Source organism: Acidovorax sp. Root219, assembly GCF_001428665.1.
Lineage (GTDB): Bacteria > Pseudomonadota > Gammaproteobacteria > Burkholderiales > Burkholderiaceae_C > Acidovorax.
Genome location: NZ_LMIJ01000014.1, coordinates 1 through 90,093, shown reverse-complemented (window position 1 = coordinate 90,093; position 90,093 = coordinate 1). Strand labels below are relative to the sequence as shown.

76 protein-coding genes and 1 pseudogene are annotated in these 90,093 nt (G+C 64.1%); 37 read left to right on the top strand and 40 right to left on the bottom strand.

Annotated features, from left to right (window positions below):
• From ASE28_RS33100 to glgA, 10 genes and pseudogenes are all read left to right on the top strand, one after another.
• Positions 1 to 103: pseudogene (locus ASE28_RS33100) on the top strand (electron transfer flavoprotein subunit alpha/FixB family protein); the annotation flags it as partial.
• 41 nt (positions 104 to 144) lie between these two features.
• Positions 145 to 1,137 (top strand): tripartite tricarboxylate transporter substrate binding protein, encoded by a 993-nt coding sequence (locus tag ASE28_RS16330; protein ID WP_057267846.1) that lies wholly within the window; start codon positions 145 to 147, stop codon positions 1,135 to 1,137.
• 311 nt (positions 1,138 to 1,448) lie between these two features.
• On the top strand, positions 1,449 to 2,489 hold the full coding sequence (locus ASE28_RS16325; RefSeq protein WP_235516148.1) for an acyl-CoA dehydrogenase: 1,041 nt from the start codon (positions 1,449 to 1,451) through the stop codon (positions 2,487 to 2,489).
• Between the two features lie 272 nt (positions 2,490 to 2,761).
• Positions 2,762 to 2,998 carry a hypothetical protein gene (locus tag ASE28_RS16320; protein WP_235516147.1) on the top strand — a complete coding sequence of 79 codons (237 nt, stop codon included), beginning with the start codon at positions 2,762 to 2,764 and terminating at the stop codon, positions 2,996 to 2,998.
• 314 nt (positions 2,999 to 3,312) lie between these two features.
• Positions 3,313 to 5,217: a 1,4-alpha-glucan branching protein GlgB gene (glgB, locus tag ASE28_RS16315; RefSeq protein ID WP_082608100.1), complete on the top strand. Its 1,905-nt coding sequence runs from the start codon at positions 3,313 to 3,315 to the stop codon at positions 5,215 to 5,217.
• 21 nt (positions 5,218 to 5,238) lie between these two features.
• Positions 5,239 to 6,543, top strand: a complete 1,305-nt coding sequence (glgC, locus tag ASE28_RS16310; RefSeq protein ID WP_057267539.1) for a glucose-1-phosphate adenylyltransferase — start codon at positions 5,239 to 5,241, stop codon at positions 6,541 to 6,543.
• On the top strand, positions 6,540 to 8,732 hold the full coding sequence (gene glgX / locus ASE28_RS16305) for a glycogen debranching protein GlgX (RefSeq protein ID WP_057267538.1): 2,193 nt from the start codon (positions 6,540 to 6,542) through the stop codon (positions 8,730 to 8,732). Before glgC ends, glgX begins: the two co-directional genes overlap by 4 nt.
• A complete protein-coding gene (treZ, locus tag ASE28_RS16300) occupies positions 8,729 to 10,537 on the top strand; it encodes a malto-oligosyltrehalose trehalohydrolase (RefSeq protein ID WP_057267537.1) in 1,809 nt (602 codons plus the stop codon). The genes glgX and treZ overlap by 4 nt, the downstream gene beginning before the upstream one ends.
• Positions 10,534 to 15,513 (top strand): malto-oligosyltrehalose synthase, encoded by a 4,980-nt coding sequence (treY, locus tag ASE28_RS16295; RefSeq protein WP_057267844.1) that lies wholly within the window; start codon positions 10,534 to 10,536, stop codon positions 15,511 to 15,513. Before treZ ends, treY begins: the two co-directional genes overlap by 4 nt.
• Complete coding sequence (gene glgA / locus ASE28_RS16290) at positions 15,510 to 17,012, top strand: glycogen synthase GlgA (protein WP_057267536.1); 1,503 nt, start codon at positions 15,510 to 15,512, stop codon at positions 17,010 to 17,012. The genes treY and glgA overlap by 4 nt, the downstream gene beginning before the upstream one ends.
• 3 nt (positions 17,013 to 17,015) lie before the next feature.
• Here the strand turns inward: glgA and ASE28_RS16285 are convergent, their stop codons facing one another.
• A complete protein-coding gene (locus ASE28_RS16285; RefSeq protein ID WP_057267535.1) occupies positions 17,016 to 17,309 on the bottom strand; it encodes a DUF2917 domain-containing protein in 294 nt (97 codons plus the stop codon).
• 84 nt (positions 17,310 to 17,393) lie between these two features.
• Here ASE28_RS16285 and ASE28_RS16280 point away from each other — a divergent pair, with 84 nt between their 5' ends.
• The gene (locus tag ASE28_RS16280) at positions 17,394 to 18,356 is read left to right on the top strand and encodes a LysR substrate-binding domain-containing protein (protein WP_057267534.1); all 963 of its coding nucleotides are present in this window, start codon (positions 17,394 to 17,396) and stop codon (positions 18,354 to 18,356) included.
• A gap of 148 nt (positions 18,357 to 18,504) precedes the next feature.
• Positions 18,505 to 19,056: a hypothetical protein gene (locus ASE28_RS16275; protein WP_057267533.1), complete on the top strand. Its 552-nt coding sequence runs from the start codon at positions 18,505 to 18,507 to the stop codon at positions 19,054 to 19,056.
• 31 nt (positions 19,057 to 19,087) lie between these two features.
• Here ASE28_RS16275 and ASE28_RS16270 read toward each other — a convergent pair whose 3' ends face one another.
• From ASE28_RS16270 to ASE28_RS16245, 6 genes are all read right to left on the bottom strand, one after another.
• Positions 19,088 to 19,594: a hypothetical protein gene (locus ASE28_RS16270; RefSeq protein ID WP_057267532.1), complete on the bottom strand. Its 507-nt coding sequence runs from the start codon at positions 19,592 to 19,594 to the stop codon at positions 19,088 to 19,090.
• A 328-nt stretch (positions 19,595 to 19,922) separates the two neighbouring features.
• On the bottom strand, positions 19,923 to 20,708 hold the full coding sequence (locus tag ASE28_RS16265) for a S9 family peptidase (protein WP_057267531.1): 786 nt from the start codon (positions 20,706 to 20,708) through the stop codon (positions 19,923 to 19,925).
• Complete coding sequence (locus tag ASE28_RS16260) at positions 20,692 to 21,876, bottom strand: DUF3182 family protein (RefSeq protein WP_057267530.1); 1,185 nt, start codon at positions 21,874 to 21,876, stop codon at positions 20,692 to 20,694. Before ASE28_RS16260 ends, ASE28_RS16265 begins: the two co-directional genes overlap by 17 nt.
• A 186-nt stretch (positions 21,877 to 22,062) precedes the next feature.
• Positions 22,063 to 25,446 (bottom strand): EAL domain-containing protein, encoded by a 3,384-nt coding sequence (locus ASE28_RS16255; RefSeq protein ID WP_057267529.1) that lies wholly within the window; start codon positions 25,444 to 25,446, stop codon positions 22,063 to 22,065.
• A gap of 135 nt (positions 25,447 to 25,581) precedes the next feature.
• On the bottom strand, positions 25,582 to 27,105 hold the full coding sequence (locus ASE28_RS16250; RefSeq protein WP_057267528.1) for a HAMP domain-containing sensor histidine kinase: 1,524 nt from the start codon (positions 27,103 to 27,105) through the stop codon (positions 25,582 to 25,584).
• Complete coding sequence (locus ASE28_RS16245) at positions 27,102 to 27,827, bottom strand: response regulator transcription factor (protein ID WP_057267527.1); 726 nt, start codon at positions 27,825 to 27,827, stop codon at positions 27,102 to 27,104. Before ASE28_RS16245 ends, ASE28_RS16250 begins: the two co-directional genes overlap by 4 nt.
• Before the next feature lie 143 nt (positions 27,828 to 27,970).
• Here ASE28_RS16245 and msrB point away from each other — a divergent pair, with 143 nt between their 5' ends.
• The 4 genes from msrB to ASE28_RS16225 all read left to right on the top strand — a co-directional run bounded on the left by msrB (position 27,971) and on the right by ASE28_RS16225 (position 32,227).
• Positions 27,971 to 28,474: a peptide-methionine (R)-S-oxide reductase MsrB gene (gene msrB, locus ASE28_RS16240; protein WP_057204410.1), complete on the top strand. Its 504-nt coding sequence runs from the start codon at positions 27,971 to 27,973 to the stop codon at positions 28,472 to 28,474.
• Positions 28,475 to 28,485: 11 nt separating this feature from the next.
• On the top strand, positions 28,486 to 30,318 hold the full coding sequence (locus ASE28_RS16235; RefSeq protein ID WP_057267526.1) for a cytochrome c biogenesis protein DipZ: 1,833 nt from the start codon (positions 28,486 to 28,488) through the stop codon (positions 30,316 to 30,318).
• A 59-nt stretch (positions 30,319 to 30,377) separates the two neighbouring features.
• Positions 30,378 to 31,115: a peptide-methionine (S)-S-oxide reductase MsrA gene (msrA, locus tag ASE28_RS16230; protein ID WP_057267525.1), complete on the top strand. Its 738-nt coding sequence runs from the start codon at positions 30,378 to 30,380 to the stop codon at positions 31,113 to 31,115.
• A gap of 131 nt (positions 31,116 to 31,246) precedes the next feature.
• Positions 31,247 to 32,227 (top strand): tripartite tricarboxylate transporter substrate binding protein, encoded by a 981-nt coding sequence (locus tag ASE28_RS16225; RefSeq protein ID WP_235516145.1) that lies wholly within the window; start codon positions 31,247 to 31,249, stop codon positions 32,225 to 32,227.
• 8 nt (positions 32,228 to 32,235) lie between these two features.
• Here the strand turns inward: ASE28_RS16225 and ASE28_RS16220 are convergent, their stop codons facing one another.
• On the bottom strand, positions 32,236 to 33,267 hold the full coding sequence (locus ASE28_RS16220) for an SDR family oxidoreductase (RefSeq protein WP_057267523.1): 1,032 nt from the start codon (positions 33,265 to 33,267) through the stop codon (positions 32,236 to 32,238).
• 13 nt (positions 33,268 to 33,280) lie between these two features.
• The gene (locus ASE28_RS16215; RefSeq protein WP_057267522.1) at positions 33,281 to 33,496 is read right to left on the bottom strand and encodes a hypothetical protein; all 216 of its coding nucleotides are present in this window, start codon (positions 33,494 to 33,496) and stop codon (positions 33,281 to 33,283) included.
• A 311-nt stretch (positions 33,497 to 33,807) separates the two neighbouring features.
• Between ASE28_RS16215 and ASE28_RS16210 the strand changes: the two genes are divergently transcribed.
• On the top strand, positions 33,808 to 34,230 hold the full coding sequence (locus ASE28_RS16210) for a Fur family transcriptional regulator (protein WP_057267521.1): 423 nt from the start codon (positions 33,808 to 33,810) through the stop codon (positions 34,228 to 34,230).
• 6 nt (positions 34,231 to 34,236) lie between these two features.
• Here ASE28_RS16210 and ASE28_RS16205 read toward each other — a convergent pair whose 3' ends face one another.
• Genes ASE28_RS16205 through ASE28_RS16190 form a run of 4 tightly spaced genes read right to left on the bottom strand, consistent with a single transcriptional unit; the run spans position 34,237 to position 38,950 of the window.
• On the bottom strand, positions 34,237 to 35,427 hold the full coding sequence (locus ASE28_RS16205) for a lipid-transfer protein (RefSeq protein WP_057267520.1): 1,191 nt from the start codon (positions 35,425 to 35,427) through the stop codon (positions 34,237 to 34,239).
• A gap of 11 nt (positions 35,428 to 35,438) precedes the next feature.
• On the bottom strand, positions 35,439 to 36,971 hold the full coding sequence (locus tag ASE28_RS16200) for an AMP-binding protein (protein ID WP_057267519.1): 1,533 nt from the start codon (positions 36,969 to 36,971) through the stop codon (positions 35,439 to 35,441).
• 12 nt (positions 36,972 to 36,983) lie between these two features.
• Positions 36,984 to 38,120, bottom strand: coding sequence for a DUF5938 domain-containing protein (locus ASE28_RS16195; protein WP_057267518.1), 1,137 nt, complete (start codon positions 38,118 to 38,120; stop codon positions 36,984 to 36,986).
• A gap of 23 nt (positions 38,121 to 38,143) precedes the next feature.
• Positions 38,144 to 38,950: an SDR family NAD(P)-dependent oxidoreductase gene (locus ASE28_RS16190; protein WP_057204391.1), complete on the bottom strand. Its 807-nt coding sequence runs from the start codon at positions 38,948 to 38,950 to the stop codon at positions 38,144 to 38,146.
• Between the two features lie 195 nt (positions 38,951 to 39,145).
• Between ASE28_RS16190 and ASE28_RS16185 the strand changes: the two genes are divergently transcribed.
• On the top strand, positions 39,146 to 39,823 hold the full coding sequence (locus ASE28_RS16185) for a TetR/AcrR family transcriptional regulator (protein WP_200963955.1): 678 nt from the start codon (positions 39,146 to 39,148) through the stop codon (positions 39,821 to 39,823).
• A 23-nt stretch (positions 39,824 to 39,846) separates the two neighbouring features.
• Here the strand turns inward: ASE28_RS16185 and ASE28_RS16180 are convergent, their stop codons facing one another.
• The 5 genes from ASE28_RS16180 to ASE28_RS16165 form a co-directional block, all read right to left on the bottom strand.
• Complete coding sequence (locus tag ASE28_RS16180; protein ID WP_082608124.1) at positions 39,847 to 40,170, bottom strand: H-NS family nucleoid-associated regulatory protein; 324 nt, start codon at positions 40,168 to 40,170, stop codon at positions 39,847 to 39,849.
• Positions 40,171 to 40,449: 279 nt separating this feature from the next.
• The gene (locus tag ASE28_RS16175; protein WP_057267515.1) at positions 40,450 to 41,070 is read right to left on the bottom strand and encodes a class I SAM-dependent methyltransferase; all 621 of its coding nucleotides are present in this window, start codon (positions 41,068 to 41,070) and stop codon (positions 40,450 to 40,452) included.
• Positions 41,071 to 41,144: 74 nt separating this feature from the next.
• On the bottom strand, positions 41,145 to 42,203 hold the full coding sequence (locus ASE28_RS16170; protein WP_057267514.1) for a DMT family transporter: 1,059 nt from the start codon (positions 42,201 to 42,203) through the stop codon (positions 41,145 to 41,147).
• A 112-nt stretch (positions 42,204 to 42,315) separates the two neighbouring features.
• Positions 42,316 to 44,460 (bottom strand): S8 family serine peptidase, encoded by a 2,145-nt coding sequence (locus ASE28_RS31455; RefSeq protein WP_082608097.1) that lies wholly within the window; start codon positions 44,458 to 44,460, stop codon positions 42,316 to 42,318.
• Between the two features lie 220 nt (positions 44,461 to 44,680).
• A complete protein-coding gene (locus tag ASE28_RS16165) occupies positions 44,681 to 45,706 on the bottom strand; it encodes a DNA-binding protein (RefSeq protein WP_057267513.1) in 1,026 nt (341 codons plus the stop codon).
• Positions 45,707 to 46,151: 445 nt separating this feature from the next.
• Between ASE28_RS16165 and ASE28_RS16160 the strand changes: the two genes are divergently transcribed.
• The gene (locus ASE28_RS16160) at positions 46,152 to 46,679 is read left to right on the top strand and encodes a DUF4148 domain-containing protein (protein ID WP_057267512.1); all 528 of its coding nucleotides are present in this window, start codon (positions 46,152 to 46,154) and stop codon (positions 46,677 to 46,679) included.
• Positions 46,680 to 47,247: 568 nt separating this feature from the next.
• Here ASE28_RS16160 and ASE28_RS16155 read toward each other — a convergent pair.
• From ASE28_RS16155 to ASE28_RS16125, 7 genes are all read right to left on the bottom strand, one after another.
• Positions 47,248 to 48,180, bottom strand: coding sequence for a cation diffusion facilitator family transporter (locus ASE28_RS16155; RefSeq protein WP_057267511.1), 933 nt, complete (start codon positions 48,178 to 48,180; stop codon positions 47,248 to 47,250).
• Between the two features lie 460 nt (positions 48,181 to 48,640).
• Positions 48,641 to 49,021, bottom strand: coding sequence for a hypothetical protein (locus ASE28_RS16150; RefSeq protein ID WP_057267510.1), 381 nt, complete (start codon positions 49,019 to 49,021; stop codon positions 48,641 to 48,643).
• A gap of 60 nt (positions 49,022 to 49,081) precedes the next feature.
• Entirely contained in the window at positions 49,082 to 52,267 is a 3,186-nt protein-coding gene (locus tag ASE28_RS16145) for a CusA/CzcA family heavy metal efflux RND transporter (RefSeq protein ID WP_057267509.1), read from the bottom strand.
• A 15-nt stretch (positions 52,268 to 52,282) separates the two neighbouring features.
• The gene (locus ASE28_RS16140) at positions 52,283 to 53,893 is read right to left on the bottom strand and encodes an efflux RND transporter periplasmic adaptor subunit (protein ID WP_057267508.1); all 1,611 of its coding nucleotides are present in this window, start codon (positions 53,891 to 53,893) and stop codon (positions 52,283 to 52,285) included.
• 2 nt (positions 53,894 to 53,895) lie between these two features.
• Positions 53,896 to 55,248 (bottom strand): TolC family protein, encoded by a 1,353-nt coding sequence (locus tag ASE28_RS16135; RefSeq protein ID WP_057267507.1) that lies wholly within the window; start codon positions 55,246 to 55,248, stop codon positions 53,896 to 53,898.
• Between the two features lie 154 nt (positions 55,249 to 55,402).
• Positions 55,403 to 55,738: a hypothetical protein gene (locus tag ASE28_RS33605; protein WP_369818214.1), complete on the bottom strand. Its 336-nt coding sequence runs from the start codon at positions 55,736 to 55,738 to the stop codon at positions 55,403 to 55,405.
• A 100-nt stretch (positions 55,739 to 55,838) separates the two neighbouring features.
• Positions 55,839 to 56,177: a hypothetical protein gene (locus ASE28_RS16125; protein ID WP_057267505.1), complete on the bottom strand. Its 339-nt coding sequence runs from the start codon at positions 56,175 to 56,177 to the stop codon at positions 55,839 to 55,841.
• A 157-nt stretch (positions 56,178 to 56,334) separates the two neighbouring features.
• On the opposite strand from ASE28_RS16125, the gene ASE28_RS16120 reads away from it, so the two are divergent.
• A complete protein-coding gene (locus ASE28_RS16120; protein WP_057267504.1) occupies positions 56,335 to 57,021 on the top strand; it encodes a heavy metal response regulator transcription factor in 687 nt (228 codons plus the stop codon).
• Positions 57,018 to 58,355, top strand: a complete 1,338-nt coding sequence (locus ASE28_RS16115) for a heavy metal sensor histidine kinase (protein WP_082608094.1) — start codon at positions 57,018 to 57,020, stop codon at positions 58,353 to 58,355. Before ASE28_RS16120 ends, ASE28_RS16115 begins: the two co-directional genes overlap by 4 nt.
• A gap of 3 nt (positions 58,356 to 58,358) precedes the next feature.
• On the opposite strand, the gene cadR is transcribed toward ASE28_RS16115, so the two are convergent.
• Complete coding sequence (gene cadR, locus ASE28_RS16110) at positions 58,359 to 58,850, bottom strand: Cd(II)/Pb(II)-responsive transcriptional regulator (RefSeq protein ID WP_057267503.1); 492 nt, start codon at positions 58,848 to 58,850, stop codon at positions 58,359 to 58,361.
• 97 nt (positions 58,851 to 58,947) lie between these two features.
• Between cadR and ASE28_RS16105 the strand changes: the two genes are divergently transcribed.
• Entirely contained in the window at positions 58,948 to 61,473 is a 2,526-nt protein-coding gene (locus tag ASE28_RS16105; RefSeq protein ID WP_255361080.1) for a heavy metal translocating P-type ATPase, read from the top strand.
• Positions 61,474 to 61,537: 64 nt separating this feature from the next.
• Here ASE28_RS16105 and ASE28_RS16100 read toward each other — a convergent pair whose 3' ends face one another.
• Together ASE28_RS16100 and ASE28_RS16095 are read right to left on the bottom strand one after the other, a co-directional pair.
• Positions 61,538 to 62,194 carry a thioredoxin domain-containing protein gene (locus ASE28_RS16100; RefSeq protein WP_057267501.1) on the bottom strand — a complete coding sequence of 219 codons (657 nt, stop codon included), beginning with the start codon at positions 62,192 to 62,194 and terminating at the stop codon, positions 61,538 to 61,540.
• The gene (locus ASE28_RS16095) at positions 62,191 to 62,607 is read right to left on the bottom strand and encodes a disulfide bond formation protein B (RefSeq protein ID WP_057267842.1); all 417 of its coding nucleotides are present in this window, start codon (positions 62,605 to 62,607) and stop codon (positions 62,191 to 62,193) included. The genes ASE28_RS16100 and ASE28_RS16095 overlap by 4 nt, the downstream gene beginning before the upstream one ends.
• A gap of 787 nt (positions 62,608 to 63,394) precedes the next feature.
• On the opposite strand from ASE28_RS16095, the gene ASE28_RS16090 reads away from it, so the two are divergent.
• The 5 genes from ASE28_RS16090 to ASE28_RS16070 all read left to right on the top strand — a co-directional run bounded on the left by ASE28_RS16090 (position 63,395) and on the right by ASE28_RS16070 (position 70,409).
• On the top strand, positions 63,395 to 63,733 hold the full coding sequence (locus tag ASE28_RS16090) for a DUF4148 domain-containing protein (protein ID WP_057267500.1): 339 nt from the start codon (positions 63,395 to 63,397) through the stop codon (positions 63,731 to 63,733).
• A 114-nt stretch (positions 63,734 to 63,847) separates the two neighbouring features.
• Positions 63,848 to 64,249 carry a hypothetical protein gene (locus tag ASE28_RS16085; RefSeq protein ID WP_057267499.1) on the top strand — a complete coding sequence of 134 codons (402 nt, stop codon included), beginning with the start codon at positions 63,848 to 63,850 and terminating at the stop codon, positions 64,247 to 64,249.
• Positions 64,250 to 64,324: 75 nt separating this feature from the next.
• Positions 64,325 to 65,617 carry a TolC family protein gene (locus tag ASE28_RS16080; RefSeq protein ID WP_057267498.1) on the top strand — a complete coding sequence of 431 codons (1,293 nt, stop codon included), beginning with the start codon at positions 64,325 to 64,327 and terminating at the stop codon, positions 65,615 to 65,617.
• Positions 65,614 to 67,254 carry an efflux RND transporter periplasmic adaptor subunit gene (locus ASE28_RS16075; RefSeq protein WP_057267497.1) on the top strand — a complete coding sequence of 547 codons (1,641 nt, stop codon included), beginning with the start codon at positions 65,614 to 65,616 and terminating at the stop codon, positions 67,252 to 67,254. The genes ASE28_RS16080 and ASE28_RS16075 overlap by 4 nt, the downstream gene beginning before the upstream one ends.
• Complete coding sequence (locus ASE28_RS16070) at positions 67,251 to 70,409, top strand: efflux RND transporter permease subunit (RefSeq protein ID WP_057267496.1); 3,159 nt, start codon at positions 67,251 to 67,253, stop codon at positions 70,407 to 70,409. The genes ASE28_RS16075 and ASE28_RS16070 overlap by 4 nt, the downstream gene beginning before the upstream one ends.
• Before the next feature lie 83 nt (positions 70,410 to 70,492).
• Here the strand turns inward: ASE28_RS16070 and ASE28_RS16065 are convergent, their stop codons facing one another.
• The 3 genes from ASE28_RS16065 to ASE28_RS16055 form a co-directional block, all read right to left on the bottom strand.
• Positions 70,493 to 72,841 carry a heavy metal translocating P-type ATPase gene (locus ASE28_RS16065; RefSeq protein WP_200963954.1) on the bottom strand — a complete coding sequence of 783 codons (2,349 nt, stop codon included), beginning with the start codon at positions 72,839 to 72,841 and terminating at the stop codon, positions 70,493 to 70,495.
• 215 nt (positions 72,842 to 73,056) lie between these two features.
• Positions 73,057 to 73,470 carry a DUF305 domain-containing protein gene (locus ASE28_RS16060; protein ID WP_235516144.1) on the bottom strand — a complete coding sequence of 138 codons (414 nt, stop codon included), beginning with the start codon at positions 73,468 to 73,470 and terminating at the stop codon, positions 73,057 to 73,059.
• A gap of 32 nt (positions 73,471 to 73,502) precedes the next feature.
• Complete coding sequence (locus ASE28_RS16055; protein WP_057267493.1) at positions 73,503 to 73,844, bottom strand: four-helix bundle copper-binding protein; 342 nt, start codon at positions 73,842 to 73,844, stop codon at positions 73,503 to 73,505.
• 380 nt (positions 73,845 to 74,224) lie between these two features.
• On the opposite strand from ASE28_RS16055, the gene ASE28_RS16050 reads away from it, so the two are divergent.
• Both ASE28_RS16050 and ASE28_RS16045 read left to right on the top strand, forming a co-directional pair.
• Positions 74,225 to 74,596 (top strand): hypothetical protein, encoded by a 372-nt coding sequence (locus ASE28_RS16050; protein WP_057267492.1) that lies wholly within the window; start codon positions 74,225 to 74,227, stop codon positions 74,594 to 74,596.
• 92 nt (positions 74,597 to 74,688) lie between these two features.
• The gene (locus tag ASE28_RS16045; RefSeq protein WP_057267491.1) at positions 74,689 to 75,213 is read left to right on the top strand and encodes a DUF4148 domain-containing protein; all 525 of its coding nucleotides are present in this window, start codon (positions 74,689 to 74,691) and stop codon (positions 75,211 to 75,213) included.
• Between the two features lie 97 nt (positions 75,214 to 75,310).
• On the opposite strand, the gene ASE28_RS16040 is transcribed toward ASE28_RS16045, so the two are convergent.
• Together ASE28_RS16040 and ASE28_RS16035 are read right to left on the bottom strand one after the other, a co-directional pair.
• Positions 75,311 to 76,717 carry a heavy metal sensor histidine kinase gene (locus ASE28_RS16040; protein ID WP_057267490.1) on the bottom strand — a complete coding sequence of 469 codons (1,407 nt, stop codon included), beginning with the start codon at positions 76,715 to 76,717 and terminating at the stop codon, positions 75,311 to 75,313.
• Complete coding sequence (locus ASE28_RS16035; protein WP_057267489.1) at positions 76,714 to 77,400, bottom strand: heavy metal response regulator transcription factor; 687 nt, start codon at positions 77,398 to 77,400, stop codon at positions 76,714 to 76,716. Before ASE28_RS16035 ends, ASE28_RS16040 begins: the two co-directional genes overlap by 4 nt.
• 252 nt (positions 77,401 to 77,652) lie before the next feature.
• On the opposite strand from ASE28_RS16035, the gene ASE28_RS16030 reads away from it, so the two are divergent.
• From ASE28_RS16030 to ASE28_RS16010, 5 genes are read left to right on the top strand one after another with little or no spacing between them, the layout of a single operon-like run.
• A complete protein-coding gene (locus tag ASE28_RS16030) occupies positions 77,653 to 77,862 on the top strand; it encodes a hypothetical protein (protein ID WP_235516143.1) in 210 nt (69 codons plus the stop codon).
• Complete coding sequence (locus ASE28_RS16025) at positions 77,859 to 79,295, top strand: TolC family protein (RefSeq protein WP_057267487.1); 1,437 nt, start codon at positions 77,859 to 77,861, stop codon at positions 79,293 to 79,295. Before ASE28_RS16030 ends, ASE28_RS16025 begins: the two co-directional genes overlap by 4 nt.
• Before the next feature lie 18 nt (positions 79,296 to 79,313).
• Positions 79,314 to 80,726: a multicopper oxidase family protein gene (locus ASE28_RS16020; RefSeq protein WP_057267486.1), complete on the top strand. Its 1,413-nt coding sequence runs from the start codon at positions 79,314 to 79,316 to the stop codon at positions 80,724 to 80,726.
• A 35-nt stretch (positions 80,727 to 80,761) separates the two neighbouring features.
• Positions 80,762 to 81,247 (top strand): plastocyanin/azurin family copper-binding protein, encoded by a 486-nt coding sequence (locus ASE28_RS16015; RefSeq protein WP_057267485.1) that lies wholly within the window; start codon positions 80,762 to 80,764, stop codon positions 81,245 to 81,247.
• A 41-nt stretch (positions 81,248 to 81,288) separates the two neighbouring features.
• Positions 81,289 to 81,627 carry a copper-binding protein gene (locus tag ASE28_RS16010; RefSeq protein WP_057267484.1) on the top strand — a complete coding sequence of 113 codons (339 nt, stop codon included), beginning with the start codon at positions 81,289 to 81,291 and terminating at the stop codon, positions 81,625 to 81,627.
• 47 nt (positions 81,628 to 81,674) lie between these two features.
• Here ASE28_RS16010 and ASE28_RS16005 read toward each other — a convergent pair whose 3' ends face one another.
• Entirely contained in the window at positions 81,675 to 82,232 is a 558-nt protein-coding gene (locus ASE28_RS16005) for a MerR family transcriptional regulator (protein ID WP_322593439.1), read from the bottom strand.
• Positions 82,233 to 82,336: 104 nt separating this feature from the next.
• Complete coding sequence (locus ASE28_RS16000; RefSeq protein WP_057267483.1) at positions 82,337 to 82,528, bottom strand: heavy-metal-associated domain-containing protein; 192 nt, start codon at positions 82,526 to 82,528, stop codon at positions 82,337 to 82,339.
• 183 nt (positions 82,529 to 82,711) lie between these two features.
• Between ASE28_RS16000 and ASE28_RS15995 the strand changes: the two genes are divergently transcribed.
• Positions 82,712 to 85,120, top strand: coding sequence for a heavy metal translocating P-type ATPase (locus ASE28_RS15995; protein ID WP_057267482.1), 2,409 nt, complete (start codon positions 82,712 to 82,714; stop codon positions 85,118 to 85,120).
• A gap of 153 nt (positions 85,121 to 85,273) precedes the next feature.
• On the opposite strand, the gene ASE28_RS15990 is transcribed toward ASE28_RS15995, so the two are convergent.
• The 4 genes from ASE28_RS15990 to ASE28_RS32075 all read right to left on the bottom strand — a co-directional run bounded on the left by ASE28_RS15990 (position 85,274) and on the right by ASE28_RS32075 (position 88,183).
• A complete protein-coding gene (locus tag ASE28_RS15990; RefSeq protein WP_179684616.1) occupies positions 85,274 to 85,903 on the bottom strand; it encodes an HAD family hydrolase in 630 nt (209 codons plus the stop codon).
• A 106-nt stretch (positions 85,904 to 86,009) separates the two neighbouring features.
• Positions 86,010 to 86,810: a metallophosphoesterase gene (locus ASE28_RS15985; protein WP_162262257.1), complete on the bottom strand. Its 801-nt coding sequence runs from the start codon at positions 86,808 to 86,810 to the stop codon at positions 86,010 to 86,012.
• 310 nt (positions 86,811 to 87,120) lie between these two features.
• Positions 87,121 to 87,780, bottom strand: a complete 660-nt coding sequence (locus ASE28_RS15980) for a metallophosphoesterase (protein WP_057267480.1) — start codon at positions 87,778 to 87,780, stop codon at positions 87,121 to 87,123.
• Between the two features lie 22 nt (positions 87,781 to 87,802).
• Entirely contained in the window at positions 87,803 to 88,183 is a 381-nt protein-coding gene (locus ASE28_RS32075) for a hypothetical protein (RefSeq protein ID WP_057267479.1), read from the bottom strand.
• A 236-nt stretch (positions 88,184 to 88,419) separates the two neighbouring features.
• On the opposite strand from ASE28_RS32075, the gene ASE28_RS31440 reads away from it, so the two are divergent.
• A complete protein-coding gene (locus ASE28_RS31440; protein ID WP_082608092.1) occupies positions 88,420 to 88,731 on the top strand; it encodes a helix-turn-helix domain-containing protein in 312 nt (103 codons plus the stop codon).
• Here the strand turns inward: ASE28_RS31440 and ASE28_RS32070 are convergent.
• Positions 88,703 to 89,167, bottom strand: a complete 465-nt coding sequence (locus ASE28_RS32070; RefSeq protein ID WP_157422001.1) for a hypothetical protein — start codon at positions 89,165 to 89,167, stop codon at positions 88,703 to 88,705. The genes ASE28_RS31440 and ASE28_RS32070 overlap by 29 nt on opposite strands.
• A 209-nt stretch (positions 89,168 to 89,376) precedes the next feature.
• On the opposite strand from ASE28_RS32070, the gene ASE28_RS15960 reads away from it, so the two are divergent.
• The gene (locus tag ASE28_RS15960; protein ID WP_235516142.1) at positions 89,377 to 89,787 is read left to right on the top strand and encodes a helix-turn-helix domain-containing protein; all 411 of its coding nucleotides are present in this window, start codon (positions 89,377 to 89,379) and stop codon (positions 89,785 to 89,787) included.
• Positions 89,788 to 90,093: the final 306 nt, after the last annotated feature.

The window sequence follows — 90,093 nt, the reverse complement described above, 5'->3', positions numbered from 1 at the left end:
GGCGATCAACAAGGATGCGGAGGCGCCGATCTTCAGTGTGGCGGACTATGGGCTGGAGGCGGATCTGTTTACCGCTGTGCCGGAGCTGGCCCGGGCGCTGTGATCCGCCGGGGGCCTATGGCATTTCAAACAATGGAGACAAGCATGCACAACAACCAACCTCTCAATCGCCGCCGTCTGCTGGCAACCGCCACGGCGGGCATCGCCGCCGCCGCAGCACCCGCCTGGGCCAACCCATCGTGGCCCAGCAAGCCGATCCGCATCGTCGTGCCCTACACGGCGGGCGGCTTCACCGACCAGATGGCGCGCCTGCTGCAGGTCGGGCTGCAGCAGGCGCTGGGGCAACCAGTTGTGATCGACAACAAGCCGGGTGCCAACAGCATCATCGGCGTGGATGCGGTGGCCAAGGCTGCGCCCGACGGGCACACCTTCGCCGTGGTGATTGCGGCCTACGCGGCCAATACCACCCTGTACCCCAAGCTGCCCTACGACCCGAAGAAGGACCTGGTGGGCGTATCCCTCATGGGGATTTCGCCGCTGGTGGCCGCGGTCGCCACGAATGCTCCGTACAAGACCACGGCGGAGCTAGTGGCCTATGGTCGCGCCAACCCGGGCAAGCTGAGCTACGCGTCATCGGGCTCAGGGTCGGCCGCGCACCTGACCTCTGAACTCATGCGCCTGGTCACCAAGGTGGACATGGTGCATGTGCCCTACAAAGGAGCCTCCCCCGCCTTGGCCGACCTCATGGGCGGGCAGATCCCCTTGTTCCTGGACCCACCTCCCAACCTGATCCAGCCCGCCAAGGCCGGCAAGATCCGTCTGATCGGGGTGGCCAGCGACAAGCGCGTTCCGGCGCTGCCGGACGTACCCACCTTTGCCGAGCAAGGCTATCCCGGCATCGTCGGCAGCACCTGGGCCGCCATGCTGGCCCCGGCGGGTGTGCCGCGCGAGATCGTGCAGCGCATGTCTGCCGAGGTCGCGCGCATCATCCGCAGCGCGGAGGTGTCGCGCCGTCTGGAGCAGAGCATGGGCACGTTCGCCGAGGGCTCCACCCCGCAGGAGTGCGATGCCTTCATCGCCAGCGAAACAGCGAAATGGGCCAAGGTCATCCGCGATGCCGGCGTGGTGGTCGACTGAGAGGCTGAGAATCTTTCGCCCATGCCCGCCTTGCACGCCAAAACACCCCGGCTCGTCGTTACAAATGCTCGCCATAGCCCGAGCTATGGCTGTGCTTTGCGCCTAGATCCGAGGCGTTTTGACGCGCCCCTCGGTCACGGTCAAAAAATTCCCAGCCTCTGATTCAGCCACATAACGATTGCTCCCGGCACCTATGCGCCGCATCTGCATCCTCCTACAAGGCTGCAACCGGTCGATCCGTACGATCAGTCATCCCTGCCACTGCGCTTGCCCGCAGCCAGGCCCCCCTTTGGCCAAGAGGTGCCGCCATGATGACCGATTCGCAAAACCTTTTCAGCACAGCGCAGGCCTTGCCTGGTGCGCTGGCGTCGATGGGTTCTGCCCCGGTGATCCGGCAGCTGCGGCACTTGGTGGACAACGGATTGGCCGATCTGCCCCAGCCCGGCACTGGCCGCACGCTGGAGCGCTGGCAGGCGCTGAGCCTGGTGGCCGGCCACGACCTGTCGCTGGCCAGGCTGTACGAAAGCCATACCGATGCCCTGGCCATCCTGCGTGAACTGGGCGGTCAGCCACGATCGCGCGGCGAGGTGTGGGCCATGTGGGCGGCCGAGTCGCCAGGGCGGCGGCTCGAAGCCATCGACCGGGGCGCTGCGGGCATCGTGCTGTCGGGCTCCAAGGCCTCGTGTGCTGGCGCCCTGGGTGCCAGCCATGCGCTGCTTACGGCGTGGCTTCCCGGGCAGCAACCGCAACTCATGGCGGTGGAGCTCGATGATCCCAGCGTCACCATCCAGACCAATGACTGGCACGCCGTGGGCATGGCGGATACCGGCAGTGCGGATGTGACCTTCCACAACACACCCGCCATCATGCTCGGGTCCCCAGGCGATTTCATGCGGCGCTGCGGCTACTGGCAAGGCGGCGCAGGCATCGCGGCGTGCTGGCACGGTGGCATTCGTGCGGTGGCCCAGGTGCTGTATGCAGCGGTGCAGCAATGCCCTTCCACCCATCCCCTGCATGCCACGCGCGCTGCAGCATTGGGCCGGGTGGATGTGGTCGTCAACAGTACCGCAGCCGTGTTGCGCGACAGCGCCTCCTGGATCGACGCCCACCCTGGCGATGCGGCGATGACCCTGGCCCTGCGCACCCGGCAGGCGGTGGGGAATGGCGCCTTGCGGGTCTTGGAGGAAACGGGGCGGGCTCTGGAGGGCACGGCGTTCAGCCGGAACACGTTTTTTGCGCGTATGGCGGCAGCCCTGCCGGCTTTCATGCGCCAGAGCCAGGGTGATCGCGACGATACCGCCCTGGCCGCAGCGCTGCTCGCACAGGAAAAGCCACCAGCCTGGGCCCTGTGATCAGCGCAGGCCCTTTGCGGTGCCGTCCTACATCCAGAGGCCCTGCTCCCGCTTACCATTGGCTTGTCGATACCGCAGTCGACATCCCCCCACTTGCATCACTGCAAGCAGAAAGCCCGCTCAACGCGGGCTTTCCTTTTTTGTGCTGCGCTGCGTCGAAACCCCTCCCGTGCCAGGGCTGTTGCGAATGGTTGCCCGACTCCCGTTTACTGCGGTTCAGAATGCCCTGTCTCCAACCATGCGGGGGTTCTATGCCGATGGAGTACCTGAAAGTGATCGCTGTCGAGATGCTTCCGTTCGACGTGGACGATGAGGCAGGCGTGGACAAGCTGCGGGTGCTGGAAGCCGCCGGCATGGTGGAAGTGCAGTTCACGCAGGAGCGCGGCAGCCCCGCCCGCGTGGTCGCCATCACCGGCCTGGGCAGGGCCTCGCTGCTCGCCGAAGTCGCCAAACAGGTCATCCGACAGCGAAGCCCCGAGGTGTCGTCCGCCTGGGCGGCGTTGTCCTGAGGCGAATTTCCCGGGAAACCTAGGTACGGCTCCCATTCAGCTGCGACTTGGCTCGCAGTGAACTTCGTGTGTGCCGGTGCCATTGGCGCTTGTAGAGGCTTCTGTCCCCGACATCGGCTGCGTAGACGCATGAAGGTGAACGCTATGCCCCAAAAGACGGGCATCGCTACCTGAGCCACTTCCTTCCATGCGCACCTTTACGGCAAATCAGGGCTCTCGCCTTTTGCAACGCCTCTGCACGAACACCGTGTAGGTAAATACCTACCAGCGCATGCGCACCGGTCTTGCGGTCGCATATTGCAGTGCAGCAGAACATGGAGGTCAACAACCCCTCCATCATGAACGACGCAGCGCAATCGACTCCCTTCGCAGCCACTTCGGCTGCGGCGTCGTCCCACTTTCATCACTATGAAGTGCTGGGCGCCCATGTGGATTCCACAGCCACCACCTTCACGGTATGGGCGCCCAATGCCCGCCAGGTCGAAGTCATCGGTAGTTTCAGCAACTGGGCGCCCCTGGCCATGCAGCGCGCACAGGACGGCTCGGGCCGCTGGAGCACGCGCGTGGATGGCGCCGGCCATGGCGATCTGTACAAGTACCGCATCCAGGATTCGCATGGCCAGTGGGCAGAAAAGGCCGATCCCTATGCCACCCGGCAGGAGCACCCTCCCGGCACAGCCTCCCAGATCTGGAACCTCGACTACGAATGGAACGACCGCGCCTGGATGGCCGCACGCGGCGAGCGGCAGGCGCTGGGCGCGCCGATGTCCATCTACGAGGTGCACCTGGGCTCCTGGCAGCGCCAGGAAGACGGGCGTTTTCTGAACTACCGAGATATCGCGCAGCGCCTGGCAGCCCATTGCAACGCCCTGGGCTTCACGCACGTGGAGCTGATGCCCATTACAGAACATCCTTTCTATGGATCGTGGGGCTACCAGGCCACTGGCTACTTCGCACCCACGGCGCGCTATGGCGATCCGCAGGACCTGATGGTGCTGGTGGACACCCTGCACCAGCACGGCATCGGCGTGTTGCTGGACTGGGTGGTGTCGCACTTTCCATCGGATGCGCATGGCCTCGCCCGCTTCGACGGCACGGCGCTGTATGAGCATGAAGACCTGCGCAAGGGCTTTCACCCCGAGTGGAACAGCCTGATCTTCAACTACGGCCGCTATGAGGTGCGCGACTTCCTCATCAGCAACGCCTTGTTCTGGCTGGGCAAGTACCACTTCGATGGCATCCGCGTGGATGCGGTGTCATCCATGCTCTACCTGGATTTTTCGCGCAAGCCCGGCGAATGGGTGCCCAACGCCGATGGCGGGCACCAGAACTGGGAAGCCGTGCGCTTTCTGCAGGACCTGAACTGCGCCGTCTACGCCGAGTTCCCCGACGTGCACGTGATCGCCGAGGAGTCCACTGCCTGGGCCGGGGTGTCGCGCCCCGTCGATACCAACGGCCTGGGCTTCGGCATGAAGTGGAACATGGGCTGGATGAACGACACGCTTCGCTACATGCAGCGTGACCACGCGCACCGCCACTGGCACGAGGGCGATATCCGCTTCTCCATGGTCTATACCTTCGACGAGAACTTTGTGCTGGCGCTCTCCCACGATGAAGTGGTGTATGGCAAGCGCAGTCTGCTGTCTCGCCAGCCGGGCGACCAGTGGCAGCGCTTTGCCGGCCTGCGCACGCTCTACGGAATGATGTGGTCGCACCCGGGCAAGAAGCTGCTCTTCATGGGCGGTGAGTTCGGCCAGATCGACGAATGGCACCACGAGCGCACGCTGGACTGGCACCTGTGGGCCGAGGCCCGCCACAGCGGCATGGCGCGCTGGGTGGCCGACCTCAACCGCACCTACCGCGAGCGCCCTGCCCTGCACGCGCACGATTTCGATGCCGAAGGCTTTGCCTGGGCGCCCATGGCACCGCACCAGACCACCGTGCTGGCCTTCATCCGCCGCGCTGGCGACGACATCGTACTGGCCGTGCACAACCTGACGCCGCAGCCTGTCGCCGCACTGCGGGTTGGCGTGCCGGTGGCCGGGCACTGGCATGAGTTGCTCAACAGCGATGCCGAAGCGTACGGCGGCAGCGGCATGGGCAACTTTGGCGGAGTGGATGCAACGCCCACGCCGCTCGAAGGCCAACCGGCCCACGTGCACCTGACCGTGCCCCCTCTTTCGACCGTTCTTCTTTCCAACCGCCCCACAAGGGCTTGATTCTTCACTGGAGCTGATGCTATGTCGCGTACCCGAAATGTGTTGGCGATCGTGATGGCAGGGGGCGAAGGCTCCCGCCTGCACCCCCTGACGGACGAGCGCTGCAAACCTGCAGTGCCCTTCAATGGCAAGCACCGCATCGTGGACTTCGTGCTGTCCAATTTGGTCAACTCGGAGATCTATTCGATCTACCTGCTGGTGCAGTACAAGTCGCAGTCCCTGATCGAGCACATCCGCAGCTCTTGGACCATGACGCGCTTCATCCCCCAGCACTTCGTGACGGTGGTGCCGCCGCAGATGCGCAACGGCCCCGAGTGGTTCCAGGGCACGGCCGATTCGGTGTACCAGAACATCCACCTGATCGAATCCTTCCAACCCGACATCGTGGCGGTCTTTGGTGCTGACCACATCTACCGCATGGACGTGCGCCAGATGGTGGACTTCCACCGAGACAGCAAAGCCCATGTGAGCGTAGCAACACTGCCGGTGCCCCTGTCGCAATGCAACCAGTTCGGCATCGTGGAGATCGACGCCCACCATCGCATTGCCAACTTCGTGGAAAAGCCCAAGAACACTCGCCCCATGCCCGGCAGCAGCACGCATGCGCTGGCATCCATGGGCAACTATCTGTTCGATGCCGATGTTCTGCTCGACGCTCTGAAGAAGGCGCACGCCACAGGCCACAGCGACTTCGGCCGCGATATCCTGCCCACCATGCTGCAATCTCATCGGCTGATGGCCTATGACTTTACCGCCAATGAGATCCCCGGTACCGCGTCTTATGAAGAGCATGCGTATTGGCGCGACGTGGGCACCATCGATGCGTATTTCGATGCGCATTTCGATACTCTGGGCGCCACACCGCGCTTTCGCATGACCAACCGCGAGTGGCCAATCTACGCCAGCCCCGACCAGGCCGAGTCGGCCCAGATCGAGAACGGCGTGATACACCGCTCGGTGGTGGGTTCGGGCAGCATCGTCGATGGCGCAACGCTCAACCATGCCATGCTGCGCCGCTCGGTGCTGGTGGAACGCGATGCGACGCTGGAGCACTGCATCGTCATGGAACGCTCGCGTATCGGTCAAGGTGCCCACGTGCGCCGCGCCATCATCGACCAGGACAACGATATCCCCCCAGGCGAGCGGATCGGCTTCGACGAAGCGGAGGACCGCCGCCGGTTCCACGTCACGGAAAGCGGCATCGTGGTCGTGCCGCGGCAGTTCTTTCCAACGCGCACTGCGTTCGTGAGCAATACGCTCAAGGTGGACCGGGTGCGCCAACCCGTGCCAGCCGCCCTGGGCAACGACTTCAGAGCCGCTGCATGAAGCCCGAGGTACATGCCGCAGGCCCCCTTCCCACGAACCACTTCAAGCGGGTGCGCCCTGTGAGGCAAGTCGGCCCCGGCCGACCCTGGCCCCTGGGAGCGACCGTGGACCGGCTGGGCGTCAACTTCGCCGTCTATTCCTCTGTGGCGACCCGCGTGGAGATCTGCCTGTTTTCCGAAAACGACCGGGAGATGGAGCGCATCGCCCTGCCCTGCCTGACCGACGACGTGTGGCATGGCCATGTGGCGGGCGTCAAGGCAGGCCAGAAGTACGGCCTGCGCGTGCATGGCCCCTATGAACCCGAGGCCGGACAGCGCTGCAACAGCGCCAAGCTGCTGATGGACCCGTTCTCCAAGGCGCTGGACAGGCCCGTGCGTGGTGCCGCGGACCAGTTCGGCTACGAACTAGCGCAGCCCGATGAAGACCTGGTGCCCAGCACCCGGGACAATGGCCGCACGGCACCCAAAACCCGCGTCGTGCGCTCGCGCTTCGACTGGGGCGACGACCGGCCGCCCCGCGTGCCGGCGCGCGACACGGTGTTCTACGAGGTCCACGCCAAGGGTTTCACGCAGACCCACCCGGGCGTGCCGGAGAACCTGCGGGGAACCTACGCGGGCCTGGCATCGCCGGCTGCCATCGCATATTTCAAGCAGCTGGGCGTGACCAGCATCGAATTGCTGCCGGTGCAGGCCTTCATCGACGACCACCGGCTGGTGGAGATGCAACTGGCCAACTACTGGGGCTACAACACGGTGGCTTTCTTCGCACCCGAGCCGCGCTACGCGGCGCGCGCGGGCGCCGACGGCGGGGTCGATGAATTCAAGGCCATGGTCAAGGCACTGCACGCGGCAGGCCTGGAGGTGATCCTCGACGTGGTCTACAACCACACCGGCGAAGGCAACCACCTGGGGCCCACGCTCAGCCTCAAGGGCATAGACCACGCCGCCTATTACCGCCTGACCGAAGACCGGCGCATGTGCATGGACTACACCGGCACCGGCAACACGGTGGACACCAGCAGCCCGCCCGCCCTGCAATTGGTGATGGACAGCCTGCGCTACTGGGTGCAGGAGATGCATGTGGATGGCTTTCGCTTCGACCTGGCTTCGGCCTTGGGGCGCGATGCCGCAGGTGCCTACACCTTGCGCGCGCCGTTCTTCGCAGCGATGGCGCAGGACCCGGTGCTCTCGCGCACCAAGCTCATCGCCGAGCCCTGGGACCTGGGGCCCTATGGCTACCAGCTGGGCGGCTTTCCCGTTGGCTGGATGGAGTGGAACGGCCGCTACCGCGATGCCGTGCGCGATTACTGGATCAACGCGGACGGCAGCCTGCCGGCGTTTGCGGCCTGCCTGTGCGGCTCGGCCGACATGTACCAGCCCCGGCGGCGCCGGCCCACGGCCAGCGTGAACATGGTCACCGTGCACGACGGCTTCACCCTGGCCGACCTCGTGAGCTACAACGAAAAGCACAACGATGCCAACGGCGAAGGCGGCCAGGACGGAGAATCGCACAACCGCAGCTGGAACTGCGGGGCCGAAGGGGATACCGACGATGCCGACGTGCTCGCGCTGCGCGAGCGGCAGGTGCGCAACTTCCTGGCCACCCTGTTCATGTCGCACGGCACGCCGCTGCTGCTGGGTGGCGACGAGCTGGGGCGCACCCAGCAGGGCAACAACAATGGCTACTGTCAGGACAGTGCCCTGTCGTGGTACGACTGGGAACGCGCGGGCCGGCACGGCGAACTGCAGTCCTTCACCCAGGCGCTGGCGGCCTTGCGCCGGGCGCTGCCCGTGGTCCGGCCCCACACCTGGCCCGTGGACGAGGCGGGCCTGCCGCAGCTAGTCACCGTGAGGTGGCACAGCGTGTGGGGAATGGACATGACCGCGGAGGAATGGGATGACCCCGCAGTGCGCTGCGTGGGTGCGGTCATGGAAAGCGTGGCCGAGGAGGAGCTGTCGGTGATGCTGCTGTTCAACGCCAGCGATGCCGATGCCGTCTTCACCCTGCCCGCTGAGGGCTCCAGCCGCAGCTGGACGCTGCGCATGGACACCCGCGATGCCCGCGTGGTAGCCGTGGGCGAGGAAGCCGGCGCACCCACCGTGGCAGCCGGCGGGCAGCACACCCTGCTGGCACGTTCGATGGCGATACTGACGGCACCTTTCGCACCCAGCCCCCCTGCCACCGCATGAGGCGCACGCACACCATGCCCTTCGGCGCACGGCTGCTGGCCGGTGGCGGTGCCCGGTTCTCGCTCTGGGCGCCTGCGGCTCAGGAAGCAGCATTGTGGTACAGCCCGACGCCGAAGGCGGCGGCCCGAACCCTCCCCGCCACCCGGGCCGACGGTGGCTGGTGGCAGGCTAATGCCGCCGACGCCGGTGCGGGCACCCCGTACCGCTGGCTCATCGACGGCAAGCTCACCGTGCCCGACCCGGCCTCGCGCAGCAATCCCTGGGGGCCGCACGAGCCCAGTGTCGTCACCGATCCCGCCAGCCATGAATGGAAGACGGACTGGGCCGGCCGACCCTGGAACGAACTGGTCTTCTACGAGCTGCATGTGGGCAGCTTCAGCCCGCTGGGTACTTATGAAGGCGCCATCCGCAAGCTGCCGGAGCTGGCGGCCCTGGGTTTCACGGCGCTCGAACTGATGCCGCTGGCCGGCTTTGGCGGGCAATGGGGCTGGGGCTATGACGGCGTGCTGCCTTTCGCGCCGCATGCGGCCTATGGCAGCCCGCAAGACCTCAAGCGCCTGGTCGACGAGGCGCATGCGCTGGGAATATGCGTCTTCCTCGACGTGGTCTATAACCACTTCGGGCCTGACGGCAACTACCTGCATGCGTACGCGCCCCAGTTCTTTTCGAGCAGCCATGCCAGTCCCTGGGGTGCGGCCATCAATTTCGACCAGGAGGGCAGCGCCGTGGTGCGCGATTTCTTCGTGCACAACGCGCTGTACTGGATCGATGAGTTCGGCATGGACGGCCTGCGCCTGGACGCGGTGCACGCCATCGCCGACGACAGCCGTCCCGACATCCTGCAGGAGTTGAGCGCACGCGTGCGCGAGCTGGCCACGGCCAGCGGGCGCTTGGTGCACCTGGTGCTGGAAAACGAGAAAAACCAGCCCGCCCGGCTGTCCTCCTCGCCCGAGCCCGGCCTGTACGATGCCCAGTGGAACGACGATTTTCACCATGCAGTGCATGTGGCTCTAACGGAAGAATCCCAGGGCTACTATGCCAAGTTTGCGCGCCACCCGCTGGCCTTGCTGGCGCGGGTGTTGACCCATGGCTTCGCCTTTCCCGAGGCGGCCAACGTGGCCGGCGGCGATCCGGTGCCGCTGACGTGTATGGTCAACTTCGTCGGCAACCACGACCAGATCGGCAACCGCGCCTTCGGCGAGCGGTTGGGGCAACTGGCGCCTGCCGAGGGGGCAGAACTGGCGCTGCTGCTGGCCTTGCTCACCCCGGCCACACCCATGGTGTTCATGGGCGATGAATTTTCAGCGTCCACGCCGTTCCGGTACTTTGCCAACTGGGACGGTGGCCTGCGCGACGCGGTGCGCGAAGGGCGCGCGCGCGAGTTCGGCCACGCGTTGACCAGCGATGCCGTGCTGCCCGACCCTTGCGACGTGGCCACTCTTCAGGCCAGCCGACTGCAATGGGACGAATCGGACACGTCAATCGGGCAGACTCGCCGGGCCTTGGTGCAGCGATCATTGGAGGCGCGGCGCACCTGGTTGCAGCCCCGTGCGCAGCAACTGTGCGCAGGGGGCCACACGGCGGAGTTCGTGGGAGAGAGCGGCCTGCGCGTGGCCTGGCACTACCAGGACGGAGCAATACTGAGGATGGAAATGAACCTGGGACCAGACACGGTGGACGCCACACCGTCCGCAACTGCGGCGGACATCGCTGCCGTTGAGGTATTCAGCCACCACTGGACAGGTGACGAGGGGCTGTGGGCCCCATGGTCGGCCCGGTGGACCTGCACCGAAGGTTTGGCATGAGCCAGGAGCCAGCTGTTCATGATGCGCTCGGTTCAGACCTGCACCAGCGCGCCGAGCGCGCCGGCATCGCTACCGAATACGCAAGCTTCTGGGGCGAAACCCTGACCGTGAGCCCCGAAGTCCTGGCCAGGGCCCTGGCCGCCATGGGCGCGCATGCCGATGGCAATGCGCCGCAACCCATCGTGGTGGAACAGGGCCATGCCGCGCAGGTGCCGCTGGACGCGGATGGCCCATGGCAACTGCTAACCGAAGAACCCGGCGCGGCAGCACTGCTGGAGGGGACCGGCAGCGTCGCAGAACTGCCTGCTACGCTGGGCTCTGGGTACTACCTCCTGCACTCGCCCGGTGCCGAGAGGCTGCTCATCGTGGCGCCCCGGCGCTGCTGGCTCCCCGAGGGCCTGCAGTCTGGCGAGCGCTGGTGGGGCATCACCGCACAGATGTACGCGCTGCGTTCTGAGCGCAACTGGGGCATCGGCGACTTCACCGACCTGGCCACCCTGGTCCGGCTGGCGGCTTCGCGGGGTGCCGCGTTCGTCGGCGTGAGCCCGCTGCATGCCTTGCGCACGGAACACCCCGAGCAGGCCAGCCCCTACAGCCCCAGCAGCCGACTGGCGCTGAATGTGCTGCATATCGACGTGGCGGCTGTGCCCGAATTTGCCTGCAGCACCGAAGCCCAGGCCCTTTTAGCGGACAGCGGCTTTCAGCAGCGCTTGCGCGAGGTGCGTGCCAGCCCGACCGTGCGCTACGCCGAGGTGGCGGCGCTGAAGGAACCCGTTCTGGCCTTGCTGTGGCAGGAGTTTCGCTCCACCCACTGGGAGGCCGCCACAGCAAGAGGCCAGGAGTTTGATGCATTCATGGCGCAGCACCAGGCGACACTGGGCCTGCATGCGCGCTACGAGGCCATCCAGCTGAACCTGGGTGCGCGGGATCCGCAGGTCTGGGGCTGGCCCGCCTGGCCGCAGGATCTGCAAGACCCGCAAGGCGCTGCGGAACTGGTCTTCGCACGCGAACATGCCGATGCGGTGGCGTATAGGTACTGGCTGCAGTGGCTGGCCTACGTCCAGCTGGGCCAGGCGTTCGAGCAGGCGCGCGCGTGCATGCCGCTGGGCCTGTACTGCGACCTGGCCGTGGGCGCCAGTGACGGCGGCTCCGAAACCTGGATGTCCCCCGGCCTCTATGCCCGGGGCATGAACGTGGGCGCCCCGCCCGACCCCCTCAGCACTCAGGGCCAGGATTGGGGCCTGCCTCCCGTCAATCCCGTGGCACTCAGCGATGCGCGCTTCCTGCCGTTTCGGCAACTGCTGGCCAGCGTGATGCGCCACGCCTGCGCGCTGCGCATGGACCATGCCATGGCGCTCATGCGGCTGTACTGGAACAGCCCCGAGGGCGGCACCTATGTGCGCTACCCGCTGGAGGCGCTGGTTGCGGTGATGGCCATCGAGAGCCACCGCCACCAGTGCATGGTGATCGGGGAAGATCTAGGAAATGTGGCGCCGCGCATGCGCGAGGCCATGGCCGAGCATGCGCTGCTGTCGTATCGCCCGCTGATCTTCGAACGCCTGGAAGACGGCGCCTTTCGCCCGCCGGCCGACTGGCAGCCACAGGCGCTGGCCGTGGTCAGCACGCACGACCTGCCCACGCTCAAGGGCTTCTGGGGTGGGGACGACATCGCCATCCAGCACTCGCTGGGCTGGCTCGGGGACAGCGATGCCCAGGTGCGCGCCCAACTGGCGCGCGCGCAGGACCGCACCCACCTGCTGGCCGCCCTCGACGCCCAGCAACTGCTGCCACAGGGCACCACGCTCGACGCCCAATCCACCCCCGAGATGACACCCGCACTGGCCGCCGCCGTGCATGCCTTTCTGGCACGCACGCCATGCCAGCTGCTGGGCGTGCAGCTCGAGGACCTGACCGGCCAGCGCGAACAGCTCAACGTACCGGGCACCACCGAAGACCGGTACCCCAACTGGCGCCACCGCATGACGGTGCCGCTGGAGCAGTTGAGCGGCGATCCGTATTTCGAAGCCATCAGCCAGGCGGTGGGCAGTGCCCGCCGCGCTGCCCTGGTCGAACCTGCGGCCGAACTGCCCCCGCTGGCATCGGCCGATGTGCCGCAGTCCACCTACCGGATGCAGCTCAACCGCGGCTTCACCTTCGCGCAGGCCACGGCCATCGTGCCCTACCTGCACGCGCTGGGCGTGAGCCACCTGTACACCTCGCCCTACCTCAATGCCGCCGCGGGCAGCATGCATGGCTACGACGTGGTGGACCCGACGGTGCTCAACCCCGAGATCGGCACCGAGGCCGAGCACGCCGCACTGTGCCAGGCGCTGACCGAACGCGGCATGGGCCACGTGCTGGACATCGTGCCCAACCACATGGGCGTGGAGGACCCGGCCAACCGCTGGTGGCAGGACATGCTGGCGCATGGTGAAGCCTCGCCGCACGCGGCCACCTTCGACATCGAGTGGCAGCCGGCCAACCCCCAGACCGGCCGGCGCGTGCTGCTGCCGGTGCTGGGCGACCACTACGGCAAGCTGCTGGAGGCAGGCGAGCTGCAGCTGCGCTTCGATGCCGCTCAGGGCCGCTTGCAGGTGGGCTACTGGGACCATGCGTTTCCGCTCGATCCACGCAGCTACGCCCTCGTGCTGACGGCCGTGTCCATGCCGGCGGCCGCACCGGCTGGGGAACTGGCCGAAATGGCCTCGCTCGTGGATGCGCTGGGCCAGGTGCCGCCCCAGGGCAGCGACGATCCGCAGCAGCGCGCGGCGCGTCTGCGCGATGCTCCCCTGTACCAGCGCCGGCTGGCAGAGATGGCACAGGCCTACCACTGGGTATCGGACTGGGTGCAGGCCTGCATTGTTCGGGCCAACGGGCAAAGGGGAGATGCCGCGAGCTTCGACCTGCTCGACACGGTGCTTCAGGCCCAGGCCTACCGGCTGGCCGACTGGCGCGTGGCGGGCGACGACATCAACTACCGGCGCTTCTTCGACATCAACGCCCTGGCCGCCATCCGCATGGAAGAGCCCGAGGTCTTCGAGGCCGTGCACGCCCTGCCCCTGCGCTGGCTGGCCGAGGGCAAGGTCACGGGCCTGCGCATCGACCACCCGGACGGCCTGGCCGACCCGGCCCGGTACTTCGAGCGGCTGCAGCAGCGCCACGCCGCGCAGCGCCAGGCCCGAGGGCAGCCGCAGCAGGCGCTGTACCTGGTGGTCGAGAAGATCATGGCCGACCACGAACCGCTGCCTGCCGCCTGGCTGGTGCATGGCGGCACCGGCTACCGCTTCAGCACCCTGGTCAACGGCCTGTTCATTGCAGCCGACGCGCAGGAGCGCTTCGACGCCATCTATGGCGAATTCACCGGAGACATCCAGCCCTTCGAGGAAGCCACCTACGAGTGCAAGCGCCTGATCATCGAGACGGCGCTGTTCAGCGACATGGCCTGGCTAGTGGCCACGCTGAGCAAGATCACGCGGGCCGATCGCGCGGTGTGCGACTTCACGCGCAACCAGTTGCGCGTGGCCCTGGTGGAGGTGGCAGCCCAGTTCCCCGTGTACCGCACCTACGTGGTACCCGGCGGCGCGCCGCCCAGCGAGGCAGACCGGCAGCACATCGCCTGGGCCATCAGCGCCGCGCGCCGGCGCCTGGGGTCTGCCGAAGGCGGCGTGTTGGCCTATCTGCAGGCAGTGCTGCAGGGCGAGCCCGGGGCCGAGCCCACTCTGCGCGCGCGCTTCACCCGCCGATGGCAGCAGTTCACGGCACCGGTGATGGCCAAGTCGGTCGAGGACACGCTGTTCTACCGCTATGTGCGGCTGGTCTCGCTCAACGACGTGGGGGCGGAGCCGCGGCGCTTTGGCGTCTCGGTGGCGGCTTTCCACCAGGGCAACCTGCAGCGCTCGCGGCATCTGCCGCACGAACTGCTGGCCACCTCCACGCACGACAGCAAGCGTTCGGAAGACGTGCGCGCACGGCTCAATGTGCTGTCTGAAATGCCTGATGCCTGGCAGGACACGGTGCAGGCGCTGCAGGCGGTCGGCCAGCGCTTCGAGGTCGAAATCGACGGGCAGGCATCGCCGCTGCCCCACGACCTGTGGGGCTTGTACCAGGCCATGGTGGGCATCTGGCCAGCCCGCGCCACGGACGCCCATGAGCGCCAGGAGCTGGTGCAGCGCATCCAGCGCTACAAGGAAAAGGCCATGCGCGAGGCCAAACTCATGAGCAACTGGCTGTTCCCCAACGAGGCCTACGAGGCGGCCCTGCGCGATTACATCGAAAAGGCCCTGTCCACGGAACGTTTCGTCGCCGTGCTCGAGGACTTCGTGCAACGCATCGCCCCCCATGGCTTTCGCAACAGCCTGGGCCAGCTGGCGCTCAAGCTCACGGCGCCGGGCGTGCCGGACATCTACCAAGGCTGCGAGGTCTGGAACTTCTCGCTGGTGGACCCGGACAACCGCCGCCCCGTTGACCTGGCGGAGCTGGCCGCTTCGCTGCAGCCGCTGCGCGCGCTGTACCAGGGCAATGCACAATTTCCGAGCCCTGCCGACTGGCATGCGCTGTTGGGCGACGGCCCTGCCATGCCCCCCGGCGCCAAGCAACTGGTCACCTGGCGCCTGCTGCAACTGCGCCGGGAGATGCCTGCGCTGTTCCGCGATTCACTGTACCTGCCGCTGGCCGTGGAGGGCGCGTCTCAGGCCCACGCACTGGCCTTTGCCCGCATTGGCGGGGACCAGGCCGTGGTGGTGGTCTGCGCCCGCCTGCTGCTGGGCCTTGGCAAGAACGGATGGGGTGACACCCGTGTGGCCCTGGCCTCGGCCCACCCGGCCCTGGCGCGCCCAGGCCGCTGGCGCGACTGGATGACCGGCAACACGCTGGCCAATGCAGCAGAGCATTCCCTGAACGATGTGCTGGGCGATGTCGGCCCTTCCAGCGCCCGCCTGCCCTTTGCCATTCTGGTGGCGCAAGATACCCCTTTATGAAGATCCTGTTCGCCACGCCCGAATGCGCCCCGCTGGTCAAGACCGGTGGGCTCGGTGATGTCAGTGCCGCCCTGCCCCGTGCCCTCAAGGCGCTGGGGCACGAGGTGGTCATCCTCATGCCCGCGTATGGCGGCATGGCCATCGACGGCACGCTCGACGCCATCGTGCCCGTGCCTGCCTACGGCCCCTGGCCGGCCGCGCAGCTGCTGCAGGTGATGTCGCCAGACGGCATGCCCTTTTTGCTGTTGTCGTGCCCGGCCCTGTATGCGAGTGCCGGCACGCCGTACGGCGATCCGGCCCACACGCCCATGCACGAGCAGGCCCTGCGCTTTGGCCTGCTCAGCCGCGTTGCGGCATTGATCGGCACGGAGCACAGCCCCTGCGACTGGCGCGCCGACATCGTTCACGCCAACGACTGGCCCTGCGGGCTGGCCCCTTTGTACCTGCACCAGGCGCGGGCCGCCGGTCAGCAGGGCGTGGCCCAAAGCCTGATCACCATCCACAACCTGGCATTCCAGGGCGTGTTCCCCATGGATGCCTGCGAGGTGCTGGACATCGCACCGATGTACCGGGGCATGGAGGGCGTGGAGTTCTGGGGTCAGTTGTCCATGCTCAAGGCCGCCCTGCAGTTCGCTGACGCCATCGCCACGGTGAGTCCGACCTATGCGCGAGAAATACAGAAACCGGCCCTGGGCTTCGGGCTCGACGGTGTGCTGCGCGCCCAGGCCGGCCGGCTGCACGGGCTGCTCAACGGCATCGACACAACGGTATGGAACCCTGAGATCGATCCGTTGATTGCAGCCAACTACGGGGTGAAAAACCTGGAGGCCAAGGCGGTGAACAAGGCCGCCTTGCGCAAGCGCTGCGGCATGACTGATTCGCCCGGACCGCTGCTGGGCCTGGTGGGACGGCTCACTTCCCAGAAGGGGGTGGACCTGGTGCTGGCGGGGGCCCCTGCCCTGCTTGCGAGCGGGGCCCAACTGGTGGTGCTGGGCCGGGGCGAGGAGCCGCTGGAGGCTGGTCTGCGGGCGCTCGCCAAAGCGCATCCGGGGCAGGTCCACGCCACGCTGGGCTTCGACGAGGCGCTGGCGCACCAGATCGAGGCCGGTGCCGATTGCTTTCTCATGCCCTCGCGCTTCGAGCCTTGCGGCCTGAACCAGATGTACAGCCAGGCCTATGGCACGCCGCCAGTCGTCACGGCCACCGGTGGCCTGGCCGATACGGTGAGCGATGCCGGCCCTGGCCTGGACGAGGGGACCGGCTTCATGATGGCCGCTCCCACGCAGGCAGAATTCGACCGTGCACTGGGCCGCGTGCTGCAGGCCTGGGCGCAGCCCGCGCTCTGGCGCGGCCTGCAGCGCCGGGGAATGTCCCAGCCCTTCGGCTGGGAAGCTGCGGCCCGGCAGTACGTGCAGCTGTATGCGCAACTGCTTGGACAGACGGTGTCACCACCCGCCGCCCAGATGCAGAACGTGGTGAGCATCGACAGCCGGCGCTGAGCCTCAAGCGCCCGCCGCCAGGGGTGACGCTGGCTGGAACGGCTCCGGACGGCGCTGCAGGAGGCGCACGGCGGGTCTATCACCCGCTGGCGGCTCGATGAGCAGGCGCGCTGGTGCTAGGGCATACACCAGCGCCCTCTTGTGCTCGGGGGTGGAAAAACTCTCTCCTGCCTCCAGCACGACGTCGCGCGTGTCGTGGTCCAGGGTGATCCAGACCGTGCCGCTCTGGCAATGCATGCTCAGGCCCGCGGCGTCGGGCACATGGTGCAAGCCGCGGTGGGTAAGTTCGATGATCATGGTAAATGCTCCTATCCATTCGCTGATGGAATGAATATAGTGAGACGACTCTCTGTACTCAAACGGTCATTTGGAATCCTTCGCATGCCAATCCAGAATGTGAAAACGTCTTCCTCGGCCATCGGTCGGGAAGAGCTGCCGCCGCTGGACCTGCTGCGCAGCTTCGAGGCCTCGGCGCGGCACCTGAGCTTTACGCAAGCGGCGCAGGAGCTCTACCTCACCCAGTCTGCGGTCAGCCGCCAGATCCAGCAGATGGAAGCCTGGCTCGGTGTGGCCCTGTTCGAGCGCCGGCACCGGTCCCTGGTGCTCACCGAGGCGGGGGCCGTCATGCACCGGGCGGCAGTGGATGCGCTGGAGCGGCTGCGCGATGCCACCGCTCGGGTGCGCGCCGCCCCGGCCCTGCGCCAGGTGGCAATGACCTGCACCCCGGGCTTCGCATCGCTGTGGCTCATCCCCCGGCTGGCGCGCTTTACCGCGCAGCACCCGGATGTGGACGTGCGCATCTCCGCCACCCTGGAGCTTTTGGACCTGGACCGCAGCCAGCTGGACCTGGCGGTGCGCTTTTGCCCGACCGAGGATGGGCTGGGCACTCCCTTGTTTGAGGAATGGGTGGTCCCCATGTGCTCTCCTGCCCTGGCCACCAACGCAGCCAACCCCTTGCAGCAGCCCGCCGACTTGGTGCGCCACACCCTGCTCGCCGTGGACCAGCACCCTGGCATGCCGCTCACGGTGGAATGGGACCCCTGGGCGCGGCTGATGGGGGTGTCAGAAGTGCGCATGAAAAACACCGTGCGCTTCACCCAGTACGCCGATGCGGTGGCGGCGGCGATGCAGGGGCAAGGCGTGGTGATCGGCCGGCTGCCGCTGTTGGCCGAGCTGGTGGAAAGCGGCCGACTGGTGACGCCGTTCGGCAGTTGTGCCTCGTCGCAGCGCGGCTACTACATGGTGTCGGGTATTCGCGGCGGCGCCAACCCCGATGCGCAGGACTTCGTGCGATGGCTGCGCAGCGAGGTCGACGCGGCGCTGAAACCCGCCACGCTGGCCTGACCGCCCGCACCCTGTGCTGGATTTCACGGTTTCAATCAATGCTGCAAGCATGTTCCCAATCAAAACGGGTGCGCGCCCACCTTTTCCAGTAAATTGCCCCTGCGCAGCCTGGGCGCTTTCTTTTCAGGCGTGGAAAAAAGGACGCGCAATGCTGAAAGCTTTTTCGCTCAAACTACCCGGCCAGTGTCTTGTGGCCTTGTGCATTCTGGCGGGTACAGCCAACGCCAATGCCAAGGCAGTGTGCCCTCGTCCCGCCAAAGGGCCGCAGGCCACCCCAGGCATCATTCCGGCCAACACCAGGCTGATAGAAAACAAACGCTATTACTCGCCAGACAAGTCGGTGTATCTGGTTCACCAGAGCGACGGCAACCTGGTGCTGTACAAGCGGGTGAGAAGAGATGCGCAGGTAGCGCTCTGGAATGCGGGCACCTACCGCCAGGAGACCCGATGCGCGGTTTTCCAGGGCGATGGCAACCTCGTGGTTTACAACATGGTAGAAAATGCCCTGTGGAACTCGGCTGCTGATGCGAAGAAGCGCGACCGAACGTTCTGGGATTCCTTGCCTCCCTATGGAATCGACAGCAAAAGCTACCTGAGACAGTACGGCACGCCCCATCTGGCCGTACAAAATGACAACAACCTGGTTGTCTACGATGGAAGCGGAGTACCGCTGTGGGCGTCCGGAACCGCGGCGCGGTGAGGCCTGCCTTTGTCGTAACGAACCCCGACTATCAACGCCCCGCTTTGGAATGGCAGGCCATGGGCAGGTGATCGTTGGCGGCTACAAAGGGCTCGTGCAGCACCTTGCGTTTGGGTAGCGGCGCGCCTGGCAGACCAAGTGTCTTGACCTGCACGGCAGCCCTTCCATCGGCAGTGGCGCCCATTTCAAGCTGTACTGGGTCCTCTCCCGTCTGCATGTGGTGGGTCCAGGCCACGTCCGAGATCACTGCATGCTCGGCGATCACCAAACCCAGAAGATCGGTGAATTCACGTTGCTGCGATGGCTGCCATTGCACCTGGATCGTGAAACACCGGCCGTTGTTGGAGCAATTGATCGTCAGGTAGGGCTTGCCTTCCTGGCCCGTTTGCGCTTTCGCTTCGGGCTGGGCGGGCTGGTTCTTCCTGGCCCGGTTCTTGAGCGCTTCGTGGCGGAATATCTCCAGCGATGCGCCGGGGTCTTCTTCGCCGAGCACCGAGGTATCGATATGGGCGGGGACGATGGGGTTGGAACGGGACATAAAGGCACCTCACACCAGTGGGCTCCGGATATTCTGCGTACCAGAACATTCACCCTGGATCCTGTGGATCCATTGGTACTCGCAAGGTCCTGGAGCTTCGGGAAGATGCGATGGCCAAAGAGGCCATGTAGCGTACCGGCGGGTGATCGATGAATCCATGGTGGACCTGGCGTCCATTCATGGCTGTAGGACAACCACGGGGCGGCGGGCCATCCTCCCTCTGCAATGACCGTATTTCGCAAATACATTCGGCAGCGCGTTGCGAGAACATTCCAATAATCGGCAAACGCGGGAAGCTATTCACGTGCGGCCAGCGACAGGGAGCAGGTCATGGCGGCAAGTCTCCTTGGCGTGGCGAGGCGGTAACGGGCCTGGCCTTTTTACGGGCGCCGTTGAGCATTTCCTGCACCCAGTGCACCAGCATGCCGGTGTAGTCCTCTTTCCATTCGGGGCGGGTCAGCGCGTGGTCTGCACCACCGATCACCCGGTAGGTCATGGAGCGGGTCTGCAGGAAGGCCGCCCGGTAGTTCTCCAGCACCGGGTGGGGCACGACATCGTCGTTCTCGGATTCGACCAGCAACACATCCCCCTTGAACTGCGCGCTGGCTGCCAGGGCCCGGTTGCTCTGCGGTGCGATGGCACGGCTGCGGTAGGCGGCCACCTCCGCACGGTTGAGCTTGATCTTGGAGACCATCCAGTCCTCGTCCTTGTACAGCGCCGGCGCCCTGAGCGCCATCCAGCGCACGGGGCGCAGGGCGCTGAGCACTGCGGCCAGGTAGGCGCCGTAGCTGGTGCCCACCACCAGCACCGAGGCCGGGTCCACCGCCGGATGCCCCACCAACAGGTCGTAGGCCGCGAGCATGTCGTTCAGGCTGTCCTCGCGGGTCACGGTTTCGCGCTCGGCCCGGTCGTTGGCATGGCCGCGCAAATCGAAGGTCAGGCAGATGCAGCCCAGGGCTGCAATCTGGTGCGCCCGCTCGATGTACTGCGTCTGGCTGCCGTCCCAGCCGTGCACCAGCATCACGCCGGGCACCAGCACATCGGGCGCCACCAGGGTGCCCTCTATGCTGCGGCCGGCCACGGGGATGTGGATCGTCTTATGCCGTGTGGTCATGGATCTCCAGCGTGGTGTATTTGGTCAGGGGCCCGGCCTCGGGGTCGACCCCCTGGTAGTACAGCGTGGCCCCGACCGGAATGGGCTGGGGCGCACCGAACTTCTCGACACAACTGGCCCGCACCCTGCGCAGGCCCGGATCCTGGTGGAAAGCCTCCAGCGCCGCCACCTCGGCACCGCTGGCCCCGCCCACGCGCCAGGACTGCTCCAGCACCCCAGAGCACCATTGGCCCGCCGCATTCAGGCCCTGGGCTACGTCGTAGTTGATGCGCGATGCGAAAAATCCCGGGTAGCAGGTGCGCACCGCTTCGTCATAGGCCAGTGCCTGGGTCACCGCGTCGTGCAGCGGGCCCGAGGGTGTGCTGGCCAGCAGCGCATTGAAATCACCCCGCACCACCGTGAGGTCCGAGCCGCCATAGACCAGGGCCCCGCTGTTGTCAGGTGTGAGGCGTTGCGAGCCGTAGTACGAAGCCTGCAGCCCAGCCACGCGCACCTGACCGATGCTCAGCGTTTCCACCTCGGTCAGGTTGTGCTCCAGCACCACGCCGTCCCTCTCCAGCAGGCTGTCCCCCAAACTGTTCAGGCTGTTGGCCAAGGCCTCCATGGTGGTGACGACGGTCTGCCCCCGCCCACCCGTCTCACCCACCGGCTTGACGCGCAGCGGTCCAAGCGCGAACAGCGCCTCGCCAGCGCGCAGTGCATCCGCACGAGAGAACGCGGTGTAGCCGGGCAGCACCGAGCGCTTAACGAGCCGGGAGAACTCGGGGTTCCAGCCTTCCGGCGCGGCGGCCTCGAACGACACCAGGGGATGGGTGATGGCCTTGGTGGCAATGAAGGCCTGCGGCACGACACCGCCGAACAGGTCGTCCTGCCCATGCACGCCGAGTGCGTGTGCGGTGGCCATGCCCACCAGCGTGTCGCTGGGCACCAGGTAGGTGCGGCCCTGCCAGATGGGCTGTGGCAGCTCGTCGGTGCTGTAGGCACAGCCCTTGATGTCGGCCAGCCTGCGCACCAGTTCTTCGCGGGTGATCTGCTCATGGGTGCTGGCGTGCCCGCGCAGTCCCCGCGTGAATGGCATGACGGTTTCCTGGGCCTCGCGCCGCCGCATGGCCAGCGCGCTGTGGGCGGCTTCCAGACCGAGCGGAAACTCCGATGGGTGGGATGTCATGGCGGGGCCCTCCAGAATGGGTGGGCGCGCACTGCAAGAAGATTCGCAGACCCGCCATTGGCACATATTCGGTACACCAGGGCCCTGCCCTGCATGACCATGGCTACATGCTATTTTTGGAGGGGGCTACTGGCGCTTCTTGTGCGCCGCAACACGGTGTAGGACACGGGCTACAGCGCGCACGAATCAAATCACGAACATGGTCTCTGGCTGGGTACGGGCCACGGGCGCCACAAAGCCTGCAACCCAGCCCGGAAGGTCCTGCGCCGGCATGGGCCGTGCCAGAAAATAGCCCTGTCCGATGTCGCAGCCCAGGGCGGCCAGCTGATCCCAGTGCGCCTGGGTTTCGATGCCTTCGGCCACCACCTTGCGGCCCAGGTCGTGGGCCAAGTCAATGGTGGAACGCACGATCACGGCCGATGCCTTGCTCACCGACATGTTGTACACGAAGGACTGGTCAATCTTGATGAACTCCACGGGCAGCTGCTGCAGGTAGCTGAGCGACGAGTAGCCAGTACCGAAGTCGTCGATGTACAGCGCAATGCCCAGGTCGCGCAGGGCCTGCAGCACGCGCAGGGCACGCTCGGGGTCTTCCATGACGGTGGTTTCGGTGATCTCCAGCTCCAGCAGCCCCGGCGCCAGGGGCCAGGCGGTCTGCAGCTGGCGGATGGTCTGCAGCAGGGAGTCGTCACGCAGGTTGCGCGCGGACAGGTTCACGGCGATGGGCAGCACGGCCCCGCTGGCAGCCCAGCCGTGGTTGAGCCGCAAGGCGGCCTCGATCACCCACTCGGTCAGCGGTTTGATCAGCCCCGTGTGTTCGGCCAGGCCGATGAAGTCGCCCGGCATCAGCAGGCCGCGCTCTGCATGCCGCCAGCGCACCAAGCCCTCGGCCCCGCACACCCGGCCTGCGGCCATGTCGATCTTGGGCTGCAGGTACAGCGACAGGTCACCGTTCTCGATGGCGCGCCTGAGCTCACCGGCCATTTGCAGGTGGTGCGCCTGGTTGCGGTGGTGGCTCTGCGCCGGGTCAAACACCACATGCCCGAGCCCGGCCTTCTTGGCCTGGTGCACCGCCGTGTCCATGTGGCGGTACAGGTCGTGCGGGGTTTCTCCGTGCGCGGGGAACAGGGCCACCCCGGCCGTCACGGAGACTTCCATCGAGATGTCGGCAATCGGAAACGGCTGGGCCAGCACGCCGTCAACGGTGCGTACCATGGCCACCGCGGCCTGCGCATCGCACTGCGGCAGCAGGATGGCAAACTCGTCGCCGCGCAGCCGTCCCACCGTGGCAGAAGCGGGAACGGCCTGGACGAGGCGGGCCCCGACTTCCTTGAGGATCTGGTCTCCGTAGCAGAAACCCAGGGCATCGTTGATTTCGCTGAGCCGCTCCACATTGGCCTGCAGTACCGCAAACGGCTGGCCAGCGTCGATGGCGGACACCAGGGTTTCGGTGAACTGCGCCTCGTTGGGCAGGCCGGTGAGGGTGTCATAGCGGCGCATCTGCTGCATGGCCTCCTGCACCCGGGCCTGCTCGCCGCGATGGCGCAGCGTTGCCACGCCAAAGGCCAGGTCATCGGCCGACTCGACGAGGAAGGTGATCTCGTCGGGCTCGAAGATCCTCGGGCGGCTGCTGTAGATCGCCAGGGCGCCGATCACCACGCCGTCCACCCGCAGCGGGCATGCCAGTACCGAGGCCGCCGCCGGCATGCCGGCCAGCCAGGCGGGGCCATCGGGGCCGGGCGGCTCCCCTCCCCGGCCCACGCTGGCCAGACCCGAACGCACGGCATCGCCCAGCACGCCCTGGCCGGTATCGCCCGCCTCCCAGCGGGTATTCAGGGCGCGCAGCCAGGGCTGCGCCAGGGGGGCAGTGCTTTCGGCCACGGGCGCCAGAAGGCCGCCGGTGCCATCGGCGGCGTGGCACCACACCATGGCCATGGCGTAGCCGCCCGCCGTGACGATGGCCTCGCACATGTTGGAGAGCAGGCCCTGCTCGTCCACGGCGCGCAGCATGGTGCGGTTGCCGGCACTCAGGGTCTTCAGGGCCCGGGTGGTGTGCTCCAGCCGCAGCACATGGTCTTCGAGGGCGGTGTTGAGCGCCAGCACCTTCTCCTCGGCGTGCTTGCGCACCGTGATGTCGGACCCGAGCACGTAGTAGCCCAGCACCTGCCCGCTTTCATCGCACTTGGGTATGCAGTCGATGGATTGCCACATGCCGGGAAACGGCTGCCAGTCGTAGCTCTGGCGCTCTCCCTGCAGCACCCGCTCGATCATCGGGGCGGCCTGGGCATAGCGTTCCTCGCCGAGGATCTCGCGCACCGTGTGCCCTGGCACGTCCTCGCGGCCCGGGGCATAGAGCGCCTTGTGCTGCGCGTTGACATACACGTAGCGCTGCTCGGCATTGACGTAGGCCAGCACGGCCGGCACGCTGTTGATCACGCTGAAGAGGTGGTCTTCGCTGGCACGCAGCTGCGCGGTGCGCTCCTGTACCCGCTGCTCCAGCAGCGCGTTGTGCTGCACGATCGTGCGCTGGGCCTGGCGCGCCAGGGTCTCGTCGCGGAACACCAGGACGACGCCCACCACCTCTGCGTCGCTGGAGCGTATGGGGGCGGCGCTGTCCGCGATCGGGCACTCGCGCCCATCGCGCGCGATCAGCGTGGTGTGGTTGGCCAGCTCATGCACCACGCCGGTGGCCAGCACCTGGGCCACGGGCACCACCGCAGGCTCGCGGGTGATCTCGTTGATGATGCGGAACACCACGTCGATGGGCAGGCCGCGCGCCATCTCGAAAGTCCAGCCGGTCAACTGCTCGGCCACCGGGTTCATCCGGGTGATGCGGCCTTCGGTGTCGGTGGCCAGCACGGCATCGCCTATGGAGTGCATGGTGGTGGCCAGGCTTTCCTCGCTGTCTTCCAGGGCGCGCTGGGTCTGGCGGGTTTCGCCTAACTGGCGCCTGATCAGCGCATAGGCGCCCCCCAGCAGCCCCACCAGCAACAGCGCCACCACCCCGTTGGCCAGCAGCAGCAGGCGCCGGGTATGCAGCTGCGCTTCGGTGCGCTCACGCAGCAGCGCGGCCTCTTCGAACTCCAGGCCGCGCAGCAACTCGTGGATGCGGTCGCGCGTCTTCTGCAGGGGGGCCGTGGCCACATAGGCATTGGCGGCCTCAGGCCCCTGGGTCTTGCGCAGCATTTCCACCCGGCGGGAGATGGCCAGCCGCTCGTCCACCATCTGGCGCAAAAGGGTCCAGCGCTCCTGCTGCAGCGGGTTGTCTGCGGTGAGCTGGCGCAGTTGCGACAGCATGGCCTCGCGGGCCTCGGCCGTGGCATCGCGCTCGGCGATGTGCGCGGGGTCTCCGGTGATGCGAAAGCTCTGCGTGCTCAGCTCGATCTGCAGGGTGTTGGCGCGGATATGGGCCACGTTGCCCAGCACCTGGTGCGTGTGGGCCACCCAATGGGTCGCCTCTTCGGCGTCATCGGCCAGCTTCCAGCCCATCACCGTGACGCCGGCCACCACTACGGCGGCAGCGATGAACGCCGCCAGAACCTTCGATTCGAAGCTCGAGCGCAGCAGCAATGGGCCTCCCCCCAAACCCTGTTATGTCAGGATGACCTATTCTTACACCCGACAGGCGGTTGGCGGTAGCAAAAAATTACATTGCGCAGACCGCTAGCGGTGTTGTCCTACAGGGCCGGCCCTAGGTGAAAACGCTTAGCGCGGCAGCGCTGGAGGGGCCACATCTCTCTCTTCGATGTGCAGGGGCCTGCCGGTTGGCCCGGCGGCCCAGGGCAAGGTGAACCGGAATGCCGCTCCCGGCGCCGGACTCTCGACCAGTGCGATCTGGCTGCCATGCAGCGCCAGGATGCGGTGCGCAATGCGCAGCCCCAGGCCTCCGCCGCGCCGCGATCCGCCCATGGTGAAGGGGCGCTCGAACAGTCCCTCGCGCAGCTCCGGTGCAATGCCGGGACCGGTGTCCTGCACCTGCACGGCCAGGGCATCGCCCTGCCGGGCCAGCACCACCGTCACGGTACCGCCTGGCGGGGTATGGCGCAGGGCGTTGTCCAGCAGGTTCGTCAGCACCCGCTCGACCAGGCCCAGGTCGGCGTGCACCGGTGGCAGTTGCGGCGCGATGTTCGCCTGCAGGGCCACCTGGCGCTCCTGCGCTGCCAGCTCGAACTTCTGGAACACGTCCTGCACCAGGTCGGCCATAGCAAAGGGCTCCGCCTCTGGCTGGACAAAGCCGTATTCGAGCCGCGCCAGCTCGAACAGGCTTTGCGCCAGCGCGCCCACCTTGCGGCTCTGGTCCAGGGCGATGCCCAGGTAGCGCCGGCGCTCGGCCGGCTGCAGCGTGGCGTCCTTGAGCAGCAGGGTCTCCAGGTAGCCGTGCAGCGAGGACAGCGGCGTGCGCAGGTCGTGCGAGACATTGGCGATGAGCTCACGGCGCTCCTGGTCCTGGCGGCTGAGCACCTGCCATTGCTCGCCGATGCGCGCCACCATCTGGCGGTAGGCGGCGCCGAGCACGGCGATCTCGTCGCGGCTGTCTGCAGGGGCCGGCGCCGGTGCCGGCATGGGCGGCGGCGCACCGGTCATGTCGAAATGGCGCACGGTGTCGGTCAGGCGGCGCAGCGGCCGCGTGATCAGGGTGAAGGCCACGAGGCCCGCCGCCAGGCACAGCAGCGCCACCATGGCGATGGACCACAGCGCCGTGGTCAGCACCGCGTTGGTGGAGCCCTGCGCCGCCACCAGGTCGTGCGCCTCACCGAGCAGCACCACGTAGATGAAGCCCACGTCGCGCCCATGCACGCGCAGCGGCGCGGCGCTGAAGACCTTGCGCCCATCGGTGCTGCGTGGGTCGTCGGCCAGGATGGGCAGCGGCGCACCATCGATCATTCGGCGCACGGGCGCCAGATCGATGCGGTCGCGGCGCAGCCGGCCCTCGGGTGCGGCGTGGCCGGCAATGCGGCCATCGGGTTCGAGCAGGTACACCTCCACACTCGGGTTGACCACCATGAGCTGGCTGAACAGCTTGCGCACGGCATCGGGCATGAGGCCATTGGCATCGGTGAGCTGGGCGTCGCGGGCAATGCTTTCGGCCAGGTCGCGCGAGAGGCCCTGCACCACCTCCAGCTCGTGCATGCGGTTGGAGCGCACCTGCATCCAGGCCGAGGTGCCGCTGCACACCAGCAGCAGCACGGCGAAAACCAGCGACAGCCGCTGCGTCAGGGTGAGTCTCATGGCGTGCCCTCGGGGCTGGCGAACTTGTAGCCGCGCCCCCATACGGTGAGGATGCGCGCCGGCTGGGCCGGGTCGGCCTCGATCTTGGCACGCAGGCGGTTGATGTGGGTGTTGACCGTGTGCTCATAGCCCTCGTGCTGGTAGCCCCACACGGCATTGAGCAGATCCATGCGTGAGAACACCTTGCCCGGCTGGCGCGCAAAGAAGTACAGGAGGTCGAATTCGCGCGGCGTCAGGTCGAGGCGCTGGCCTGCGAGCCGCGCGTCGCGCGCCACGGGGTCCATGGCCAGGCCGGCCACCGACAGGCTGCCCGCCTGCTGGCGCGCGTTCTGCGCCATGGCCTCGGCCCGGCGCAGCAAGGCCCGCACGCGGGCCACGAGTTCGAGCACCGAGAACGGCTTGGGCAGGTAGTCGTCGGCGCCGATCTCCAGGCCCAGGATGCGGTGCACCTCGCTGGCCCGCGCGCTGATGATGATGATGGGCACGTAGCGCGGCATGGCGCGGGCGCGCCGGCAGATTTCCAGGCCATCCACCCCGGGCAGCATCAGGTCCAGCACCAGCGCGTCCCATTCGCCGCCGCGCGTGAGCTGCTCCAGGCCGTCGTCGCCCCGCGCGCAATGCACGACCTGCAGCCCTTCGTCGCGCAGGTGCATGGTCAGCAGGTCGGCGATATGGGCATCGTCTTCGACCAGCAGCACGCGTTTGGAGGGGGGTATGGACATGAAAAGGCAGGTAAGCGAGGGATGCCCAGCATTGTGCGCAATCGCAGCCTGCCGAGTTATCACGAATTATTGAAGTTTGCGTGAGGACTTCGCGATGGAGCCCGGCCTAAGCTCCGGCCAACCCCCTACCGACCGAGGACCCCATGACCACCACCCGCCGCCATCTCCTGTTCACCGGCAGCGCCAGCGCACTGGCCCTGGCCGCCTGGTTCTCGCCGCGCCGCGCCCCGGCAGCAGCCGCCACCAGCGAGGTTTTCGAGGTGACCCTCACCGACGCCCAGTGGCGCGCCAAGCTCACGCCCGCGCAATACGCCGTGCTGCGCCACGAAAACACCGAGCGGCCCGGCAGCAGCCCGCTCAACCAGGAGCACCGCGCCGGCACCTTCGCCTGCGCGGGCTGCGCCCTGCCGCTGTTTTCTTCCAAGACCAAGTTCGACAGCGGCACCGGCTGGCCCAGCTTCTGGAAGCCGCTGGACAATGCCGTGGCCACGCGCACTGACCGCACCCTGGGCATGGCGCGCACCGAGGCGCACTGCCGCCGCTGCGGCGGCCACCTGGGCCATGTGTTCAACGACGGCCCCCAGCCCACCGGCCTGCGCTACTGCATGAACGGCCTGTCGCTCACATTCGCGGCCGGCGCTGCCTGAGGACCGACGCCATGCTGCTCATCCTTTTGGCCTACCTGGGCGGTGTGCTGACCATCGTCAGCCCCTGCATCCTGCCCGTGCTGCCGTTTGTCTTCTCGCGTGCCAGCCAGCCGTTCGTGCGCAGCGGCCTGCCCTTGCTGGCCGGCATGGCGCTGACCTTCGCGGCCGTGGCCACGCTGGCCGCCGTGGGCGGCGGCTGGGTGGTGGCCGCCAACCAGTATGGCCGCTGGGCAGCACTGGTGCTGGTGGCGGTGTTCGGCCTGGCCCTGGTGTGGCCGGGCCTCGCCGACCGCATGGCGCGCCCCCTGGTCGCTGCGGGCGACCGCCTGTCGCAGACGGCCCAGGGCGATGGCCAGCCGCGCGTGGGCGCTTCGCTGTTGCTCGGCGTGGCCACGGGCCTGCTGTGGGCCCCCTGCGCCGGGCCGGTGCTCGGCCTGATCCTGACGGGCGCCGCACTGAAGGGTGCCAGCGTGGGCACCAGCCTGCTGTTGCTGGCCTATGCGGCCGGCGCGGCCACGTCGATGGCGGCGGCCCTGCTGCTCGGTGGCCGGGTGTTTGCCGCACTCAAGCGCTCGCTGGGTGTGGGCGAGTGGGTGCGCCGCGGCCTGGGCGCCGCGATGCTGGCCGGTGTCGCCGCGATTGCGCTGGGGCTGGACACAGGGGTGCTGGCCCGGCTGTCGACGGCATCCACCGGGGGTATCGAGCAGGCCCTGGTGAACCGGCTGGGCAACGAACCCCAGGGCGGCGCCATGGCCATGGGCGGCGGCCCGTCGATGATGATGCAAGGCGGCGGTGCCATGATGGCAGCCGCTGGCGCCGAAGGGGCCGGCCCTTCCATGATGGCTGTCGGCAACGCTGCGGCCGGGCGCTTGCCGGACCAGGGCGAGGTGCCCTCGCTCGACGGTGCCGTGCAATGGCTCAACTCGCCCGCGCTCACCACGGCCGGCCTGCGCGGCAAAGTGGTGTTGGTGGATTTCTGGACTTATTCGTGCATCAACTGCCTGCGCGCCATGCCTTATGTGAAGGCCTGGGCCGAGAAGTACAAGGACCAGGGCCTGGTGGTGGTCGGCGTGCATGCGCCCGAGTTCGCCTTCGAGCGCGACGCCGCCAATGTGGCCAAGGCCGTGCGCGACCTGGGCATCACCTACCCCGTAGCCATCGACAACAACTACGCCATTTGGCGCGCCTTCCAGAACCGCTACTGGCCCGCGCACTACCTGATCGACGCCCAGGGCCGCATGCGCTACCACCACTTCGGCGAGGGCAACTATGCCGAGTCGGAGCGCGCCATCCAGCAACTGCTGCGCGAGGCCGGCACCGCCGCAACACCGGTGCGGGACGGCCTGGCCCAGGTGGCCGCCCAGGGCGTGCACCAGCCGGCCGACCTCGGCGCGGTGCGCTCGCAAGAAACCTACCTGGGCTATGAGCGGGCCGAGCATTTCGCCTCGGCCGAGCCTGCGGTGCGCGACCGGGCGGCCACCTATACCGCCCCCGCCCGCCCGGCGCTCAATGCCTGGGGCCTGGCCGGCCAGTGGACGGTGGGCGCCGAGCGTGCCACCCTGGCTGCCGGCAGCGGCCGCATCGTCTACCGCTTCCAGGCGCGGGACCTGCACCTGGTGCTGGGGCCGGGCACCGGCGGCAAGCCCGTGCGCTTCAAGGTCACGGTCGATGGCCAGGCCCCTGGCGAATCGCGTGGCATCGACGTGGCCGCCGACGGCATAGGCACGGTGACCGACCAGCGCCTGTACCAGCTGGTGCGCCAGGGCGGCGAGGTGCGCGAACGCACCTTCAGCATCGAATTCCTGGATGCCCCTGTCGACGCCTACGCCTTTACCTTCGGTTGAGCACATTTCCTGCGAACCCGCATCACACTCCCACCCCCTTCCATAAAGGCGCTCTCACCATGAAAACGACCCCTTCCACGGCATCCACTCCCAGCCGGCGCGGCCTGCTGCAGCTTCTGGCCGGTGGCGCCACGCTGGCCGGCGGCGCCCTGCTGTTCCAGAACCTGGCCCACTCCGCCGAAGAGGCCGTGGTGATCCCGCCTCCCGCGCAGGACCTGCCCGCCGGCAATGCCAAGGTGGAAAAGGCCATCTTCGCAGGCGGCTGCTTCTGGGGCGTGCAGGGCGTGTTCCAGCATGTCCAGGGGGTGCAGAAAGCCGTGTCGGGCTACAGCGGCGGCTCGGCCGCCACGGCCACCTACAGCCTGGTGAGCAGCGGGCGCACGGCGCACGCCGAATCGGTGGAGATCAGCTACGACCCCGCACAGGTGAGCTACGGCGCCCTGCTGCAGATCTTCTTTTCGGTGGTGCACGATCCGACCCAGCTCAACCGCCAGGGGCCGGATTCGGGCACGCAGTACCGCTCGGCCATCTTTGCCGCCAGCCCCGAGCAGGAAAAGGTGGCGCGCGCCTACATCGCCCAGCTCGATGCGCTCAAGGTGTTCAAGAAACCCATCGCCACGCGCATCGAAAGCGGCCCGAGCTTCTTCGCGGCCGAGGCCTACCACCAGGATTTTCTGACCGAGAACCCGCGCCACCCCTACATCGTGGTCAACGACCTGCCCAAGGTGGCGCACCTCAAGCGGCTGTTTGCCGCCCGCTACCGCGCTGAGCCCGCGCTGGTCAAGCGCGCGGCGTAGTCGCGCCGCATCGCCCCTTGCGGACAGCGGCTCCCAATGGAGCCATTCGGCACCAACCGGTGCCAAAGCGGCACCTCGCACCTTTGCATCGAATGTAACCATGGGTAACCCAATTCACCCACAGGGATACCATGGACACGATGATTTTGAAGAAGGTCCGGACCGTTGTTTCAGTGCATGTGCTGGCCCTGTCCAGCATGGCGGCCTGGGCGCAGGACTACCCGTGGAAGGCCATCACCCTGGTGGTGGGCTACCCGGCAGGCGGCAGCGTGGACCTGGTGGCACGGGCCATTGCGCCCGGCCTGTCGCGCCGGCTGGGCCAGCCGGTGAACGTGGAGAACATCCCTGGCACCAGCGGAGCGCTGGCCGCGGCCCGGGTGGCCCTGGCCGAGCCGGACGGGCACACACTGCTGCTTGGCTCGCCCGCCGAGGTGGGCATCAACCACCTGGTGAGCCGCCGGCGCGACGGCTACAACCCGCTCAAGGACTCCACGCCCATCGGCCTTATCGGCAGCCAGCCGCTGGTGCTGGTGGCCGGCAGGAAGACGCCGGTGGCCAGCATCGAGGAATTCCTGCGCGCCACGGCCGAGGCGCCCGCGCCCATGCGCTATGCCTCGTCGGGCATGGGTACACCGCTGCACCTGGCGGGCGAGACCATTCGCCAGCAATCAGGGGTGCGCATGGCGCATGTGCCTTCGCGCGGTGCCGGTGCCATGCTCGCGAATCTGGACAGCGGCGACGTGGACTTTGCGGTGATGGTGCTTTCCAGCGCCCTGCCCCATATCAAGGACGGCAAGGTCAAGGCCATTGGCGTGACAAAGCTGGAGCGCTCTGCGGCGGCGCCCCAGATCCCGGCCCTGGCAGAGAATGCGCGGTTCAAGGGGGTCGATGCAGGTGTCTGGTTCGGCCTGCTGGGCCCCGGCAAGCTGCCGCCGGCCACCACCACCCGGTTGCGCGAGGACTTGCAGCAGTTGCTCAAGGCGCCCGAACTGCGCAAGACGCTCGAAGCCGCGGGCTTGACCATGATGGAAGGCACGGATTTCGTGCCCTTCCTGCAGGCTGAGATCCAGAAGTTCAGGCGCGTGGTGGAGTTCGCGAACATCCGCAATTGAGCGGAGCCTTAGCCCCCGTCGCCTGCATTGCCGGTGATGGGCAAAACGATGCCGGTGATGTAACTCGAGCAGCACGGCGCGGCCAGGAACACATAGGCCGGCGAAATCTCCTCGGGCTGCGCGGGCCGCCCCATCTGCGTGCTGGCGCCGAACTGGGCGATGTCTTCGGGCGTCTTGTCGGCCGGGTTCAGCGGTGTCCATACCGGGCCTGGGGCTACGGCGTTCACGCGGATGCCCTTGTCGGCCAGGTTGTGCGCCAGGGCTTTGGTGAAGGCGTGGATGGCGCCCTTGGTGGCCGAATAGTCGAGCAACTCCTTGCTGCCGCGCAGGCCTGTGACGGAACCTGTGTTGATGATGGCATCGCCCCGGTTGAGGTGCGGCAGCGCAGCCTTGGCCATGTGGAAGTAGCCGTAGATGTTGGTCCTGAAGGTCTCGTCGAAACGCTCTTCGGTCAGGTCTTCGAGCGAGCTGGCATGCTCCTGGAAGGCCGCATTGTTCACCAACAGGTTGAGCTTGCCAAAGGCCTTGACGGTCTTGGCAACGGCACCTTTGCAAAAGCGTGCGCTTTTCACGTCGCCGGAGATGGCGACGCAGCGCCGGCCTTCCGCCTTCACCAGTTCGATGGTGCGCTTCGCATCTTCGTGCTCGTTGAGGTAGACGATGGCCACGTCGGCGCCCTCGCGCGCGAACAGCACGGCCACGGCCCGACCGATGCCCGAGTCGCCGCCGGTGATGAGGGCCGACATGCCTTCGAGCTTGCCGCTGCCCTTGTAGTGCGGGGCCTCGAAACGCGGAGGCAGAGCCATGCGCGCCTCGATGCCGGGCTTGGCCAGCGGCTGGCTGGGCAGGGGCGTCCCGGGTTCGGCCCGACCAGGGCCCGGGGCCACGGCCTTTTTCTTCGGTTGAGCCAGCTTCTTGCTTGCAGATGCCTTCTTTTTGGAGGCGTCCTTGGCATCCTGCTCGGCCTGGATGCGTTTTTGCTTCTTGGCGGTCTGCTCCACAGAGGCACTCTTGCGCGGGGATGCGGTGGATTTCTTCATGGCACCGCCCCCTTTACTTGAGCCACTTGCGCTGCGGCCGGGGCTGTACGGTGACATCCACGGTCTTGTGCACGCCCGGTTGACCGGTGGCAGGGTCGGTTTCGACAACCTCTTCGAGGTCAATGTCCTGCACTTCCGAGTGTGTCTCTTCCTCCAGGTCTTCCAGAATGTTGTCGATCTTGCGTTCGGCCTTGTCGACTTCGGCTTTGGGGAGCGGTGTGGTGCGCATGGGCTACTCCTAAGGGGAATGCACCATTCTTGCCAGCCCACCGCCGCCCGCCTGTCATCCATTGCCGACGATGGGCCGCCTTTCTATGCCGACACCAGCGCTTCAGAAATCGATGAGCAGGCACTGGAAGACCCAGTCAAAATTCGACACTCACAAAAGATAATGAATTTTCTTCATTATTAATAGTGACCGAGCGGAAAAATGCTGCTGCCTTGTATTCAGGGAGTTGCCTTGCGTGGCACAGGCGTGCACCTGAGGTTTCCCTGATAATTGGTTATCAACAACAAGTCCTGCGGCACCGGCCCCACCCCATGGAACGATCCACCCGGCAACGCACCGCCATCCTGGCGGCCATTGCAGACGCCCAACGCCCACTCACGCCGCAGGAGGTGCTGGAGAGCGCACGCGAAGCCGTGCAGGGGCTGGGCATGGCCACGGTCTACCGCAACATCAAGGCGCTGCTGGAGGATGGATCGCTGCAGGCCGTGCACCTGCCAGGCGAAAGCCCGAGGTACGAAGCCGCCGAGCACGACCATGGCCACCACCACCACTTTCAGTGCACGGCGTGCTCGCGCGCGTTCGACGTGCACAACTGCCCCGGCGACCTGCGTGACCTGGCGCCCAAGGGTTTCACGGTGGAGCGGCACGAACTGACCTTGTACGGCCGCTGCGCCGATTGCGCAAAGGCAGCAGCCGCCCCGAAGCCCCGGGGCAAAACAGCGGCTACGGCCTGATCGGCTTCAGGCCGATTGGTACAGGGTCACCACGCAGGCCCCTCCCAGGCCCAGGTTGTGCTGCAGTGCGGTGCGTGCGCCGGGCACCTGGCGGTCCTCGGCCGTGCCGCGCAACTGGTGCGTGAGCTCGTAGCACTGGGCCAGTCCCGTGGCACCGAGCGGATGGCCCTTGGATAGCAGCCCACCCGAAGGGTTGGTGACCACCCTGCCGCCATAGGTGTTGTCGCCCGCATCTATGAAGGCGGCCGCGCCACCCGGCGGGCACAGGCCCAGGGCCTCGTAGCTGATGAGTTCGTTCTGCGCAAAGCAGTCGTGCAGTTCCACCACGTCCAGGTCTTCGGGGCCGATGCCGGCCTGCTCATATACCTTGTGCGCTGCCGCTGCCGTCATGCCGTAGCCCACCAGGTTCATCATGTCGTGGCTGTCGAAGGCATCGGGCCGGTCGGTGGTCATGGCCTGGGCGGCAATGAACACGTCGGTGCGCAAGCCGTGGCGTCTGGCAAAGCCTTCGGACACCAGCACCGCCGCCGCCGCGCCGCAGGTCGGCGGGCAGGCCATGAGCCGGGTGAGCACGCCGGGCCAGAGCATGGGCGCGTTCATCACGTCCTGCACCGACAGCTCCTTGCGCAACAGCGCCAGCGGGTTGCGCGCGGCGTGGCGGCTGGCCTTGGCGCGCACCTTGGCAAAAGATTCGAGCGGCGTGCCGTACTTGTGCATATGGCTCTGCCCTGCCCCGCCAAAGTAGCGCAGCGCCAGGGGCAACTCGGGCATGCCGACCAGCTCGGCAGCCTCGCGGTCGAAGTCCTCGAAGGGGCTGGGCCGGTCATTGAACACGGTGCCGAGGGCGCCCGGGCTCATCTGTTCGAAGCCCAGGGCCACCACGCATTCGGCCGCGCCGCTCGCTATGGCCTGGCGCGCGAGGAACAGTGCCGTGGAGCCGGTCGAGCAGTTGTTGTTGACGTTGAAGACCGGAATGCCGGTCATGCCCAGGCCATAGACGGCCTTCTGGCCGCTGGTGGAATCGCCGTAGACGTAGCCGACATAGGCCTGTTCGATGGCGCCGTAGGCGATGCCCGCGTCCTGCAGCGCCAGCCGCCCGGCCTGGCCTGCCATCTCCGGGTAGGGTGCGCTGGCGCCCGGTTTGGCGAACGGGATCATGCCCACGCCCGCGATGAATGCCTTGTGTGCCGTAGCCATAGCCTGCTTTCTCAGCGCGCCAGAACGGCGGCGCGGATGTCCTTCTTCATCACCTTGCCCACCTTGGAGCGCGGCAAATCGGGCCAGATCTCCACCAGCTTGGGCGCCTTCACGCTGCCGATGCGCGCCTTGACGAAGGCCATGATGTCCTCGGGCTGCACCGCACGGCCGGCATGCAGCTGCAGCACGGCCACCACCTTCTCGCCCCACTTGTCGTCGGGCAGGCCGATGACGGCGCTGTCCTGCACGTCGGGGTGCTGCATCAGGGCCTGCTCTACCTCGACCGAGTAGACGTTGAAGCCGCCGGTGATGATCATGTCCTTGGCGCGATCGACGATGAACAAGTAGCCGTCGGCATCCACCCGTCCGATGTCGCCCGTGTGGTGCCAGCCGCCCTTGCCTGCTTCGGCGGTGGCCTTGGGATCCTTGTAGTAGCCCATCATCACCAGCGAGCTGCGCACCACGATCTCGCCGGTCTCGCCTGCAGCAAGCAGCTTGCCGTCGGCATCCATGGTCGCCACCTGCACCAGCGGGCCGGGCCGGCCGGCACTGGACAGTCTCTCACGCGCCACCGAGCCGTCCGCGTGGAAATGCTCGCGCGGTGCCATCATGGAGATCATCATCGGCGCCTCGGTCTGCCCAAAGAGCTGGGCCATCACCGGGCCGATGGCCGTGAGCGCTTCTTCGAGCCGCGCCGCCGAGATCGGTGCCGCCCCGTACCAGAAGCACTGCAGCGAATCGAGCTTCGTGCTGGCCAGCTTCTCGTGCTGCAGCAGCATGTAGATCAGCGTGGGCGGCAGGAAGGTGTGCGTCACCCGATGCCGTTCGATCAATGCGAGGAAGTCGCCCAGGTCGGGCTTGGGCATGATGACCACACGCCCACCCAGAGCCATCACCGGCAGGCACAGCACCCCGGCCGCGTGGGTCAGCGGTGCCAGCGCCAGGTAGACCGGCCGGCCATCGAACGGGTAGCCCATCAGGGTCAGCGCAGACATGGTCTCCAGGTTGCGGCCCGAGAGCATGACGCCCTTGGGCTGGCCTGTGGTGCCGCCGGTGCCGGCGATCATCGCCAGGTCGTCCACGGGGGCGATGGCGATGGGTTCGTCGCCCACGCCCTCCACCCACTGCGCCCAGGAGGGTGCCCACCCGAATGCCGCATCCAGGCAGACCAACTGGCGCACCTTGGGCAGTTGCGCGCGCATCTGCTCCACCATCGGCGCATAGGCGCTGTGGAAGATGAGGCAACTGCAGTCGAAGGCGTCGAGCACAAAGCGGTTTTCGGACGCCTCGTTGCGCGGGTTCACCGGGCACCACACGGCACCTGCGCGCGAGATGCCGAACACGCAGGCAAAGGCCAGGGCGTCGTTGCTGGAGAGCACCGCCACCTTGTCGCCCGGCGCGATGCCCGAGCGCTGCAGCGCCCGCGCCACGCGGTGGCTGGTGCGCTGCACGTCGCCGTACGAGAGGTCGGCCGTGCCCATGGTCAGGCACGGCGACCCTTCGCCCAGCATGGCCCCCTTGTCGAGGTAGTCGATCAGGCGCATGGCGGGGCCCGCTCAGCGGTGCACCGTGAGCACCGGCGGCTGCACCAGGCCGAAGCTGCGCAGCGCGCCCAGCAGTTCGTGGTGGCCAAAGGCCTGGCAGCCCGAGGCAAAGCCTACGCGCCGGGGCGCCTGCTGCAGCAGCGAGGCGGCAGCAAAGGCCTGCATCAGCCCGGTCTGCTTGTAGTTGCAGTTGCCGTAGATCACGCAGTGCGCCCGCGCCAGCGGCCCCGAGGCATGCACCGAATCCACCGACTTGTTGATGCGGGGGTTCTCGCGCGGCGGCATGGAGCCCATGACGGCGGCGGCCGTCTGCGCCAGGGCGGCGTAGCGGTCGTCGTCGTTCATGCCCTCGGTGGCCTTGAGCGCGGCGGCCACGATCTGCGGCACGCCCAGCATCAGCGGCTTGTTGAATACGCCGCCCAGTACCTTGACGTTGGCCACGCGCGGGTCCTTCTTGAACCACACGGGGTGCGAGGTGCCGCCCCAGGGCAATGCCAGTGCTGCCTCGTGCTGGCCGGGGATGGCCAGACTGTAGAGGCCGGCGTCGGGCTGCCACTCCACATACTGGTTTTGCTCCAGGTAGTAGGCCTTGGACGTGGCGGCGTTGACCAGGATGGTCTGGGTGGAGGCCACCGTGGGACTGCCGCCCCAGAACACCGCGATGTCCAGGGTATCGAGCCCAGGGGTCTCCAGGCACAGCTGCGCAGCGATCTCGCCCGTGGTGTACATCTGCGCCAGGCCCGGCGACAGCAGCAGGCCGGCGGCGGCGAACTGTGCACCGTACTCGGCATCCAGCGTGATCAACCAGTCCTGCTCGCCCGTGGTGTCGGTGTAGTGGCATTTCGCGGCCAGGCAGGCCTGCACCACCTCATGGCCGAACTTGGCGAACGGCCCCACGGTGTTGAGCACGACCGAGGCGCCCTCGAACAGCGCCGTGAGCGCCTCCCGCGTATGCGCCACCTCGACCACCTCGTAGCTGGCGGTTTCGATGCCGGGCACATGCGATTGCATCGCCTCGTCGAGCTTGTCCTTGCTGCGGCCGGCGGCGATGAAGGGGATGTTGTACTCGCGCAGGTATTCGCAGACCAGCCGGCCGGTGTAGCCGGAGGCGCCGTAGACCACGACGGGTTTCTTGGTGTTGTTGGCCATGTTGTTGTCTCCTGGTGTGCTGCTCACATGCCCATGCCGCCGTCGACCGGCAAGCCGGCGCCGTTGATGAAGCGCGCAGCGTCGGAACAGAGGAAGACCACGGCATCGGCCATGTCGGCCACCTCGCCCAGGCGGCCCGAGGGCGTCTGCTCGATGATGGCGCCCACGGCGGCCTCGGGCGACGCGAACAGGCCGGCGGCGACCACGTCGGCGGCCAGCTTCATGCCCATCTCGGTGGGCACCAGGCCGGGGTAGATGCAGTTCACACGCACGCCGTAGCCGAGCTTGCCCGACTCCATGGCGGCCACGCGGGTCAGCCGGTCCACGGCCGACTTGGTAGCCGAGTAGCCGGCGATCGCCGGGAAGGCAATGGTGGCGGCGACCGAAGAGATGTTGACCACCGCCCCGCCCTTGCCTGCAGCGCCGTCCGGGCGCATGGTCCGGAAGGCGTGCTTGAGGCCCAGTGCCGTGCCCACGATGTTCACGTCGAGCATGCGGCGCAACGCATCGGGCTCGATCTCGGTCACCAGGGCCGTGACCTCGATGCCGGCGTTGTTGATGAGGATGTCGAAGCCGCCCAATGTATCGACCGTGGCCTGCACGGCGGCGGCCCAGTCGGCCTCCTGCGTCACGTCGAGCTTCACGAAGCCGGCCTTGGCCCCGCCGGTCACCGGCAGCTTGCCTGCCGCCTCCTGGCCCAGCGACGTGAGCACGTCGCCAATCATCACCGAGGCCCCGGCTGCAGCGAGTGCCTGGGCCATGCCTTCACCGAGGCCGCGCGCGCCGCCGGTGACCAGGGCCTTGCGGCCGGTCAAATCGAACTTCGTCATTGTCTTGTCTCCTGATGGATAGGTAGAGATCGCTGATTCGCAGATCGTGTTCTTCGAGGAACGGGATTGATTCTGGGAATCGACTTGACAACTGTCAAGACATTTTCTTGACAGTTGTCATAAATTCAATCGACCTGCCGCAGCCCATGCATGAAAAGACATGGCGAAGTGCCCGGCGCTGCCTACAATGGCGCGATGGAAAGAGCCCCCCGCCGTGACAAATACGCCGAGCGCCGCGCCGAACTGGGCGAGGCCGCGCTGCAGACGCTGGCCGAACTGGGCTATGCCCGCACCAGCCTGCGCGAGATCGCGCAAAACTCCGCGTTCTCGCACGGTGTGCTGCACTACTACTTCACCGACAAGCTCGACCTCATCCTGTGCAGCGTGCGCCAGTACAAGGCGCGCTGCGTCACGCGCTATGACGAGGTGACGAACAACTCCACCACCTTCGGCGAGCTGGTCGATGGCTTCGTGGCGGTGCTGGGCGAGACGGTGCGCAGTGAAGCGCCCATGCACCGGCTCTGGTACGACATCCGTTCGCAGTCGCTGTTCGAGGACGCCCTGCGCGCCGATGTGGAAGCCATCGACAAGAGCCTGGCGAACATGGTCTGGCGCGTACTCACGCGCATGTCCGAACTGGCCAGCCTGCCGGTGCGCGCGCCCATCGACCTCACCTACGCCCTGTTCGACGGCGTCTTCCAGCAGTGCCTGCTGCGGCACATGGCTGGCGATGCCAAGGCCATACCAGTCATGCAGGGCCATGTGCGCCTGCTGGTGGAGCAACTGATCGGCGCGCCGGCCGCTGCGGCACCCGCCAAGGCCACACGCAAGCGCAGGGGTAATGTCGGTTTTTGTGCAGGATCAGAATCCTGAGTCAAAATTCCCTTAGAGCACAACTACTTAGCGCCGCGGAGACGCCTCCCGCGGACCAAAAAATCTTCAAGGCGCTTGCCGTGTTCCAGGGCGTCGTTCAACCAGTTGGGGCGACGGCCTTTGCCGCCCCATGTGTTGCCCTGATCATCTTGGTACATGCCCATCTGACTGCTTAGAGGCTTAGGACTTGGGGGGGGCAGACTCGGAACAGCTTTCGTTTCAAGTGCAGCCACTTCAAACAAGTCGCCCGGCACCAATTCGAATTTGGCGATCACCTCCTTCAACAGTGGAATGATCTCCTCTGCCTCGTAAGCGTCGTTCATCGCCTCTTCCAGGCGTTTCTTCATTTGGGTCATTGTCCTAGGCACCACGATCTCCATTCAAAGAGCTTGAAAGCAGCGTAGCCCATTGTGGCGCGAGCCTCCACCGGGGCCTGGTGAATTCTCTGGAACTCCACAAGCAGTGATCCCAGGCGGGATTCATTCTGTGCCACAGAGCGCTCGCTGCGGAAACGTGTCGCGGTATCGAGGCGCTGGCACAGTGGATTGGAGGGACGGGTATGGAGGGCGTGGATGAGCTAACGGAAAACCGCCCGTCTTTGAATGCAGCCCGAAGCCACTTAGGAACTATTGCGCTTGGTGCCGGCAAAAGCAATACACGAACTGCTGAGGCGCCCCCCAGGGCGTGGTGTGGATCTCGGTGTGGCTGTCGATCAGTTCGAAGGGTGCGCCAAACCTACCGTGCAGTTCGTCGGGCGCATAGCGGGAAACCTCCAGACCGCTGCACTTCTCAGGCCCCTGCGGCCCGAATGTGCCGATGATCGCAAAGCCACCGGGCCTCAGAGCGTGCATCACCTGCGCCACATAGCGCTCACGCTGCGCATCGCTGGTGAGAAAGTGGAACACCGCGCGGTCGTGCCACACATCCACGGACGCCGCAGGCAGCCCCACCTCCAGGATATCGGCCGCAAGCCACGCCACCTCGGCGGCCCTGGGGCCCAGCCGCAGCTGCGTGACCTCCAGCGCCGTACGCGACAGGTCCAGCACCGTGATGTCCTGGTAGCCATCGGCCAGGAGGTCATCGACCAGCGTGGACTCGCCCCCGCCCACGTCGATGATGGACGCCTGCTTCGAGCGGGCCGCCCTGCGGACATAGTGCAGGGACTGCAGCAGGTGCGGCGCATACCAGCTCACCGCTTCAGGCGACTTGGTGCCGTAGACCGATTCCCAATGCGTTTCAGTGCCCATGGGGGATTCCCTGCGAACATTCAGGATGCACAGCGTATCCGATCACCGGGACCTTGCCATGAAAAGGCCTGGATCTATCCATGCCCGTGCCGGTGGTGCGCATCCGGCACATGGGCGTGCACGTGGCGCAGCGGCTCATGCGCGTGTGCATGGCTGTGCGGCCCCTGCGGCATCACCGCGTGGCTGTGGTTGTGGTGCCCGTCATCGTGGCGGTGGGCATGCTCGTGCTCCATGGCCTCGTGCTGGTGCTCGTGGCCGTGCGACTCGGCCAAGTGCAGCAGCACGCCCAGCACCATCAGCGCACCACCCGCCGCCATGGCCCAGCTGCCGCTGCGGTCGCCCAGCGCGATGGCCAGGGCCGCGCCGATGAAGGGCGCAAACGCGAACACCGAGCCCGTGCGTGCAGCGCCGAAGGCCCGCTGCGCGAGCAGGTAAAAGCGCAGGCTCAGCCCGTAGCCGGTGGCACCCACCGCCAGCAAGGCCAGCGCAGCGCCCATCGAAGGCAGCGGGTCATCGAAGACCCAGGCCAGCATTGCGGTGGCGCAGCTACCCAGCAGCGCCTTGCCCAGCACCACCTGACCCGGGTCGCGCTCGGCCAGGGCGCGCGACAGTGTGTTGTCCGCACCCCAGGCGGCCGTGGCCAGCAGCACGGCCAGCAAGCCCAGCAGCTGGCTACCGCCGGCCTGCCCCTGGCCCATCACCAGCGCCATGCCCCCGGCCAGCAGCAGAATCATGGCCGCCCAGACGCGGCGGTCCATCGTCTCCCCGTACAGCAGGCGCGCCAGCACGGCCGTGAACAGCGCCTCCAGCGTCAGCATCAGCGAGGCGCCGGTGCCGCTGGTGTGCTGCAGCCCCCATGCCATCGCCACGGGGCCCAGTACGGCACCAAAGGCGGCCATGGACAGCAGCCGGGGAATGTCGCCGCGCGTGAGCCGCGCCTCTTGCTCGACCCGCTGACGCGACAACGCGCCCACCGCTGCCGCGCCCGCATACAGCAGGGCCGCAGTGGTGAAGGCGCCCAGCCCGGCCCCGAAGTGCTGGACCAGCGGCATGCTCACGCCGAACAGCGCGGCCGACAGCAGCGCCAGCAGCCCGCCGCGCAGTGACGGCCAATGCATAGGGGTACGGTTCATCGGGAGATCACTTTTCGGTGAAACGCACGGTGATGGTTGTCTTGCTATTGGCGGCACGGCTGCCACCTTGGCTCCGTGTAGCAGCAGGTTGCCTATGCCTGGCCAGGGCCGACTAAGGTCCTCCGGTTGAATAAGCAATGCGCCGGTACTGAAATGTTCCTGCGGGGATGGAGACGCTCATCGGCACACTTGCGTAGTCATTGACCCAATCGATAAAGGCATCTACACCCGCGACTGGGTAACGGCTTTTGAACAGCGCTGCAAGTCCAGACACATGTGCGCCAGCCTGAGAGGTGCCCCATCCGCTGAAAGTGGCCGTGGCCGTTGCTCGCCCGGCACCGACTAACGGTCCACCGAACTCGGGCTTTTCTCCTCCGGGCGCGAAAAATATCGGCTTTGTGAAGTTGCTTGGGGCTGCAAGATTCGAGTAGCTCGCTCGGGTCAGTCCAACTCCGTCGTTCGGTACACCTGCTACCTTGATGACGTTTTCTGAACAGGCGGGATGGCTGATTCCGTTCAGAATTCCATAGTTGCCCGTGATGGACACGACGGGCACACCAGCGCTGTAGAGGTAGTCGATCCAATTTTGAAGCCACACGGCCCCCGCTGCGGCATCGCAGTCACTGCCATAAGTGGGTAGAGATCGAATGCTCATGTTCACCACCATTTGCGCTGGTGAGTCGGGGTCCGCATTCGCCGCGCCTGAAAGATAGACTACCCGTTCCAACGCAAAGTCCAGATCAGACATGTGGAAGCCCGATTGTTTTGGTGTGGACATCATGTTGTAGGAAAACACGTTCATCGAGTACAACTGCGCCCCTGGTGCTACCCCTTGCAGCGCTCCACCCGAGACGTTTGGTGAAGCAATGCCGGCGGCAATCGAAGCCATATAAGTGCCGTGATCACATTGTGTGAAGTCCACATTCAGGCAGTTCGCAATATTCGGATTTGGCTCACCGGAATTCGGCGTCCCAACAGGGCTATCCCAGTTGTCATTTGGATTCGGACACACAGAGCGCCACCCACTGATAGTGCGGGTCCCGTAGCAGTCTTCTCCGATGACTTTGGTTGCGCCATTCATGGTGAACATCTCATGGGACTTTCGGATCCCCTCATCGATGACAACGATGGCTTGATTGGTGCCGGTAAAGCCTGAACTCCAGGCGGTGGGCGCGTTGACAAGGGGAACGCTCCCGCTGAGTCCTTTGACTCCTCCCAATCGGTTGGCAGCTACTTCCAGGATCCGTGGATCATCGTTGCCCTTCAATCGCTTGTATTGCGCAGGCGTCAAGCGAAGATGCGCCGAACCTATGGTGTCGCGCGCTGACTGTTCCGGTTGGGCTTTGATCCCAGCGTTCGCCAGAACCTCGGTAAGAGCCTGGCGGTTTGCCTTTGCTTGATTCCTGCCTGCCGGCGAGTTCCATCGAATCTTTGTGGTGTAGAAGAGCCCACCCCGGATCATGATGGTGACTTCGACTGTCCCCTCTCGCTCGGCATCCTCCAACGCCCATGACGACCAATTAGCGACGCGCGGATCCTTGTATCCGAGGGGGCGAAGGGACCGAACTGCAGGGTGGCTCTGCAGCGTTATCAGCGTTGGCAAGTCGATTTCGGCCAAGACCAACGCAGGATTCGACGGGCTTTTACTGATCGAGTCGACGAAGCGACTGGATTCGAGACCTGCCGCTTTTATCTGACTGATCAAACGCTCTGACTCCTCATCCAGCTCTTTGGATGGGATGATCTTCGTGGTTGCGTCTGGCAGTATTTGATACTGCACCGTCGCGCTATTCAATACCACCTCTGCTGCCGCACTTCCATTCTGCTTGATGATTTTTTTCAGCGCACTCAAGCTGCCATCAAGATCATGCGCGGTGCTACGTGTCTTTTCAGAGGTATCCCGCCGAAACGAGATGACGTTCGGACTCCTTTCCAAAATGGCCAGTCCTTCTGCTTTCAATGTCAAACCAAACTGCCCTGTGGGGCTGCTCCAAGAACCTCCACTGTACATGTAGGCTCCCAATTCCGCTTTGATGGAATCGGTTCTAGTTTTGAGATCTCTGGACAGGACCGGATAGTCGTTCGCGGTGGTTGGGGGAAGCGCTGACTTTGAAGCCACAATGGCCACACGCACCGCCCCCTCCTCGAATGCGATCTTCTTCATCTCTGCGAGCTCGACCGGGTCCACATTCGAGGCGTTGACGGATATGCAGGCCGTAGCCTGCGCGAGCAGAACGATCCATTGGTTCAATTTCATGGGATCTCCCTTGAAATAATGACACTCTCGTCGACCGCAGCGTGCGGGGTGCGAAGCAGCAGCGCACTTTGCTCCGAAGGGACTGAGCAAGCAAGGAATTCTTTGCGACGCGACTGGGAGTCGTCCGGCAATCGCGCTGACCACCCGGGCTAGATCGAGGGCCGTGGCATTGGCACGCAAACATGGCCGTGATGGCGAACTTGCCGCAAGGGGTTCTCCATCATTTTCCTTTTGCTGCGCGCGGCTCCGGCTGCGCCTGAAGGGTGTCCAGGCGGCGCATCAGTTCCTCTGTCAGCTGCTGGCGTGCCGACTCCGCTGCAGCGGTCGCGGCGAGCAGCCGCTCCAGCTCCAGGTTCCGCTGGGTGGCCTGGTGCAGTTCTGTGTGCAGGCGGGCAAGGTCCTGCTCCTGGCCCAGGGCCTTGGCGGACATTTCCTCCAACTGCTGGGGCATGCCCGCGAAGCCTTCGGCAGCCTGCTGTGCACCCTGCAACTGCGCCTGTAGCTGCTGAAACTGCGACTTGAGCTGCGCCAGTTCGCGCGCGAGCGCCTGGTTCTGCTGGTGGTCGTTGCGCATCTGCTGCTGGTTGGCCGAAACGGCCGCATTGGCCTTGGTCAGTTCCGTCTGCAGGTACTGCAGTTGGTGCTCGTGCTGGCGTAGCTCGCGCTCGCGCTGCTCCTTGGACGCATCGCGGAAGTGCTCAAGCGCCTCCCTGGCGTGGGTGTGCTTTTCTTCCAGGGACTGGCTGTGTGCTTGGGCACTCGCAAGCCGGGTCTGCAGCTGAGTCGTTTGCTCGACCAGTTGGGCCTGCTCGATCGCCTTGGCGGCCAACTGCCTGCCGGCGTGCTCGAGAGATTCGCGTTCCCTGGCCAACTCAAGCTGGGTTTGTTCCAGCTGCCGCCTGGCCGCGGCCGTTTCGCTCTTGGAGGTCTCCAGGCTGGCCTTGTAATGCGCCTCCTTGGCGTTGAACTCCTCCATCAGCGCAACGACCCGTGCGTTGGCATCGAGCTCCAACCTTGCGGACAGGCGGCCGACCAGTTCAGCGAGCTCGTCGCTGATGCTGATTTTGGGTGCCGTGGCGTGGGCTTCCTCGTCTTCGATTTCCTTGAGGTACCGGTGGATGGTCACCTTGGAGCCGGTGTTGCCCAGCTCGACCCGCACCGCATCGATGGACGGGTACTTGCCTTGGCTGATCAGCCTATCCCTGGCTCGCAACACCTCAGACTTGTAGATCCCCGCTCTGGCCATGGCTTCCTCCGATTTTTTCGTACTGTATTACATACCATGATATTACATACCATTAATTGCGATGGGAACGGGAAAATTTCTAGAAAATTCGGAGCAGTTAATAAGGGTTTATCTGTTGTGATGGCTGCGAAATGCCGCCAAAGCCGGGTTGGCGCCATGTAACGCGTCGGGAGGGGGTGTTTTTACAAGGAGGCTACGTCCACAGGTGGCCCCCCCTTTGTGATCTCCCAATCCAGAGGCTAAGCGGAGCCGGACCGCCGGAGGCCCCCAAACGGGTCGCAGTTGAGCGTGGCTGCACTTAGACACCGTGCTGACAAAACTGTAATGCAGCGGTCAGCGCCGTGTGGGGGCCAGCTTTTTAGACTTGTCTCCGTGGTGCAGGAAAGATTGCATCTCCTGAATTCCCAACCGGGCTTCCCTCTAACCATTGACCTCAAGGACCATCATGAAACTCAAGACCACCATCATCATCCTCGCGCTGAGCGCAGCCCCTGCATTCGCCTTCGATGCAAACCATGGCGCCAAATCCAAGACCCGCGATGAAGTCAAAGCCGAACTCTCGCAAGCACTGCGCAGCGGCGACATCATGGCAGGCGGGGAAATCGGCGCCAAAGTCAGCGAGCTCAACTCCGGCCGCTATCAGTTGACGACCCCAGCACTGGGTAAGACCCGGGAACAGGTGCGGGCTGAACTGGAACAGGCCGTTCGTGCCGGCGACATGCTTGCCGCCGGCGAGTCCGGATCGAAGCTCAACGAACTGCAGCCCGAGTTGTTTCCAGCCAAGGTGGCGCAGGCCGGCAAGACCCGTGAGCAGGTCAAAGAGGAGCTCGCACAGGCCATCCATACCGGCGACCTGATGGCCGCAGGCGAGGATGGTCGCAAACTCAACGAAATCTTCCCTGGCCAATACCACCCGCACCACGCTGGCTCGACGGCCGCGCATTCGGGCCACCGCAATGGCCAAGATCTCTGAACATCCGATTCAGAATCCCGCGAGTTGGCTTGGCGCTCATTCCACGCCCTTTTGGGGTGGGCGCCAGGGTCGTTCAAGGGTTGAGGGCCTGGTGCCGCCGGTAAGGTATGGAGTGCTTGCGCTGGACCAGCGTCGGTGCTGTCTCGACTGCCCAATTGAGCCGCATCGCGGCTCTAGCTTTCTTTCCGCTTTACCAGGGTCGCTGAGCAATCCCATACCTTAACGTAGACCGCTTCTCCAGCAACCACGCTCACATCTGCAGGGAGACGCGCAACGGTCCAGCGTGAGCGACCCACCTCTCTCCACTGGACGATGGCAAAGCGCTCTGGCGCGCGCCCAAGCTGTGTGGGCATGCATCGGCGCTTATAGAACGCCAAGTCCTGCGCCGTGGCTTCAATCCTGCTGACCTTACCAACTCGCCAACCATCTGCCCATGGCAGGGAGCCCTCATACACGGGGGTGGCGCAGCCAGCGACCAGCACGGTCACGACACACAGCGCCAGCCAGCGCAACAGGCGTGCGCTGACCTGTGGCAAGCATGAACTGGCGGTGGACATCCGCGCGGGGATCACACAGAAGCCTTCCAGTGATCCGCACCCGCATTCGAAGCGTCGACCACAGCCCTATCGCACGCTTCGGTCTCCAACTGGATCGTGGTGTGGGTGATCTCGAATTGCTTTGCCAGCATCTGATTGATGGCTGCCAGCATGGCCCCGGGGTCTGCCGCTTCGGGGTTGTAGACAATGTGCGCGCTAAGGCTTGTCTTGGCGCTGCTCACTGCCCAGACATGCAGCTCATGGACGGAGGTCACCCCTGGCAAATCCGCCAATGCCTGCTTTAACTGAGGCAGGTCGATGCCGTCGGGGACTCCTTCCAGCAGGATGTTGAGCGTCTCCCTCAGAAGGATCCAGGTGCGTGGCAGCACCCACAGGCCGATAGCTACGGCAATGACGGTGTCTACCCAGTTCCATCCCGTGAACAGAATGACCAACGCCCCCACGATGACCCCAATCGAGCCGAGCAGGTCGCTCCACACTTCAAGATACGCGCCTTTGACGTTGAGGCTGGAATCCTTGCCAGAGGATAGAAGGCGCATGCTCACGAGGTTGACAATCGTGCCAAGGACGGCGATCACCAGTACCCCCGTGGTTTGAACCGCAGGCGGGTTGCTCCAGCGTTGCCACGCCTCGTAGAGGATGTAGGCCGCGACGCCAAACAGGAGCAAGGCGTTGAACGCGGCGGCCAGGATCTCGAACCGGTGATACCCGAAGGTGCGACGGTCGTCTACAGCCCGGCGCCCGACGCGAATGGCCGCCAGCGCAATGGCCAGAGCCGCCACGTCGGTGAACATGTGTGCGGCATCGGACAGCAGAGCCAGGCTATTGAGCATGACGCCGCCAATAACTTCGGCCAGCATGAAGCCGCCGGTGAGCATCAGCGCGTAGCGCAATGCCTTTTCGTTTCCCGCCGCCGGCAAGGCGTGATCGGAACCTTTACCCATGGTCTGTCTCCTGAGATTGAATCCGGTTACTCCGTTGACTGGGCTTGTCTGCGGTCGCGTTCGGGCCCTTCGTGCTCAATGTCGGCGCCGGTTCTGCGGTTTTCCAGTAGTTCGGCATTTCAACCGGACTGCCTGCCGCTCCCTCAGTCGCTTGGCCAGGCGCCGGCTGTACTTGGTTCGAATTTCCATCGGGGGATGGCGTTTGAGCCACATGTGCCGCAGCCGCCAAAACACAAACACAGAGATCAACAAGCCGATCCAGATCCAGAACAGCTTGGCAAAGAGCCCTCCCTCAGCCGCTTGCATTGACATGGATCGCTCCTTTTGCCCCTGGGGACGGGAACATGCAAAGCGCCGAGGGGCGGTCCATGCCCGCCACTACGGTGTCGAACCGTTGATCGCAGACAGCGAAATCGCCCCCTTAAGTGCTGCGGGGGCGATGGTCCAGGCGGCGTTCGTGTTACTTCAGCGTGAAACGGACCGAGGCGACAGACTTGCCGGCCTTCGAAACAGCGACGACGGCTTTGGTACCGGCGGGGACTTTGAAGCTGCCCGTGGCTTCCAGCTTGCCGTCACCGGCTTGGAGTTGAACGTCCTGCTTCTCGCTGCCAGCCAGCAGAGTGACCTTGGCGGTCATCCCCGCCACGGCAACTGGCTTTCCATGGTCGCGCATATAAAGCTGCAGCTTGTCGGCACTGGCAACGAATTCGTATTCGACGTCCTTGGCTTCGGCGACAGCACCACCGTGCATCGGCTTTACGTCGTGGCCATGGTTGTCGGCAGCGACGGCCGCGCCCGAGATCGACACTGTGAGGGCGAGGATGAGATGGGAGAGTTTCATGGCAGTTCCTTTGGGGTTGGAGAAAAGGGAAGGTCCCGCGATCAGCGGGACCGTCTACGGCTACACGGGCTTCGGTGCTTCCGGGTGAGAGGGCTCAGCGGACACGTCCTCAGCTTCTTCATCGGGCCTGTGGGCCAGCCGATAAAGAATCGGCAGCACGAGAAGCGTGAGCAGCGTGGATGAAAGAATTCCGCCGATCACCACGGTTGCCAGGGGACGCTGGACTTCAGCGCCGGTGCCTGTAGCGATGGCCATGGGAATGAAGCCCAGTGAGGCCACCAAGGCGGTCATCAGAACGGGTCGCAAGCGGGTCAGAGCGCCTTCACGGATCGCCTCGTCAAGGCCCACACCGCCTTCTCTCAAGCTTCGGATGTAGGAAATCATCACCAGCCCGTTGAGAACGGCTACCCCCGACAGCGCAATAAACCCTACGGCCGCTGAGATAGACATCGGAATGTCGCGAAGCCAAAGCGCCAAGATGCCGCCCGTCAGCGCGAATGGAATACCGGTGAAGACCAGCAATCCATCCTTGACGTTTCCGAACATCGCGAACAAAAGGACGAAGACCAGCAGCAGGGACACGGGCACGACGATCTGCAAGCGCTTCGTAGCCGATTGCAGGTTCTCGAAGGTTCCACCCCAGCTCGTCCAGTAGCCCGTAGGGATCTTGATTTGAGCGAGGCCTTGCTCGGCGTCAGCCACGAAAGATCCCACATCGCGTCCGCGCACGTTGGTGCTCACCACAATGCGCCGCTTGCCGTTCTCGCGGCTGACCTGGTTGGGCCCTGGTGCCAGATCGAACGAAGCAACCTCACCCAGCGGAATGAAGTTGGTCTTGCCCTCCGTGCCCGTTCCGGAGCGTGGGAGCGCAATGGGCAGCCGCTTCATTCCCTCCAGGTCGTTGCGCAGGGCTTCGGGCAGTCGAACCAGGATGTCGAATCGGCGGTCGCCCTCGAACATGGTGCCGGCCTCACGTCCGCCGATGGCCGTGGCCACGGTGTCCTGGATGTCGGCGACGTTCAGGCCATAGCGTGCGGCCTTCTGGCGGTCGATGTTGACCGTGAGCATCGGAAGGCCTGTTGTCTGCTCGACCTTCACCTCGGATGACCCTTGGATCTTCTGCAGCATGGCGGAAACCTCTTCGGCGGACTTGTTCAACACGTCCATGTCGTCACCGAAAATCTTCACCGCCACGTCGCTTCGCACACCCGAGATCAGCTCGTTGAAGCGCAACTGAATGGGCTGGGAGAACTCGTAGTTGTTGCCAGGAATTTTGCCAAGGACTTCCTGAATCGCGGCAAGCAACTCGTCTCGGGTCTTGCGTGGCTCAGGCCATTCGTCCACGGGCTTGAGCATGATGTACCCGTCCGAAATGTTCGGCGGCATGGGGTCCGACGCAATTTCGGCAGTACCGGTTCTCGCGAAGATGCGCTCGATCTCGGGAAACTTCGCCTTCAGTGTCCGCTCGATCTGTTGCTGCATAGCCACCGACTGGGACAGGCTGGTCCCCGGAATGCGCAGCGCCTGGATGGCAAGGTCACCCTCATTGAGGTTGGGAACGAATTCGCTGCCCATGCGGGTAGCGATCAATCCGCACAAGACCACAGCGACTGCAGCGATGGTGAGAACGAGCGTTTTGGCGCCCATCACGCGATCGAGCAGCGGGGCGTACATGCGTTTGGCATAGCCAAGGAGAAAGTTCTCCTTCTCGCTGACCCGGTTGCCAATGAAAAGAGCAACCGCTGCCGGAATGAACGTCACCGACAAAATCATCGCTCCCAGCAGAGCGGCAACCACGGTGAATGCCATCGGGTGGAACATCTTTCCTTCAACACCCGTGAGCGCGAAGATGGGCAGGTACACCACCATGATGATCAGTTGCCCGAACAGCAAGGGGCGGCGCGATTCCTGGGACGCGAGGAACACTTCATGGAAGCGCTCTGCCCGGGTCAGCGACCGCCCGTGATGCGCTTGTGCGTGGGCAAGACGCCGAACACAGTTCTCAACGATCACGACAGCTCCGTCAATGATGATGCCGAAGTCCAGGGCCCCCAGGCTCATCAGGTTGGCACTCACCTTGTACTGGACCATGCCCGTGAACGTGAAGAGCATCGACAAGGGAATGACCATTGCGGTGATGATCGCTGCGCGGATGTTCCCCAGGAAAAGGAACAGGATCACGATCACGAGAACCGCGCCTTCGAGCAGGTTTTTCTTCACCGTGCCGATGGCCTTGTCGACGAGCACCGTGCGGTCATAGACCGTCACCGCATGCACACCCTCTGGAAGGCTCTTGTTGACCTCCACCATCTTCTTGTCTACCGCCTGGGAGACGGTCCGGCTGTTTTCTCCAATCAGCATGAACACCGTGCCGAGAACCACTTCCCGTCCGTTGTCAGTGGCAGCTCCGGTTCGAAGCTCCCGGCCAATGCCCACTTCGGCCACGTCCTTGACGCGCACGGGCACGCCGTTGGCGCTGCTGAGGATCACGTTGCCGATGTCCTCCAGGGATTTCACCTGGCCAGGCGCACGGATGAGGTACTGCTCGCCGCGCTTTTCGATGTAGCCCGCGCCCACGTTGCCATTGTTGCGATCCAGAGCCGTCACTACATCCTGCAGCGTCACGCCCAGCGAAGCCAGGCGCTCGGGGATGGGTGCGATCTGGTATTCCTTGGCGAAGCCGCCGATGGAGTTGATTTCCGTCACGCCAGGAACGTTGCGCAGCTGTGGCTTGATGATCCAGTCCTGGATCTCGCGCAGGTCGGTCGGGGTGTAGGGTGAGCCGTCGGGCTTCTTCGCGCCGTCCTTGGTTTCGACGGTCCAAAGGTAGATTTCCCCCAGTCCGGTCGAGATGGGCCCCAGCGCTGGCGTGATGCCAGCCGGCAGTTTGTCCCGCGCCTCCTGGATGCGCTCGTTGACGAGTTGGCGGGCGAAATAGATGTCGGTGCCGTCCTTGAAAATGACGGTGACCTGCGACAGTCCATACCGTGAAAGCGACCGCGTCTGATCCAGGTTCGGCAGGCCGGCCATGACCGTCTCAATCGGGTATGTGACCCGCTGCTCGGTCTCAAGGGGCGAGTACCCGGCTGCCTGAGTGTTGATCTGGACCTGGACGTTCGTGATGTCGGGCACGGCGTCAATAGGCAGCTTCTGGTAGCTGAAGACGCCGAAGGCCGCCATGGCGAAGGCCGCAAGCAGCACCAGCCATCGCTGCTCGATCGAGAATCGGATGAGTTTTTCAAACATGTATAGGCTCCGGGATCAGTGCGTGTGTTCGGCAGATCCCTTGCCGAGCTCAGACTTCACGACGAAGCTGCCAGTCGAGGCGTAAGGCATGCCGGCCTTGAGGCCCCCAAGGACCTCGATCCGCTTGCCATCGCTGCGGCCCAGCTTCACGGGCTGAGCAATAAACCCACCGTTGACCTTCAGGAAGACAACGGGCTTGTCTCCAAGGTTCTGTACCGCGTCAGCCGAGATGGTCACGGGTGCCGCTGTTTCTTCAGAAATCACCTCGACGTTCACGAACAGGCCGGGGCGCCAGGCGCCTTTGGGGTTGTCCAGAACCACGCGGGCTTTGGCTGTGCGGGTTTGCTCGCCGATCAACGCGCCCACAAAAGCAACCGTACCCGTGGCCGACGCATCAAACGCAGTGGCCTTAATGGTGACTTTCTCCCCCACCCGCACCGACGGCAGATCCTTCGCTGGAAGGTTGATTTCCGCCCACACGGTGGAGAGGTCGGAGATGGTGAACACGGCCGCATCTTCCTTGACGGCTTCGCCCAGGCTCAGATGCTTCTCGATGACGATCCCGTCGAAGGGCGCACGCAGCTCGATGCGATTGAGACCGGAAGCCGACGAGGTGGACAGGCCCAGCGCACTCAGCTTTTGATTGGCGTTGGCCACAGCCACCTCTGCTTCGCTCAGGGCTTGCCTGGCCTGCAGGTAGTCCTGTTCGGCAGATACCTTCTGCTCCCACAGCTTCTTTTCTCGCTCGTATGTAGTTTTGGCCAGCGCAAGGCGCTTGTGGGCCGTCTGCAGCTCGCTGCGTTGCTCCGAGGCAGTGGGGCTGGCAATGGCAGCCAGGACTTGTCCCTTCTTGACGACCTGGCCAAGGCTGGCGCTGACGCTTTCCACCACGCCGGCGAGCCGTGGAACCACATGCGAGGTGCGGTCTTCGTTGAGCTTGATCTCACCGGGCAGCAAAAGTGCCGTCTTGATGTTGGCGGCGGATGTCGTATCCACCGTGATCGAGGCAGCCTTGATCTGGGCGTCTGCCAATTCAACCTTGCCTTCTTCCTTGCTCATCACGAACATGAAGGGCTCGGTGGCCGTCTGCGCGATGATCTCGATCTCGAATGCATGGGGTTCGGGAACGATTTCCTTACTGACCAGGCTGTCTTTTTCCTGGACGAAAGTCAGCTTCTGCTTTTCGTCTGTCAGGCGGGTCACCGTTGCGGTGACCGTCGCGGCATTCAGCGGCAGCGCCTTGTCTTTGTCGAACAACCAGATGCGCAGCCGCGGCTCTCCACCGTCCTCGGATAGCAGCGCCTCCAGGCTGAAATCGCCTTCCTTGAAAACGGTACCGCCGTGAGCGCCCTTGGCTTCGCTCTTTTCGTGGTGCTCGCCGTCCGCATGGCCCTTGTCATCGTCGTGGCCCTTTTCTCCTGCCTTGCCGTGGTGCTCACCGTCGCCGTGGCCCTTGGCTTCAGTGTGGCCGCCGTGCCCGTGGCCATCGCCTTCGGCAGCTGCCGCCTTGGGCTTTCCGCCGCCCTGCAAGATGAAGGCGCCGGCCCCGACCCCCAATGCGAGGACGACGGCAATGGCGATCAGGTGCTTTTTGCTGATGGTGGATTTGCTGGTGTTCATGGTCATTCTCAGTTCTGCGTTGCGATCAGGCGGGAAGCGGTAGTGCCGCCGAGCAAGCGGTCAACATCAGCCGCTGCGCGGTGCGCTTCGCCAAGTGCTTTGAGGTATTGGGCTTTGGCTGTGAAGTAGGTACGCTGCGCATCCAGCACCTCCAGGAAATTGAACTTGCCGTTTTCAAATCCAATGGTGGCTGCGTCATACGCCGACTTCGCCCCCGGAAGGACGTCCTGCTGCAGGGCCTGGATCTCCGATGCGATCGTGGCGAGTCGCTCCCGAGCCTGCGCTACTTCGCTGTGCAGGCGCACAGTGGCAACCTGCAATTCGTCGCGTGCCTTGTCCTCCAGCTTCAGTGCCTCCAGCAGATTGCCCTCGTTGCGGTCGAACACCGGCAAAGGCACGGAGACACCGAACAGAAGCACGTTTCGCTGCGTCTCGTTGCTGCGCTGCATGCCAACGCTGACGGTGACATCCGGCACTCGCTTGCTCTGCTCCAGGTCGGTCAGGGCCTTGCGCCGATCCACCTCGATCCGCGCCAGGACAATCGCTGGAGAAGAAGAAATCAGTGGCTGCAGATCGGCGAGCTGTGGCACCGCAGGGATGTTTTCTGCCTTGCCCTCCAGGGCCGTGAAAGGCGCCTCGATCTTTCCCAGGAGCGCGAACAGCCGCGACAAGGCATTGCGTTCTTCGCTAGCTGCCTGGGAGAGTTCAACCCGGATTCCAGCTTCCGCCACGCGGGCCTTTGACTCTTCGACGGGCGACACTTTGCCTGCGGCTACGCGCTTGGCAACGGCGTCCGTAGACGACTTGGCCAGTGCCACGCTGTCCCGGGCGAGCGCCAGGCGTTCTTGTGCAGTCAGCACATCGAAATAGGCTGCAGCCACATTGGCTCGCACGGTCGCCTTCAATTCGTCGAGTTGGGCCTGCGCTTGCTCGCGCGATTTCTCGGCCGCCTTGGTACGGGCCGCGCGCTTGCCGCCCAACTCCACGGGAAGGTTGAGTTGCCAGCTTTGGGTGCGCGTTTTCGAGCGCGCGTCCTCCAGCGAATAGGCGAGCTCGGGATTGGGGCGAGTGCGTCCTTGCAGAACTTGCCCCTCGGTGGCCTCGAACTGGCGAGTCGCAGCAGCCATCTCGGGGTTTCCCTCCAGCGCCAGTTCAATGGCCCTGGCTAGCGACAACGGCGCTACGGGTGCTGCAACGTCGGCAGAGGCATTCGAGCCGGCCACGGGTCGTTGTGTCATGCCTTGGGAAAAGGCGCCGGTGGACGTGGCGAGCAGTATGGCTGCGGCAGCCGTTGCGAGCTTGATTTTCTTGCGGCCGCGCCGTGCGTCTGGCTTTCCTTGAAAGCAAATACCCTTGAACATCCGATTCTCCAGTGATTTCAAAACACGAAGGATCAGCGGGGGGCAACCGTGCAGTTGCTGTCAACTCGTCACTCGTCACAGTCGCGGCATGCGCAACTGCATCCGCCATTGGGGCGGACACGGACAACTGGGAGAAGGAGAGAAGCCCCGCCGATTAGGCGAGGACAGACCACCGGGGGCGGTCAGGGGGGGTGGGTGTTACACCAGCGAGTCGCACATGGGGCTGGGCACCGACACTGCCATCGTGCGAGGCGCCTTGGCTGGCATAAGAGAAATTGAGGGCACCGATGCCGGCACCATGGCAGACCGAGCAGTCGATATCAAACTGACCAGCGCTTTGATCGCCCTTGTCGGCTTGGTGGACCGCCTTGTCAGCATCATGTTTGTGCTCATGATGTCCCACATGCTGCGCCTGCGCCGTCGTACTCTCATGCATGCAATAGGCAGCTACCGCAGACCAGCTGAACTGGAACGGTAGCAGTGCAAGCATAAAAACAGCTATCAAGCGGCGCATTTTTGAAGTCTAGCATGCGACCATGAAGTGATCGCGTGTGGATTGATGGCCGTTCTAGAGCAATTGTGTCGAAAAATCAGCCGCCCGCGCCGTGCAGTTCCTGCAGGCGCTGCTTGTCGGCGGCAGACATGTTCAGGTATTCCTGTTGCACCTGCTCACGGGTCTTTGACGCTCCGGTCGCCTTGACAGGCACCGCACCACCGCGCGAAAGGATCGCCAAGGTCCCATCCTGGCGAGCCGTCGCGACCGACTGAATTACGTCGCCGCGCGACAACGAGCCCTGGACGTGGTCGGGATGGGTGGTGAAACCGACCTCGCCTCCTGCGGGGTGGTACAGCGACGACGCCGATGCCAGGCCGGGAGCGGCAATGGCCAGGGCGATCAGGGAAAGTGCGAGAGGTTTGCGGATGATCATGGTGTTGTCCCTTGCTTGTGGTGAGCCTTCGGCAACCTGCCTGGGCTATGCCTTGCGACATGGGGTGAACTGTAGAAAACGGCCCCCGACAAGGCACCAACAGCCAGATGACAAATTCGTAATCTACGAAGGGCCTGCATTCTTCGAGAATGGCACCATGAAAATTCTGCTCATCGAAGATGAAGTCAAGCTGGCCGAGTACCTGCGCAAGGGCCTTGGAGAGGTCGGCTATGTAGTGGACGTCGCCCACAACGGCGTGGACGGCCTGCACATGGCGCTGGAAGGTGGGCACGATTTGCTGGTCTTGGACGCGATGCTCCCAGGGATCGACGGCTTCAGCCTTCTGACGGCCTTTCGCAAGACCAGGCAGACGCCTGTCTTGATGCTCACAGCCAGGGTCAGTGTCGAGGATCGGGTACTGGGACTTCAGACGGGTGCCGATGACTATCTGGTCAAGCCCTTTGCGTTTTCCGAGTTGAGCGCCCGCATCCAGGTTCTGCTCAGGCGCACCCAAGGTGCGCGGGACTCGGCAGAGCCCACGCAACTGCGTCTGGCCGACCTGGAGGTCGACCTGGTGCGGCGCAAGGCATCCCGAGGTGGTCAACGATTGGAACTGACCGCCAAGGAATTTCTGCTGCTCACCCTGTTCCTGAGAAGGAAAGGCGAAGTGCTTTCACGCACCGAGATCGCCGAGCAGGTGTGGGACATGAACTTTGACAGCGATACCAACGTGGTGGAGGTCGCAATCCGACGTCTGCGCACCAAGATCGATGTGCCCTTTGATACTGCGCTGCTGCACACCATCCGGGGCATGGGATACGTCATGGAGGAGCGCAACGGATGAAGGCGCTGGTCCAACATCGCTCATTGCGCCAGCGGTTGTCGTGGTGGCTGGCACTGCAGAGCTTTGCCGGGCTAGGGCTGGTCTGCCTGGCCGTCTACCTGGTGACCGAATTCAATTTCCGAGATCGGCAGGAGGAAACGCTGGCGCAAAAGGAAAACGTCATTCGGCACTTGCTGCTGGATGGAAAGGAGCACGGGGATTCGGAAGACCTTGCTCACAAGCTCGATGACTTCCTTGTGGGGCACGGGGATCTGTCGCTCGAAGTAGCGCAAGCCGATGGATTCGTTCTCTACGCCCATACCCGCAACCAGAATGCGAAGACGGTATGGCGTCAACGGCAGTTCGAGGTGGCGCAGCCTGTGGGCCAGACTCCCGCCAAAGGTTTGCGCGTCAAGCTGTCGCTGGATATCCAGACCGATAACCAGCTCTTGCACCGGCTCGCGCTCACCCTGTTGGTCGCGGCGATCGGAGGCACCATCGTGGTATCTCTGGGTGGCTTTTCCTTGGTCAACCTGGGCCTGGCGCCCGTTCGAAGACTGGCCAGCCAGACGCGGGCAGTGTCGGCGGACAACCTGCACCAGCGGCTCGACGGCGCAGAGCAGCCACTTGAACTCGTGCCTCTGATCGACCAGTTCAACGCGCTCCTGGCCCGCATTGAGAAGGCCTACTCACAGATGGAGGGCTTCAATGCGGACGTGGCGCACGAGCTGTGCACGCCGCTGGCCACGCTCATTGCCAACAATGAACTGGCGCTTCGGCGCCCTGATCAGGCGGACATTCGCGAGGTGCTGGCGTCCAATCTGGAGGAGCTGCACCGCCTGACCGGTATCGTCAACGACATGCTGTTCCTGTCTCAGGCAGATCGGGGCGTGGGAGCGCGTCGCGCCCCCGTGGCGAGCCTTGCATCAATGGCTGCTGACGTGCTGGACTACCACGAGGCCGCGCTGGCCGAGGCCGGCCTGACAGCGAAAGTGGTCGGCGATGCGCACGGTTCCTTCGACGTGCCGTTGTTGCGCCGGGCCTTGTCGAACTTGCTGGGAAACGCCACTCGCTACGCCAGCACGGGCTCAATCGTCCAGATCAACCTGAGAGCGGTTGACGAGGACCGCGCGCTGCTCAGTGTCACCAACTACGGCAACACCATCGACCCCGAAATGCTTCCGCAGTTTTTTGACCGGTTTTTCCGGGCAGATCCTGCTCGCAGTCATGGACAGAGCAACCATGGCCTGGGCCTGGCCATCGTGGGCGCTATTGCCCGCATGCACCAGGGCAAGCCAGTGGCCAGGTCAGAGAATGGGGTGACAAGTGTCGGGATAGAAATTCGCGCTCACTGATAGTCAGCGTCGTTTGTTGGCCCGCTGCCTAGGAGCCACGCCGATATCACGATGGGCACCTGGCGGGTGGGCCTCGCTGGGCTGCATGTGATTGTGTTGAAGTGCCGCATTGGCCAACCCGCCCAAGATGCCGCACTCACCGGCGAGGTGGCCTGGTGAGCACTGCTGTTGCAAGCTGCGCAATTCGGACTCCAGTGCTTGGAGTTCCCGGATGCGAGAGACCACGTGCCCGATGTGCTCCTGAAGAAGCGCGTCCACCGCGCCGCAGTTTTCATCCGGAGCGTCCTTGAAATGCAACAGCACCCGGATCTCATCGAGCGTCATGTCCAGGCAACGGCAATGGCGGATGAAGGCCAGGCGCTCGACATGGCTGCTGTCGTAGACCCTGTAGTTGCTTTCTGTGCGCATCGCGATCGGCAGCAGGTTCTCGCGCTCGTAGTAGCGGATGGTCTCGGTCTGCGTGCCGGTGGCCTTGGCAAGTTCGCCGATTTTCATGAAGCGTCCTTTGCAAAATCTGTTTTACGTAGGACAAGGCAGCGACATCTGGCTTGTCGCTTGACTTTAAGGTCACTACAGGGTTTCCAATTAGGCCATGAAATCAGAAACCAGCACTCCTCCCAGCGTTGTTGACACCTGCTGCTCCTCGGGCTGTTCCAGTCCCGCAGCAGCGGCCCCTGCAGCCGCAAGCAGCCCGGGCCAAGGCAAGCTGTTCCGAATCGCCACCATGGACTGCAGCGCTGAGGAGTCGGAGATCCGGCGGGCGCTGGAACCTGTGGAGGGAATCCGCTCTTTGGGCTTCCAGCTGGGCGCGCGCACGCTGAAGATCGATGCGGAGGATCGCGCCTTGCCCCTGGCGCTCGATGCCATCCGCAAGGCGGGCTTCGATCCACAGCCGGTGGTCGCTGCGGCAAACACCCAGGGTAGCCAGGGCCGGGTGTTTCGCATTGCGACCATGGACTGCAGCGCCGAGGAGGCGGAGATTCGCCGAGCGCTGGAGCCTCTGGATGGGATTCGCTCTCTGGGCTTTCAGCTCGGTGCGCGGACGCTGAAGATCGATGCCGACGAAGGCACCTACCCGCTGGCCCTCGACGCAATCCGCAAAGCGGGCTTCGATCCGCAGCCAGTGGCCGGCGCCAATGGCTCCGAGGGCGGACAGGCGGGCGAACCAGCCGAAGGCGACGACCATGGACATGGTTTTGCAGGCGGCATCTCCCGACTGGTAGCCGCGCTGGTGTTCGCCACGGGGGCTGAGGTCCTCTCGTTCTTTGCTCCCGATCAAATGGCCTGGAAGGTGGCGGGCATGGCCATCGCCGCGCTGGCTATCTGGCTTGCCGGGATCGACACCTACAAGAAAGGCCTTGCAGCGCTGCTGCGCGGCAAGCTGAACATCAATGCGCTGATGTCGGTGGCCGTCACAGGAGCCTTCCTCATCGGCCAGTGGCCGGAGGCCGCCATGGTGATGGCCCTGTACGCGATTGCCGAGTTGATCGAGGCCAAGGCGGTGGACCGGGCCCGAAACGCTATCAAGGGCTTGCTGGAACTGGCGCCCGAAGAGGCTTTGGTACTGGGCACCAACGGAGCATGGACCGCTACACCGGTGGCTTCGGTGGCCATCGGAGCGACCGTGCGCATCAAGCCGGGCGAACGCGTGCCGCTGGACGGTAAGGTGACCAAGGGCAATGGCGCCATCAACCAGGCCCCCGTGACTGGCGAGAGCATCCCCGTGGACAAGGCACCTGGCGACCAGGTGTTCGCCGGCACGATCAACGAGACTGGTGAGCTGGAGTTCGAGGTCACAGCCTTGTCGAGCAACACCACCCTGGCCAGGATCATCCAAGCCGTTGAGCAGGCGCAGGGCACGCGCGCTCCGACGCAGCGCTTTGTGGATCGGTTCGCCTCCATCTACACCCCCGCAGTCTTCGCCATTGCCGTGGCGGTGGCGGTCCTCACTCCTTTCCTGATGGGACTTACCTGGCTGGAGGCGCTCTACAAGGCCCTGGTCCTGCTGGTGATCGCCTGCCCATGCGCTCTGGTCATTTCCACGCCGGTCACGGTGGTCAGCGGATTGGCCGCAGGAGCGCGCCGCGGGATTCTGATCAAGGGCGGCACCTATCTGGAAGATGCCCGGCTCCTGAAGGCGGTGGCGCTCGACAAGACCGGCACCATCACCGAAGGCAAGCCCAAGCTGGTGAAGTGGCAGGTGTGGGGTGCCGGTGATGAGGCAGCAGTCCAGCAGATGGCTGCCAGCCTGGCGGCTCGTTCCGACCACCCGGTTTCCAAGGCGATTGTCCAGGGCTTGGACGTAAAGGGCCCAGAAGCAGAAAGCTTCAAGGCCTTGCCTGGGCGCGGCGTCGAAGGCATGGTCAATGGTGTGCGCTTGATACTGGGCAATCACCGTCTGATCCATGAGCAAGGACTGTGCGGACCGGAGTTGGAGGCGGAGCTGGCCACCCATGAAAAACAAGGCCGCACGGTCACCCTCCTGGCGGACGAATCGCGCGTCCTGGCGCTGTTTGCGGTAGCGGACACCATTCGCGAGACGTCGAGGCAGGCCATCGTCGACCTCAAGGCGCTGGGAGTGACGTCGGTGATGCTGACGGGTGACAACACGGCCACCGCAAAAGCCATCGCGGCGCAGGCCGGCATTGATGACGCCCGTGGAGATCTGCTGCCCGAAGCCAAGCTTGATGCCATCAAGGAAATGCAAAAGCGCTATGGCGCTACCGGCATGACCGGCGACGGCATCAACGATGCGCCGGCGCTGGCGCAGGCCGACATCGGTTTTGCCATGGGTGCAGCGGGAACTGACACGGCCATGGAAGCAGCCGATGTGGTCATCATGAACGATGACCTTCAGCGCGTCGCCGAGACAGTGCGTCTATCCAAGCGCACCCACGCCATTCTCTGGCAGAACATCACCCTGGCACTGGGCATCAAGAGCGTCTTCTTGGTGATGGCGGTCGTTGGCACTGCCACCATGTGGATGGCGGTCTTCGCGGACATGGGAGCGAGCTTGCTGGTGGTAGCCAACGGACTGCGTCTGCTTCGCGGTACACGGGTGGAGCCAGCCGCCAAGCCAAGCCGCTCAGAAACCAAGGAGCATGCGCATTCCCACTGAGCGTTCGTCAGCGCGCGCCAAGTCCACCGGTGGGATTGCGGAGCGCTTACTGAATGTCCCGCTTTCATTTCTTGGTTTTGGAGACCTCTTGTGCCACTAGGTCGGCCAGCTGTTTGTGGCCAAAGCTGGGCAGCGGGCGCCCGTTGACAAAGAAGGTCGGCGTCTTCTCGACCTTGAGGGCGGTCAGGTCCTGCACGTCCTGTAGCACCACGGCGTCCAATGCAGGGGCTGCGATGTCCGCCCGCGCCCGTTGCATGTCCAGCCCCGCCTGTTCAGCCGCCTTGTAGGCCAACTCCAGGTTGGGGTTTCCATGGTCCGCCCACTGCGGCTGTGCGGCCAGCACCGCTTCCAGCACGGCCAGGTACTTGTCCTGCCGCCGGGCCGATTCCAGTAGCTTGACCACCTGCTCCGAGCCCTGGTGGAAAGGCGCATAACGGATGACCAGCCGCACTTCGGTGGGGTACTGCTGCATCAGTTCCTTCACCACCGGATAAAAGGCGCGGCAGGTCTCGCAGGCGGGATCGAAGAACTCGACGATGGTCACGGGTGCCTCACGGGGCCCGATCACGGGTGAATGCATGCGGACCAGGCGTTCGGCTTGTCCTGCCACCTGCAGCTCCTGTGCACTTTGCACGCGGCTCTGGTACAGATTCACGCCGACAAGGAAGGCCACAGAGGCCATGCCCAGCACGAGGAAGATGATGAGTTTTCGGTGTTTCATTTGTCTGTTTTTCGCAGATAGAGGGAGAGCGAGACGGCGATGGCAATGAACGCCGCCAGTGAAAGCCAGGGCAACTCAATGCCGTAGAGGATGTCGAGCTTCTGATCGGCGCACGACACGCCGGCGCCGCAGGGGACCCAAGCCTTGGGCACCAGGCCTGCCGCCAAGAGGCTGTGGTAACCAGCCACGACCGCACCCGCCAGCGCCAGAGGCAAGGCATAGACAGCGCCCCGGCGGTCGTCGCTGTAAAAGGCCATTCCAAGAAGCAAGGCCAGCGGGAACATGGCAATGCGCTGGTACCAGCACAAGACGCAAGGAGCCATGCCCATGACTTCGCCGATGAACAACGCACTGCCGGTGGCGGACACAGCCAGCAGCCAGGCGATCAGGAGCAGCACCGAGGGTCGGCTCATCGACACCTCCTTGAACAACGGTTCTGGCAGGAGGCACCGATCAAGGCACAACTGCGTGTGTAGATTCCAGAGCCATTCGGCCCGACAGTGGAGGACATGGAAAGATCCCGAAGGCATGCAAATGAGGCCAGCACACGCTGTGCTGGCACGCTTGGCGGGGATCGGAGACGGTGGTGACCGATGCCCTGGTCAGGCCAGGGCGGGCCACTGCGGGCGTTCGGGGCGACTGGCGGACTCTGAAGACGGCCACCCGCGCGTGTCGGTGTGAAAGCGCCATAGGGGAAAGGCCGGCAGTAGATCGCGTTGCGCCTGAACGGCTTCGGTGCCCTGCAGATGGCAGGAACCACAGTCCACGCTGGGCGCTGCATCGCCAGCTCGGGTGGATTCATCGATTGCTCCGTCCCGCAGCTGGGCGTGCTCGCAGCAATGCATTGCCACAGGAGGCAAGGAGCCCGGTCCTTCATCGTTGCAGTACGCGCCCACCGCCGCCCAGCACAGTTGCAGCGGCAACAGTACCAAGAGGAAAACAAGCAGACGGGTGCGGGAGTGCATCCGGAAAATTGTAGTGGCATCCCAGGCGGAACGGCCACTTTGGAGCGCCGGCGGATGCAATGCCCGGCAGTGTCGAATCGATCACACAGCCAGGCGCGGCAACATAACAAACTTGTAATCCTGCGGTGCGCAAGCTGTTGGCATACGGTCAGCAAACTGTCACACGTGACTCGTCGGCTGGCCAGACGTTGGTGCAGTTTCCGGGGCACGTGCATTCAAACCCAAGGAGATACACATGACAGTTCGCACCTTCCTGACCGCCTTGTCGCTTGCTGCGGCAGTGGCCCCAGCCATGGCCAGCAGCGTGATCCATCCTGCGACCACCGAGATGGGATACACGACGCACCCTGAACACGCGCAAGCGGGCAAATCGCGTGATCAGGTCCTGGCGGAGATGGATCAGTCCAAGAAGGACGGCCTGTGGCAGTACCACCGCTTTGGAGCTCCCGTACCGGTCAAGGGCAAGGCCGCGACCCGCGATGAAGTGCTGGCTGACCTGGAACGCTCCCAGAAGCATCCAAGCTGGGCACTGCGCCGTGTCGGTGCACCAGTTGCGGCAGTACCCGCGCCCTGACACCATCCTTTGCCAGGTCCGTCATCCAAGCTGGTAATGAACCATGAGGGCACCCGCCCTCACGGGCGTGCATAGAACTTCTTTCGCGCCAGGGAGTCCACTACACTCATCCCCATGCCTCGCAACCGCCGCACCCGCCTGATCACAGTGCTTTTTGCACTGGTCAGCCTGCTGTTCATGCAGCTGGCAGTGGCAAGCTACTCCTGCCCGGGTGCGCAGTCTTCCCGGGTCGCCGAAGTCGCGGCCATGGCCGAAGCTGGGATGCCGTGCGCCGAAACCATGTCGCTGCGCATGGACGACGAGCAGCCCCATCTGTGCCAGGCGCACTGCCAGGCAAGCCAGCAAACAGCCGACAAGTACGAGTTGCCTGCGATGGCTTCCGCCGCCCTGGCGGACATTGCCTATACCCCCTTCATTGCGCCGCACCTGCCAGAGGGTGCCCCCGCGCAGGCGCCGCTCCTGAAGCGCACAACGGCCCCACCTTTGGCCGTGCAGCTCTGCTGCTTTCGCATTTGACATCCCAGACCGTCTGAGCGTTGCCTGAGGCACTTCGAGTGCCCGGCAGCTTGTTCTTCGCTGTCTGGAGATGACATGTCTTGTTTGATTTCGGCCCGCTGGTGGGCCACTGCTGCCATGGCGGCAGCCTTGAGCGTGCCCGCCTGGGCCGGTACGCCCGATGAACCCCTCTCGCTGCGCGAAGCACTGGCCCTGGCTGCCGCACGCTCGCAACAACTGGTGGCCAGCCGAGCCTCGACGGCTGCATCGCGGAACATGGCCATCGCTGCGGGCCAGTTGCCGGACCCCGTCCTCAAGTTCGGCTTGGACAACCTCCCGCTGAACGGAGCGGACCGGCTGAGCCTGTCGCGCGACTTCATGACCATGCGGCGTATCGGCGTGATGCAGGAGCTGCCCGGCGCGCAAAAGCGCCAACTGCGCACCGAGCGTTTCGAGCGCGAAGCCGATCTCTCCGTCGCGCAAGGCCAGATGAGCCTGGCCAACCTCCAGCGGGACACCGCCCTCGCATGGATTGAGCGCTACTACACCCAGCGGATGCGGGACCTGGTGCTGCGACAGATCGAGGAAACCAGGCTCCAGGTTCAGGCGATCGAGTCCGGCTTTGGTATTGGACGAAGCAGCCAGGCCGACGTGTTTGCAGCGCGGTCGGCCCTCGTCCTGCTGGAAGACCGGTTGAGCACGGTGGACAGGCAGCAACGAAACGCCGCCCTGGTCCTCGCCAGATGGGTCGGCCCGGACGCCGAGCGGCCGGCCACCGAGGCACCGGCCTGGCAGACGAGCCGGCTTGAAGACGGCAGGCTGCAGGAGCACATCCCGCTCCACCCCGATCTGCTCGTGCTCAAGGCGCAGGTGGATGCCGCCCAGACCGAGTCGCGGCTGGCCGACGCCAACCGACGATCCGACTGGAGCGTCGAGGTGATGTACAGCCAGCGCGGCACTGCCTACTCGAACATGCTCTCCGTCGGTGTCTCGATTCCCTTGCAATGGGACAGGGCCAATCGCCAGGACCGTGAGCTGGCCGCCAAGCTGTCCATGGTCGATGAAGCGCGCGCCAAGTACGAGGACATGCTGCGCAGCCACGAGGCCGAGGTGCGCAGACTGCTCAACGACTGGCAAACTGGCAAAAGCCGTGTCCATCGCCATCGGGAACAGCTCATTCCCCTGGCCGAACAACGCGCACAGGCGGATCTGACGGCATACCGCACGGGCAAGGTGGACTTGGCTGCTGCCCTGGCTGCACGCCGCGATGTGATCGACGCCCGCATGCAGGCGCTCGCCGTCGAAATGGAGACCGCCAAGAGCTGGGCCCAGTTGAATTTCCTGTCACCCAGCGACAGCCTCCCCACATCTCGCCAGGAAAAGCCATGAAAAACTCCCACATCCTCGTGGCCTCCACCCTGGTGCTGGCCGTCGTCGCCGGCGGCTATGCCGCTTTTGAAATAGGGATGCGGCGCGGCGCCAGCATGGCCGCCTCCGGCACAAGTGCGCCAACTTCAACCGATGCAGCCACACAGGCTGCTCCACCGGTACCGACAGGAGCGGTGCCTCAGGGGATTGCCGAAGGCGAGGACGCCACTCGGCGCCACATGGCAGCAGGCATCCAGGCCGGACAGACCGACCCGGCCAACGGACGCAGGATCCTCTACTACCACGACCCCATGGTGCCGGGCAACAAGTTCGACAAGCCCGCCAAGTCCCCCTTCATGGACATGATGCTGGTGCCCGTGTATGCGGACGGCGATGCCGACCAGGGCAAAGTCACCGTCAGCCCTCGCATCCAGCAGAACCTGGGTGTGCGAACCGCCATCGTCTCCGAGGGCAAGCTGGCGCCGCAGGTGAATGCCGTTGGCAGCATTGCCTTCAATGAGCGCGACCAGGCCACAGTGCAGGCCCGCGCCACCGGCTATGTCGAACGGCTGCATGTGCGCGCCACGCTGGACCGGGTCGCCAAGGGGCAGCCCATGGCCGAACTCTTCGTGCCCGAATGGGTCTCTGCGCAAGAGGAGTTCCTGTCCCTCAAGCGCATGCCCGGCAGCGACCTCGCAGGCCTCATCGATGGGGCGCGCCAGCGCATGCGGCTGGTCGGCATGAACGACGCGCAGATCGCGCTGGTGGAGCGCACCGGCAAGGCACAAGCCCGCACCACGATCTTCTCGCCCATTGCTGGCGTGGTAGTGGAACTGTCGGCGCGCGAGGGGATGACCGTCATGGCCGGGGCGCCGCTGTTTCGGATCAACGGTATGTCCACCGTATGGGCCAATGCCGAGGTTCCAGAAAGCCAGGCGGCGCTGGTACGGCCGGGGGCGATGGCGCGGGCCCAAAGCCCTGCGGCGCCCGGCGTCAAGTTCGAAGGCCGGGTTCAGGCCATCTTGCCCGACGTCAACGCCAGTACGCGGACCCTCAAGGCCCGTCTGGAGTTGGCCAACCCCGGCCTGCGGCTGGTGCCCGGCATGTTCGTCTCGATGCAGTTCATGGACGAGCAGGGAGAAAGCGCGCTACTGATCCCGACCGAAGCCGTGATCCAGACCGGCAAGCGCACGGTGGTGATGGTTGCCGAGGACAACGGCAGGTTCAGGCCGGTGGAGGTCCAGGCCGGTGTCGAGTTCGGCGGCCAGACCGCGATCAAGAGCGGCCTGCAGGCTGGCCAGCGTGTGGTGGTGTCCTCGCAGTTTCTGATCGACTCCGAGGCCAGCCTAAAAGGGGTGGAAGCCCGCCTGAACGAAGCGCCTGCACAGGGCGCTGGCGTCGCAGCGCCGCGCCATGAGGGCGAGGCACAGATCGTGGCCATCGACAAGGATTCCATCCTGCTGTCGCATGGGCCCATTCCGTCCATCCAGTGGGGACCGATGACCATGGAGTTCAAGCCGCCGCCACCGGACGCGCTGCCGCGCAACCTGGGGAAAGGCGATCACGTCACGATTGAATTCTTCATGGACAAGGAGGGGATGCCCCAGCTCACGCGGGTATCCCCGATGCTGGCGCCCTCGCCAGGAGTCAAAAAGTGATCGCCCGGCTGATCCGCTGGTCCATCGCCAATCGCTTCCTGGTACTGCTGGCCACGATGGTCGTCGGCGCCTGGGGCGTTCACGCCTTGCTCAGGACACCACTGGACGCGCTGCCCGATCTGTCGGACGTGCAGGTCATCATCCGCACCACCTATCCGGGCCAGGCGCCGCGCATTGTCGAGAACCAGGTCACCTATCCGCTGACCACGACGATGCTGTCGGTACCGGGGGCGAAGACCGTGCGTGGCTACTCGTTTTTTGGTGACTCGTTCGTGTATGTGCTGTTCGAGGACGGCACGGACCCCTATTGGGCGCGTTCGCGCGTGCTGGAGTACCTCAACCAGGTGCAGTCCAGGCTGCCGACCGCAGCCAAGGCCTCGCTCGGCCCCGATGCCACCGGCGTGGGGTGGATCTACCAATACGCCTTGATCGACCGCAGCGGCACCATGGACCTGGGCCAGTTGCGGGCCCTGCAAGACTGGTTCCTGAAGTACGAGCTCAAGACCGTTCCCAACGTCGCAGAAGTCGCCTCCGTGGGGGGCATGGTGCGCCAGTACCAGATCGTGCTGGACCCCGACAAGCTGGCCGCCTATGCCATCCCCCACACGCGCATCACCGAAGCCGTGCAAAGGGCGAACCAGGAAGCCGGCGGCTCGGTGCTGGAACTGGGTGAAGCCGAGTACATGGTGCGCGCTTCGGGATATCTGCAGTCGCTGGATGATTTCCGGCAGATACCCCTCATGACCACACCAGCGGGCGTCTCCGTGCGCCTGGGCGACGTGGCGCGCATCCAGTTGGGCCCTGAGATGCGCCGCGGCATCGGCGAACTGGACGGCGAAGGCGAGGCCACTGGCGGCATCATCGTCATGCGATCGGGCAAGAACGCGCTGGAGACCATCGAGGCGGTCAAGGCCAAGCTCAAGTCCCTGCAGGCCAGTCTTCCCAAAGGCGTGGAAATCATCCCGGTGTACGACCGCTCCAGCCTGATCGAGCGCGCCGTGAAGAATCTCTCGTTCAAGCTGCTCGAGGAGTTCCTGGTCGTAGCCGCCGTGTGCCTGCTCTTCTTGTTCCACCTGCGCTCGGCATTCGTGGCCATCATCTCGCTGCCGCTGGGGATCCTGGCCGCGTTCATCGTCATGAACTATCAGGGGGTCAACGCCAACATCATGTCGCTGGGCGGTATCGCCATCGCCATCGGCGCCATGGTCGATGCCGCGGTGGTCATGATCGAAAACGCCCACAAGCACCTGGAACACTGGGCACACGCGCATCCCGACGAGAAACTCGAAGGCGAGGAGCGTTGGTGCGTGATCGGGGACTCGGCCGCCGAAGTGGGCCCGGCCTTGTTCTTCTCCCTGTTGATCATCACGCTGTCCTTCATCCCCGTTTTCACGCTGGAAGCGCAAGAAGGCAGGTTGTTCGCCCCGCTGGCATTTACCAAGACCTACGCCATGGCGGCCGCGGCGGGCCTGTCTGTGACGCTCATCCCGGTGTTGATGGGCTACCTCATCCGTGGGCGCATACCCCTGGAACGGGCCAACCCGCTCAATCGCCTTCTGATCGCTGTCTACCAGCCCTTGCTCAATGGCGTGTTGCGTGCGCCCAAGCTCACGCTGGCGATTGCGGGCGCCGTCCTGGTCATCAGCCTGTGGCCGCTGCAGCACATCGGAGGCGAGTTCATGCCAAGGCTCGACGAGGGGGACTTGCTGTACATGCCCACGGCCTTGCCGGGCTTGTCGGCAGGCAAGGCCTCCGAACTCCTGCAGCAGACCGACCGGCTGATCAAGACGTTGCCCGAAGTGGCGAGCGTCTATGGCAAGGCCGGCCGCGCCGAGACCGCTACTGACCCAGCGCCGATGGAGATGTTCGAGACCACGATCCAGTTCAAGCCACGCGAGCAGTGGCGCGCGGGCATGACGCAGGACAAGCTGGTGGAAGAACTCGACCGTATCGTCAAGGTGCCGGGCCTGGCCAACATCTGGGTACCACCAATCCGCAACCGCATCGACATGCTGGCCACCGGGATCAAGAGCCCGGTGGGGGTCAAAGTCGCCGGAACGGACCTCGCAGAAATCGACCGCATCACGACACAGATCGAGAATGTGCTCAAAGGCGTGCCGGGCGTCTCCAGCGCCCTGGCCGAGCGGCTCACGGGCGGACGCTACGTGGACGTGAACATCCGTCGCGACGCGGCCTCCCGGTTTGGGCTGAACATTGCTGACGTGCAGTCGGTCATTGCCTCGGCCGTGGGCGGCGAGAACATCGGCGAGACGGTCGAAGGCCTGCAGCGCTTTCCCATCAACGTCCGCTATCCCCGGGAAACCCGCGATTCCCTGCAAAAGCTGCGCAGCCTGCCTATCTTCAGCCCCCAAGGCGCACGCCTTGTGCTGTCCGATGTGGCGGATGTGCGCATCTCCGATGGCCCGCCCATGCTGCGCAGCGAAAACGCCCGGCTGTCGGGCTGGGTCTACGTGGACATCCGTGGCCGGGACCTGCGCTCGGCCGTGCAGGACATGCAAAAGGCCGTGGCGCAGGTGGTTCAGCTGCCCTCGGGATACTCGGTTTCCTGGTCCGGCCAGTTCGAGTTCCTGGAGCGTGCCACGGCAAAGCTCAAGGTGGTGCTGCCATTCACACTGCTCATCATCTTCGTGCTGCTGTACCTGACCTTCCGCAGCATTGGGGAAGCGCTGCTCATCATGGCCACGCTGCCATTCGCCTTGGTGGGGGGTATCTGGCTGCTGTATCTGCTGGGCTACAACCTTTCTGTCGCTGGCGCGGTGGGCTTCATTGCGCTAGCCGGGGTCTCGGCGGAATTCGGCGTGATCATGCTGCTGTACCTCAAACACGCTTGGCAGGACCGCATCGACCAGCAACGGACCGAACCTGAGGATCTACTGGATGCCATCCGCGAAGGTGCCGTGCTGCGGGTACGCCCCAAGGCCATGACGGTCGCCGTGATCCTGGCGGGCTTGCTGCCCATCATGTGGGGAACGGGTACCGGATCGGAAGTGATGCAGCGCATCGCCGCACCCATGGTCGGCGGAATGATCACAGCCCCATTGCTGTCCATGTTCGTCGTTCCCGCCGCATACCTGCTCATGCGCCGGGCGAGAAAAGGTCGGGCGGTCCCGCAACCAATTCCACAACCACGCTAAAAAACGGCCATCGCCATCGCCATCGCCATCGCCATCGCCATCGCCATCACCATCGCCATCACCATCGCCATCACCATCACCAGCTAGCGCTTGCGCAAACGCAGGGCATTGGCGATCACAGATGCCGAACTCAGGCTCATCGCCAGGGCGGCGATCATCGGTGACAACAGCCAGCCGGTGAATGGGTACAGAAGACCAGCGGCCAGCGGTATGCCCAGGGCGTTGTAAAAGAAGGCGAACATGAGGTTTTGCTTCATGTTTCCCACCGTCGCCTCAGACAGTTCGCGCGCCGTGGAAATTCCGCGCAGGTCACCCTTGACCAGCGTGACCTGGGCGCTGTTCATTGCCACATCGGTGCCGGTGCCCATTGCGATACCCACATCTGCCTTGGCCAGTGCAGGCGCGTCGTTGATCCCGTCGCCAGCCATGGCTACGACACGGCCTTCGGCCTGCAGCCTGGAAACCAGGGCCAGCTTGTCCGCAGGCTTGACCTCACCGTGGACTTCATCGATCCCGAGCCTGGCGCCCACCGCCTTGGCGGTGGTCATGCCGTCGCCTGTGGCCATGATGATGCGCATGCCTGCCGCGTGCAGGGTTGCCAAGGCCTCCGGCGTGCTGGCCTTGACTGCATCCGAGACCGCCAGCAACCCTTGCAACTGACCATCCGCTGCCAGGTACATCACGCTGGCCCCCGTGGCACGTAAAGCCTCGGCCTGCGCCAGCAGCGGCTCCGCTGACACACCCACTTGCTCCATCAGGACAGTGTTACCCAGGGCCAGTTGGCGGCCTGCAACCCGGCCGCGCACGCCGATACCCGATCCAGATTCGAAATCCTCGGGCTTATCCAGCGCCAGGCCCCTGGTCCGCGCCGCATGGACAATCGCGTCCGCCAGGGGATGCTCGCTGCCCTGGTCCAGACTGGCCGCCAGACGCAGCACTTCATCCTCGGACAGGCCGGGCATGGCCACCACCTGCTCGAACGACGGCTTGCCCTCGGTAAGCGTGCCGGTCTTGTCCACGATCAGCGTGTCTACCTTGCGCAGGTTCTCTATGGCTGCGGCATCTCGGAACAGAACGCCACTGGTCGCGCCCCGGCCCGTCGCCACCATGATGGACATGGGCGTGGCAAGGCCCAGTGCACAGGGACACGCAATGATCAGCACGGCAACCGCGTTGACCAGGCCATAAACCCAGCGTGGCTCCGGTCCGAACAGGCCCCATGCGAACAGCGTCAGAAGCGCGATACCGACCACGGCCATCACGAAATACCCCGCTACCTGGTCGGCCATGCGCTGCATGGGCGCCCTTGAGCGCTGCGCCTGCGAGACCATCTGCACGATCTGGGACAGCATGGTGGCAGATCCCACACGCTCCGATCGGATGATCAGCGCGCCGTTGGTGTTGAGCGTGGCGCCGATCACCGCGTCCCCTGGTCCCTTGACAATCGGCACCGGCTCGCCGGTGAGCATGGCTTCGTCCACAGCGCTGCTGCCCTCGACGACCACTCCATCCACTGGCACCTTCTCACCGGGGCGCACGCGCAACAGATCGCCCACATGCACATGGGACAGGGGCACGTCGCTTTCCTGGCCGTCCGGGTCGATGCGCCGCGCGGTCTTGGGCGCCAGGCCCAGAAGCGACTTGATGGCGGCCGAAGTCTGGGAGCGCGCCTTGAGCTCCAGCATCTGGCCGAGCAGCGTCAGCGAAATGATGACGGCCGCGGCTTCAAAGTACACCGACACGCGCCCCATGGCCTGGAACGATGCCGGAAAAACACCCGGAGCCACGGTGGCCACCACGCTGTACACGAAGGCAGCGCCTGTGCCCAGACCGATCAGAGTCCACATATTGGGACTGCGATTGGCCACCGACTGGGCGCCGCGCACGAAGAAGGGCCAACCGGCCCACAGCACGATAGGAACAGTCAGCACCAGCTCGATCCAGCTCTGGGAGGCCATCTCGAACCACTGCAGGCGGTGTCCCGCCATGGCCAGGACCGTGACTACGATGGTCAGGGGCAGTGTCCACCAGAAACGGTGACGAAAATCTACCAGCTCGGTGTTCTCGCCTTCCTCCAGCGTCGGAAGCATCGGCTCCAGGCTCATGCCGCACTTGGGGCAGTTTCCAGGGTGGTCCTGTTGCACCTCCGGGTGCATGGGGCACGTATAGATCGTGCCTGGCTGCGCTGCTTCGGGTTCTGGCGAAGCGGGTGCGTCGCTTCCCGGAACGTACTTCTCGGGGGCATCGACGAATTTGGCGCGGCACTTGGCGCTGCAAAAGTAGAAGGGATGCCCTTCGTGCTCCGCTGAATGATGGGACTGATTCGTCACATCCATACCGCAGACAGGATCCTTGAGACCCGTCGGGGGATGGGGCACATGCGCGTCATGGCCCTCATGGGCGTGGTGGTCGTGCGGCGTTGCGGTTGACATGTATGGAACTCCTGTCTATCGGCTTGGCGGTAGGCCTGGTACGAACAATAGGGTCTGACACGGTGGCAATGTCAAGCCTGAACGTGGGCAACACTGATCTATCGCGAGTCCTGCCTCTGCCCCTGCGTAAATCCATTGCAGGAAGCCCACAAGCTACTACCCCTGGATCTGGATGGGCTCCAGGTCCAGGGGCAGCGCCTGGGGTTGCGCGCAGGCTACTTGGCGCCTGCAGGTGCTTTGCCGCTTCTGGCCAAGAACGCGTCCAGGACTGCAATCTCTTTTTTCTGCGCCGAGATGATTTCCTTGGCCATTTTCAGCAACTGCGGATCTTTGCCATCGCGCAGCTGGCCCTGGGCCATGTCGATAGCGCCCTGATGATGGATGCGCATCATCTGCGCAAAGTCCACATCGGGGTTTCCGGTCATCGCCATGGACGACATCTTCTCGTTGTTCCCCTTCATCATGGACTTCATGTCCATCTTGCCGGCGGGCATCGAGGAGTCCATGCCGGAGCCTTTCATTCCGGCGTGCGGTGATTGTTGGGCCTGCACGATCAATGGGGACACCAAGGCGCTGACCGCCAGTGCGGTAGCGGGGATCAATTTCAGAACAGGGTAGGAACCATTCATCGCGATTCTCCAGACAGGGATGACGTTGTGGTTCAGCGGGCGCTGGCCATGGACCGGCATTCCTGCGCGCACTTGTGGCACTCGGCGGCGCAGGCTTGGCAATGCTCCGCTTCATGCTTGGCGCACTCGTCGCCACAGGCTTGGCAAATCTCGGCGCACAGCGCGCAGATGGCCTTGGCATGCTCGCTGTTGCGCGCCATCGCACTGGCAGCGAAACTGCACACGGCAGCGCAGTCTGCATCCAGGGCAATGCAGCGCACCATCATCTTCACGTCTTCTTCCTGCAGGCATGCGGCGAAGCATTGGTTGCAAGTAGTGGCGCATGACAGGCAGGCCTGGATGCAGCTTTGGTATTGGGTTTGGGCGTGGTTCATTGGAAGCTCCTTTAATTCGTGGAATGGCTAGGGTCTGTGCGAAATCCAGCGCAGTGGGCTGCGAGGAGCGACCATCTTCTGCCGCTCGGAGATACCGGCACTGTAGGTCGGCGCCGACGATTTGCCCCACAACGGACAGCTTTTCGCCCGTTACTGGTCGAGGATTACAACGGGCTTTCAGAACCGTAATCGGACCGTCAGATTGAAGGCGAGCATGCCTTGGTTTTTTGGTGCGCAGTGCTCGCTTGCACATGCATGTCAAAAGCGTAATCGGCAGGTCAGGCCTTTGTGGGGGTGCATTTTCTAGACTTCTCTTCGTGGTGCATTTAAACGCCACCTGGATGGACCATATCGGGCATCCGGCGCCACAGGAGACCATCATGAAAATCCGTACCGCCGTCCTCGTTGCCAGCCTCGCAGCATCTGCCACGGCATCCTTCGCCACTTCCGTGTACCACGCCAGCCCGAGCCAGGAGGAAGGCGTGAGCTTCGCCCCTGACCACATGGGCAACGCCGTGAGCCGCCAGGCTGTCGAAAGCACCGTGCTGGCCGCCCAGAAGGACGGTTCTCTGTACTGGATCAGCCGCGGCTACCCAGCCACCTATCCGCTGGTCAAGGGCCCGCAACTGACGAAGACCCGCCAGCAAGTCCTTGACGAGCTGCAAGCCGCCAAACGCAACCCCGTGGGCCGCGACGGCATGCGCGACATGGGCGGCGAGGCCGGCTGGGTCGATGCCCGCCAACTGCCCTGACCGCGCATCCAGACGAACCACTGCCGATGGGCTGCCATTCGCAGCTCCCGGTAGTGAGCAGTTCTCTCATCCATTCAACAAGGAATACCACCATGAAACTCAAATCCACTCTCATCGTTCTTTCCCTCATCGCCGCCCCCGCGTTCGCTTCGGACCAGAGTGTCAGCAAGACGCGCGAGCAGGTGCAGGCGGAGCTGGTGCAGGCCGTGCGAAGCGGCGACATGCTCGCCTCTGGCGAGTCGGGCCTGACGCTCAGGCAGCTCAATCCCCATGCCTACCCCGTGGCAGCGTCCGCGCTCGGCGCAAAGACACGCGACCAGGTGCGGGCTGAACTGGAGCAGGCAATCCGTACGGGCCACATGATGGCCGGCGGCGAATCGGGAGCGAAGCTCAATGAGCTTGATCCTGCACGCTATCCTGCAGTCGCCTCGGCACCTTCCAAGACCCGCGACCAGGTCAAGAGCGAACTGGCGCGCGCTATCAGCAGTGGGGAGCTCGTGGCGGTCGGTGAAGACGGCCGCAAGCTCAACGAGATCTATCCCGATCGCTACCATGCGGCCCACCACGCGGCGGTGGCAAACCAATCGTCAGGAGCTGCCCATGAACCCAGGTTCTAACGCCGCCGCCCGACCTGAGGCTGAAGCGCTCATCGCCAAGCTGTTGTAGGTGCTGCACGCGTCTGCCTTCCAGCAGTCGATGAGCGTGCCAAGGGAATCAGCTATTGGTTGTCTGGTGCTTGCCAATGCTGTGTGCACTGGGAAAGTACATTGAAAAGCATGTCTTGCCGCTATCCGAGCTCACGGAGATTCGGCCGCGGTGTGCATGCACGATGGCCTGGGTGATGGACAGGCCCAGACCCGACCCTTCAGAGTCCAGTTGCTTGCGCGACTTGTCTGCCCTGAAGAACCGATCAAACAGGCGAGGAACCATCTGCTCCTCGATGGCCGGCCCGCGATTGGTGACATTCACCGTGGTTCCGTGAAGGTCTGCGGTGATTTCAACGAACACGGTTTCACCGGGCGGCGTGTACCTGACCGCATTGGACAGAAGGTTGCTCAGGGCCCGCCGCAGCATCAGCCTGTCACCAGAGATTTCCGCCGCACCGAGCAGCTTCAGATGCACCTGCTTTTCTTCGGCCAACGCCTCATAGAAATCGAAAAGCGCCTGCACCTCCGCGTGCACGGCGATCTTCTCCGTCGTGGGTAGGATCAGTCCGTGGTCGGCCTTCGCAAGGAACAGCATGTCCGCGACCATCCGCCCAAGGCGCTGGTATTCCTCTGCGTTGGAGGCAAGGATGTCGCGGTACTGCTCGGGTGTGCGGGACTGGCCCAGCGTGACTTGCGTTTGCGTCATCAGGTTGTTGATGGGCGTGCGCAGCTCGTGGGCCAGGTCCGAGGAAAATTCAGAGAGGCGATCGAAGTCTTCCTTCAAGCGGCGCAGCATTTCATTCAAGGTCGTCGCAAGATCAGCCATCTCGATGGGGAATTCCTGGCTGGGCATGCGCTCATCGAGCCGCTTGGCCGTGATGGCCATGGCGCGCGAGCGCATGGCGCGCAAGGGTGCCAGCCCGTTCTTGGCAGCCCACCATCCCAGGATGCCCGCCACCAGGGTGGCCAAGGCCACGTAGACCGCCAGGACACGGATCAAGTCGTGCATGAAGTGCTTGTGGTGGGCCGTATCCAGCGCCACACTGACCTGCAGCGGCGCATCGCCGCTCCCAGAGGCAGACACTGAGTCGTACATCCCACGAACGTTTCTGGCTCCTGCCTGCCAAGCCGCAACGCCCAGGCGCGCGCCACGGGTCATCTCCGCAAGGTTGTCGGGAAACTCAAACCCGGGTGTTGAATAAAGCGCTTCGCTGCCGCGTGTCACGCTGACAAAGAGACCCTCGTGGCTGTGCAGCACCTCGTCCAGACGAGTCTGCAGGTCCTGGGGGGATTTGGACTTGCCGATCACTTCCCGCATGAGATGGATCTTGTCGCGCAGGGCGTCGCGATCCAGCTCCACGAAGTGCCGGTCAATGGAGACGGCGACCAGGGCTCCCAGGCCGATGAGAACGAATGCGGAGGCGAGTGTAAAAAAGACCGTCAGTCGTGTCGTCAACGAGTACGGTGCGCTCACGGGCTCTCCTCAGGCGCCTCAAGCACGTAGCCCATGCCCCGCACCGTCTGGATGAGCTTGGTGTCGTAAGCGTCATCGATTTTGGCCCGCAGCCTGCGCATCGCCACCTCGATCACATTGGAATCGCTGTCAAAGTTCATGTCCCACACCTGTGAGGCGATAAGTGAGCGAGGAAGGACCTCTCCATGGCGGCGCATGAGTAACTCCAGCAGCCCGAACTCCTTGGCGGTGAGGTCAATGCGCTTGCTGGAACGGCTCACGCGCCGGCGCAGCAGATCGAGTTCCAGATCCGCTACCTGCAGCACGGTTACCTCGGTCCCGCTGCGCCCGCGCCTGAGAATGGTTCGCACCCGCGCGAGCAGTTCGGCAAACGAGAACGGCTTGACCAGGTAGTCGTCCGCGCCCAGCTCAAGGCCCTTGATGCGGTCATCCACATGGTCTTTGGCGGTCAGGAAAAGGACGGGCATCTCCAGGCCGTGGCGCCGCAGGCTCTTCAGGACCTGCCAACCATCCATCCCCGGGAGCATGACATCCAGGATGACCAGGTCGTAGTCGCCTTCCTGCGCCATGTGAAGGCCATCGACCCCGTTGTGCACCAGATCGGCATTGAAGCCCGCCTCGCGCAAGCCCTGGCGCAGGTATTCGCCGGTTTTGATTTCATCCTCTACGACCAATATCTTCACGGGAGGCTCCCTTGACCTGTTGGGGCAAGTGTGCCCGTTGATCGCTGCCTTTCCTGAACATTACAAAGATGTAATGGACCCGTTATGTCGGCGGCAGCAAGGGGTTCACACAATGCATCCATCACGAAACGCATTGGTGAATCTATGAAAAATCCTTGGCTTTCACGACCAACCTCAGGCCCCTGGCTGGCCGTCGCGCTTGTGCTGCCCTCCCTGGCATTTGCACAGATGCCTGACGCTGAGGCCACGAAAGTGGACTACCAGCTTTCCTACCGCTCGACTTTCACGGGCTACGAGGCCTACAAGGAGCAATCCGTCCAGTCGTGGAGGGAGGCCAACGACAAGGTGGGCGAGATCGGTGGATGGCGTGCCTATGCCAAGGAGATGAGCCAGACGGCACCTGCGTCCGGGAAGGACCAAGCCGCCCAAGGCCATGACGCGCACCACGGAGGCAAGCAATGATCCGCCCATTGCGCTTGCCCCGTACCAAGCTCGTGATCGCGCTGGCGGCCGTCGCGGTGCTGTCAGGCTGCGCCAGCGTGAACCTGGAGCAGAACCTGTCCAGCGCCAATAGCGCAACGGCAAGCTTCACGGACGGCCAACTCAACCTGGCCCGCGACAAGTCCGAGCAAGACGCCTTGCGCCAGCGCGCCTCCGATCTGCTGAGCAAGCCGCTCGGTCAGAAGGAAGCCGTGCAACTCGCGCTGGTCAACAGTCCATCCATGCAGGCCATCGTGGCCCAGAGTTGGGCTGATGCCGCTACAGCGGCCCAGTCCGGTCGCATTGCCAACCCCATCCTGAGCCTGGAGCGCATGCGCCTGGGCGATGAAACAGAGATCGGCCGGCTGCTGTCGTTTGGCCTGCTGGACCTGCTGACCTTGCCTACGCGCAAAGGAACTGCGGAGCTGAGGATCAAGCAGGCCCAGTTGCGCCTGAGCAGCGACGTGGTGGACCAGGTGACACAAGTTCGCCAAGCCTGGGTGCGCGCTGTCGCGGCCCAGCAGACGCTGGCCTACACCCAGCAGGTCTTTGCCAGCGCCCAAGCGAGCGCCGAATTGGCCAAGCGCCTGCAGGCGGTCGGAAACTTCAACAAGCTCGATCGTGCGCGCCAGCAGGCGTTCTACGCGGACACAGCGACCCAGCTGGCCAGCGCCCAGCACCAGACCATGGCGGCCCGGGAAGAATTGGTCCGCCTGCTGGGCTTGGATGACAACCAGGCTGCCATGCTCAAGCTGCCTGAGCGCTTACCCACGCTGCCCAAGGAGCCGCTGTCGGCCCAGGATGCTGGCCGCCAGGCATCCCAAGGCCGCCTGGATCTGCAGATCGCCAAGTCGGACTATGACGCAGCTGCTCGCTCGCAGGGCTGGAACTCGGTCATGACATTCACGGACATCGAGCTGGGGGTGCGACGCGATTCTGTCTTCGATGCGGCCGAGAACACGAAGCAAACCCGCCGCGGCTTTGAGATCAGCCTGCGGTTGCCCATTTTCGACTGGGGCGGTATGCAGCGCAGCGCGATGAGTGCCCAGACCCTGGCCGCAGCCAATCGCCTGGAGGCAACCTCGAGAGCGGCCGGCTCCAACCTCCGGGAAAGCTACTCCGCCTACCGCACGGCGTATGACATAGCGCGCCACCACCGCGACGAGGTGATCCCGCTGAGGAAAACCATCTCCGAAGAAAACCAGCTTCGCTACAACGGGATGCTGATCAGCGTGTTCGAGCTGCTGGCCGACTCCCGCGACCAGGTGAGCTCGGTGATGGCGGCGCTCAATGCCGAGCAGCAGTTCTGGCAGGCAGAAGCGGCCCTTCAAGCCTCCCTCATCGGCAAGCCCACGAGCGCTGGCGTTGCCAGCGGCGGCGGTGCAGCCGCCGCAGAGTCCGGTGCAGGCCACTGATCCCAAAAGGAAACCAACATGAGTTCGAGAAGAGATTTTTTTCGCTTTGCAGGTATCGCCGGCGGGGCAGTGGCGGCAGCGAGCGTGAGTCGGGTGGCAATGGCGGCTTTGCCGGAGCCTGTTTTCCAGACAAGTCCAGACACCATGGCGCCACTGGTTCCTAACTCCGGGCGCCCTTACAACCCCGTGGTCACGCTCAACGGCTGGACCTTGCCTTGGCGCATGAACCAGGGCGTCAAGGAGTTCCATCTGGTGGCCGAACCCGTGGTGCGAGAAATGGCCCCCGGCTTCAAGGCCCATCTGTGGGGCTACAACGGCCAAAGCCCTGGCCCCACCATCGAAGTGGTGGAAGGCGACCGCGTGCGCATCTTCGTGACCAACAAGCTGTCCGAGCACACCAGCATCCACTGGCACGGGCAACGCCTGCCCAATGGCATGGACGGCGTGGCAGGCCTGAACCAGCCCGCCATCCAGCCGGGCAAGACCTTCGTCTACGAATTCGTTGCACGCCGTCCGGGCACCTTCATGTACCACCCGCATGCTGATGAAATGACCCAGATGGCCATGGGCATGATGGGCTTTTGGATCACGCATCCCAAATCCAAGCATCCGCTGATTGACGAGGTGCAGCGCGACTTCTGCTTCCTGCTCAACGCCTTTGACATCGATCCTGGGAGCTACACGCCCAAGATCATGACCATGCTCGACTTCAACCTGTGGAGTTGGAACAGCCGCATCTTCCCGGGCATCGACTCCCTGAACGTGCGCCTGAACGACAAGGTGCGCATGCGCATCGGCAATCTGACCATGACCAACCACCCCATCCACTTGCACGGCCACGAGTTCCTCGTGACTGGCTCGGATGGCGGTCCCACGCCCAAGAGCACCCGGATGTATGAGGTGACCACGGACGTGGCGGTCGGCCAGATGCGCCAGATCGAATTCCTGGCGGACGAAGAAGGCGACTGGGCCTTCCACTGCCACAAGAGCCACCACACCATGAACGCGATGGGGCACGACATTCCCACCATGATCGGCGTGGACCACCGGGGGGTGGCCAAGAAGATCAACAACCTCATTCCCGACTACATGGTGATGGGTGAGCGCGGCATGGCGGACATGACGGAGATGGAGATGCCCATCCCCGACAACACCATTCCGATGATGACGGGCGAAGGCCCCTTCGGGTCGGTCGAGATGGGCGGCATGTTCAGCGTCGTCAAGGTACGCCGCGACCAAAAGCCAGGCGACTACAAGAACCCTGGTTGGTACAAGCACCCCGAAGGCACGGTCGCCTACGAGTACACCGGGCCGGTCGCCGAGCCAGCCCGCTTCAAGGCCGAGGGCGGGCAGTCCATGCCACGCAAGGACCAGTCCGCCTCCGACACCGTCGTCAAGGCCAGAAAGCCTTCGTCCCATAACGGGCACTGAAAACCCATCTCCCTGATTCACTCCACGAGGTACTCATGAAACGCACCCTTTCCCTGATCGCAGCCTCCGCCTTGGTGGCCATGTCCTTCAACAGCTTCGCCGGCGGCAACCACGGGGGCGGCCATGGCCACGGTAGTGCGGAGTCGGCCATCGGTCAGCCAGGCAAAGCCGGCAAGGTCAGCCGCACCGTGAATGTCGAAATGTCCGACACCATGCGCTTCACGCCGGCGACCATCGCCGCCAAGCAGGGCGAGACCATCCGCTTCGTGATCAAGAACTCCGGCCAAGTCAAACACGAGTTCAGCCTGGGCACGGAGGCCGAGCTCAAGGAGCACTACGAGGTCATGAAGAAGTTTCCGGAGATGGAACATGACGAGCCAAGCAAGATCTCCCTCGCGCCAGGCAAACAGGGCGAGATCATCTGGCAATTCACCAAGGCCGGTGATGTGAATTTCGCATGCCTGTACCCAGGCCACTACGACGCAGGCATGAAGGGCCAGGTCAAGGTCTCCAAGAAGTAACCCCCGTGTTAGTGCACCAACCCACTGAACAAGGAATATTTATGAAGCAAGCCAACACCACTATCGCCGCTGCTGTGCTTTCGCTGGCCGCGCTGCTGCCAGTCTCGGCCATGGCTCAAGCCGCAACCGACGCCGCCAAGTCCTCCCCCGCCGCGGCCTCGATGACCGATGGCGAAGTTCGCAAGATCGACAAGGACACCAGCAAGATCACCATCAAGCACGGTGAGATCAAGCACCTGGAGATGCCGGGCATGACCATGGTGTTCAACGCCAAGGACAAGACGCTGCTCGACAAGGTACAGGTCGGCGACAAGGTTCGCTTCATGGTGGTCAGTGAAGGCGGAAAGATGGTCGTGACGGCCATTGATCTCGCCAAGTAGTCCAAGGGCGGTTCGACGCCCGAGCGATCGGGCGCCAGAGACAGCGTTTAATGCCCCCCGCGATGGATGTGCACTCCGCGCATCCACGTCATGAGATCCAGATGGCTGGTTGCCACCGTGCCCGGAGCCACCCGTGTCTTTGCCACGCTGGCGCCGCGGCGCTGCGGTTTGACGAAGCTTGCGCTGTGATTTGGCGCGGATGGACTCTCGGCGGCCAGGTTGTTCAAGATCGCACAGTTGGCATGGTCATCGCCTGCGCAGACAGCCACGAGCTGCTCCAGTGCCGACTTCATCTCCACAATCTCCCGTAGCTTCTCCTGCAGATCCGCCAGATGGCGCTCAGCAATGGCCTTGACTTGGCGGCTGCTGCGTTGGGTATCGCCCCATTGGCCGATCAACTGAGCGATCTGCGGCATCGAAAACCCCAGGCGGCGTGACTGCCGGATGAAACGCAGCACCGAGACCTCTCGCTCGCCGTACAGCCTGTAGCCAGACTCGCTGCGCTCCGCTTCGGGCAACAGGCCCGTTTGCTCGTAGTGGCGGATCATCTTGGGCGATACGCCTGCTGCTTTGGCAGCATCGCCGATATTCATGAGTGCGGTCATGGTCGCTCCTGCGCATTGGGTAAAACACGATAGCCATGACTTTGAGCCTTGCCACCGTGTCAATGTCAATACCCGTGAAGGCTCTCTCGGGTACCGGCGGGAGATCAGGCGGGCGGATAGCCAGCCTCGGTCAGTGCCTCTGCAAGCGTCTGGCGGTCTTCTGTGCTTTGCACTGTGACCGTGCGCTTGGGCATGTCCACCTGAATCTTGCATCCAGGGTCCGTCATCTGCAGCGTCTGGCTCACCATCCCTGCACAGTGGCCGCAGGTCATGTCGGGAAGCTGAAATTCATGCATGTTTCACCTCGGGGGGAAAAGTTAAGAGGTGCCCAGTCTGTGGCTTGTCACGGGGGCAAGGTCAAGGCATTGCATGGTCCGCGCTAAAACGCAACTGGCCCGCTTGTGTCTACCCCCGTGTCAACCCTGAAAGTTCACCCTGTGCCGGCCAACGCCGGGTTTGAACTTCACTTGGAGACTGCCATGAATTCCGCTGTCCATGACGCGACGCTAGCCAACTCCCTACCAACAGCACTCCTGGACCTGCCAATCCTCGGCATGACCTGTGCCTCCTGCGTCGGGCGGGTCGAGAAGGCCCTCAAAGCCGTGCCTGGCGTCCAGGATGTGACCGTGAACATCGCTACCGAGCGTGCCAGCGTGGTGGCCGCAGCTTCCGTTGCAGTACCCACCCTGACCGCGGCAGTGCAAAAGGCTGGCTACTCAGTGGCCGATGAGTCAGTGGAGCTGTCCGTCGGTGGCATGACGTGCGCTTCCTGCGTCGGTCGCGTAGAAAAAGCCCTGAAGGCCTTGCCCGGTGTGACGCATGCCGAAGTCAATCTGGCCAACGAGCGCGCGCAAGTCCGTTTTGCTGCGGGATTGACGATTGATCGACTGGTAGCAGCCATCGAGAAGGCTGGCTACCAGGCAGAGGTGGTGGACGCGAATGCGCCTGCGGACCACAAGACCCATGCAGAGCCCTGGTGGCCCGTCGCGCTCGCCGCGTTCCTGTCTGTGCCACTGGTGCTCCCCATGCTGGGCATGGTATTTGGTCAGGACTGGAGTCTGAGCGGATGGATTCAGCTGGCTTTGGCTACGCCGGTGCAGTTCTGGCTGGGTGCGCGGTTTTACCGGGCAGGCTGGAAGGCGCTGCGCGCAGGCGCGGGAAACATGGACTTGCTGGTGGCGCTGGGTACCTCGGCTGGGTACGGCCTGAGCCTGTATCTGCTCTTCAAGCATGCCGAGCATGGAACGCCCCACCTGTACTTCGAGGCTTCCGCCGTCATCGTCACGCTCGTCCTTTTGGGAAAGTGGCTGGAGGCAAGGGCCAAGAGGCAAACCACGGCGGCCATCCGGGCGCTGCATGCTCTGCGGCCCGAAGTGGCGCGTGTGCGCACACCAGAGGGCGACATCGACCAGCCGCTCGCGCGGGTGAGAGTGGGCGACACAGTGGTGGTTCGCCCAGGGGAAAGAATTCCGGTGGACGGCACGGTGGTCGAAGGCTCCAGCCAGGTGGACGAATCGCTGATCACCGGTGAAAGTCTTCCTGTCGCGAAGCTTGTTGGAGACAAGGTAACGGGAGGAGCCGTGAACGCGGAAGGCCTGCTGCTGGTCCAAACGACCGCCATCGGCGCCGAGTCAACACTGTCGCGCATCGTGCGCATGGTCGAGTCGGCACAGGCCAAAAAGGCACCTATCCAGCGCATGGTGGACAAAGTCAGTGCCGTGTTCGTTCCTGTGGTGCTTGGCCTTGCCGTGCTCACGCTGATGGGCTGGGGTGTTGCCACGGGCAACTGGGAACAAGCGATCCTTAATGCCGTAGCAGTGCTCGTCATCGCATGTCCTTGTGCTCTGGGTTTGGCAACCCCCACCGCGATCATGGCGGGCACTGGTGTAGCGGCGCGCCATGGCATTCTGATCAAGGATGCCGAAGCACTTGAAACGGCGCACCGCATCGACACCGTGGCATTCGACAAGACCGGTACGCTGACCGAGGGGAAGCCGACTCTCGCGGCCGCGGTCCCTGCCGAGGGAGGCAAGGAGCACCTGCTGCCGTTTGCCGCAGCCATCCAGAACGGCAGTGAGCATCCTCTGGCCAAGGCCGTGATGGATGCCGCGCGCACCCAGGCGATCGTGGTGCCCCGGGCCACCGAAGTAACCGCCGTGGCTGGACGAGGGATGTCCGCTGTGGTCAAAGGGCGTCAGATTCGCTTGGGCAGTACCCGGTACATGAATGAGCTGGGGGTCAACACGAAAAGTCTGGCGGTAGCCGCTGCACAAATGCAGCAACAAGGTCGTACCGTGTCATGGCTGGCCGATGTGACCGATTCGCCAGAGGTACTCGGAATGTTGGCGTTCGGTGACACCGTCAAGGCAACCTCCCAACAGGCCATTGCCCAATTGCAAGCGCTGGGCATCAAGACCGTCCTGGTGACTGGCGACAACCAGGGTAGCGCAGCGATGGTGGCGGGCGCTTTAAGTATCGACCAGGTTCGTGCTGATGTTTTGCCAGAGGGCAAGGCCGCAATCGTTGCGCAACTCAAGGGAGGAGGCAGGGTCGTCGCCATGGTGGGCGACGGCATCAACGACGCCCCTGCGCTGGCAGCTGCAGACGTGGGGATCGCCATGTCCACCGGCACGGACGTGGCAATGCACGCAGCGGGGATCACTCTGATGCGCGGCGACCCGGCACTGATCGCGGATGCCATTGATATTTCCCGGCGCACGTACGCCAAGATCCGGCAGAACCTGTTCTGGGCGTTTGCCTACAACGTGGTGGGAATCCCATTGGCAGCGTTTGGCTTGCTGAACCCGATGGTGGCTGGGGCTGCCATGGCGTTGAGCAGTGTGAGTGTTGTGACCAACGCCCTGACGTTGCGGTCTTGGAAGAAATAGGGGCTTTGCGCACCAGCATGCAGGCACGTGCCAACACCAGCAGACAAGCCAATACCTTGCGTACGCCCGGTGAAATCCGGCGTCAGCTGCCTGAAGCCGATTGCCCTTGTGGCCTCGTGCCTCTAAGCGCTAGTTAATCGGCCTACCACCGGGCTACACCGCCCTCGACGGCAGTAAGCTGCCATGGACCCGCATCCACTCGCTGAACTCCCACAGATTAGCGTGCAAGGAATGGATCTGGTCGAGCTCCGGTCCGACGTTGGGGCTTCCGTTCGGACCGCGGCAGATCAGTGCGCGATGGACGCTCGGAGCGATCCCACGAAAGTACGGCAGGAAGTCATCAATGAACGCCACTGGCCCAAGTAGTTCAATCGCATCAGCCTTCGGGCTTCGCGCCCCTGCAGCTACTCCCGTGGCGATCACGCGCTCGATCGGAAACCCCGCATCCCGCAGGTTCCTGAGGCGCGCCGTTTCGAACTGCGGGGACAGAGCCGAGACACATACCAGCTCATAGCCCGCATCGTGAAGCCGATGACAGGCATCAACAGCTCGCTCCAAGGGGGGCACACAAGACCAGAACTGCTCGTCCATGCGGGCCCGCAATGCTGCCAGGCGATCCCCATCCAGAAACTCAACCGCCCAGCGGTTAAACGGGAAATAAGCGTCCTTGTCCCGCTCGACCGGCCGCTGGCCAAATGCCCGCTCCCAGACCGAGGCATAGGCTAGGCCATAGTCAAGCAACACCCCATCCGCATCCAGGGCGATGATTGGCTTGATGCTCATGTCGATGATCCTTTAAATAATCTCATTGCGATTGTGCAAGTGGCGCCGGCGAGTACACCATCGGTGATGAGCACTTCGCGTGCTTCCTGACGCGGAGCAGCGGCGTTCAGCCCACATCCACACAGAAATCCGCCCGGAACTCCGGGTTCTGCATGCCACCGCCCCGGAGCCTGTACCCCCTGGGGTTGGTAACGATCCGGGTCCCCCACACTTGGTAGTCCAGGCTCTCGTGGATGTGCCCATGGATCCAGGTGCCGGCCTTTCCCATAAGCGCTTCCAGGTCGCTCGCGTAACAAGGTGACAGCGGGTGCCCTTCAAACTCCTGCGGGATTGATCGCGGATGCGGTGCATGGTGGGTGACCACCACCGTGTTCTCTGGATCACCCAGGCCCAGTTGCTCCTCCAGCCAAAGTCTGCTGGAGTCGTGCCGGCGCCCAGCCGTCGCCGGGACCAGTCGGTGCTTGCGTTCCTGCCAATACATCTCCGGCGGTCGCGTGATCTTGATCCGCTGGTAGTCGCTCATGCGATGGCGCGCCGTGTTCATCGCAATCAGCTTCTCTTCGGCGCCGTGCAGTGCGTAGTCCGTCCAGAGCGTGCACCCCAGAACCCGCACACCGCCGATCAAAACGGCATCGTTCTCCAGGTAGTGGACTTCGTGATCCTGGGCCAGCTTGCGCATCACATCAATGTGCTTATCCCAATGTTGGCTGTAGAACTCATGGTTGCCGTCCACGTAGATGATGGGCTTGCCCGGAAATGTCTCACGCGCCCAACGAAGCCCGCCCGTGCCTTCGGTGGTGTCACCTGCCAGCACGACCACGTCGACGGTTTTGAGAAAGTCCGGGTCCAGCTGCAGCTTGAAGGGACACAGGTCCAGGTGCAGGTCCGAGTAAACGAGCAGTTTCATGGAGGCTCTGTTGAAGGCGTTGCGCGGACTCATGGCCAACAGCGGCGAGGCTTCCTGCGCGCCCTGACCATCGGCGCGAAGCCAGCGCGCTGAATGCGTGCGGAAACCAATCTCCCTTTCAGCAGCATCCCTGGTTTGGTTGTGATCACGAACTCTGGTGGTTCGTCCCCGTCAGCGCTACTCCTGGCCAGCGAGAAGTACACGCGGGCTCCCACCTTCCAACCCATGCCCGGCGGCAAGGGGATGCGGTTGCGACTGTCGATGTGCGCTCTGCGCTCGGGCTCGAATCGCTTACTGAAGGATTGAGGGTTCAAAGGCATAACAATCCTTGGGTGACGTCCCAGCCCACATTCACAAAATGGGTGATTTCGGTGGGAGCCAGCACGTCGCGGTGCAAGTGGCCGTGGTAGTTCACAAGCCTGCGGAAACCGTGGTCCACCGTCGCCGGATAGTGGCTCGCAAACACGGTCCGACCCAGCATGTCTTGCCAGAACAGAAATGGGACCACTGCGTCGAACAGTGGTTGCCGCCCCTGCAGCGCGCGTTCCCTCACGTAGAGGCACTTGCCATTGCGCTTGAGGTCGTGGTTCCCGAGGACCAGGACCTTGCGGCCCGGAAGGCGTCGGATCCACTCCATGGCCTCGTCGTGGTCGCCCATGGCCAGGTCCCCGAGAATCAGCAGCCATTCGTCGTCCTTGACCTTCTGGATCTGGGTGATGATGTGCTCGTTCATCTGCATGACGTCGAAAAAAGGCCGCTTGCTGTACTCGATCAGGTTGGCGTGGCCCAGGTGCAGATCGGACGTCATCCATACCCGCTCACCGCGGGTCAGGGCATTCACGACCTGAGAGCTGGCATCGTTGATGATGTCGGGATTGGCGAGGTCCAGCATCGCAGCGTGCACATCGGGCCGGGATCGCTCCGTGGCCAGAGTGCGCTGAAATAGGTTCAGTGCGTCGTTGAAATCCATAGTGCGTAGTAAGGAAACGGAACTATTGCCAGGGTGGCAGTAGCCCGCCGCCATGGTCTGGCCACGAGCCGACAGATACCGCGTGCCAGACGCCATCGCTCACATCAGCCGAAACCGTCCCGATGGCAAGCTTGCCACGCAGCTCCATCAACATCCGCAGCTCCTTGTCTTCTTCGGGCGGTGCTGCGAGGTGATAGTTGCGACCTGATCCCGTCTTGACCATTGCGCTCGCAAGATCAATGGCAGCCAAGGCCGAAGTAACCCTGAGTGTCATAGGGCCCAGCATCGCGACGATGTGCAGCGTCCCGGTTCCACGTTGAAGGATTCGCCAATGGTCCAGTTGGACCTCGGGCTGAACTTGAACATCGGGGGCGGGACGCTCATTGAGAAATTGAATCTGCACGATGCAGTACCTTGTTTTTGATCAGGTGGGCGAACAGGCTGTAGTTCCCCGTTTGCGGTGATTCGCTGCAGTGCGATGCAGAAGTGCTTATCCAAATCGAGGGTCAGTCCAAGGCTGATAAACACTGGCTTGGGGACTCTTCGGCAGCCATTCGGAAGTGGAAATCATCAAATTTCCACCAGAATGCGACTAGTTAGACGTGGTCTTTTAAGTCTCCATCGGCGGAAATCGAGTGAATGCCAACTCGAAAGTCAGATCCACCGAAAGCTGCTGTCGGTCGCGCGCTCAAGGAGCTGCGCACCGCACGCGGCTTCACGCAGGAGGATCTGACACCGGCGATCAGCCGGCGGCACATTGGGCGTCTCGAGCAGGGCGAGCAGCTCCCCAGCATTGGCATGGTGGAGCACCTCGCTGAAGGCCTGCAGGTTCATCCAATGACTCTCCTTGCGGTGGCATACGCGCGCAGATTCGATGCAGCATCGATTGAGAAGGTGCTGAAGTCCGTCCGAACCGATCTCTCTACACTGCTGCCTGAGGACGTCGCTTAGCCCTTCTTGGCTGCGATGGAGAACTTTCTCCGACCATGATGGCTTCAATTCCTGTCAGCATGGACAACGATTCGTCGTCGTTTGGGCGATTGAGCAGTCTGTTCACGATCTCGCGGTCTGCGGCCATGCTGAGCACCATCATCACGTCGCGTAACTGCTCAAGGCTGCCTTCAAAAATGAGTTCGCCATTTACGGGAGGCGACGGATGTGCCTTTGCTATCAACAGCAACGCCATCGCGATCGCTGCATTGGGTTCGCCGTCGGGACCTCGTGTGCCTTCTCCCCACAGCATGGCCCGAAGTTGATCGGAAACACACACCAATTGGCCGTCGCTAAGGCTTCTTGGAAGGATTGCATCAAAGCCACCGGTTTGAAGGATTTCTTCCAGGTCCATCTCGCTGAAATGGCCGATCTGTTCTTTGTCTAACTGCAACATACTCGTCAAATATTTAGGGGACTAGTTGGTCCTGTTTGGGACTGAGCGTGCGAAGATAGCTGAACTTTCTCCGCGCAAAACCCGTTTCAAGGCGGTCCAGCGCAAATGGAAAGCTCCCACTTGCCTTGCGAAGACATCTGCGCAATCAGAGTGTTGTTTTGAACTTTCGCTGCCACTCGCCCTTGAAGAATCGATTGGATCTTTCCCGCTTGGTTGAACTCGACAGCCAGTTTCGCGAACTAGCGAAGCTGCAGGGTCCAGGCACGCCCAGGAGCGGGTGGGTGAAGACTGTGCGCCTGGCTCTGGGGATGAACTCTGAGACCTTGGGTCGACGCATCGGCATCTCTCCGCAAGGAGTCAGGCAGCTTGAAAAGTCGGAAGCTGATGGCTCAATTTCTCTCAACACCCTGGCCAAGATTGCAGATGGGTTGAACTGCGACGTGCGGTACGTTCTGGTGCCCAGGATCAGCTTGGTCGACCAGGTGATGGCGCGAGCCATGGAGCACTCCAAAGGCGCGGTTCCGATGGGGGCAGGCAGCACCCCGATGAACATTGACGGCCAGTCGCTGGTTGTGCTCGCCTCGCTTCTTTCACGCATCGACCAACGCGCATTTTGGTAGCCGGCGTTGTGGCTTGCTGCGTATTTCGGTCGCTGCTGGTCAGCGGGGGCGAATTGAGTTGGACAGCCGCAACGGCGGGAACTGGACACCGAGAACGGCTCTAGTGGCCATGCCCAGGTCGTCGCCGATGAGCAGCTTCGCCGAGTCGCCTTCTTGGGTGATACAGGACACTCGCGCGACCAGCTAGACTCCCGCTATCGGCCGAGGCTGTCCTTGCGCACGCTACCGCTCAGTGGCGGCTTTGCAGCGTTATGCACAGCACGCAGTTATGCACAGTTGGTCCGGCAGCGCGGCGTCGCCGCCCTC

Bases quoted from the DNA above. Each gene is read 5' to 3' on its own strand.
- msrA (WP_057267525.1), top strand. From the start codon at position 30,378: ATGAAAACGACCCCTTCCACGGCATCCACTCCCAGCCGGCGCGGCCTG.
- ASE28_RS16055 (WP_057267493.1), bottom strand. From the start codon at position 73,844: ATGAACCACGCCCAAACCCAATACCAAAGCTGCATCCAGGCCTGCCTG.
- ASE28_RS16170 (WP_057267514.1), bottom strand. From the start codon at position 42,203: ATGAACCGTACCCCTATGCATTGGCCGTCACTGCGCGGCGGGCTGCTG.
- ASE28_RS16075 (WP_057267497.1), top strand. From the start codon at position 65,614: ATGAAAAACTCCCACATCCTCGTGGCCTCCACCCTGGTGCTGGCCGTC.
- glgA (WP_057267536.1), top strand. From the start codon at position 15,510: ATGAAGATCCTGTTCGCCACGCCCGAATGCGCCCCGCTGGTCAAGACC.
- glgX (WP_057267538.1), top strand. From the start codon at position 6,540: ATGAAGCCCGAGGTACATGCCGCAGGCCCCCTTCCCACGAACCACTTC.
- ASE28_RS31440 (WP_082608092.1), top strand. From the start codon at position 88,420: ATGCCAACTCGAAAGTCAGATCCACCGAAAGCTGCTGTCGGTCGCGCG.
- ASE28_RS16225 (WP_235516145.1), top strand. From the start codon at position 31,247: ATGGACACGATGATTTTGAAGAAGGTCCGGACCGTTGTTTCAGTGCAT.
- ASE28_RS16065 (WP_200963954.1), bottom strand. From the start codon at position 72,841: ATGTCAACCGCAACGCCGCACGACCACCACGCCCATGAGGGCCATGAC.
- ASE28_RS16090 (WP_057267500.1), top strand. From the start codon at position 63,395: ATGACAGTTCGCACCTTCCTGACCGCCTTGTCGCTTGCTGCGGCAGTG.
- ASE28_RS16205 (WP_057267520.1), bottom strand. From the start codon at position 35,427: ATGGCTACGGCACACAAGGCATTCATCGCGGGCGTGGGCATGATCCCG.
- ASE28_RS16325 (WP_235516148.1), top strand. From the start codon at position 1,449: ATGACCGATTCGCAAAACCTTTTCAGCACAGCGCAGGCCTTGCCTGGT.
- ASE28_RS16215 (WP_057267522.1), bottom strand. From the start codon at position 33,496: ATGCGCACCACACCGCTCCCCAAAGCCGAAGTCGACAAGGCCGAACGC.
- ASE28_RS16175 (WP_057267515.1), bottom strand. From the start codon at position 41,070: ATGGGCACTGAAACGCATTGGGAATCGGTCTACGGCACCAAGTCGCCT.
- ASE28_RS16265 (WP_057267531.1), bottom strand. From the start codon at position 20,708: ATGACCACACGGCATAAGACGATCCACATCCCCGTGGCCGGCCGCAGC.
- ASE28_RS16195 (WP_057267518.1), bottom strand. From the start codon at position 38,120: ATGGCCAACAACACCAAGAAACCCGTCGTGGTCTACGGCGCCTCCGGC.
- ASE28_RS15995 (WP_057267482.1), top strand. From the start codon at position 82,712: ATGAATTCCGCTGTCCATGACGCGACGCTAGCCAACTCCCTACCAACA.
- ASE28_RS16010 (WP_057267484.1), top strand. From the start codon at position 81,289: ATGAAGCAAGCCAACACCACTATCGCCGCTGCTGTGCTTTCGCTGGCC.
- ASE28_RS16220 (WP_057267523.1), bottom strand. From the start codon at position 33,267: ATGAAGAAATCCACCGCATCCCCGCGCAAGAGTGCCTCTGTGGAGCAG.
- ASE28_RS16060 (WP_235516144.1), bottom strand. From the start codon at position 73,470: ATGAATGGTTCCTACCCTGTTCTGAAATTGATCCCCGCTACCGCACTG.
- ASE28_RS16190 (WP_057204391.1), bottom strand. From the start codon at position 38,950: ATGACGAAGTTCGATTTGACCGGCCGCAAGGCCCTGGTCACCGGCGGC.
- ASE28_RS16135 (WP_057267507.1), bottom strand. From the start codon at position 55,248: ATGTTCAAGGGTATTTGCTTTCAAGGAAAGCCAGACGCACGGCGCGGC.
- glgC (WP_057267539.1), top strand. From the start codon at position 5,239: ATGTCGCGTACCCGAAATGTGTTGGCGATCGTGATGGCAGGGGGCGAA.
- ASE28_RS33605 (WP_369818214.1), bottom strand. From the start codon at position 55,738: ATGCTTGCACTGCTACCGTTCCAGTTCAGCTGGTCTGCGGTAGCTGCC.
- treZ (WP_057267537.1), top strand. From the start codon at position 8,729: ATGAGGCGCACGCACACCATGCCCTTCGGCGCACGGCTGCTGGCCGGT.
- ASE28_RS31455 (WP_082608097.1), bottom strand. From the start codon at position 44,460: ATGAAATTGAACCAATGGATCGTTCTGCTCGCGCAGGCTACGGCCTGC.
- ASE28_RS16020 (WP_057267486.1), top strand. From the start codon at position 79,314: ATGAGTTCGAGAAGAGATTTTTTTCGCTTTGCAGGTATCGCCGGCGGG.
- ASE28_RS16150 (WP_057267510.1), bottom strand. From the start codon at position 49,021: ATGAAACTCTCCCATCTCATCCTCGCCCTCACAGTGTCGATCTCGGGC.
- ASE28_RS16285 (WP_057267535.1), bottom strand. From the start codon at position 17,309: ATGATCATCGAACTTACCCACCGCGGCTTGCACCATGTGCCCGACGCC.
- ASE28_RS15985 (WP_162262257.1), bottom strand. From the start codon at position 86,810: ATGAAACTGCTCGTTTACTCGGACCTGCACCTGGACCTGTGTCCCTTC.
- ASE28_RS16085 (WP_057267499.1), top strand. From the start codon at position 63,848: ATGCCTCGCAACCGCCGCACCCGCCTGATCACAGTGCTTTTTGCACTG.
- ASE28_RS15980 (WP_057267480.1), bottom strand. From the start codon at position 87,780: ATGGATTTCAACGACGCACTGAACCTATTTCAGCGCACTCTGGCCACG.
- ASE28_RS16165 (WP_057267513.1), bottom strand. From the start codon at position 45,706: ATGGCCAGAGCGGGGATCTACAAGTCTGAGGTGTTGCGAGCCAGGGAT.
- ASE28_RS16025 (WP_057267487.1), top strand. From the start codon at position 77,859: ATGATCCGCCCATTGCGCTTGCCCCGTACCAAGCTCGTGATCGCGCTG.
- ASE28_RS16155 (WP_057267511.1), bottom strand. From the start codon at position 48,180: ATGGGTAAAGGTTCCGATCACGCCTTGCCGGCGGCGGGAAACGAAAAG.
- treY (WP_057267844.1), top strand. From the start codon at position 10,534: ATGAGCCAGGAGCCAGCTGTTCATGATGCGCTCGGTTCAGACCTGCAC.
- ASE28_RS16015 (WP_057267485.1), top strand. From the start codon at position 80,762: ATGAAACGCACCCTTTCCCTGATCGCAGCCTCCGCCTTGGTGGCCATG.
- ASE28_RS16045 (WP_057267491.1), top strand. From the start codon at position 74,689: ATGAAACTCAAATCCACTCTCATCGTTCTTTCCCTCATCGCCGCCCCC.
- cadR (WP_057267503.1), bottom strand. From the start codon at position 58,850: ATGAAAATCGGCGAACTTGCCAAGGCCACCGGCACGCAGACCGAGACC.
- glgB (WP_082608100.1), top strand. From the start codon at position 3,313: ATGGAGGTCAACAACCCCTCCATCATGAACGACGCAGCGCAATCGACT.
- ASE28_RS16200 (WP_057267519.1), bottom strand. From the start codon at position 36,971: ATGCGCCTGATCGACTACCTCGACAAGGGGGCCATGCTGGGCGAAGGG.
- ASE28_RS16280 (WP_057267534.1), top strand. From the start codon at position 17,394: ATGCCAATCCAGAATGTGAAAACGTCTTCCTCGGCCATCGGTCGGGAA.
- ASE28_RS16080 (WP_057267498.1), top strand. From the start codon at position 64,325: ATGTCTTGTTTGATTTCGGCCCGCTGGTGGGCCACTGCTGCCATGGCG.
- ASE28_RS16120 (WP_057267504.1), top strand. From the start codon at position 56,335: ATGAAAATTCTGCTCATCGAAGATGAAGTCAAGCTGGCCGAGTACCTG.
- ASE28_RS16115 (WP_082608094.1), top strand. From the start codon at position 57,018: ATGAAGGCGCTGGTCCAACATCGCTCATTGCGCCAGCGGTTGTCGTGG.
- ASE28_RS16145 (WP_057267509.1), bottom strand. From the start codon at position 52,267: ATGTTTGAAAAACTCATCCGATTCTCGATCGAGCAGCGATGGCTGGTG.
- ASE28_RS16260 (WP_057267530.1), bottom strand. From the start codon at position 21,876: ATGACATCCCACCCATCGGAGTTTCCGCTCGGTCTGGAAGCCGCCCAC.
- ASE28_RS16100 (WP_057267501.1), bottom strand. From the start codon at position 62,194: ATGAAACACCGAAAACTCATCATCTTCCTCGTGCTGGGCATGGCCTCT.
- ASE28_RS16000 (WP_057267483.1), bottom strand. From the start codon at position 82,528: ATGCATGAATTTCAGCTTCCCGACATGACCTGCGGCCACTGTGCAGGG.
- msrB (WP_057204410.1), top strand. From the start codon at position 27,971: ATGACCACCACCCGCCGCCATCTCCTGTTCACCGGCAGCGCCAGCGCA.
- ASE28_RS32070 (WP_157422001.1), bottom strand. From the start codon at position 89,167: ATGTTGCAGTTAGACAAAGAACAGATCGGCCATTTCAGCGAGATGGAC.
- ASE28_RS16275 (WP_057267533.1), top strand. From the start codon at position 18,505: ATGCTGAAAGCTTTTTCGCTCAAACTACCCGGCCAGTGTCTTGTGGCC.
- ASE28_RS16160 (WP_057267512.1), top strand. From the start codon at position 46,152: ATGAAACTCAAGACCACCATCATCATCCTCGCGCTGAGCGCAGCCCCT.
- ASE28_RS16105 (WP_255361080.1), top strand. From the start codon at position 58,948: ATGAAATCAGAAACCAGCACTCCTCCCAGCGTTGTTGACACCTGCTGC.
- ASE28_RS16140 (WP_057267508.1), bottom strand. From the start codon at position 53,893: ATGACCATGAACACCAGCAAATCCACCATCAGCAAAAAGCACCTGATC.
- ASE28_RS16125 (WP_057267505.1), bottom strand. From the start codon at position 56,177: ATGATCATCCGCAAACCTCTCGCACTTTCCCTGATCGCCCTGGCCATT.
- ASE28_RS16005 (WP_322593439.1), bottom strand. From the start codon at position 82,232: ATGACCGCACTCATGAATATCGGCGATGCTGCCAAAGCAGCAGGCGTA.
- ASE28_RS16330 (WP_057267846.1), top strand. From the start codon at position 145: ATGCACAACAACCAACCTCTCAATCGCCGCCGTCTGCTGGCAACCGCC.
- ASE28_RS15990 (WP_179684616.1), bottom strand. From the start codon at position 85,903: ATGAGCATCAAGCCAATCATCGCCCTGGATGCGGATGGGGTGTTGCTT.
- ASE28_RS16245 (WP_057267527.1), bottom strand. From the start codon at position 27,827: ATGTCCATACCCCCCTCCAAACGCGTGCTGCTGGTCGAAGACGATGCC.
- ASE28_RS16050 (WP_057267492.1), top strand. From the start codon at position 74,225: ATGAAAATCCGTACCGCCGTCCTCGTTGCCAGCCTCGCAGCATCTGCC.
- ASE28_RS16185 (WP_200963955.1), top strand. From the start codon at position 39,146: ATGGAAAGAGCCCCCCGCCGTGACAAATACGCCGAGCGCCGCGCCGAA.
- ASE28_RS16095 (WP_057267842.1), bottom strand. From the start codon at position 62,607: ATGAGCCGACCCTCGGTGCTGCTCCTGATCGCCTGGCTGCTGGCTGTG.
- ASE28_RS16210 (WP_057267521.1), top strand. From the start codon at position 33,808: ATGGAACGATCCACCCGGCAACGCACCGCCATCCTGGCGGCCATTGCA.
- ASE28_RS16235 (WP_057267526.1), top strand. From the start codon at position 28,486: ATGCTGCTCATCCTTTTGGCCTACCTGGGCGGTGTGCTGACCATCGTC.
- ASE28_RS16250 (WP_057267528.1), bottom strand. From the start codon at position 27,105: ATGAGACTCACCCTGACGCAGCGGCTGTCGCTGGTTTTCGCCGTGCTG.
- ASE28_RS16180 (WP_082608124.1), bottom strand. From the start codon at position 40,170: ATGAAGAAACGCCTGGAAGAGGCGATGAACGACGCTTACGAGGCAGAG.
- ASE28_RS16270 (WP_057267532.1), bottom strand. From the start codon at position 19,594: ATGTCCCGTTCCAACCCCATCGTCCCCGCCCATATCGATACCTCGGTG.